The following is a 113506-nucleotide window of genomic DNA, read 5'->3' on the forward strand; positions in this document are numbered from 1 at the left end:
GCCCGCCGCTTCGCGACGCTGGTCGGCGAGCCGCCGATGGCGTACGTGACGCGTTGGCGGATGACGACCGCCGCCCAGCTCCTGCGGGAGTCCGAGGTCCCCCTCACCACGGTCGCCGCCCGCACCGGCTACGGCTCGGAGTACGCCTTCGCCAAGGCCTTCAAGCGCGAGTACGGGCAGGCCCCCGGCGGCTACCGGCGCCGTTCGCGCGCCGCGGCGTGAGCGGCCCTCCGCCTGCGTGAGCGGCGCCCCGGCGCCCGGGTGTCCTTGCGCCACCCGGGCCGGGCGAGGTGGGTCGCCGCCCGCAGCAGCCATTCGACCGGCCCGTACGGATGGCCGCGCAGCCACCAGCGGCAGGCGGCGGCCTGCACGGCGAACAGGGCGAGGGCCACGGCCGTGACGCCCAGCGGGGACACGCGGCCGACGAGGGCGGCGCCGTAGCCGGTGAACAGCAGGGCGCAGACGAGGGATTGCGTGAGGTAGTTCGTCAGGGACATCCGCCCTGCGGGGGCCAGCACGGCGCTCACCGCCCGGCCCCGCGGGGACCGCACCACGCGCAGCACCGTCGCGGCATAGGCGGCCGCCAGGAGCGGGGCAGTGATCACGTCGACGCCCAGGGCGAGCACCTGGTACGCGGTCCCGGGGTGCGCGAGGCTCGCGTGGGCGTACACCACCCCACCGGCCAGGCCGACCGGGAAGCCCACGGCCTGGAGCCGCCGCAGGAGGCGCTGGTGGCGGTCGAGGTCGGCCAGGCCCTGGCGTCGGCCCGCGGCCAGGCCGAGGAGGAAGGCCGCCAGGGCCGCGGGCGCCTGGAAGAAGACGAGCAGGAACACCACGTCGGGCAGCTCGTCCAGGTGCGCGCCGACGACCGAGGCCGGACCGGAGCGCAGCGCCGCCGTGGCCTCGTCGGCGTCGGCGGCGGCCGCCGCCAGGTCGGGGCCCAGATCGGCCGCGTGGGCGACGAGCGCGAGCAGCGCGTACCCCGCCGCCGTGAGCGCGAACAGCGCGACGGCGACGCGCACGGCGGTGCGCGGCCGCACCCGGCGCAGGCACAGCAGGACCAGTCCGAGCACCGCGTACGTGGTGAGGATGTCGCCGGGGAACAGCAGTACCGCGTGCAGGACCCCGAGCACGAACAGGCCGGCCAGGCGCCGCAGGAAGCGCGGGGCGAAGCGGGCCCCGGCGCGCTCCGCCGAGCTGAGCTGCAAGGTGAAGCCGTAGCCGAAGAGGAACGAGAACAGCAGGAAGAACTTGGCCTCGAACAGCACCGCGGTCACGGAGCGGACCGCCGTGTCGAGCGGCGCGCCGAAGGCGGGGTCCTCCACTCCGGAGCCGTGGTGGGCGGAGGCCAGGTAGTGGATGTTGACCAGCAGGATGCCCAGGAGCGCGAAGCCGCGCAGGGCGTCGACGTCGGTGAGGCGCTCCCGAGCGGTGACGGCCGGGCGGCGAACGATCGTCTCGGTCACGCCCCCTCCCCCTTCGGCCGCTTCCGCCCCTGCTGCTCCCCGGATGCCCCGCGTGGATGCGTGCGCATGCCCTACCCCCATTTAACTATCGCTTCGAAAACTCTCGTAGAGAGAATGAACGTAATACAATCGATCGCACAAGGGGGCTCTCCGGGTGCGGGGCCCTTCCCGGCGACAGGGGGCGGTACCGATGAGCGCGACGAACCACGGACCCATCGCGACCACCGGCGGGGAGATCGAGGTGCGGCGCGGCGTCCCCGCAGGCGCGGAGGAGCAGGTCGCCGCGCTCTATTGGGAGGCCTTCGGACGGAAGCTGGGGGCGGGCCTCGGCCCGCCCGAGGCCGGACGGGCCTTCCTCGCCCGCCATCTCCACCGCGACCGGGGCGTCGTGGCGGTGCGCGGGAACCGGGTGGTCGCGGTCGCCGGGTTCCAGCTGGACGGGCGCGCGCTGACCGGCGGGGGCGCGCGCGACGTCCTGTCCGCCTACGGTCCGCTCCGCGGTCTGCCGAGGCTCGCGGTGCTCGCCCTGTTCGAGCGCAGGTCCGCCGCCGGGGAGCTGGTCATGGACGGCATCGCCGTGGCCGCCGACGAGCGCGGTCACGGCATCGGCAGCCTGCTGCTGCGGGAGGTCGCCGCCATAGCGGCCGAGGCGGGCTGCCGCCGCGTCCGCCTGGACGTCATCGACGTCAACCCGCGGGCGCGCGCCCTCTACGAACGGCACGGCTTCACGGCGACCCGGACCCAGCGCACGCCGTATCTGCGCCGTCTGATGGGCTTCGACGCGGTGACCACCATGCACCGCGCGGTCACGACCGCGGATTCGGCAGCAGCCCAGGAGGAACGATGAGCACCACCGCACGCGAGGGCACCGGCGCAGCGCAGGCCGCGGCCGCACCGGCCGGCCGGCCGGAGATCCCGACGCGCCTGCTGGTCCACGCCCTCGTGCGCGAGGACGGCACCGTCGACGCGGGCGAGCTGTACACGGTCGCGAACGTCCTCGGCATGAGCGACCAGCAGGTCCGGCTGTGCGTCAAACGACTCGTCGCCGAGGGCCGGTTCACGCACGAAGGCCGGGGGCGCAAGGCGGTGCTGCGCGCCGTCGCCGACGTCACCGGCTCCCTCGCCCCGGACGCCGCGTTCGTGCGGCACGCGTACCGCCAGGACCGGGGGCTCGCTCCCTGGGACGGCGTCTGGCACCTGTTCGCCTTCGCCGTGCCCGAGTCGAGCCGCGCCGCCCGCGACGCGCTGCGGGACACCCTCCTGCACCTCGGCGCCGCTCCTGTCCAGGGCGGCCTGTACGTGTGCGCCAACGCCGTCGAGGGCTTGGTGGAGGCCCAGGCGCGCCACCTCGGCGTGCTGTCCTCGGTCACCTTCCTCACCAGCACGGATCTCCGCATCGGCGAGCTGGAGGCGCCTCGCGAGCTGGCCGCGGCCCTGTGGCCGCTGCCGGAGATCGCCGACCGCCACGACCGGCTCGCGGCCTACGCGGAGTCCTGCCTCGCGGAGTTGGCCGGCTCGCCGGAGCCGACGAGCGTCGAGCAGCTCATCCTGGCCGTCACCCTCGCCGCCGCGTTCTCCACGGCCATGAAGCCGGACCCGCTGCTTCCCCCCGAGCTGCTGCCCGAGCCCTGGCCGGGCGCCCGGGCCAGGGCCCTCACCGCGCGCTGCTGGGAGCGCCTCCAGCACACGACGCGGTCGGCCGGGGATTCCCAGCGGCCCTCCCCGCGCCTGTTCCGGCTGTACGCGGATGCGTTGGCAAATGTGCAGGGGTCGGACGGCGAAGGCTGACGGCGCTGCTCAGAAGAGGGCGCCGGGCATCGATCACCGTCCCTCTTGCCCGTTGCACATGATGCAACTCATGTTTCGACTATTGCCTGTTCAACGGACCAGGGTCCAAGGTGGCTGCCACATCGCCACTACCGTCACTTCTGACACACGAGGTGCAGCATGGACAGACGCCGGTTCATCGCTACGACACTCGCCGCGGCCGCCGCCGGGGCCGTCACCACCACGTCCGCCGGAGCCGCGCCCCTCCCCAGCAGCGGGAGCGGCGGGCGCCCCCTCTTCCTCGGCACCTACACCTCCGAGCCGGGCGGCGGCTCCGGCATCGGCCTGGCCACGTACGACGACACGACGGGCCGCATCACCGGCGCGGGGACGCTCACCGGGGTCCTGGACCCGTCCTACCTGGTGGCGCACCCCTCGGGGCGGACGCTGTACTGCGTCAACGAGCGGTCGCCGGGCGGCGTGACCGCCGTCGCGCTCTCCCCCGACGGCGCCCACCGGGTGCTCGGCACCCGCGACACCGGGGGCGACGGCCCCTGCCACCTGTCCGTGCACCCGAGCGGCCGCTGGCTGCTCAGCGCCAACTACTCCTCCGGCAGCGTGGCCGTGCACCCCGTCGAGGACTCCGGCGCGCTCGGCGAGCGCACCGGCCTCGTCAAGCACACCGAGCCGCAGCCCGGCCCCGGGCAGCAGGGCCCGCACGCCCACCAGGTCGTGACGTCCCCGGACGGCCGCCACGTCCTGGCCGTCGACCTCGGGACCGACACCGTGTACACGTACCGCCTCGACACGGAAGCGGGCACGCTGCGCCCGGTCACCCGGGTCACGCTGCGGGCGGGCGCGGGACCCCGGCACCTCGCGTTCCACCCCTCGGGGCGCTTCGCGTACGTGGCCAACGAGCTCGACAACACGGTCGTGGTCTGTGCCTACGACCCCACGACCGGGCGCCTGACACCCGGTGAGCCGCAGTCCACGGGCACGCCGTCCGGCCTCACGAACTATCCGGCGCAGCCGCTCGTGACCCGCGACGGCTGCTTCGCGTACGTCGCCAACCGGGGGCACAACTCCCTGGCGCGGTACGCCGTCGAGCAGAGCGGGGCCCGGCTCCGCCTCCTCGGCACGACGCCCGCGGGCGGGGACTTCCCCCGGCACCTCGCCTTCTCCCCCACGCAGCGGCTGCTGTTCGCCAGCAACCAGCGCTCCGGCTCGGTGAGCGTCTTCCGCGTCGACGCGGGCACGGGGGAACTCACCCCGACCGGCGAGCCGTTCGCGGCACCCATGGCGGTGTGCGCGCTGCCCCTGTGAAGGGGCACGTGCCCGCCCCGCGGCCCCGGCATAGGGTGGCCTGATCCGGGCCGTGGCCGCCCGGTGTGACGACCGGCGATACAAGGGGGTTCTCCATGGCGGGGAAGGCAGCAGCCGAGCAGGTGCGCGTCGCGGTGATCGGCACCGGCGGGATCGGCGGGTACTTCGGCGGGCGGCTCGCCGCCGCCGGGCACGACGTGCGCTTCGTGGCGCGGGGCGCCCATCTGGAGGCCCTGAGGCGCGACGGCCTGCGCGTGGACAGCACGGCCGGGGGCTTCGCGGTGGCGCCGGTGCGCGCGACCGACGACACCCGCGACATCGGCGAGGTCGACTACGCCCTGCTGTGCGTCAAGACCTGGCAACTGCCCTCCGCCATCGCCGCGTTGAAGCCGCTCGTCGGCTCCGACACGGCCGTCGTGACGTTCCAGAACGGTGTGGAGGCCCCCGAGCAGGTGGCCGAGGAGGTCGGTCGCGGTGCGGTCCTGCCGGGCACCGCGAAGATCATCGCGCATCTCGACGGGCCGGGGCGCGTGCGCCATGTGGGCGGGCCCGCGGCGCTGGCGTTCGCGGAGTGGGACAACAGCGCGTCCGCGCGTGTGACGCGCCTGGTGTCCGCGCTCACGGGCGCGTCCGTGGCCGCCGCCGCGCCGGACGACATCTGGGCGGAGCTGTGGGCCAAGTTCCTGTTCGTGGTGCCGTTCGGCGGGCTCGGCACGGTGACGGACGCGCCGTTCGGCGTGCTGCGCTCACGGCCCGGGACGCGGCGGCTGCTGGTCGAGGGCATGACCGAGATCCAGCGGTTGGCCGCGGCCCACGGCGTGCCGCTGCCGGAGGACGTCGTGCCGAGGACGCTGGACTTCATCGACCAGCAGCCCGCCGAGGGCACCTCGTCGCTCCAGCGCGACATCCTGTCCGGCCGTCCGTCCGAACTGGACGCCTGGAACGGCTCGGTGGTCCGGCTCGGCGAGCGCACCGGGACGCCCACTCCGGTCAACCGTTATCTGTACGAGGTGGCCGGGGTCCTCGTGGCGCGGGCGGGTTCGACCGGGAAGTGACGCGCGCCGCCCCGTCGCGGCGCACGCTGCCCTCCCGCTCGTCGTACGGGCGGGAGGACAGCCCTTCGTACGGGCGGGCGGACAGCCCTTCGCACGGGTGCGTCTCAGGACGCGGTGAAGCTCACCTCGTCGGCGCTCGGCACGACCTCGACCTCGTCGCCGAGGGCCCACTCGGCGACGCGCGACACCGTCGCCGCCGGCACGGCGTCGCTGATGCCCTCGGCCGCCGGGATGTCGTACGTCCCGTGGGCGTCGTGCGGCATGACCACGCGGAAGTCCAGGTCGAGCGCGGTGCGCGCGGTGGCGCTGACGCACATCTCCGACATGACGCCGCAGATGGCCAGCGAGGTGACGCCTTCCTCGCGCAGCAGTTCCTCCAGTTCGGTCTCCTCGAAGCCGTCGTCGTACTCCTTGCGGATCACGACCTCGCCGCGGTCGGCGTCCACGGGCAGGTGGAGCCGCCAGCCGGGCGTGCCGGGCTCGTCGGTGGCGCCTTCCGGGCCGTCGTTCTGCAACTGGACGACGAGGGCGTCGGCCGCACGGGCCTTGGCGATGAGCTGTTCGGTGCGCTGGAGCACACGCTCGACGTGCGGGATGGCGTCGTCGCCGGAGACGAAGGCGGACTGCATGTCGACGACGATCAGGGCCTGAACCGGTTCCACCGGATCGTTGGGCAAAGACTTACTCTGCGCGCTCATGGTGCCCATCATGCCTGGATCACTCCGGCGAACGGTAACCGACCCCGGCACGGCGCGACCTCATCTCCCCCGCAGCGAACAGCGGTTCGGCCACCGACGGCCCCCAGGGCTCCGACGACGCTCAGGACCCCGGCGGCCCTCCAGGACTCCGGCGCCCCTCAGGACTCCGGCGGCGCCGGGCGCAGCGCGGGGCGGCGCAGCAAGCGCGCCTTCGTGAGCAGGGCGTGCATCCGCTCGGTGACCTGACCCAGGTCCTCGACGGGGGCGTGGAAGGGCAGGCGCACGTCGGCCTGGCTGCTGACGCGTTCGAGGCGCAGGGTGAGGCCGTAGCGGTCGACGGCCACCGGTTTGACGTTCACGACGCCGCTCAGGCTCTCCGCGGCGATGAGCCGGGTGAGCTGCTCGACGGCGTCGGGGTGGGCGTCCGCGAGATGGGTGAGCAGCCGGGACTCGGCGTGGGCGAGCGGGTCGGGGTCGGTGAGCGCGAACTCTTCGAGGTCGATGCCGGTGCGGCCGTGGGTGTCGTGCAGGACGACGGTGGTCGGTTCGAAGAGGAGTTCGTCGTGGGTGGCCGTGAGCGACCCCGAGAGCCACAGCCTGCTGCGCACCCGGTCGCGCACCGGCACCGGCGAGACGTCCGCGAACTCCACGAGGGTGGACGGCGCGCCGCGCGGCGCGCAGATGAGGGCGGCCGCGAGGGCGCTGTCCTCCGGCGGATCGAGGCGTACGGCGCCCCGCTCGGTGACGCTGTGGGCGCCGAGGAGTTCGTCCCTGCCGATCTCCGTGGTCACCGCGCAGGACCAGGCGGTGGCGAGCACGGAGCGGGCGCGCGCCGCTGCCGCGGGCATGGTCGTGCTGATGTGTCGGACACCCATCCTCAACCTCCATTAGGTAAGCCTTGCCTAACTTATCGGAGATCGAGGAGCGCTGCCAGCACGCGTGACCTGCGGCGCGCCGCCCTCACGGGATCGGCACGGTTTCCCCCGACACCAGATCCGGCGCCGCTCCCCGCCGACCCGGCGGCACACCCCGCCGGGCCCGGCAGTACACCCCGTCGGCCCCGGCAGTACACCCCGCCGGGCCCGGCGGTACACCCCCTTCGGATTCGGCCCCGCGTCCCGCCGGATCCAGTGCCACATCCCGTCAGGTCCAGCGGTGCATCCCGATGGAGACGGGCGCCGTGTCGCGGAAGCCGAACTTCTCGTACAGGAAGCGCGCGTCGCCGTCCGCGATGAGGGAGACGTACGCCCCCTCGGGCGCGCGGCGCTCCAGTTCGCCGACGAGCGCGGCCATGATCTGCTTGCCCAGGCCCTGCCCCTGGTGCGCGGGCAGGACGGCCATGTCGACGATCTGGAAGACGCACCCGCCGTCACCGACGACCCGGCCCATGCCGACCGGCTCGTCCCGGGCGTACACGGTGACCGCGTGCCAGGTGTGGGGCAGTCCGGCCACGGCCTGCTCGACCGTGCGGGGGCTGAGTCCGGAGGCGGCGCGCAGATGGAGGTAGGTCTCGACGGAGGGCGTCTCGGCGCGCACGACGTAAGGGTCAGTATCTGTGTTCACCTGCTACAGATTAGCAGCGTGGAAAAGCCACCTGCGGGGATGTCCGCAGGTGGCTTGAGTGAAGGGGTCCGTGCGCTCAGTGGCCGCGCGCGATCCACTCCTCCACGTGGCCGGACTCCGCGCCGATCGTCGTGGTGTCGCCGTGGCCGGTGCGCACCACCGTCTCCGGGGGCAGCGTCAGCAGCCGCTCACGGATCGACTCGACGATCGTCGGGAAGTCGCTGAAGGACCGGCCGGTGGCGCCCGGACCGCCCGCGAACAGCGTGTCCCCGGTGAACACCGTGCCCAGTCCCGGCGCGTAGAGGCTCACAGCGCCCCGGCAGTGGCCGGGGGTGTGCAGGACCGTCAGGGTCGTCCCCGCGACGTCCAGTTCCTGGCGGTCGGCCAGCTCGCCGTCCGGCGCCCGGTCCGGGTGGGTCAGCTTCCACAGCTCCAGGTCGTCCGGGTGCAGCAGGACGGGCGCGCCGGTGCGCTCGGCGAGCGCGGGGGCGGCGTCGACGTGGTCGTCGTGGGCGTGGGTGCACACGATGGCGACGACGCGCCGGTCGCCCACGGCGTCGGCGATGGCGTCGGCGTCGTGCGCGGCGTCGATGACCAGCACCTCGCGGTCGTCACCGACGATCCAGACGTTGTTGTCCACGTCCCACGTGCCGCCGTCGAGGGAGAACGTGCCGGAGGTGACGAGGTGTTCGACGCGGACGGGGCCCGCGGTCGCGGGGGCCATCAGAAGACCACCACCGAGCGCAGCACGTCGCCGTGGTGCATCCGCTCGAAGGCCTTCTCCACCTCGTCCAGCGCGATCGTCTCGGTCACGAACGCGTCGAGGTCGAGCCGCCCCTGCCGGTAGAGGTCGATGAGCATGGGGAAGTCCCGCGAGGGCAGGCAGTCGCCGTACCAGCTCGACTTGAGCGCGCCGCCGCGCCCGAAGACGTCGAGCAGCGGCAGGTCGATGCGCATGTCCGGGGTCGGCACGCCCACCAGGACGACCGTGCCCGCGAGGTCACGGGCGTAGAAGGCCTGCTCGTACGTCTCCGGGCGGCCGACGGCGTCGATGACGACGTCGGCGCCGAAGCCGCCGGTCAGCTCCCGGACCGCTTCGACCGGGTCGGCCGAGCGGGAGTTGACCGTGTCGGTCGCGCCGAGGCCGCGGGCGGTCTCCAGCTTCCTGTCGTCGATGTCGACCGCGATGATCTTCGCGGCTCCGGCGAGCCGGGCCCCGACGACCGCCGCGTTGCCGACGCCGCCACAGCCGATGACGGCCACCGAGTCGCCGCGGGTCACCCCGCCGGTGTTGATGGCCGCGCCGAGCCCGGCCATCACGCCGCAGCCGAGCAGGCCCGCGGCGGCCGGGGACGCGGCCGGGTCGACCTTGGTGCACTGCCCGGCCGCGACGAGGGTCTTCTCCGCGAACGCGCCGATGCCGAGCGCGGGCGAGAGCTCGGTGCCGTCGGCGAGGGTCATCTTCTGCCGCGCGTTGTGCGTGTTGAAGCAGTACTGGGAGCGGCCCCGCTGACAGGCGCGGCACTGGCCGCACACGGCGCGCCAGTTGAGGATCACGAAGTCGCCCGGCGCGACCTCGGTGACGCCCTCGCCCACCGACTCCACGACGCCCGCCGCCTCATGACCGAGCAGGAACGGGAAGTCGTCGTTGATGCCGCCTTCGCGATAGTGCAGGTCGGTGTGGCAGACCCCGCACGCCTGGACCTTCACCACGGCCTCCCCGGGCCCCGGATCCGGCACGGTGATCGTCTCGATCCGTACCGGCTCGCCCTTCGCGCGTGCGATCACGCCCCGCACTTGCTGCGCCATGACTGGTCGCCCTTCTGTCGCTGCGTACGTCCGTCCGGCGCATTCGGCCCACCCTGGGGCGAACGCGTCGGTAGGAAGGAGCCTACGGCCCCCGCGCCTAGGGTGGGTCCGTGCGTGTACTCGCTGCTCAGACGCTGCTGCCCGCCAATGCGACCCTCGGTGTCGTCCTGCTGGTCCTGCTCCTGGCGGCGGCCGCGGTGGCGGCGGTGTTCCGGCTCTCGCCGGACGGGTCGCGCGGCCGGGCCCGGGAGATCGCCGTGGCCGGTGCGCGGGCGACGGCCCAACTGGCCGCGGTCTCTTTGCTCATCGGCTGGGTGGTCCACCACGTGGCGGCCCTGTTCGCGTTCCTGCTGCTCATGCTCGCCGTGGCCACGCGCACGGCGGGGCGCCGCATCACCCCGAACGGCACCTGGTGGCGGGCGGCCGTGCCCCTGGCGACGCCCGTCGTGCCGGTCGTCTGCGTGCTCACGCTGACCGGGCTCGTCCCGGTGCGGGGCATCGCCATGATCCCGGTCACGGGCATCCTCATCGGCGGCGCGCTCACGGCGACGGTGCTCGCCGGGCGCCGCGCCCTGGACGAACTTCACACCCGCTTCGGCGAGTTCGAGGCGGGCCTCGCCCTCGGCCTGCTGCCGCACGACGCCCGCCTGGAGGTCTGCCGCCCGGCGGCGTCCGACGCCCTGCTGCCCGGGCTCGACCAGACCCGCACGGTCGGCCTGGTCACGCTTCCCGGCGCGTTCGTCGGCATGCTGCTCGGCGGCGCCACACCCGTGCAGGCGGGCGCGGTGCAGCTGTTCGTCCTCATCGCCCTCATGGCGGTGCAGGCCATCGCCACGGCCGTCACCGTCGAGCTGGTCGCCCGCGGCAGGCTGCACCGCGACGAGCCGCCGCGGGAGGCCCGGCCGGGCACGGCGCCCGGCACGGCCGGACCTTAGCCCGGGATGGACACCTCGCGGGCCCGGCCCGCGAGGACCTCCGGGCTGCCGGCGCGCTCGCGGCGGTCTTGGAGGTCCCCTCTCGTGGTGCCCCCTCTCGTGATGACCGGTCAGTACCGGGGCGTAGGCTCCGCAGCATGTCTGTCTACGACGCAGTAGAGATCGAGAGCCTCCAGGGCGGCCCCGCGGACCTGACCCAGTACCTGGGCAAGGCCGTCCTCATCGTCAACGTCGCCTCCAAGTGCGGCCTCACCCCGCAGTACACGGGCCTGGAGCGGCTGCACGAGCAGTACGCCGGCCGTGGCTTCACCGTCCTCGGGGTGCCGTGCAACCAGTTCATGGGCCAGGAGCCCGGCACGTCCGAGGAGATCGCCGAGTTCTGCTCGGCGACGTACGGCGTGACCTTCCCCATGACGGAGAAGGTGGACGTCAACGGCGCGGAGCGGCACCCGCTGTACCAGCACCTGGTCACGGCGGCGGACGCCGAGGGCCACACCGGCGACATCCGCTGGAACTTCGAGAAGTTCCTGATCGGCCCCGACGGCACGGTCGTCGCGCGGTTCGCTCCGCAGACCGAGCCCGACGCGGCCGAGGTCGTGGCCGCCGTCGAGGCGGCCCTGCCCGCCTGACGGTCCGCCGTGGGCTCCGGCGAGCGCCCGCCGGAGCCCACGGCCGCACTCCCGCTCCGCAGGTCCCCTCGTCACTGGCCGACCCGTCCGTCCACGCACTCGCGCAGCAGGTCGGCGTGTCCGCAGTGCGTACGAGGCGTCGACCACGGCCTGGTCGGCGACCGCGCCGTCGAAGTCGCCGTCCGGTGTGGCTCCGTCGCGGGGGTCGTCGCCCGGGTCCGTCCACAGGGGACCGCTCCTCTCCCCCTCGGGAGCCGCTCAGATCGGCAGGACGCAGCCCAGGGACGACGTGGCGAAGGGGCGGCCGGAGGGAGTGAGGGCGCCGGAGTCCCGGTTCACGGTGAAGGCCGCGACCGTGTTGCCGTACTGGTTGGCGGTGAAGAGCAGCGCGCCGGACGGCGAGAGGCTGAGGTGCCGGGGCCAGGAACCGCCGCTCGGCACCGTGTCGAGCAGGCGCAGTTCGGCTCCGCCGCCGGTGACGGAGAAGCGGGCGACGCTCTCGTGCCCGCGGTTGGACAGATAGACGAAGCGGCCGTCGGCCGAGACCGTCACTTCGGCCGGGTAGTTGCGGACGGCCCGCCCGAGCCCGGCGGGGACAGTGGGCAGGCTCTGGCCGCGCGTCAGCACGCCGGTCGCCGTGTCGTAGGCGTAGACGCTGATGGTGCTGTTCAGCTCGTTCGCCACATAGGCGTACGGGGCCGTCGGGTGGAAGACCATGTGCCGGGGCCCGGCGCCCGGCACCGAGCGGGCCTCGGACACGGGGCGCAGCGCACCGCTGACGGTGTCGAGCCGGTACGTGTACACCTTGTCGGTGCCCAGGTCGACGGCGAAGACGTGGGCGCCCTTGGGGTCGGTGAGGATCTGGTGCGCGTGCGGGCCCTCCTGCCGTGAGGGGTCGGGCCCGGAGCCGGTGTGCTGGACGAAGCCCGTGCGCGCGCCCACGCCGCCGTCGCCGGTGAGGGTGTGCGCGGCGACGCTGCCGCCCCCGTAGTTGGCGCTGAGCAGATGGCGCCCGTTGGGGTGCACGGACAGGTGCGTGACGTTGGCGCCGCCTGTGGACTGCGCCGGGCCGAGCGGGCTCAGCGTGCCCCCGGTACCGATGGCGAAGGCCCGCACCGCGCCCTGGCGCCCGCCGTTGTCCAGCGCGTACAGCGCCTTGCCGCCGGGGGCCACGGCGAGGAAGGACGGGTCGGTCACCGCCGTGAAGGCGCCCTGCCGGGTCAGTGCGCCGGTTGTGGTGTCGTACGTGCAGGTGATGATGCCGTTGCCGTACGTGCCGAGGAACACCGGCCGCAGGTCGGCTCCGCCACGCCCCGCGCGCACGGGCTCCGGCGAGGCGTGCGCGGCGGACGCGAGGGTGCCGAGGGCGGCGGCGCCGAGGACGCCGACGAACGCGCGGCGCCCGAAGCCTGAGCAAGCGTCAGGGCCGGGGGTGCCGGTGCGCTCGGGGTGTTGCGCGGGGTGGGGGGACATGGTGGCCACCTTTCGACGACACAGCGCTATGGCATGTATTCGTCAAGCGTGGCGACGCGACGCCCTCCAGGTCCAGACCAATTGGCGCCATCGGGCCGCGCGGTACCCCGGCCCGGGTGCACCCCAGAGCCGGCGCGGGCCCCGCTCAGAGCCCGGCGCGGGCCTCGCTGATCGCCTGGTCCAGGATCGTCAGGCCCAGGGACAGCTCGTCCTCGGTGGCGGTCAGCGGCGGCGCCATCCGCAGGACGCCGCCCATGCCCGGCAGCTGGACGATGTTCATGTGCAGGCCCAGTTCGAGGCAGCGCCGGGTGACGCGTGCGCCCAGCTCGCTGGAGCTCCGCCCGCTCTGCGGGTCGACGGCGAACTCGAGCCCGGCCAGCAGACCCCGGCCCCGGATGTCACCGACCGCCTCGTGCCGTTCGGCGATGTCCGTGAGGCCCTGGCGGAGGAAGGCGCCGAGGGTCCGGGCCCGCTCGTCGAGCCGGTCGCGGGCCAGGACGTCCAGGACGGTGTTGCCGACCGCGGCCACCAGCGGGTCGGCCGCGTGCGTGGTGAAGAACAGGTACCCGCGCTCGTACGCTTCCTGCTCGATCTCGGCGCTGGTGACCACGGCCGCGAGGGGAAGCCCGGCGCCGAGCGTCTTGGACAGCGTGAGGATGTCGGGCACAACGCCGTCGCGCTCGAAGGCGTACCAGGTCCCGGTGCGGCACAGACCGGTCTGGGCCTCGTCGAGGATCAGCAGCATGCCGCGTTCCCTGCACTTGTCCCGCAGGGCCGCGAAGTACCCGGGCGGCGGCTCGATGATGCCGCCCGAGCTGAGGATCGGCTCGACGAGGCACGCGGCGAGGCTGCCAGTCGACTGGGCGTCGATCAGCTCGAAGGCGAAGTCCAGCTGGCGGCGCCAGTCGAGGGCGCCCTCGGGCGTGGTGAAGTCGGGCCGGTGGGCGTTCGGCACGGGGATGGCGAAGTTGCCGGGCGCGCCGGGGCCGTAGCCCTTGCGGCCCGCGCTGTACGTGGCGGACGCCGCGGCCTGGGTCATGCCGTGCCAGGACCGCGCGAACGAGACGATCTCGTGCTTGCCGGTGACGAGCTTGGCCATCCGCACGGCCGCCTCGTTCGACTCGGCGCCGGTCGTCAGGAGCAGCGCCTTCTCCAGCGGGGCGGGCAGGGTCCCGGCGAGGCGCCGGGCGAGGTCGACGACGGGGCGGCTGAGCATGCCGCTGAAGAGGTGGTCGAGCGTCGCGATCCCGTGCTGGACGGTCGCGACGATCTCCGGGTGCGAGTGGCCGAGGATCGCGCTCATCTGGCCGGAGGTGAAGTCGAGGATCTTCCGGCCGTCCGCGGTGTACACGAAGCTGCCCTCGGCGCGGTCGATGATCTCGCGCGTGAACGCGCCGCCGTACCGGACGAGATGCCGCTCGGCGTCGGCCCAGAAGGACTCCGTAGACGACGGTGATATCGGGGACGACAGTGATGATGCGGATGAAGTGGACGGCGCGGAGGACGGCCCGGGGGCGGCGGCCGCCGGAGCGCCCGGGGGCGGAGGGGTGGTCGAAGGAGCCATGCCGCCGACGTTAGGCGGCGCCCGAGCGACGCGTCCATCTCACAATTCCGGCTTTCCTGTTCGGCTGAACCGCACAATAATCCTGAGGTGATGAATCCCTGGAGACTGCGCCTGCTCACCCAGCTCGACACCCTCGGCACCGTCCGGGCGGTCGCCCAGGCGGCCAGTCTGAGCCCGTCGAGCGTGTCCCAGCAGCTCGCCGTGCTCGAATCCGAGACCCGCACCCAACTGATCGAAAGGACGGGGCGCCGGGTGCGCCTGACCTCGGCCGGTCTGATCCTGGCGCGGCGGGCCCGGGCGATCCTCGACCACATGGACAGCGTCGAGGCCGAGCTGCGCGGCTTCGGCGAGGAACCGGCCGGGCTGGTGCGCCTCGGCGCGTTCCAGAGCGCGGTCCACACCATGGCCGTACCGGCGGTGACCCGGCTCGCGCGGGAGCATCCGCACCTCGACGTCGAGGTGCTCCAGCTGGAGCCGCACGAGAGCATGCCCGCGCTGCGGGGCGGCGACGCGGACCTCATCATCACGACCACGGACTTCGACGAGCTGCCGCTGGGGCCCGACCTCGACCTCGTACCGCTGGCCACGGACTCGATCCTGCTCGTGGTGCCCTGCGGGCATCCGGCGGCCGGGCGCGGCGCCGTGGACCTCGCGTCCCTCGCGGACGAGCCGTGGGCCTTCGACATGCCGCAGTCGTACATGGCGAACCTCGCGCTGCGCCTGTGCCGGCAGGCGCGGTTCGAGCCGCGGGTGGTGTGCCGGTTCAGCAATTACATGCTGGCCCTCCAGCACGTCGAGGCGGGTCTGTCGATCGCGCTGCTTCCCGGCCTGGCGGTGGACCGCCGCTATCGCGTCGCCACCAGCGAACTGGCGACCCCCGTGACGCGCACCATCACGGCGGCGGTCCGGCGCGGCGCACCGCAGCGCGCCGCGGTGCGCGCCGTGCTGGACGCGCTGCGCGCGCCGGACCCGACCGCACCGGGCACAGAATGTCGGGTCGGGCAGGGTGGCTCCTCCCTAGCGTGAGGGAGCGAAAGGGAAGGAGATCCGGGTGCTGGAGCGGCTCAACGAGGCCATGGAGCACATCGAGGCGCATCTCGGCGAGCCGATCGAGGTGAGTGAGCTCGCGCGCATCGCCATGACGTCGGAGTACCACTTCCGGCGGCTGTTCTCGGCGCTGGCGGGAGTCCCGTTGTCGGAGTACATCCGCCTGCGGCGGCTGTCCACGGCGGGCGCCGAGGTGCTCGCCGGTGAGCGCGGCCTCCTCGACATCGCGGTGCGCTACGGCTACGGCTCGGGCGAGGCCTTCGCGCGCGCCTTCCGCGCCGTCCACGGGGTGGGGCCGAGCGAGGCCCGCCGCACCGGCGCGGCGCTGCGATCCCAGCCCCGGATGTCCTTCCGCCTCATCGTCGAAGGGAGCAGCAGCATGCGATACCGGATCGTGGACAAGGACGAGTTCCGCGTGGTGGGCAAGAAGGCCCGCGTCCCGCTCGTCCACGAAGGCGCCAACCCCGCGATCGCCGAGTTCATCCGCGGCATCGACGCCGAGACCCTGCGGCGCGTCGCCGCGCTGTCGGACCAGGAGCCGACGGGGATCGTCGGGGTCAGCGACCAGCTCGACCCCAGCCGTGCCGAGGGGACCGAACTCGACTACTACCACGGCGTGGTGACGGGCGCCGAGGCACCGAGCGACATGGACGCCCTCACCGTCCCCCCGGGCGCGTGGGCCGTCTTCGAGAACTCCGGCCCGTTCCCGCAGGCGCTCCAGCACCTGTGGCGGGACGTGTTCACGCAGTGGTTCCCGTCCAACCCGTACCGGAGCAGGCCGGGCCCCGAGATCCTCCAGGTGGACGTCTCGGCGGACCAGGCGCGGGCGGACGCGAAGCTGTGGATTCCCGTGGAGCGGGCCGCCGTCTGAGCGGACACTCGTGAGGGCGTTCGCCTGGGCCCGGGCGGGCCCTCACGAGTGATCACATCGGCGTCCGATTCCCGCCGGAGGCGACGGCGTCCGCGCGCCAGGCTGAGCACCATGAACGACACGGACACCATGCTGCTCGGCCGCTTCGACACCGCCGCCGACGGCTTCGGCACCCGGCTCCGAGCGGTGCCGGACACCTCCTGGGAGCACGCCACTCCCTGCACCGAGTGGAACGTACGGCAACTGGTCCACCACATGGTCCGGGGAAGCCGCATCTACACCGCGCTGCTCCGGGGCGGCAGCAGCGCGGAGTTCATGGCGAACCTGGACCGGGGCGACGCGCTCGGCGACGACCCGGTGGCCGTGCACCGCGAGGCGGTGGCCGCGTGCCGGGCCGCGTTCCACCGCCCCGGCGCGCTCGACCGGGTCGTCGACTACCCGTTCGGTCCCGTGACCGGCCGGCAGTTGCTCGGGCTGTACGTGGTGGACGCCGTCACGCACACCTGGGACCTCGCCCGGGCGGTGCGGCTCGACGAACGACTCGACGCCCGCACGGTGCGCTGGATCCTCGACCACGTCACGTGGATCTACCAAGGCGTCAGCGAAAGCCCTCTCGTGGACGGCGACCGCTACTACGGGCGGCCGACGCAGGCGCCGGCGCGGCACACGTCCGAACAGGACCGCCTCCTGCGCCTGATGGGGCGGGCGCCGTAGTCCGCGCACCACCGCACGTCGGATCACGGCCGGTAGATGCACGCCGCCAGCGGAGCGCTGAGCTTCCAGCCCAGCGTCTCGTACAGGGCGCGGCCGTCGTCGGTCGCGCCCAGGACGCCGAGGCCCGCACCGCGTGCGAGCGCCTCGTCGGCGAGGACGCGCATCACGTGACTGCCCAGGCCCCGGCGGCGATGCGCCTCTTCCGTGACGACGCGGTCCACGACGGCGGCCTCGCCGAGGACGGCCATCTGCCCCCGGGCGGCGAGAGCGCCCGCCCGGTCGTGCAGGCGCACGAAGGTGACACCGTCGCGCGATCGCACCGACACGCCGTAGCCGTCCGGTACGGCCGGGGCCGTGGCTCGCAGGCCCACAGACATCAAGAAGCCGGACTCCTCCTTGTCGACCACCCATCCTTCGGGCAGCCAGGGTTCGACGTCTTCCGGTTCCCCGGGCACCTTGAGCCAGGTGTCCGGCACGCTCACGGAGGCAGCCGCCGCGCGCACGACGGACTCGGTGGCGTACGGCAGCACATGGCGCCCCACCTGACCGGCGACGCCCACGTCGAGGTAGAGCCCCCAGGGCCGCTCCACCGGCGGCGGCGTGCTCCGCGACACCGCCCAGCCCAGCGCCCAGGTCCTGACAAGTTCCGGAACCACACTGTCCTCCCGAAGTCGTCGCTCCTCGGCCTCGCAGCCGCGTCGCACGCGAGGCTCGTACGTTAAATCGTACGCGCGGACATAATATCGTTCACTACCGGAGTATTGAAGTCCCTTACGGCATCGGCTGTTTCGGAAGCGGCCGGACCCGCCCGGTCCCCGTGGGCCCACAACCTTCGGCGCCTTCCCCGCACTTGACCGTCCGCGGTCTTGTCCTGGTGGCGGGATCCCTCAAGGATGCACATGACAAAACCGAAGCACCTTCGGTCACACAGCCATCAGAGGGGACCCCCACATGAACAAGCCTCTCGTCGGTGCCGTCTTCACCGCGCTGCTCCTCGGCGCGACGGCACTGCCCGCGGCCGCCGTCAGCAACGAGGCGCCGACGGCCGACAAGCAGGTGGTACGGACGCAGCCCGCCGCGCAGACGAAGGCGAAGGTCAAGGCCGTGACCTTCGCGGGCACCGTGGCGCTCAGCAACTGCTCCGGCTCCGTCGTGCGCGTGCCCAGCTCGCAGCCCACCGACCGCGCGCTGGTGATGTCCAACGGCCACTGTCTGGAGACCGGCTTCCCCGGCCCCGGCCAGGTCATCGTGAACCGCGCGTCCAGCCGCAGCTTCACGCTCCTGAACGCCAGCGGCGGCAACGCGGGCACCGTCCGCGCGAGCAAAATCGCGTACGGCACGATGACGGACACGGACGTCTCGCTGTACGAACTCACCAGCACCTACCGCGACATAGAGAGCCGCTACGGCATCAAGGCCCTCGACATCGATGCCGCGCACCCGCAGGCGGGCCGGGCCATCACGGTCGCGTCCGGCTACTGGAAGCGGATGTACAAGTGCAACGTGGACGGGTTCGCCTACCGCCTCAAGGAGGGGCGCTGGACCTGGAAGGACTCGCTCCGCTACACCCAGCCCTGCCAGGTCATCGGCGGCACCTCCGGCTCGCCGGTGATCGACGACCAGACCGGCAAGGTCGTGGCCGTCAACAACACCATCAATGAGAGCGGCCAGCGCTGCACCGACAACAACCCCTGTGAGGTCGACCAGAACGGCAACGTCACCGTTCGCCCCAACATCGGATACGCCCAGCAGACCTACATCGTCGTCCCCTGCGTCGGCGCCGGGAACAAGATCGACCTGAACCGGCCGGGCTGCACCCTGCCCAAGCCCGCGGCGGCCGCACGCCGCTAGGCCCCAGGCGGGTCCGGACGCACCGCGGCCCGGACCCGCCGCTTCCAGCACGGCCGCGGCGCGGCCCGAGCGTCAGTACGGGCTGGAGATCAATACAGGCTGGAGAACAGCACCACGACCATCTGCGCGGGCTCGTCGCCGTCGTTCCGGAAGGTGTGCGGACGGCCCGCGGCCCACTGGATGCAGTCCCCGGCGCGCAGGACGTGGTCGACGCCGTCGTAGCGGGCCACGAGCGTGCCGCGGGTGACCGTCACCAGGTCGGTGCCCTCGTGCTGGAGGTCCTCGACCAGGCCGCTGTGCGGTGCGAAGTCCCCCGTGACGACCTGGTAGCCGAGCTCGGGGGCGCGCAGCACGCGGTAGGCGACTCCCGGGGCGCGGTTCAGGGTCTCCTGTTCCTCCCTGGGATACACCGAGGGCGTGGCACGGCCCCGGGAGAAGCCGAGGAACGAGCCGACGTCGTGGCCGAAGACCTTGGCCAGGCGCCCGAGCCGCTCCAGGGCGATGTCGGTCTCGCCGCGCTCCAGGGAGGCGAGGAAGGACACCGACAGGCCGCACTTGGCGGCCACCTGACGCAGTGACATGCCCCGCTGGGTGCGCAGCCGGTGCAGCACCGCGCCGGGGGGCGGGAAACCGAGCTCCGGGTCCCTGGAGGACGTGCGGGTCGAAGGGTCCGGATCAGCCATGACGGCATCCTAGAACCGCCGGTCGCGCCCCGGACCTCCGCCCCCGGGGCCCGGGCACCCCCGCTCCGGGCGCCCCCGGGAGGCTAGCCGTCCTCGCCGGGCGGGGTCCCGCAGCTCGGACCGCCCGGGCCGTCGAACTGCACGGAACTGAAGAAGTCGCGGTAGGCGGGGAAGAAGTTGCCCTTGCCGGTGGGCCCCGAGGAAGTCACGGCCGCACAGCCGGAGTAGCGCGCGTCCGACCAGAGGTAGATGGTCGACGGCGTCCGGTTCCAGTCCGACTTGGCGCGGTTGTCCATGCCGAGCGACGCCAGGTCCGGGGTGTTTCCGCTGAGCTTGATCATCTCGCCGGTGCCGTCGAGACCCGAGAACATGCAGTAGAAGCCGGCGGGGCACCGGTCGTACCCGTCGGCCGCGTGGGCCGTGGCGGCCGGGGCCGCCGTGACAGCCGTGGCGGCCACCGCGACGAACAGCGCGGAGAGCCTCTTCCTCATCGTCTTCACCTTGCGCATGCCGATCCTTCGTTCTGAGGCCCGCGAGTCCGCGGGCCGCGGCCAACGGAACGGTGGCACGCGGGCCGTGGTACCCCCAGGTTTGTTGATCCGCTCGGTGTGTCGCGATCCCCCACAAGCGGGGCGCACGGCGCGGCGAGCCGGTGCGCGGTTCAGGCGCGGCGCTGGTGGGCGCCCGGCGTGCAGCCGAACGAGCGCCGGAAGACGTCGATGAACGCGCTCGTCGAGGACCAGCCGCAGCGGTGCGCGACGGCGGTCACGGTCAGGTCGTCGCCGAGCATCCGCAGCGCGTGGTACAGCCGCGACTGGGTGCGCCACTGCGGAAAGGTCATGCCGAGCTCGGCGCGGAAGAGGCGGCTGAGGGTGCGCTCGCCGACCCCGGTCGCGGCTCCGAGCTCGGCGAGGGTGCGGGGATCGGCGGGGTCCGCGTGGACGAGCGCGCAGACCGCCGCGAGGCGCGGGTCGGCGGGCGTGGGCAGCCGCACCGGCTGCTGCGGGGAGGCGCGCAGCTGGTCGCGCAGGACCGCGCGCAGCCGACGGCGCTCCGCGCTGCCGTCCGCGGGCCCGCGGGCGTACGCGATGATCAGCTCCCGCAGCAGCGGGCTGACGGAGAGCACGGTCGGCTCCTCCAGGTGGAGCGGGTTGTCGTCGGCGGGCAGGCCGACGAAGTACATCTCCAGGTGGCCGTAGGCCCGGTGGGAGTGGACGGTGCCCGCGGGCACCCAGATGGCGCGGGTGCCGGGCGCGTACCACGTACCGGCGTCCGTGGTGACGGCGACGACCCCGGAGCCCGCGTAGGCGATCTGGTGGTCGTCGTGCCGGTGCGCGTCGATGCGGTCCCCCGGGGCGAGGACCCTGACGTGGGTCGGGGCCACGGGGGTGTGGCGGACGGGCTCCTGTGCCGACAGGGCTTCACCTTCCGGCATGCGAGGGGCCTCTCCGTACGGCGTCCGCCGCGGTGGCGGATGATCGGTAGACCTTGGCACTTTATCGGAAGCCCGACAGGGCGCGGCGGGGCGACGATCGGACCGTGTCCAAGCCCTCGCCTCGCAACCGGCCCCTGACCCTGATGTCCCTCGGCCACACCTGTGTGGACGTCTACCAGGGAGCCGTGGCCGCCCTGGTCCCCTACTTCGTGTCCGAGCGGGCGTACACCTACGCCGCCGCCTCCGGCATCGTCCTGGCCGCGTCGCTCCTGTCGTCGGTGGTGCAGCCGCTGTTCGGGGCGCTCACCGACCGGTGGGCGCTGCCGTGGCTGCTGCCGGTGAGCACGGTGATCGGCGGTGCCGGTGTCGCGCTCAGCGGCGTCTTCGACTCGTACGCCCTCACGCTGGTGGTGGTCGCCGTGTCCGGCGTCGGCGTCGCCGCCTACCACCCCGAGGCCGCGCGGGTGGCGCGCGTGGCCAGCCGCGGCAGCCACACGGCGATGGGCTGGTTCTCCCTCGGCGGCAACATCGGCTTCGCCACGGCCCCGCTGCTCGTCGCCGCCGTCATCGCCACCGGCGGTCTGCGGGCCTCGCCGCTCCTGGTCGTCCCCGCGCTCGCCGGTGCGGCCCTGTGCGCGGCGGCGCTGCGCGAGGTCAGGGCGCCCCTCGCGGCCACGGCGGCGGCCGCCCGCGCGGCCAAGGGCACCGGCGCCGACGACTGGGCCTCGTTCCTCCGCCTCTCCGGCGCGATCGTGTGCCGCTCGATCGTGTTCGTCGGGCTGAGCGCGTTCATCGCGCTGTACGTGCGCGAGCGCGTCGGCGGCGGTGAAGTCGCCGGTACGGCCGGTCTGTTCGTGCTCTACATCGGCGGGGCCGTCGGCACGGTGATCGGCGGCCGCCTCGCCACCCGCTACAGCCGCGTGACGGTGGTGCGGTGGTCGTACGCGGTGAGCGTGCTCGCCGTCGCCGGTGTCGTCCTGGTCCCCGGGCCACTGCTCTACGGGTGCGTGGCGCTCACGTCCGCGGGCCTGTACGTGCCCTTCTCCCTGCACGTCACCCTCGGCCAGGACTACCTGCCGAGCCGCGTCGGCACCGCGAGCGGGGTCACGCTGGGCCTGACCGTCAGCGTCGGCGGCGTCGCCAGCCCGCTCATCGGCACCCTCGCCGACGCCACGTCCCTGCGCACCGCCCTGGCGCCGCTGATCGTGCTGCCCGCCATCGGCTGGCTGCTCCTGCGCCCCCTGCGCGAACCGGCCCAGCCCCAGCCTCCCGCCCCGAGGACGCCCCGACCCCGGCCCTCGCGCCGCACGGCGTAATTGGCGATATTCCGTCAGATCCGGGCTTTCCCGCGGGTGTCACCATGGCCCCTATGGGAAACCCCGGGGACACGGCAGGGTCGGCGGCGACCGTCACGGTGGGGGTCGAGGAGGAGTACCTGCTGGTCGATCCGGTGACCCGGGAGCTGAGCCCCAGCGCCGACAAGGTCGTGGCCGACGCCGTCGGGGAGCTCAAGGACCGGGTCACCACGGAGATCACGCGCTATCAGGTCGAGGGACGGACCGACCCGCACACCCAGCTGGCCGAGCTGGCCGAGCAGATCCGGTCCACGCGCGGCGGCATCGCCCGGGCCGCGGCCCGGCAGGGGCTGCGGCTCGTCTCCAGCGGCACCCCGGTCCTCGGGCACCCCGTGCCACCGGCGTTCACCAGCACGCCGCGCTATGTGAAGAGCCTCGCGCGCTTCCGTGCCCTCGACTACGAGCAGAGCACCTGCGCCTGCCACATCCACGTCGGCATTCCGGATCTGCCCACCGCGCTGCGCGTGAGCAACCACCTGCGTCCGTGGCTTCCCGTGCTCGTGGCGCTGGCGGCCAACTCCCCTTACTGGTACGGGGAGGACACGGGCTACGCCAGCTGGCGCACCTTGGTCTGGGGGCGCTGGCCGGTGTCGGGGCCACCGCCGTACTTCGAGTCCCAGAGCCACTTCGAGGACCTCGTGGCGGATCTCGTGGCCACCGACACGCTCCTCGACCGGGGCGGCCTGTACTGGGACATCCGGCCCTCGCACCACGTGCCCACGGTGGAGGTCCGGGTCGCGGACGCGGTGTCCACCGTGAGCGACGTGGTCCTGCTGGCCGGTCTCGTCAGGGCGCTGGCCTGCGTCGCGCTGCGGGCCATCGAGACCGGGGTGCCCCCGCTCCGCCCGCCGCCGGAGATGCTGCGGGCCGCCTGCTGGCGGGCCGCGCGCGACGGGCTCGGCGGGGCGGGCATCGACCTGTCCACCCGGCGCCTGGCCCCCGCGGCCACCCAGGCCGTGCGTCTGTTGGGCCAGGTCCGGCCCGCCCTCGAACGCCACGGTGACGTCCCGCTGGTGCACGCCGCCTGGTCCCGGCTCCAGGCCGACGGCAGCGGCGCCGACCGTCAGCGCGCCGCGTACCGACGGCGGGAGAGCCCCCTGGACGTCATCGACCACCTCATCTCCAGCGTCGAATCCTGACTCTCCCCCGCCCCGGAGGCGCCGTCGGTCGCGCCGCCGTCGACTTCCGGCCGCGCCGCCACCGGGCGCGCGGGCCGTGTGCACCGCCCGACTGGCGGAGTGCGGCCGCCCGATGCCCCCGGCCGGGCCAAGCCGATCTGCGCGGTCCGGAGCCCGCTCCTACGGTGGCTGAATGACCATCAGATCTCTGCCGGCCGCCCTGCGCCGCTCGCTCCTTCGCACGTCGGCCCTCACCACCGGGGCGTTGGTCTGCCTCACCGGCACCGCCGCGTGTGCCGAGCCCACGCCGCCCGTGCGGCAACCCGCGTACACCTCCTCGCTCCTGGACCGGCCCGGTACGCAGGTGCGGCCGGGCTCGGCTGCACCGCCGCTGCCCGCCGGGGTCTCGGCGCTGTCCTGGGTGGTGGCCGACGCGCGGACCGGCGAGGTGCTCGCCGCCCGTGACGCGCACCGCCGCCTGCCGCCCGCCTCCACGCTGAAGTCGCTGTTCGCCCTCGCGGCCCTGCCCCGGCTGCACCCGGACACGCGGCACACGGTCACCGAGGCCGAACTCGCCCGCGTCGGCGGCGGCAGCAGCCTGGTGGGCGTCTCGGCGGGCCGCAGCTACCGCGTGGCCGACCTGTGGCGCGGCGTGTTCCTCAGCTCGGGCAACGACGCCGTGCACGTGCTCGCCGCGATGAACGGCGGCATGGACCGCACGATCCGGCAGATGCGCGCCAAGGCCCGGGCGCTCGGCGCCCGCGACACACAGGTGGTCTCGCCGGACGGCTACGACGCCATGGGCCAGGTCTCCTCGGCGTACGACCTGGCGGTGTTCGGCAGGGCGGGCCTCGCGGACCCGCAGTTCGCCCGCTACTGCTCGACGACGGTCGCCTCCTTCCCCGCGGGCGGCTGGTCGTACCCCATCCAGAACACCAACCGGCTGCTCACCGGGGCGGACGGGGTCGCCCGCTACCCCGGCCTGATCGGCGTCAAGAACGGCTACACCAGCCGGGCCGGGAACACCCTCATCGCCGCCGCCCACCGGGGCACGCGCACGCTCGTGGTGACGGTGATGAACCCTCAGGACGGCGGCTACGCCGTGTACGAGGAGGCCAGGCGGCTGCTCGACTGGGGCTTCGCGGCCGCGGGCCGGGTGCGGCCGGTCGGCTCGCTGCTGCCCGCGAAGCCCCGTACGGCGCCGGACCGGGCCCGGCACGCCGCCGCGGCGGCACCCGCGTTCGCGCCGGAGCCGGACGCGGATGCCGACGACGACTCGGCCTGGCCCGCCCTCGTCCTGGTCGGGGCGGGTGCGGCGGTGCTCGTCGCCGGGTGCGTGGTGATCGTGCGGCGGCGTGCGGCTACGGTGGCCCGACGGTCGGGCGCGGGAGGGGAGTTCGTGGAGTGAGCGAGCCGCTGGGGGTGGCCGTCCTGGGCGCGGGCCACATGGGCGCCGACCACGTGCGCCGTCTCGCGCGGACGGCCGGGGCGCGCGTGGTGGCGGTCGCGGACCCGGACACGGAGCGGGCCGGCAGGGCCGCGGCCGGGATCGCGGGCGCGCGCGTGCACGCCGACGCCCTGGACGCCCTCCAGCGGCCCGATGTGCGGGCCGTGGTGGTGGCGTCCCCGGACGCCGCGCACGAGGAGGCGCTGCTCGTCGCCGTCGCGCAAGGTCTGCCGGTGCTGTGCGAGAAGCCCCTCGCACCGGATCCCCGGGCGGCGCTGCGGATCGTCGAGGCGGAGGCACGGGCCGGGCGCGCCCTGATCCAGGTGGGGTTCATGCGCCGCTACGACGCCGCGTACCGGCGGCTCAAGGCGCTGTTGGACGGCGGTGACCTGGGCAGGCCGCTGATGCTGCACTGCCGCCACCGCAACGTGTCCTCTCCCCCGCACTTCACGTCCGCGATGCTCATCGGCAGTTCGGTGTCGCACGAGATCGACGCAGCGCGCTGGCTGCTCGGCCAGGAGATCACGGCGGTGACCGTGGTCCGGCCCCGGCCGTCGTCGGGGGCGCCCGCCGGGCTGCTCGACCCCCAGTTGGTGCTCTTCGAGACGGACGGCGGCGCCCTGGTCGACGTGGAGGTCTTCGTCAACTGCGGCTTCGGCTACGAGGTGACGTGCGAGGCGGTGTGCGAGCACGGCACCGCCCGCGTCGGCGACGAGCCCGCGCTGGTCGTACGGTCCCGGGGCGGCGCGCGCCAGGACATCGCGCAGGACTATCTGGTGCGCTTCGCCGATGCCTACGACCGCGAGGTCAGGGCCTGGGTGCGGGCGGCGGCCGAAGGGCGGCTGACGGGCCCCGGCGCCTGGGACGGGTACGTGGCGGCGGCCGTCGCCGACGCGGGCGTACGGGCGCTGGGCTCCGGGCCGCGGGTCGCCGTGGAGCTGGCCGAGCGCCCCTGAGCGCGGGCGCCGGACCGCCCGGCCGTCAGCCGCGTCCCGGCCGCCAGTAACCGAGCGCGTGGACGCGGTTCTTGGGCAGCGCCAGTTCCTTGCGTACGTATGCGGCGAGCGTGCGGGTGGTCGTCGTGTCGCAGGTGATCCACACATAGGCGTCGGCGGTGCCCTCGACGGCCGCGGCGAGACCCGCCTTGGCCTGCCGCACCAGTTCGGCGCCCGAGGTCCGCCGTTCGATCCAGTGCACGTCGTGGAGTGCCGGGTCGACCCCCAGGGGCAGTTCGCGGTCCGAGGCGTGCTGCGTCTCGAACCAGATCGTCGCGGGGATGCCCGGCATCGCTTCGAGGAGGGAGTTCACCGCGGGCAGCGACGCCGCGTCCCCGACGACGAGCAGCCGCGACGGCTCGGGCTGCGGCAGGTCGAAGCCGGTGCCCTGCACGGTCGCCTCGATGGTGTCGCCGGGCCCGGCCTTGCGCGCCCACTCGCTCGCGCAGCCGTCGTGCAGCGCGAACTCCAGGCTGAACGTGCCCGCCTCCGGATCGGGGTCGACGAGGGTGTAGGCACGCTGATGGGGCTTGCCCGCGTTGTCGAACCACAGCCGCACCCACATCGTCGGGTGCACACCGGTCTGCGCGAGCATGCCGCCGTCGGTGACGTGGAGGCGACGGTAGTGCTCCGTCACGTCCTCGGCACCGGTCACGGTGAACCGGAAGTCCTTGCCTCGGAACAGCTTGAGGACGACACCTTCCCAGCCGTGGCCCACCCCGGTCTCCTCCCCTGAGATCCTGATACGCCCGTTTCACGTGGAACAACGCGCGCACGTGATCGAGTTAGGCAAGCCTAACCTATATCCAAGGGGGAATTCGCCGGCATCCGGGAAGGGGGTCGACTCCAGGAAGGGGTCGGGCGGCTCAGACCCCGCCGAGGAGTTCCGTCAAGCCGCGGTCCAGGTCGAGCCCGGCCCCCTCACCGTCCGCCCCCACCACGGCGTAGGTGCGCATCAGGAAGCGCCGCAGCGCACCCCGGTCGAACTGCACGAGCGCGAGGCCGTGCGGGGCGTGGAACTCCAGGACGGTACGCGCGCGCCCGCAGGGCCAGACGTGCACGTCCCCCGTGCCCGCCGGGGCGCTCAGCCCGTCCTCGAGCAGGCGGCGAGCGAAGACCCAGGTGACCTCGGCGCCGTCCAGGGACACCTCGGACGGGAAGGTCACCTGCACCGCCAGCGGATCGCTCGCCGCATAGCGCAACGTCACGGAGATCGGACGCTCACGGCCCTCGGGGGTGATCAGACGAGCGCGGGCGGACTGTTCGAGCATGACGGCCATGGTCGAGCTCCACTTCTGCCGGTTCCTTACCCCTACGACCCGGTAGCGGGTGCCCTCATTACGGGAGTGCATGAAGAGATCACTGTGACCTGCGTCACCTATCCCTGATATGTCCGATATTTCTCACCTAGTCTTTCGACCTCACCCACCACCCCCGCAGTGGGACAGGAGTGTCCTGTCATGTCCGACGTCCCTGCCGACGTCCCCCCTGAGGTCCCCGCCGACGGTCCGCCCGAGGCCGCCCCCGCCGCCTCCGGGGCGGCGACCGCCGCGTACGCCCGCGTCTACGAAGCCGAGCATCCGCGTCTCGTCGCGTACGCCCGCTCCCTGACCGGCAACGCCTGGGTGGCCGACGACCTGGTCGCCGAGGCGCACTTCCGCGTTTGGCGGCGCCTGGCCGCCGGGCACGAGATCGAGAACGTGGCGGCGTACCTCATGACGACCGTGCGGCACCTCGCGGTGTCGGTGGGGCGGGCCGCCGCGAAGGAGACGCCGCACGACCCGCAGGCCCCGTGGGCGCCCGAGGTCGTCGACGTCACCACCGTCGCCGATGGCGAGGGCGACCCGGCGGCCCGGGTGTCCTCCGTCGACCTGCTGACGCGGGTCCTGGGCCAGCTGCCCGAGCGCTGGGTGAAGGCGCTGTGGCTAGCCGAGGCGGAGGGCCAGCCGCTCGACGCGATCGGCCGGAGCATCGGCGCGGGCCGCGGCGCCACGGCGGTGCTGCTCCACCGGGCCCGCGAGGGCATGCGCCAGGCCTTCCTGCGCGCCCACCCCGGTACGCCCGAGAACCCGGCCTGCGAGACCCACTGGGACCGCATGCCCGCGCACGTGCGCGGCGAGGCCTCGCCCCGGCAGTCCGAGACGCTGGTCGCCCACCTCGACGGCTGCCCCGACTGCCGGGGCCGCCTCGCCCTGCTGACCCGCGCCAACCACCGGCTGCCCGCCCTGGTCGGACCCGCCCTGCTCCTGTTCGTCCTCGGGGGCGCGGGCAAGTTCCTGGTGCCGCTCGCGGCCGGAGCGGGCGCCGGGGCCGGGGCCGCGGCCGCCGCGTCGTCCGGCGGGAGCGGGCCCGGCTCCGGCGGGCTGCTGCACGGCCTGCGCCACGCCCTCACGGCGGGCGGGAAGCTGCCCGCAGCCGTCGTCGGGGCCGTCGGCACGACGGTGGCCGGAGCCGCCGTCGCCGCGGGCCTCGTCCTGAGCGGCCCGGGCCACTCGGCGACGCCCGCCCGCGCCGTCACGGTGGAGAGCGGCGCGGCGTCCCGGCCCGCGGACGCGCCGGGCGGGGAGCCGGAGAAGGCCTCCGACGGGGCGCCGGACGTCACCGTGCCCGAGCCCCGACCCGGTACCGCGGCGAAGCCGAACGCACCCGGGGGCGCGGCACCGGGGCGGCCCGAGGCGCCGGTGCCTCCGCAGGCGCGGCCCGAGCAGCCTGCCGACCGACCTGCCGAGCAGTCCCAGGGCCCGGCCCCGGTTCCGGCCGCGCAGCCGGAGCAGCCGCAGCCTGTGCCGCCTGTGACGCGACCGGAGCCGCCGCGCCCGCCGGAGCCGCCGCTGGCTCCGACGGCAGCGCCGACGCCGACGTCGTCACCAACGCCGCTGCCGACTCCGACTCCGACTCCGACTCCGACTCCGACTCCGACTCCGACTCCGACTCCGACTCCGACTCCGACAGAGCCTCCCTCGCCGTCGCCTACGCCAACCCCGACGCCCACCCCGACGCCGACGGAACCCCCGGAGCCCACCCCCACCCCGACGCCCTCACCCACCCTGCCCCCGGAGCCCACACCGACCCCGACTCCGCCGCCGACGCCGGTCGAGCCCACCCCTCCCCCCGAGCCGACGCCGCCGCCCGCCACCGACCCGGTCTGCGAGCACTGGGCGGGCCCCATCTTCATCTGCCACCGCCCGTAGAAGGCACGTGCGGCCCGGCCGTCGCGCGGACGGGCGGACCCGCACCGGCAAAAGCCGGTCCCGGTCCGCCCGTCCTCAGGTCACGTGCCGAGCGTCAGGCGCCGCGCGTCAGCCGCGCGACGTCCGCCGCACGACGTCACCAGTTGTAGACGATGTCCCCGTTGCTGTTGACCATCTTGAACGTCCCGTCCCCCTGGTCGATCACGCACCCGTAGCCGCCGTCCCCCGTCGCTCCGCAGAAGGTGGAGGCACTGGCCGAGCCCGCCGCGGCGATGCCGCCGCCCACGAGGACCCCCACGGCGGCGACGGCGACGGCGAACCTCCCGGCCCGCCTGCGGCCCGGCTTGGTGGTGGTGTTGTTCTGCTGCATGGACTGACTCCCTCGTCCCGTTGTTCGGATGGACACAGGGGGTTCGTCACGGCCACCCGGCCGGATTGGTGAGGCCGGGATGCCGACGGCGTACAGAACAGCCGGTGCTCGACGGAACGGGACGGAGCAGGGTAGGAGTACGAGGCGTGTCCTCACCTCATACGCACCCCGCTGCTCATACGCACCCCGCCGCCGACCGCGTCTCCGCACGCCAGGCCATCGCCTCCGTCACCGCCGACTTCACCGAACTCCCGCAGCCGCCGAGCACGGCGCGGCCCGACGGACCGCTCTCCTGGCCGGGGTACGACGACGCGCGCGCCACGGCGCGTGAGCGCACCGGCGAGACCGAGTCCGTGGTGTGCGGCACGGCCGTCGTGGAGGGCGTGCGTGCCGTCCTGGTCTCCTTCGAGTTCCGCTATCTGGGCGGTTCGCTCGGCGAGCGGACGGGCGACCGCTTGGAAGCGGCGTACGCGGCGGCCCGTGCCCACCGGCTGCCGCTCGTCTCGCTCGTCGCGACCGGCGGCAGCCGGATGCAGGAAGGCATGCGGGCCCTGTCCCAACTCCAGCGCGTGGCGGCCCAGTCGGCGCTCAACCGCGCGGCCGGGCTGCCGCAGATCGCCGTGGTGCGCGACCCGACGACAGGGGGCGGCTGGGCGACCCTGGGCGCGGGCGCCGACCTCGTGCTCGCGCTGCCGGGCGCGCAGGTGGGCTTCGCGGGCTCCCGGGTCCGGCCGCCGGACGCGGACCCGGCGGCGTACACCGCCGAGGCCCAGCTGGCGGCGGGCGCCGTCGACGCGGTCGTGCCGCAGGAGCAGCTGCGCACGCGCCTGGGGCGCTGGCTGCGGCTGCTCACTTCGCCCGCGCGGGAGCCCGTCGCGCCGCCGCGCGCCCTCGGGCACCCGCAGCCGTCCGGCACGGGCTGGGAGGCCGTGCTCCGGGCCCGCGCTCCGGAGCGGCCGCGCGCCGAGGCCTACCTCGACGCGTACTTCTCCGCACGGGAGGAGATCAGCGGCGACCGGTGCGGCGGCACGGACGCGGGCCTGCGGTGCGGATTCGGGCTGCGGGACGGCCGGGCCGTCGCGTACGTGGCCCAGTGCGGCACCGCGACGCGCCCCGCCGGGTACCGCACCGCGGCCCGGCTCATCCGCCTCGCCGACCGCCTCGGCGTGCCCGTGCTCACCCTGATCGACACGCCCGGGGCCGCGAACGACGCCGAGGCGGAGCGGGCCGGAGCGGGCGCCGCGATCGCGGACGTCTTCGCGGCGGTGGCCGCCGCGCGCACCCCCGTCACCAGCCTGGTCATCGGCGAGGGCGGCTCCGGCGGCGCGCTCGCCCTGGCCGCCCCCGGCCGCACCTGGGCCACCCCGGACAGCTACTTCTCCGTGATCGCGCCCGAGGCGGCGGCCGCCATCCTCAAGCGTCCGCGCACGGACGCGCCCGGCCTCGCGGACGAACTGCGGCTTCGCCCGCAGGACTTGGTCGACCTGGACGTGGTGCGCGGCATCGTCGAGCACTGAGCGGGGCGCCGGGCCGGGCACTCGGCCGGGCACCGGGCGCGTACCGCTACGGACCGCCCGGCCGGGGCGCGATGCCGTGCGGCCCGCCGTGCGGGATCAGGCCCCGCGTTGCAGGATGGCCGCATGCTGTTCGCCAGGGTCGCGGAGGTGTCCAAGGAGGTGGCCGCGACGGCGGCGCGGTCGCGGAAGGTCGTGCTGCTGTCCGACCTGTTCAAGGCCGCCGAGCCCGCCGACGTGCCCCTGGTCATCCCCTATCTGGCGGGACGGCTCCCCCAGGGGCGGATCGGGGTGGGCTGGAACGCGCTGAAGGATCCCGTGGCCCCGGCGGCCGAGCCGACGCTCACGGTGGCGGACGTGGACGCGGCGCTCACCGCGCTGGCCGCCGTCGCGGGCGCCGGAGCGCAGGCGGAACGGCGCCGACTGGTCCAGGAGTTGCTGGGCGCGGCCACGGCGGACGAGCAGAAGCTGCTGTTCGGCCTGCTCACCGGCGAGGTGCGCCAGGGCGCCCTCGACGCGGTCGCCGTGGAGGGGCTCGCGCGGGCCACCGGAGCCGCGGCGGCCGAGGTGCGGCGGGCCGTGATGCTGGCGGGCGACCTCACCCCCGTGGCCCGGGCGGTGCTCGACGGCGGGGTGGACGCCCTCGCGGACTTCCGGCTCACCGTCGGCCGCCCCGTCCAGCCGATGCTCGCGCACAGCGCGCCGTCCGTCGGCGAGGGAATCGACAAGCTCGGGCCGTGCGCGGTCGAGGAGAAGCTGGACGGCATCCGCGTCCAGGTGCACCGCGACGCCGACGTTGTACGCGTCTATACGCGCACCCTGGACGACATCACGGACCGGCTGCCCGAGCTGACGGCCCTCGCGGGCGAGTTGCCGGGTGCGCGGTTCATTCTCGACGGCGAGGTCATCGCGCTCGACGCGGCCGGGCGCCCCCGGTCGTTCCAGGAGATCGCCGGGCGCGTCGGCTCCCGTCTCGACGTGGCCGCCGCGGCGGCGGAACTGCCCCTGTCCCCGGTCTTCTTCGACGCGCTGTCCGTCGACGGCCAGGACCTCCTCGAACTGCCCCTGCGGGAGCGGCACACAGTACTCGCCCGGCTCGTGCCCGCACCGATGCGCGTGCGCCGCCTCACCGTCGAGGACCCGGCGGACGAGGCGGTCCGCCGCGCCGCCGACGAATTCTTCGCCGCCACTCTCGCGCGCGGCCACGAGGGCGTCGTCCTCAAGGGCCTGGACGCCCCCTACAGCGCGGGCCGCCGCGGCGCCTCGTGGCTCAAGGTCAAGCCCGTGCACACCCTCGACCTGGTGGTCCTGGCCGCCGAGTGGGGCCACGGGCGGCGCACCGGCAAGCTCTCCAACCTGCATCTGGGCGCCCGCCGCCCCGACGGCACGTTCGCCATGCTCGGCAAGACCTTCAAAGGCATGACGGACGCGATGCTCGCCTGGCAGACCGAACGTCTGCGGGAACTGGCCGTGAGCGACGACGGTTCCGTCGTGACCGTCCGCCCCGAACTTGTCGTGGAGATCGCCTACGACGGCCTCCAGAAGTCCTCGCGCTATCCGGCCGGCGTCACGCTGCGGTTCGCCCGGGTCGTGCGCTACCGCGAGGACAAGCGCCCGGCGGACGCGGACACCGTGGCCACGGTCCTGGAGCAGCACCCGGTCTGAAGCCGTCTTGGGCCGGGGGCGGCCGCGCCGCGCGTCAGCCCGGGTCGGCGGCCCTGCCGCGCCGGTTCGGACGGCCGTGGTCGAGCCAGGCGCGTTCCCATTGGCGGGTCAGCACCGGATAGACGACGAGGTAGCGGAACGGGAGGATGCAGGCCATGTAGATCCGCCCGAACCGGCCGTTGGGCTTGACCAGGGCCGCCATGCGCAGTTCGTATCCGCCCTCGTCGGTCCGCACCCAGCCCACGTGCATGATGGCGTGGACGGTCTTGTTGCCCAGTTCCCGGGCCACCTCGTTGTCGAGCTGGTACACCTCGGAGAACGGGTCGGTGCAGGGGACGGCGTCGCGCGCGGTCCGGGCCAGGTCGGGCGGGAGGCGGTCGCACAGCGAGGCGACCCGGCCGCCCAGGCCCGCCCGCTCGGAGTCCCAGCCGAGCAGGCCGCCGAGCTTCCAGCGCACCGCGAACAGGAACCGGACCGCTGCGGGCTCCTCCCGGATGTCGTACGCCGTCTTCAGCGCCTTGACCATCACGGGGAAGTCGTCGGGACCGGCGTCGGGCGCGCGGAAGGACCACACGTCCTCGATCCGGAAGTCCTGGGTGAACTCGTGTATCCGCCACGGCTGTGCGAGGTGGGCGGCTTTCGGGATGCGCATCGGTCATTCCTTCCAAGCCGGTGTGCCCTGTGGGTGGCACGGGGACGCGGCGACCGCGCCGCCAGTCATCCCGTACCGGAGAAATGGATCCGCCAGTTCCGGAACCACTGGTATCGTTACTACTGGTTCCGTATGATGCGCTCATGTCCGCTCGAAAGCAAGCCCGCAACCCGGGGGGCCGCCCCCGGGACAGCCGCGTCGACGACGCGATCGCCCCCGCCGTGCTGCAACTCCTGGGCGAGGTGGGGTACATGCGGCTCACGATGGCCGAGGTGGCCGCGCGGGCCGGGGTCGGCAAGGCGGCGATCTACCGCCGCCACGCCACCAAACAAGAAATGATCTTCGACGTGCTGCTGCCGGACCAGTTCCTGGCCGTGGCGCCCGACCGCGGTTCCCTCCGCGCCGACCTGGCCGCCGTGCTCGACGAGGTCGCGGAGGCCATGACCGCTCCGCCGCAGGGGACGGTTCCCGGTCTCCTTGCCGACCTCCACGCCGATCCCGCCCTGCGCGAGCGGTTCGACGAGAAGTATCTGGGAGCCCAGCGCCGGACCCTCACGGAGATCCTGGACCGCGCGGCCGCGCGCGGCGAACTCGCCGCCCGCCCCGACCCGGCCGCCCTCAACGCCCTGCTGGTCGGCCCCGTCTTCGCCTGGCTGTTCCTGCTGTCCGAGTCCCCCGACCGGCTCCCCGCCCTGACCGCCACCCTGCTCGACGCGGTCCTGGCCCTCACCGCGCGGGACCCGCACGCGTGACGCGAAACGGCGCTTCCCGTGCCCCGACGGGGAGTTGAGGGGCGGTCCTGCGGAATTTCACATGCCTGTGACTGCTGTTGCGAGCGCGCTCAGCGCTGTACCGTCTCGGTCGAAGTCCGGTGGCGTGGAAGGGAGCGGCGCATGTCCGGCCCCCCGATCGGATGCACTCCGGACGGCGTCCGTCGCTGACCCACCCCTTGCCATCAACACCGCGTACAGCCTGTCCACACCCCCCACAGTTCCGGCTCCCGAGGGAGCCGGCCTCACGAATGAAGGGACAGCAATGCGGCATTACATACGGCTGGGAATAGCCGGCACCGCGGCGGCGGTCGTCCTCACGGCGTTACCGACGGCCCACGCCCTGGCCACACCGGAGTCCGCCCGCACGAGCAAGGCGTCCGCCGTGGTGACGCTCCGCTACGACGACACCCGGGCGGCCGGCTGGGAGGCCGCGATCACGGCCGGAGTCGCCTCCTGGAACGCGAACGTCGGCAACGTCAAGCTGGTCAAGGCCGCGCCCGGCACCCGTGCCGAGATCCAGCTCGTGGCCACCAGCGGCTGGCCGCAGGCCACCCTCGGTCCGGTCCGCCCCGGCGGCCGTGGTGTCGTCCAACTCGGCCAGGAAGCCGTCACCCAGGGCTACGACAAGACCCGCATCGCCGCCCATGAGATCGGCCACAACCTGGGCCTTCCCGACACCAAGCCCGGCCCGTGCTCGCAGTTGATGTCGGGCTCCACCGGCGGGGTCTCCTGCAAGAACGCGGTTCCCGACGCCGCCGAACGGGCGCGGGTCGAAGCCGCGTACCGCAGCGGCGCGGCGGCACGCACGCCCACCGACGGCCGCGTACTGGTCGACGCGCGGTAGCTCCCGGCACGGTCCCGGCGCGACGATGCCCGACCGTGGTCCGCACGGTCGGGCATCAGCTCGCGCCTCTCGCCGTCCCCCGGGGTCATCGCCCCCGCGGCCCCCGCCTTCGAGGCATGTGTCCGTCCTTCACGCCGCCCCCCGCGTCCGGCGCGCGGCCGGTGCCGTCGCCGTCGTGCCACCAGCTTGGCGAGCCCGTGTGCTGGAGCCATGACGTCCGCGTACGAGCTGTGCCACGGCTCGGCGGACAGGCGCGGGGAACGGCTGAAGGACAGCCGTCACGACAGGCCGACCACCCGCAGGGCCAGGCCGATCGCCGGCTTCGGGCCGAACGACGTGGACTTGCGCGGCAGCAGCACCCCGGCCCGCGCCAACTCCCGCACCTGCTCCTCCCCGAGCGCGGGCAGCAGCACGGCACTGCCCCGGCCCGGCGCGGCCACCGCCGCGACGGCCCTGGCCGCGTCGTGGTGGTGGCGTACCGCGCCGGGCAGCTCCGGCACCGACCAGGCGGCGCCGATGAGCAGATGGTCGCTGACGGCCGAGGGGAGCGCGGCCCACTGCGGCGGCCGCCCGGCGAGGGCGTCGCGCAGGGCGCCGGGTTCCGGATCGCTGACGGTCCAGGCCCTGCCGCCGCCGGTGAGGACCAGCTCGTCGGGCGCGGGCGGGCGCGGCCCCTGCGGCAGCCGCCGGACGCGGGCGACCTCGGCGGCCGCGGACGCCGCCTTCTCCGGGTCGAGTCCGGGCAGCACCCGGTGGATCGCGGCGAGCCGCGGCGGATACGCGACGGTGTCCACGAACAGGGCCAGACTGCTGGCCCAGGGGCTGCTCCGCTCCGTGCCCAGGCGCAGACAGGCGGCGTGGCGGTGGTGGCCGTCGGCGATGAGGGCCTGGTCGGTCTCCACGCCCGCGCTCAGCAGGGCCGTCTCGGCCTCGTCGTGGCACGCCCACACCAGGTGGGTGGTGTCGCCGACGCGGGCCACGGCCGTCGGGGTGCGGCGGGTGATGTGGTGCGTGATCTGCGTGGCCGTCGACCGCGTGCCGCGGTACGTCAGGAGCAGCGGCTCCAGCTGGGCGCGCAGGCCCGCCATGTGCGCGGCCCGCTGGCGTACGACGTGGGCGGACACGTCCTCGTGGGGCAGCAGGTCCCGGGCCGTGCCCCGCGGGTGCGGAAGCGGCAGTTCGCCGATCACTCCGCGCTGCAGGATCCGGGCGCCGCGTTGCTGCTGGTACACGTACAGGGCGGGGTGTTCGTCGCGCCGCAGTACGCCGCGCCGCAGCCAGCGCTGGAGCCAGCCCGCCGCGGCCTGCGGGTCGGACGCGTAGATCAGGCGCGCGATGTGGTGCGGGCGCACGCGCTGGGAGCGCGCGTGCGCCGGTTCGAGGTCGTCGTGGGGCGGGGCCACGAGCGCGGACAGGTCACCGGCGCGGTCCTCGTCGTAGCGCACGGCCCTGAAGGGGCGCAGGCGCGGTGGAGTCGGGCCGGGCACGGTCAGGTCGGAGGTGGACATGGGGCACTCCTGTGGGATGGCGCGGCCTGCCGGGGGCAGGCGTCAGACGACGTCTGCCCCCGTCCGCCACGGGTCAGTGGGTCAGGCCGCCGCGGGCCGCGGCGCGGGCGGCGCCAATCGGCCAGTGCGGTGCAGGCCGTACAGCGCGCTCGCGCAGCCGAGGCCGAGTGCGAGCAGCGCGGCCCAGGGCAGCGCGGGAAGGCCCGCCTCGCGGGCGGCGTCCAGGGCAGCGCCGGTGAGGAGGTTCCCGAGCGTGATGCCGACTCCGCAGACCGTGTTGTAGAGGCCGTAGTGGGTGGCGACGAGGCGATCGCCGCAGAGGCGGACGATGGTGTCCATCTCGAACGGGTAGGCGATCATCGTGCCGAGGGCCAGGAGCAGCGCCGCGAGCGCGGGCGGCACGGCGGCCAGGGCCCACAGCCCGACGCGCGACCCGGGCACGGGCAGCGCGGTGGCGAGGAGCAGCGGCACGAAGGCGACGCCCATCACCGCGAGGCCCCTGACCAGGGCTTCACCGGGTTCGTAGCGGGCCTTGCACCAGGCGGTGACCTTGGTCTGGCCGACGATGGTGCTCAGTCCGCTGACGGCGAAGAGCGCCGCCACCGCCACGGTGCCGAACTGCCCGTCCCCGCCGACCCTGCGCACGTCCAGGGGCAGCGCCAGATAGACCTGGAAGGACAGGACGTACGAGCCGATCATGGCGGTGGAGAACAGCAGGAACGGCCGGTTGGTGAGGATGCCCCGCCACTGGGTGAGCACGCGCTCCCCCGTGCCCTTTGCGCGCTGTCCGCCGCGGGCCGGCAGGGCGCGGATCTGCACCACGGAGAGCAGGGCGAAGATCGCGGCGGCCACCAGGCAGGTGATGCGGAAGTCGACCCCGGTGAGGACCATGCCGACCAGCGGGCCCAGCAGGATCCCGGCCTGGTAGAAGACGTTGAACAGCGCGAACGCCTCGACCCTGCGCTCCCCCGCGTCCACCGCGAGGTAGGCGCGCACCGCCGGGTTGAACAGCGCGCCCGCGAGGCCGGTGGCGGCCGACGCGGCGAGCAGCGCGGGCAGCGAGTCGACCAGGCCGAGCGTCGCGAAGCCCACCGTCCGCAGGACGCAGCCCGCGACGATCAGGGGTTTGTAGCCGAACCGGTCGGCGAGCGTGCCACCGACGAGGAACATGCCCTGCTGGCTGAAGTTGCGTACCCCGAGGACCAGGCCGACGAGCCAGCCCGCCAGGCCGAGCGTGCCGGAGAGGTGGGCGGCCAGATAGGGCATCAGCATGTAGAAGCCGAGGTTGATGGTGAACTGATTCACCATCAACAGCTGGACGCTGCGCTCGTAGGACCACAGCTGGACGAGGGTGGCTTTCACCGGCCCGCCTCCGGCTCCGCGGTCAGGGTCAGCGGGTCGACGACCTCGGCGCACCGGGTCCAGCGGTGCACTTCCTTCTCGTCGGCGCGGCCGATGACCTCCGGTTCGGCGGCCGGCGGGCTGTCGAGAAGGCCGTGCCGCGCGCAGTAGTCGTCGTCGTACACGGTGCTGAGGTAGCGCTGCGGTCCGTCGGGGAAGATCGCGGCGATGCGGGTGTGGGCGGGCAGGGTGCGGGCGAGCCAGCCCGCGACGAGCGCGACGGCGCCGACGCTCCAGCCGCCGGTGGCGTAGTGGGAGGCGGCGAGGCGGCGGCAGGTCCACACGGCCTCGTGCGGGGCGACCCAGTGGACCTCGCGGAAGGTGTCGTAGGCGACGTTGCGGGGGTAGATGCTGGAGCCGAGGCCGCGCATGACGCGGGTCCGGGCGGGCTGGCCGAAGATGGTCGAGCCGATGGTGTCGACGCCGACGATCTCGATGTCCGGGTACAGCTGGCGCAGGACGCGGCCGACGCCCGCGGAGTGGCCGCCGGTGCCGACGCTGCACACGAGGACGTCGATGTGGCCGAGCTGGGCGGCCAGTTCGAGGCCGAGCGGGGTGTACGCGCGGGTGTTGTCGGGGTTGTTGTACTGGTCGGGGCACCACGAGCCGGGGTGGGCGCGCAGCAGTTCGGTGACGCGGTCGCGGCGCGCCTGCTGCCAGCCCCCGGTGGGGTGCGGCTCCGCGACGATGTCGACGCCCGCTCCATAGGCGGTCAGCAGGCGCGTCATGGACGGTTCGAGGCCGGGGTCGGTGACGAGGGTGACGGGGTGGCCGTGGACCATTCCGGCCAGGGCGAGGCCGAGGCCGAGGGTGCCGCTGGTGGACTCGATGATCCGGCCGCCGGGGCGCAGTTCGCCCCGGGCGCGGGCCCGCTCCACCATGTGCAGGCCGGGCCGGTCCTTGATGCCTCCGGGGTTGAAGCCTTCCAGCTTCGCCCAGAAGCCGTGCCCGGCGGGTGCGAGGGGCTCGGACACGCGCAGCAGCGGTGTGTCCCCCACGAGGGCCGACAGGGCGGAACGGTCGGTGGTCCTGGTGATGTTCATCGGTGACTGCATCTCTTTCGCTCTCGCTCGACGAATGCACGGTGCGTGTTCATCTCGCGTCGCGGTCCCGCGGCGGACGGGTGGTCCGTCTCCGCGGGGCTGCGGGCGCGGCAGCCGGGCGTGCGGCTGCGGGCGAGCGGTCTAGATGCGCCACCGGGCCGTGCGGACGAGAGTCGTCCGGCCCGTTCGTGTTCCTCGTCGCCGCTGTGCCGCGCGGGGTCCCGGCGCCGCGAACACCACACAGGCCGCTGCGGCGGTGAGGGCTCCCGCTGTGGCGGGCGGGGGATCCGCCGCCGGGGCGGCGGGGGTGCGCAGGGGGCCGTCCGGGGCGCACTCCTCGGATCCGTGGTGCTGGTGGGGGCTGTGCGGGGAGGCGTCTTCCACGCTGGGAACGGCGGTGGTGGCCGCGACGGGCGGGCGCTGGGGCCCGTGGTTCTCGTCGAGCGGTCCGTGGACGAGGGCGCACAGCACCATGACGGCGAGCAGGGCGCCGCGGACGAGCACGGCGATCCTGCGGCGCCACGGTGTGTGCCGCCTTCGGGGGCAGGCGGGCACGCGGGGGTATACGGACACGGGTCCTCCGGTCGTGCGCCTCCGCGACGGCGGCGGCCGTGCAGGGGGCGACGACGGATGTGAGTGGGGGTGTGGGGAGCGAGCGGCCTCCGGCGACGGCCGCTCCCGCCGTCCACGGACAGACGGACGGACGGGCGGAGGGGGCCGGGGCCGGGCGGGCCGGGGCCGGGCGTCGCGGGTTAAACCTGTTGGACCACGGATGACTTGAGGGCCACGGATGGTGCGAGCGCATCCGCGTACGCGTCGAAGGCGCGGCTCGCGGGCGGGCGCCCGGGAGCGCCCTGCTGCCCGACCGAGGCGGCCAGGCCGGGCGCCGCGAGGGCCGGTCCCTGTGCGGGCTGCACCGAGGCGCACTGCTCGTCCGGGTGCGCGGAGCCGTGTTCCCCGTGGCAGCCGTCGTCCGCGGCCACGGCGGCGGCCTCGGCCGCGGGTGCGGGCGCGTCCACGGCCGTGCCCGTCACGGTCACGGCGCTGGTGGCCAGGTGCGCCCCGGCGTTGTCGGGGCTCGCCCCGTGCGCGAGGGCCACGGCGAACAGCAGCGCGACGAGCGCCAGGCGCCGCAGCAGCGGACCCGTCGCACCACGGGGTTCCGCGCCAGCACGGTCCCGCGCCATGCGCCGGGGTGACCAAGCCGTAACCACGCCGTGATCCTAACCAGCTCTCGACGCCGCTCCGTCAACTCCCCCGAAACAACGCCATCGCGCCAGGCGAATGACCGAATCCCCTCCGTGCCGGCGCCCGGACCGTCAGCGCAGGTCGAGCCGCATGACGACCCGGGGGTGCCCGGCGAGCACCGAGGTGGTGTCGGCGGCGTGGGTGAAACCGGCGCGTTCGAAGTTCTTGCGGATCCCGGCGTAGGCCATCGTGAGGTCGACCCGCGCGTCGCCGTTGTCGAGCGGGTACGCCTCGATCGCCGGTGCGCCCCGGTCGCGGGCGAACGCGACGGCACCGGCGATCAGGGCGTGCGAGATGCCCTGTTTGCGGTGGCCGGGGCGGACGCGCAGGCACCACAGCGACCACACCGGCAGGTCGTCGACGTACGGGATCTTCCGGCTGCGGGCGAACGAGGTGTCGGCGCGCGGCGCCACGGCGGCCCAGCCGACCGGCTCGTCACCGTCGTAGGCGATCACCCCGGGCGGCGGGTCGGCGCGGCACAGCTCGGCGACGTACGCGTCCCGGGCGGGCCCGCGGAGTGCGTTGTTGAGCTTGGACGGGATCCGATGGCTCAGGCACCAGCAGACGTTCGCCCCCGGCGTCTTCGGACCGACCAGCGTGCGGACGTCCTCGTACGCGGCTGCCGGACGCACCTTGATGACCATGGCACCACGATGTCACGGCCCCGGCAGGCGGGCGTGATACGGGCGGACTCGAAGCCCGGAACGGGCACGCACCCGCCACGGCACAGCTCCCGCCCTCCTTCTGAGCACCGGGGATGAGAGCGCTCTCCCAGTCAGAACCGGTCACAGAAAGCCCCTGCGCGGGCACGGTCTTCTCCCCGCCGAGCCGATAGAAAGACATGTGGCTGTCGGTTTCGAGTGGTTGCGGACGGCAGCACAGCCGCGCCGTCCCCGCTCGTCGCCACCGCGCTCGCGCGGCCCGGGTCGCCTACAGGTGCTGGGGCCTGGCCGCGCGAGGAAATGACGTCGGCGGCAGCGGACACGGCGCGCAGGCGGTGACCGGGCGACGCCCGGTCACCGCCGCACACCGGGCTTGCCCGTTCCGGCCCGATCACCGCTGTGGCAGCGCTACGCTCCGGGGCCCTCACACTGCCTCGGGGGGACCCATGCGCCGCTCCACCATCCTCATCCCCACCGGCGTCCTGGCCGTCGCCGGAGTCCTCACGGGGACCGTCCTGTGGCTCACTCCTCCCTCGTACGACCCTTCGTACGACGACCGCGTCCAGGACTGCGCCCACGCTCTCCGCGAGCGGAACGACGCGGGTGACGAGGGGCGCCCGGGGGCCTGCGACGGCGTGAAGCGGCAGGACTACGCCACGCTGGTCGCCGATGTCGGACGCGAACGTTCCTGACCCCGGCGGCGTCATAGCGGCATCCGTCGTCGAAAGGGCCGACATGACCGTCGTGCGTCCCCGTGTTCCCGTCCGCTTCGTGGCCTCCGCCGTGCTGGTCGTGGGGGTGGGGGGCACGACCGCCGCCTGTGGGGACGAACCCGCCGCGCTCGTCGCGAAAGCGGGGCCCGCGGCTGCCGCGCCGACGGGCGGGGGCGGCTGGAAGGAGCCGTCCTCGTACGCGTACACGCTCAGGTCGGGTGCGGGCGAGCGGCCGCTGATCGGGACGTTCCGTGTGACGGTGCGCGGCGGGAAAGTGAGCGAGGCGGTCGGCCTGGACGACAGCGGGCGCCGCGTCGTCAAGGAGCTGCCGGAGCACGTGCCCACCATCGGCCAGCTGTTGGCGGAGGTCGAGCAGGCCAAGCGCGAGAAGGCGCACACGGCCGAGACCGAGTACGCGGCCGACGGGCACCCGGTGCGGATCACCCTGGACCGGGAGAAGGAGGCGATCGACGACGAGGCCCTGTACGTCATCAGCGCCTACGAGCCGCTCAGTGGCGCGACGCAGCCAAATGGGTGACGAACGGTCACCTTTCCGGCCGAGGGACGGTTACGGGTTGCGGCAGGGCGAGATGAGTGTCCGACCTCGACGCTCCGACGGCATCGCCGTCGCGTTCCGCAGGCCGCCACTGCCGGGAAGGAAGAACGATCGTGAAGATCGCCAAGGCCGCCTTCGGTGTCGTCGGCGTCGCGCTGGCCCTCGGGGCCGTCACTCCTGCCGTCGCCGCCGAACCGCTGGGCGGAGGACAGCAGTTGCTGGACACCGCCGTCACCGGGAACAAGACCCCGCTCGACGCCGTCGACGTGAAGAAGGTCGTCGGCACCGTGGACGAGGCCGCGGGGAAGCTGAAGAAGGCCGACGCCACCAGGGCCGCAGGCAAGGTCGGCGAGGTCGCGAAGGGCGCGGGCGCCCTCTAGACCTCCCGCGCGTGACGACGCGGCGTCCCGGGAAACCGGGGCGCCGCGTCGTGCTGTGCCCACCCTCGGACGGCACTGCTGGGTGACCAGCGCCTTGTCACAACTCACCGCTACAGAGCCACTGTTGAGCGTGCGGCGCCGCGCGGTGGCGGTGCGGAGACGAGAAAGGGCACGCGAGTGGATCCTGTGGTGGCCGGGGCAGTGGCGACGGTGCTCGTCAGTGTCGTCAGCGGCGTGGTGAAGATAGTCCGCCAGTGGCTCGGCAGGGAGGTGGAGCTGGCGCGCATCACCCACGAGGCCCTGACCGAGCGGGTGCGCTGCACCGCTCCGTGGGCGTCGCTGCGGGAGTCCCGCGACGGCCATCACGTACAGGTCGTCGCCGCGGCGCGGCAGACGCCCGGGCGCGCGGCGGCCCGCCCCGGCCGCCCCTCGGCCCCGGTGATCGGGGGTGGCCGTCGTGGAGGAAGCCGCGAGCGCTGAGCTGAGTCCGCCACGGCCACTGGAGGCCGACGCGGTCGCGCTGCCCGGCCGGGAGCTGGCCGAGGAGCTGCACGAGACCGAGTACCCGGCCCTGGTGCGGTTCCTGCTGTTCCACGGGGCTTCCTGGAGCGAGGCGCAGGATGCCGCGCAGGACGCGTTCACGCAGATGTGCGCCCCGGGCGTGGCCATCCGCTACCCCAAGGCCTGGCTGCGCACGGTGGCCTGGCGCTCGTGGGTGGCGCAGCAGGTCAGCCTGGAGGACAGCTGCGCGGAGCCGCCGGAGCCGCGCGTGCTCGTGCGGTGGCAGACCCCCGCGCACGCGGCGGAGCTCGGCGAGGAGGCCCGGCACGTCACCGCCCTCCTGCTCGGCCTCCCCGCCAAGCAGCGGGCCGCCATGGCCTGGCACCTCGACGGGTTCACCACGCAGGAGAGCGCTCGCGCGATGGGGACGACCCAGGCCGCCGTCCGGCAGAACCTGGCGCGGGCCAGGGCCGCGCTGCGGGCGGGCCTCGGTCTGGAGGGCGTCGGCGTCTGCGACGTACACGAGAGGCAGCGATGAGCCACGACGGGGGTACGACGAGCCGCGACCGGGAGTCCCCGAAGGGCCCCGGCCACGAGGGCACGCGCGAGGCGGACCGCGTGCTCGACGCCCTGCTGGCCGCCGCGCACCGCCGCGTCGGCATCGCCGTGCACGACCGGATCATGGGGCAGGGCGGCCCGCCCGAGCTCCGCGACCCCGACCTCGCCCTGGACCGGATGCTCGCCACCACGTACCGGCAGACCGAACTCGCCGTCACCACGCGGCTCGACCGGGAGAGCGGGGCCGCCGGGGAGCCGCGGGCGGCACAGGGGCCGGAGGCGCCCGCCGACCACGCGTTGCTGCGGCGGCCCGCGGCGGTGCGTCTGAAGTACCGCCTGGAAGCATTGCGCATCGCCCATTCCTTCGGCCCCGTGGGCCTCCTGGACTCCCTGCGGGCCGCGCTGCGCGAGGCGCGGTGCCTCGCGGAGCTCCTGGAGGCGGACACGGCGCCCGCCGGGGCGCACGAGTGTGTCCGCCGCCTGGACGCGCGCCTCGCCCAGGTGCGGCTGCCGCCCGCGCCCCGGCGCCGCGCCTCGCCCGTGATCGGCCGGAGCTATCTGGCCGCCGTGGAGGACTTCCTCGCGCCGGGAGCGGAACAGCTCGTCCGGGCGGTACGGGACGTGCGGCTGCTGCTCGACGAGGAGCTCGCGCCCTGCCTCATGGACGAGCCGGACGGGCCGGATGAGCGGGACGGGCCGGACGGTCCGGACGAGCACGGCAGGACGGGCGAGCACGCCGCCGTGCCCGGCTATCCCCTCGGCGCCGACGTCGTGGCGCAGGACCTCGTGGACGACCTGGCCGACGCCCATGACCAGGCCGTGGCCCTCTGCCGCGCGATCAGCGACGTGGAACGGGCCAGCACGGACTTCGTCGGGGCCGATCTGCGGGGCGCCAGGCTGGACGGCGTACAGCTGGAGGGCATCAAGTGGGACGCGGCGACCGCGTGGCCCTCGGAGTGGGAGCCGCTGATCCGGCGGGCGTCGCTGCCGGTCGGCGGGGAGCGGGGTGTGCTGGTGGTCGCGGCGGAGCCGTACGACAGCGTGGTGTCCGCCGACGTGTAGCCCCGCCGCCGGGACGCGGGGCCCGGGGCGGCGCGGGCGGCCGCAGCCGCGCCCGCACCGCTGTCCACCGCCTCCCTCCGCGTACCACCAAGTACCGGCCAAGGATCGGCAAAATCCGGACCGATAGGGTGGCATGAACACGAAGTCGCCCACCAGCACCAAGGGAGAGCTGTGTCCGCTTCACGTTTGAGCCGCACCCCGTTGCCCGGCATCGGCACGCGCTACGACCTCGCCACGCGCGAGCAGCGACGGCTGTCCGTCGTGGCGCACCGGGACGGCGGGCGCACGCTCAGCGCCTACCGGTCCGACGACCCGGACGCCTGCGCGCTGTCGCTCCGGCTCACCTCGGGCGAGGCGGCGGCGCTCGGTGACGCGCTGCTGCCCGCGCCGCAGTGCTCCACGGTGCTGCACACCACCGACCTCGGCCTGGTCGCCGAGCGCGTCGAGATCGCCGGCAGCTCGCACTGGAACGGCCGACTGCTCGGCGACACCCGGCTGCGCACCGAGACCGGCACGTCGGTCGTGGCGGTGCTGCGCCGGGCGGAGGCCATTCCGTCGCCCGCGCCGGACTTCCGGCTCGCGGGCGGGGACACGCTCATCGTGATCGGCACCCGCGAAGGCGTGGAGAGCGCCGCGACGATACTCGGCAGGGAGTGAGCGCGTGCATTCTGCTGTCCTGCTGATCGAGTTCGGCGCCATCATCCTCGCGCTCGGCCTGCTCGGGCGGGTCGCCGGGCGGTTCCAGTTCTCCCCCATCCCGCTGTACCTCCTCGCCGGGCTCGCGTTCGGCACCGGCGGCGTGCTGCCGCTCGGCGCCAGCGAGGAGTTCGTCGCCATAGGCGCCGAGATCGGCGTCATCCTGCTGCTCCTCATGCTCGGCCTGGAGTACACGGCCAGTGATCTGGTCAGCAATCTGAAGACGCAGTACCCGGCCGGGATCGTCGACTGCGCGCTCAACGCGGTGCCGGGGGCGGCCGCCGCCCTCCTGATGGGGTGGGGTCCGGTCGCCGCGGTCGTCCTCGCCGGAGTCACCTGGATCTCGTCCTCCGGCGTCATCGCCAAGGTGCTCGGCGACCTGGGGCGGCTCGGCAACCGGGAGACCCCGGTGATCCTGAGCATCCTGGTCCTCGAAGACCTCGCCATGGCCGTCTATCTGCCCATCATCACGGCCCTGCTCGCCGGGGTCGGCTGGGCAGCGGGCAGCCTGACCCTCGCGATCGCCCTCGGTGCGGCGGGCGCCGTGCTCTTCGTCGCGGTGCGCTACGGCCGGCTCATCTCGCGGTTCGTCTCCAGCGACGACCCGGAGAAGCTGCTCCTGGTCGTCCTCGGTCTGACCATCCTCGTCGCGGGCATCGCCCAGCAGTTGCAGGTGTCCGCCGCCGTCGGCGCGTTCCTCGTCGGCATCGCGCTGTCGGGCGAGGCGGCCGAGGGCGCGCACACCCTCCTCGCTCCGCTGCGCGACCTGTTCGCCGCCGTGTTCTTCGTCTTCTTCGGCCTGCACACCGATCCGGCGAGCATCCCTCCGGTGCTCCTTCCCGCGCTGGCGCTCGCCGTCGTCACCGCGTGCACGAAGATCGCCACCGGGTACTGGGCCGCGCGGCGCGCCGGCATCTCCGTCAAGGGGCGCTGGCGGGCGGGCGGCGCGCTCGTGGCGCGCGGCGAGTTCTCCATCGTGATCGCGGGGCTCGCGGTCTCCGCGGGCATCGAGCCGTCGCTCGGCCCGCTGGCCACGGCGTACGTCCTGATCCTGGTGGTGGCAGGGCCGCTCACCGCCCGCTTCGTGGAGCCCATCGCCGCCTTCGCGGGCAGCCTGTCCCGGCGCCGGGACGACCAGGCGCGGGAGGGGGAGTGCGCCCCCGCGGAGCGCTCCCCCGCCGAACGGCCCGACGAGCGCGCCCCGGTCGCCGAGCCGCGCACGTCCGAGGTCATCGACGTGGACTGAGCGCCGCTCGACCGGACGGCCGCCGGGGCCGGGGCGTGATGGTCACGCCCCGGCCCCGGCGGCCGTCCCTGCGCGCCCACGCCCCCGCGCACCGCCTCGGGCGTGCCGCGCCGACGCTCTCGGCCCCCTCCCCGCCCAGGTCGCGGCGCCTGCGCGGGGCGCTTAGCGTGTGACGGGGGTGTCTTTCGAGGCGGGGGGTCTGGAGGCCACCAATGGACCACACGCCCGGCCCCGAGCCCGCGCCGCGGGACACCCCGGACCCGATACCCCACGGGGCGGAGCCGATCGCCCACACGGCGGACCCGACGCCGCAGCCGGCCGTCCCGCCCCCGGCCCACACCGCGCACCACACGGGCGGCAAGCACGAGCACCGGTGGCTGATCCTCGCGGTCATCGCCATCGCGCAGCTCATGGTGGTCCTGGACGCGACGATCGTGAACATCGCGCTGCCGTCCGCCCAGCGCGACCTGGGCTTCACCGACGGCAACCGGCAGTGGATCGTCACCGCCTACGCCCTCGCCTTCGGCAGCCTGCTGCTGCTCGGCGGGCGCATCGCGGACCTGGTGGGCCGCAAGGCCGTGTTCATCGCGGGGCTCGCCGGGTTCGCGCTCGCCTCCGCGCTCGGCGGCGCCGCGACCAGCTTCACCATGCTGGTGCTCGCCCGAGCCCTCCAGGGCGTGTTCGGCGCGCTGCTCGCGCCCGCCGCGCTCTCGCTGCTCACCACCACGTTCACGGACCCGCGCGAGCGCGCCAAGGCCTTCGGCATCTACGGCGCCGTCGCCGGGTCGGGCGCGGCGGTGGGCCTGCTGCTCGGCGGCGTCCTGACGGAGTACCTGGACTGGCGCTGGTGCCTGTACGTGAACCTGGCCTTCGCCGCGGTCGCCATCGTCGGCGGCGCCCGGCTGCTGCACCCGGGGGCGCCGCCGGACCGGCCGAAGCTGGACGTGCCCGGCACGCTGCTGGTCTCCGCGGGCCTGTTCTGCATCGTGTACGGCTTCTCCAACGCCGAGACGCACGCCTGGGGCGACTGGATGACGTGGGGCTTCCTCGCCATCGGCGTCGTACTGGTCGCCGCGTTCGCCTGGTGGCAGACGCGGGCCGCGCATCCCCTGCTGCCGCTGCGGGTGGTGCTCGACCGGGACCGCGGCGCGTCCTTCCTCGCCATGTTCATCTCCGGCGCGGGCATGTTCGGCGTGTTCCTGTTCCTCACGTACTACATGCAGCAGATCCTCGGCTACACCCCGATCAAGACCGGTCTCGCGTTCCTGCCGATGGTCGCGGTGATGGTCGTGGTGTCCGTCCTCACGACCAACGTGTTCGTGCCGCGGTTCGGCGCCAAGCCCATCGTGCCGCTCGGCATGGGCCTTTCGGCGGCGAGCATGGTCTGGCTGACGGCGCTCGACACGACCAGTGGCTACGGAGCGCACGTGCTGCCGCCGCTCCTGGTCATGGGACTCGGCCTCGGCCTCATCTTCGCCCCGGCGATGAGCATGGCCACCTCCGGCGTCGCCGCGCACGACGCGGGCGTGGCCTCCGCGATGGTCAACACCACCCAGCAGGTGGGCGGTTCCATCGGCACCGCGCTGCTCAACACCCTCGCCACCAGCGCCGCGACCAACTATCTGACCGGCAAGAAGCCGACGCCCGCCGTGCAGGCCCAGGCGCAGATGCACAGTTACGAGACCGCGTACTGGTGGTCGGCCCTCTTCTTCGCGATCGGACTGGTCGTTACGTTCGTCCTGTACCGCAGGGGCCGTCCCGCGGGCGGGCACCTGAGCGAGGGCGCGGTCCATATGTGAACGGGCACGGATGAGCCGCGGTCCACATGTGATCGGGCACGGATGAGCAGGCAGAAGGGCGAGCGATGACAGCGCACTCCTCCCCCGAGCCCGCCTCCACCGGCCCCTCTGCCGGACCTCCTTCCCGGGGGCCCTCCGCGGACGACGCCGGTGTGGCCCTGGCCTCGCCGCGCGGCCGCTGGGTCCTCGCGTGCGCGGTGCTGGCCTCCGGGATGGCGATGCTGGACGGCACGGTCGTCAACGTCGCCCTGCCGACCCTCGGCCGCGACCTGGACGCGTCGATCTCCAGCCTCCAGTGGGTGGTCAACGCCTACATGCTCACGCTGTCCGCGCTGCTGCTCCTCGGCGGCGCGCTCGGCGACCGCATCGGGCGCCGGCGCACGCTCGTCATCGGCGTGGTGTGGTTCGCGCTGGCCTCCGCGCTGTGCGGGCTCGCCCAGGACGCGGGCACGCTGATCGCCGCGCGCGCCCTGCAAGGGGTGGGCGGCGCCCTGCTCACCCCCGGCTCCCTGGCCCTGGTGCGGTCCTCGTTCCGGCCCGAGGACCAGGCCAAGGCGGTGGGCGCCTGGTCGGGCCTCGGCGGCGTCGCCGGGGCGGTGGGACCCTTCCTCGGCGGCTGGCTGATCGACGGGCCGGGCTGGCGCTGGATCTTCCTCATCAACATCCCGCTGGCCGCCGTGGTCCTCCTGGCGGCCCGGCACGTGCCGGAGAGCCGCGACGAGCACGCCGCCACCCAGCGGTTCGACGCCCCGGGCGCCGTGCTGGCGGCACTGTTCCTGGCAGGCGTGAGCTTCGCGCTGATCGGCGCCTCCGGTGACGCGTCGGTCGCCGCCGCCGTCCTGCCGGGGATCAGCGGCCTGCTCGCGGGCGCCGCCTTCCTCGCCGTCGAGCACCGGCGCCGCGACCCGATGCTGCCGCTCGGCCTGTTCCGCTCCGGCCTGTTCTCGGCGGCGAACGTCATGACGTTGTGCCTGTACGCCGCCATCGGCGGCATCCTGTTCCTGCTGCCCGTCCAACTGCAGACGACGCTCGGCTACGACGCGTTGCAGGCGGGCACGGCGACGCTGCCCATCACCGTCCTGATGCTGCTCCTCTCGGCGCCGGCGGGCGACCTGGCCCGGCGCGTCGGACCGCGCCTGCCCCTCACCCTGGGCCCGCTCGTCGCGGCCGCCGGGGTCCTGCTGATGCTGCGGATCGGCCCCCACTCCTCGTACGCCACCGACGTGCTGCCCGCGGTCGTCGTCCTCGGCGTGGGCATGAGCGTGTTCGTGGCACCCCTGACGGCGACGGTCCTCGCCTCGGTGGACGCCTCCCGGGCCGGACTCGCCAGCGGCGTCAACAACACGGCCGCACGCATCGCCCAACTCCTCGTGGTCGCGGCCCTGCCGCTCGCCGTCGGCCTGAGCGGCACGGCGTACGCGGATCCCGACGCGCTGGACACGGCCTTCGGCAAGGCGGCGTGGGGCTGCGCGGGCCTGTTCGTCCTCGCGGCGCTCGCGGCGGTGGCCTTCGTCCGGCCGCGCCCCGCGGACTGGCACGCCGAGGCGGGCAACGCACCGCACTGCAAGGCCAATGTCGCGGTGTCGGCGCCGCCGTTGGAGCCGGGCGTGTGCGGCGGCGAGGGCGACGGGCGAGGCCCGCGGCCGACGTGAGGCGGGCGGCGTGGGCGGGCCCGCGCACGGGATGAGGCGGGCCCGCGCACGGGATCCGGCCAGAGAGCGTGCGGGGTCCGGCGCCCGGAGCGGCCGGGCCCGTGTGCCCGGCGCCGCGAGAGCGAACGGCTCGCGTCCGTCAATCGCCAGGTGCCGTAGCCCAGTTAGATGACGCGCCGGTGCCGGGGGCGTGACCGCGAGGGCCTATCGTGTACGTCATGTCCGCTCCCGAGCTGATCCGCATCGTCTCCCGCTCCTCCCCCATGGCCCTGGCCCAGGTCGAGCGCGTACGCACCGAACTCGCCGCCCTGCACCCCGGAGTCCGTACCGAGGTCCTGCCCGTGACGACCTCCGGGGACCGCTGGATGGGCGACCTGGCGCAGCTCGGCGGGAAGGGCGCGTTCACCAAGGAGGTCGACGCGGCACTCCTCGCCGGTGAGGCGGACCTCGCCGTGCACTGTGTGAAGGACGTGCCCGCGGACCGGCCGCTGCCGCAGGGCACGACGTTCGCCGCGTTCCTCAAGCGGGACGACATCCGCGACGCGCTCATCCATCCGGACGGGCTCACGCTCGACCAACTGCCGCAGGGCAGCCGCATCGGCACGTCGTCGGTGCGCCGCGTCGCCCAGCTCGCCGCGTCCCACCCGCATCTGACGTGCGTACCGATGCGCGGCAACGCGGGCCGCCGGCTGCAGAAGCTCGCGGCGGGCGAGGCCGACGCCCTGATGCTCGCCGTGTCCGGCCTGGAGCGGCTCGACTCGATGCACCTGGCGTCCGAGGTGCTGTCCGTGGAGACGATGTGCCCGCCGATCGGCGCCGGGATCCTCGCCCTCCAGTGCCGCGAGGACGACGTCGCGACCATCGACCTGGTGAGCGGGCTCGGAGACCGTGACGCCTGGCGCGAGGCCACGGCCGAGCGGATGTTCCTGCACGTGCTCCAGGGGCACTGCAACTCGCCGATCGCCGGGTACGCCCGCTGCGACGCGGGGGGCGATCTGTCGCTGCGCGCACGGGTCTTCACGCCCGACGGCAAGCGGGTCCTCAACGCCCACGAGTGGGCGGGCCCCCTCGACCCCGCGACGCTCGGCACCTCGGTGGCCGTGACCCTGCTGCGGCAGGGGGCGCGGGAGCTGATCGACTCGATCGAGCACTGAGCCGCCGCCGGGCGCCCGCCTCAGCCCGTCGTCCAGGGCCGGAGCTTCTCGGGGTTCCGCACCGACCAGAAGCGCCTGATCCGGTCGCCCGCGAAGTCGAACGCCACGACCGAGGCGACGGCGCCCTCGTGCTCGATCACCAGTCCGGGCTCGCCGTTGACCGTCCGCTCCAGGATCCTCAGGTCCGGCACCCGGTTGACGATCATGACGAGCTGACGTGCGACGTGCTCGCTCCCCACGGTGAGCGGCACGGCGCTGACCAGGCCTCCGCCGTCGGCGACGCCCACGGCGTCGGGGTCGAGGAGCCCGACGAGGGCGCCGATGTCCTTGGCCTCCCACGCCTCCTTGAAGCTCCTGACCAGGGCGGCGCGTTGTGCGGCCGGGGTCGGCGCGGGCGCGTCCGAGGCGCGTATACGGCGCCGGGCCGACGAGGCCAGCTGGCGGCACGCCGCCGGTGTCCTGCCGACGATCTCGGACACCTCGGCGAAGGAGTAGCGGAAGACGTCGTGCAGGATGAACGCCACCCGCTCGGCCGGAGTCATCGACTCCAGGACCACGAGGAACGCCATGTTCACCGACTCGTCGAGAGTGACCCGGTCGGCCGGATCGGCCGCCCTGCCGCCTGACCGCGCGTCGGCCCACTCCCTGTGGTCCGGCACCGGCTCCGGAAGCCACTGGCCCACATAGCTCTCGCGCCGGGCCCGCGCCGAGCCGAGCAGATCGAGGCAGATGCGGCTCGCGACCCTCGTCAGCCAGCCCCCGGGCGACACGATCTCGTCCCGCTGCTGCCGGGACATCGCGTACCAGCGGGCGTACGTCTCCTGTACGACGTCCTCGGCGTCGGCGAGGGAGCCGAGCAACCGGTACGCGACATTGATCAGCTGACGCCGCTCACTCATGATCGCGCTCAAGCCCGGGTCAAGCCTGTCGTCCTGGGACTCGCGCGGGGGCGTCATGGTGTCGCTGCTCTCGCTGCCCGGGGTGCGCGGGGTGCTCGGGGCTTCGCTGCTCGGGGTGCTCGGGGTGCTCATGGTGTCGCTGCTCCTCTGGCCGTCTCCGCTGTCATCCATACGACGCAGTCATCCATACGACGCGACAGCACGCCGAAATGTGAGATCGGCACGGGGCCTCACATCTCCGGGGGCTGCCTCGTCGGAGGGTTGGAGCGAGCACGGCTCGTACCCGTGGGACGCATGCGGTCCCGTGAGCAGCGGCTCATCGACGCAGCGCGGCCATCCCCTTCGCCGCGCCTACCTAGGAGATCACCATGGAACCCCGTCTCAACTTCCTCACCAACCCGATCTCGGGCAACGCCCTCAAGCACCTCTCCGCGGCGGGCAGGGCGCTCGCGAAGTCCACGCTGCCCGCCACGACCCGGGAGCTGGTGGCGCTGCGCGCCAGCCAGATCAACGGCTGCGGCTTCTGCGCCGACATCCACACCAAGGAAGCCGCACATGCCGGGGAGACCCCCACCCGCCTCAACCTGCTCGCGACCTGGCGGGATGCCTCGGTGTACACCGAAGCCGAGCGGGCCGCCCTGGAACTCGCGGAGCAGGGCACCCGCATCGCCGACGCGGCGGGCGGGGTCACCGACGAGGCCTGGGCCAACGCCGCCAAGCACTACGACGAGGACCAACTGGCCGCGCTGGTGGCGGAGATAGCCGTCATCAACGCCTTCAACCGCCTGAACGTCATCACCGCGAACCCCGGAGGCGACTACCAGGTCGGCCAGTTCGGCTGAGGCAGCCCGGGCGGGCGCGGGGCCGCGGCGTCAGCCGGGCCCCGCGTCCGCCCGGCCCCCGCGTCGTCCCCGGTCAGCGGATCGGCCGGAACGAGTAGTACTGGTGGGACGGGTCGTTCCAGGAGAAGCCCGGGTCGACCAGTGCGGTCGCGCTGCCCGAGCAGTTGCTGGCGGGCCACAGATGGACCCTGCGGTTGGTCTTGTTGGTCCCGCGGACGGCTCCGGCCGAGGACGTGTTGTAGCAGCGGCCGACCTCCGGGTCGAACTCGATGGTGCGCAGGCCGCTGCTGTCGTAGTACTCGAAGTAGCAGCTTCCGCCGCCGGGCGGCGGACAGGCGGGTTCTCGGGCCTCGGCCGCCGCCTTCGACCCGGTCGCGCCGCCCGTCTGCGCGATGCCGGTGAGACCCAGCGCGAGCATGCAGGTCAGGGCGATGCGCAGGGTGGTCTTGGGGTACGTCATGGTTCCGCTCCTCGTGTCGCGAGCACGTTGCCGCGAGCACGCTCAGGTGCTCGCCGTACTCGTCCGGACACCTCCGGATCGTGCGGTCCACGCCGTACGCCCGTCCATCACCCACACGAGCGGGAGCGGCGCGCAGGGGGCTCGTTGGCCGGATCGTGCGGGTGTGACGGCGGGGCCGGAGGGTGCGGTCGTCGTGGTGGTGGCCGTGGCCGCTGCCGATGTGGTCGGCGTCGCTGGCCGCCACCGTGGCCGATGCCGCCGTGGTCAGCGCCGCCGGGACCGGCGACCGCTTAGGCGCCACCGTGGTCAGCGCCGCCGTGGTCGGTGTCTGGGGGAAAACCCCCAGGTCAGTCGGAGGAAATCACCGTTCCTGCGGCGTTGGCGGGCGGCCTAGCGTGAGGTGTGTTGACCACGCCGGGCGCAGGCCGGGCTTGCCGCAGGAGCTGTGATGATCGAGGTCCAAGGACTCACCAAACGGTACGGTCCCACCACCGCCGTGGACGCCTTGAGTTTCGAGGTGCGCCCCGGAGCCGTGACGGGCTTCCTCGGGCCGAACGGCTCGGGCAAGTCGACCACGATGCGCATGGTCATGGGCCTGGACAAACCCGACACGGGGTGGGCCCGGATCGCCGGACGTCCGTACGGCGAGCTGAGCTGGCCCCTGCGCGAAGTAGGGGCGCTCCTCGAAGCGCGCACCTTCCACCCGGGCCGCAGCGCGCGGGCGCATCTGACGGCGCTCGCCGCAGGTGGTGGCATTCCCCGAGCACGGGTGGACGAAGTGCTGGGTGTCGTCGGCCTGAGTGACGTCGCCGGGCGGCGTGCGGGGACGTTCTCGCTGGGCATGGCCCAGCGGCTGGGCATCGCGGCCGCGTTGCTCGGCGATCCCCAGGTGCTCCTCTTCGACGAGCCGGTGAACGGCCTCGATCCGGAAGGTGTGCGCTGGATCCGGGAGTTGATGCGCTCCCTGGCCGCCGAGGGCCGCGCCGTCCTGCTGTCGAGCCACCTCATCAGCGAGATGGCCCTCACCGCCGACCACCTGGTGGTGATCGGGCAGGGGCGGCTCCTCGCCGACACCTCGGTGCGGGAGCTCACCGCGCACGGCCGCTCCCTCGAAGAGGCGTTCTTCGCTCTGACCAGCGGCTCCGCCGAGTACCGCGGTGTCACCAGCCGGCCGTTCCCCAGCACCACCCAGCGGTCCCACGGTGTCACCAAGCCCACCGACACCGAGAGGAGCCCGCGATGACCACCCTCATCACCACCGCCCACGCCTCCCCCAGGTACGGCTTCCGGCAGGCCGCCCGCATGGAGTGGGTCAAGCTCCGGACCCTGCGCTCGACGTTCTACGCGCTGCTGCTCACCGTGATCGGCATGGTCGCGACCGGCGTGGTCACCATGGCCAACACCAAGGCACCGTCGCCGGACAAGGCAGCCGCGTTCGACCCGACGAACAACGTCCTCGCGGGTGTCGCCCTCGGCCAGTTGCTCATCGGCGTCCTCGGCGTCCTCATCGTCACCGGGGAGTACTCCTCCGGGTCCATACGCTCCACGCTCGCCGCCATCCCGGACCGCCGACTTCTGCTGACCGCCAAGGCATCCGTATACGGCGGAACGGTACTCCTGGTGGGTGAGGCCGTCGCCTTCCTGACGTTCTTCGCGGGACGTGCCGCGCTCACCGACGGGGTGCCGAGGCCGGGCCTTGGAGACTCCGGTGTGCTGCGGGCCGTGCTGATGTCCGGCGCCTATCTGGGGATGATCGGCCTGATGGGCGTGGGAATCGGCGCGATCACCCGGCACACCGCGAGCGCCATCGCCTCGCTCGTCGGCGTCACGTTCGTCCTGCCCGCGCTCATCGGCGGCATATCGGGCCCCACCGTCGCCAAGTACTTCCCGACCATGATCGCCGGTAACTCCCTGGCGGTCGCCAAGCCCGTCTCCGACATGCTCGCGCCGTGGACCGGGTTCGCCGTTCTGTGTCTGTACACGGCCGTCGTCCTCGGCGTAGGTGCGCGGCTGCTGGCCCGACGCGACGCCTGACAGGAAAATGATCACTATGCACGACTCCAGCAAGCCCCTTTCCCGCTCACCCTCCCCCGCCGCCCCGGCACGGTCCTTCCTCCTCATGGTGGTGCGGGCGCCACTGACCCGGCGCGCCTGGAGAGAGGTCGCGTACTGCCTGCTCGCCTTTCCGCTGGGTCTGGTGGGCGGTGTGGTCCTGACGGTGCTCCTCGCCCTGGGCGCGGGCCTGACGGTGTCGCTCCTTGGCGCGGTCGTCGGCGTCCTCATCCTCGTCACGGGGGTGCGGCTGGCACGGGCCCTCGGCGGGGTGCACCGGCGCATGGCCTCCGCGTTCCTCGGGGAGCGGCTGCCACCACTGGAGCCGCCGCAAGCGGGCACGGGGCTCTTCGGACGGCTCGACGCGGGGCTGCGGGACGGCGCGGGTTGGCGGACCGTGTCCTACGTCCTGGTGAAACTGCCGGTGAGCGCGCTCGGGATGTACGCGGTGCTGTGGTGGCTGACCGGTCTCGTCAATGTCACGGCCCCGCTGCGGTGGGCGGTCTTCGGACAGCAGCCGGGCCCCGGTGACGACGAAGGCATGCCCGTCCTCACACCCGTTCCGGCGGGTGGACTAGCAGTGGACACCTTCGCCGGGACGTTCGGGGCCCTCGCACTCGGCGTGGTGCTGCTGTTGCTCGCGCCCTGGCCGACACGTCTGGTGGTGGGAGCGGACCGCTGGCTGCTGCACGCCCTGCTGGGCACCAGTCAACTCGCCGACCGGGTGCGTGACCTGGAGGAAACCCGTGCCCTCGCGGTCGACGACTCGGTGGCGCTGCTGCGCCGCGTGGAGCGCGACCTGCACGACGGGGCACAGGTCCGGCTCGTCGCGGTGGCCATGAGCCTCGACATGATCAAGGAGCGGCTCGGCCCACCAGGCACGGAGGATGGAGCCACTCCCTCCGGCGACGGCGCCTCCATCGACCTGGTCCGCGTACGGCAACTCGTGGACGGAGCCCATCGGAACGCCACGGAGGCACTCACCGAACTGCGCGACCTCGCCAGGGGGCTGCATCCGCCTGCGCTCGACGACGGCCTGCCCGACGCGCTCGCCACGCTCGCCGCCCGCAGCAGCATCCCTGTAGAGCTGACCACCGATGTGCCCCGACGTCCCACCCCTGCCATCGAGACCATCGCCTACTTCTGCGCGGCCGAGCTGCTCACCAATGTGATCAAGCACAGCGGCGCCACACAGGCGATCCTGACGGTGGACGAGTGCCACGACGGGATGCTGCGGCTCCAGGTCGTCGACGACGGCCGGGGCGGTGCGACGATCGGCGCGGGCAGCGGGCTCACCGGCCTCGTCCAGCGGGTGCGGCCCGTCGACGGCCGACTGACGGTCCACAGTCCCGAGGGCGGACCGACGACAGCCGTCGTCGAGCTGCCGATGCACGCGTGAGAGCATGCCGCCATGCGTGTAGTGATCGCCGAGGACGCCGCTGTACTGCGGGAATTGCTGGCCCAGATGCTCATGGAGCGGGGCCATGAGGTGTGTGCCACCGTCGGTGACGCGGACGCGCTGCGCGGGGCGGTGGCCGAGCACCGGCCGGACGTCACCGTCGTCGACATCCGCATGCCGCCGTCGCACACCGACGAGGGCCTGCGGGCCGCCATCGACATCCGTCGCACCCACCCGGGCACCGGGGTGCTGCTCTTCTCCCAGTACGTGGAGACGAAGTACGCCACACGGCTGCTCGCGGACGGCTCGGCGGGTGTGGGCTATCTGCTCAAGGACCGGGTAGCCAACGTCGCGGAGTTCACCGACGCCCTGGAGCGCGTGGCGGCCGGCGGCACCGCCCTGGACCCGGAAGTCGTCACCCAGCTCGCCGGGGCGAGCCATCGGGCGGCGGAGCTGGCGTCGTTGACCGAGCGGGAGCGGGAGGTCCTGAAGCTGATGGCGGAGGGCCGCTCGAACGCGGCGATCGCGCAGGCCCTCGTGGTGTCGGCAGGCACGGTGGAGAAACATGTGGCGTCGGTCTTCGACAAGCTGGGGCTGCCCCCGTCGCACGACCACAACCGTCGGGTGCTCGCGGTGATCCGCCACCTGCGGGCATGAGGAGCCATGCCACGGCCCAACGCCACGGTGCTGCGCGGCAGCCTGCCGCCCCACTCCCTGACACCCGGCCCCCGCAGTCCGCAGTCCGCACGACGCTCCGGTCGAGCTAGGTGTATTGGCCCGCAGGGTTGTTGACTCGACTGATGGGCGACTGACCACCGAGCGCAGTGTGCCCGCGATGGTGGTTGTACGTGTGGATGAACTCTGCCAAGGCGTCAAGGAGGTGTTGGCGCGCTGCCAGAAGGCTGCGGCGGTCTCCTTGCGTTCGTCGGTCAAGACCTCGCTGTGGGCGAGCCGGGAGTGGTCGTCGACGGTTGTGTGGACGAAGCTGTAGCCGATCACAGGGCTGCCGCCCCTGCGCGCGTCGGTCGTGGCCTGTCGGTCGGCGGGGTCTTGCTGGCGGGGCATGATCCGATGGCCACCACCGTCGGCGGCCTCGGTCAAGCGGCCTGACCTCGGCTTCGGGCGGGCCGGAATCATGCGGGTGGGGCGCAAACGAGACACGTGAAGCCGGGACGTTCTCGTCGCCGCCGTGGCGGCGGTGGAGTTCATCACCGTTCTGCGGACCCTCGGACGGCTCGGGCGACCCGAGGGCTCTATGGGTTCACTTCATGTGCGTGTCGAACCAGTCGAGCAACTGCTCCGGGTGTTCGGGGAAGTAGGTGTAGCCGTCCCAGCGGCGGGTGCTGCCTTCGATCCAGAACAGCTTCTTGTCGGCGACGGGGATCGCGTCGAAGATCGCCTGTACGTCCTCGGGCCGGGTGAGTACGTCATCGCGGACCTGGGTGATGAAGGTGGGCACCTGGCAGCTCTTCGCGTACTCGATGGGCGACACCTGGTCGATGGTGAAGCTGGTGACCAGCTGGAATGCCCGGTCGAAGTCGTCGATCCGGTCCGCGATGCCCATCGCGCCGAGGGCCTGTCCGGCCATCACCCGCAGGGAGACCGGCTGTGGGTTGACCAGGCAGCGGACGTCCTCGAAGAGTTCGGGGTGGCGGGCCATCGCGACATAGGTGGAGTTGCCGCCCATGCAGCGGCTGAGCAGACCGAGCGTCATTCCGGCGGTGTCGGGCCGGGACTTGACGTACGTGAGCGAACCGGCCACGTCACGGGACTCGAACAGGCCCCAGGTGAAGAGCTCGCCGTTGGCGGCACCGCTGTGGCCGTGGTTGCGGGCGTCGTAGGTCAGGATGTTGTAGCCGGCGTCGTGCAGGGCCTTGTACTCCGGCAGGAAGTTGACCTCGAAGTCGTTGCCGCCGGGGACCATCTGCTTCCACGGCTCCAGGTGCGAAGGGAAGCCGTAGCGGTTCATCGGCAGCGGGTGGTTGGCGACGATCAGCTTGTCCGAGCCGGGGGCGGGGATCCACCACGCCTCCAGTGGGGTACCGTCCAGGGACGGGAAGGTGACGTCCTCGTAGGCCATCCCGTACTCGTCCGGAGTGTGCAGGAGCGGTGTCCGGACCGGGTGGGTGAACATCCCGCCGACCAAGCCATTGATCATTTCCGAGGTGTCGGCCATGACAGTTCCACCTTCACTTTCAGCCTCATGACGAAATCGCCCGTTATACCCCTCTCTGAAGGAACCTAGCTCTCGGACTCAGGGGAAGCCACTGATGAAGGGCGTACTGCCAGTACACCCTTCCGCGCCTCTCCTGCGCCCCCTCCACCAGGCGGATCCGCCTAACCTGGCTCCCGTGGACCACGCAGCCGAGACCCGGGCGTTTCTCACCTCCCGCCGCGCCGGGATCAGCCCGCAGGAGGCGGGACTGCCCGCCCATGGCACTCGCCGGGTGCCGGGGCTACGGCGCGCCGAGGTCGCCCAGCTAGCCGGGATCAGCGTCGACTACTACGCCCGCCTTGAGCGCGGCGACCTGTCCGGGGTGTCGGACCAGGTCCTGGACGCCCTAACCCGTGCACTGCGGCTGAGCGAGCACGACCGCACCCATCTGGAGAGCCTCGCCCGCACTGCCGGCATGGGGCACCGACGTCGGCGCTGTTCGTCTCCCTCTGCCACGGTACGGCCGAATATTCAGCACCTTCTGGACTCCATGACCGGCCCCGCCTTCGTCGTGAACGGCTGCGGTGACGTGCTGGCCGCCAACGCCCTGGGCCGCATCCTCTACGCCCCCATGATCGAGTCCGCCGGGGACACCACGCCCAACCACGCCCGGTTCACCTTCCTCGACCCCGGCTCCCGCCAGTTCTGGGGCGATTGGGAGAGCGCGGCGGACAACCTCGTCGCCCTCCTGCACGCCCAGGCCGGCCGCGATCCGTACGACAAGGGCCTTACCGATCTCGTCGCGGACCTGTCCACCCACAGTCAGGCGTTCCGCACCCGCTGGGCCGACCATGGCATCCTCCAGTTCCACCAGGGCGCCAAGGTCATCCAGCATCCTGATGCCGGCCTTCTCCACCTCTCCTACGAAACGCTCGACCTGCCCGGCGACGGCCTGATCCTCTTCACCTACGGCGCCGAGCCCGGCAGCGGCTCCGAAGACGCCCTACGCATCCTGGCCAGCCGTGCTGGCGAACCCGACCTCGCCCCCGGGCCGGCCGAGCCCTCCCCCGAGTAGGGACGAGTAGCGGTCGGCAGCCAGCCAGGGCATGACATACCGCAATCAGTCAGGGATCGGGCAGAGGCGGATGCCGTGGCGGGACCGGGGTTGACTGAACGATGGAGCTGGTGGCCTGGCCGAAGAGGAGGAACTGGTCGAGCACGTCCTCCAGGGCGTCGACGGCGGCCACCTGGACACGCAGCAGAAAGCAGTCCTCCCCGGTGATGCGGTGGCACTCGACCACTTCCGGTACTTGGGCGGCCAGTTCAGCGATATTGCGGAGCTGTCCGGGCCCGGGCCGGATGCGGACGTAGGCGGCGACGGGGAGACCGAGTGCCGCGGGGTCGAGATCGAGGCGATAGCCGCGGATGGCCCCCGCGCCTTCCAAGCGCTGCACGCGCTCGGTGACGGTGGGGGCGGACACCCCGACCCGGCGGGCCAGCTCGGACATGCTCAGCCGTGGGTCGTCCCTGAGCCGTGCGAGCACCCGAAGCCCGATGTCGTCAAAAAGGTTCTTGTCGTTCTGAAAGACCTTCCCGGTCTTCCCTTTGCGATATGTAGGCATTCCGGCTCTCGCGCTAATAGTTGTCCATGGCTTAAAGCGTCACCGCTTTCAACAATAGAGCTATGGATATTACGGAAAGGCGCTGCCGAATCCCGGGCCCGCCCAGGGAGTGTCGCGCGGTTATCGGCACCCGCATGGCTGGCGGCCAGCACGGTCTTTCACCACTCGTGCTCGCGCTGCTGTCGACAAGGGCACGCCTCACCGGCGTGGTGGTACCACCTCAGGCTTCGGCTCATGGGAGATCGTCGCTGTCGCCACCTTCGTCCCGGGCCGGGCCCTCCGCCAAGACCCGTTCACGTCCCTTTGCGTCCTCGCCCTCTCGAAAGGCCGCATCATGACTGCCTTCTCCGGCGCACAGCAGCTCCCCTGCGCCCGACACCTCTTCGACGTCCCTGACGACGTCGCCTACTTCAACACCGCCAGTCTCGCCCCGACCCTGCGCAGCGGACTGTCCGCGGGCAACGCCTCGCTGCAGGACCGCGCCCGGCCCTGGAAGATCACCAGCGAGGACTGGTTCACCGCCGCCGAACGCCGCCGGGAACTGTTCGCCGACCTCATCGGCGCCCGAGCCGAGGACATCGCCTTGATCTCCGCCACCAGCTACGGCATCGCAACGGCGGCCCAGAACCTGAACGCGGGCCCCGGACAGCACGTCCTGGTCCTGGCCGCCGAGTACCCCTCCGGCATCTACACCTGGTGGCGCTTCACCGAACGCACCGGGGCCAGCATGCTGACCGTGGCACGCCGCCCCGGTCAGACCTGGACCGAGGCCGTCCTGAACGTCCTGGACAAGACCGTTGCCGTGGTCTCCCTGCCCCAGGTCCACTGGACCGACGGTTCCCTGCTGGATCTCGAAGCGATCGCCGACGCCACAAGAGCCGTGGGGGCAGCACTGGTCATCGACGCCAGTCAGTCCGCCGGGGCGATGCCGCTCGACGTGAAGACGCTGCGGCCCGACTTCCTGGTCACCGTCGGATACAAGTGGCTCCTCGGGCCGTTCGGCCTCGGCTACCTCTACGTCGACCCCACCCACCACAACGGCCGTCCCCTGGAGGAGAACTGGATCCTCCGCCAAGGCGCACAGGACTTCGCCCGGCTGGTGGACTACCGTCCGGACTACCAGCCCGGCGCCCGACGCTTCGACATGGGTCAGCGCACGGCCTTCGAACTCACCCCCATGGCCATCGCCGCGCTCGAACGGATCACGGCGTGGACGGTCCCCCGCATCGCCGCCACACTGAGCGCCACCACCGGCCGCATCGCCACCGCCGCACAGGAACGAGGACTGACCGTACCCGCCCCTCGCGGCCCGCACATCGTCGGCATCAACGTCCCCCTCGGCGTCCGCCAGCAACTCCTGGCTGCTCTGACCCACGCCGACGTCCACATCGGAGTACGCGGCGCGGCACTGCGCATCAGCCCTCACCTCCACATCACGGAACAAGACATCAACAGGCTCGTCGCCACACTCGACGCCGCCCTCACCCAGGCCTGAGCCCCAGCACCGGAAGCACCGCTGGGCTACCCGGGGTGGACGGGCCAGTTGCCTCGGAGTGGCCCGGCGGCAGGCTCGGCCGGGCCACCCACCCCGCTGTCAGCGAGTGTCGGTACGTCTTTCGAGGCGGGTGCCGTGGCGAAGGGTGATCGACATGAGGTCACTGGGGGCGTCCAGCTCCAGGCGGTGCCAGCGGCCACGGGGGACGATCACGGCGGTGCCTGGCCGCAACTGCACCATGTCCTCGGTGCCGTCGGGCCTGGTGGGACGGAGGTAGAGGCGTACGCCGCCGGTCAGGCAGCAGACCGCCTCATCGGCCTGTGGGTGCATCTCCCAGTGGTCGGCGTGCACGTCGGCATCGTTCTCTACGTGGAACGTCGCGAGCTGCCAGGCGCCCGGGTCGCTGCTCGCCATCCGCCGCTCGGCAGCTTTGACGTCGCCGTCGGGGTGGAGGTGCAGCGCCGAGGCGAACAGGTCGATGGGTGAGAGGGGTGAGAGGGGTGTCGTCGTCATGACGGCGTTCCTTCCAGTCGGTTCTCTGCTGGGGTGGCGGGTCGCGCCAGTCGGTTCTGTGCGGGGGCGGCGGGTCGTGGCAGTCGGTTCTCGGTGGGGGTGGCCGGGCGTGGCGCCGACGTTTCGGTCCGGTGGCGGGGCAGTACTCCGATCGCCACGGCCGCCGCGATCACGAAGAGGGCGGCGGCGATGCCCAGGCCCAGGGCGTAGCCCTCGTTGAGCGCGGCGGGGTGGGTGGCCGTGCCGGTGCGGTGTGCGGCGATGGTGACGAGCGCGGCCAGGCCGACGCAGCCGCCGAGCTGGCGGGAGCTGTTCATCAGGCCGGAGGCCATGCCGGCCTGGTGGGGGGCGACGCCGGTGGTCGCGGCGGCGACGATCGGGGCGATGACCAGTCCGACGCCGAGGCCGGTGACGAGGCAGGGGCCGAGCACGTCGGTGAGGAAGCTGCCCTCGGGGCTGATGCGGGCGAACCAGGCCAGGCCCGCGGCGGCGAGGAGGGCGCCGGGCACCAGTGCCGCACGGGGGGTGCGTGCCGCGGTGACGCGGGTCGCGATGACGCTGCCCGCGACCAGGCTTGCGGAGAAGGGCAGAAATGCGGCGCCGGTTGCTGCGGCCCCCATGCCCAGAACCTGCTGCATGTACAGGGACACGAAGTAGAACGCCGCGAACTGCCCGGCGGTGGAGAAGAAGACCAGCACGTTGGCGCCGGCGACCCAGCGGCTGCGGAGCAGGCCGAGCGTCAACAGCGGTGCGGCAGACCTGGATTCGGTGACGACGAAGGCGCCGAGGAGCACGGCCGCGGCGACGAGCATCGTCCACGTGGCCGGGGAGTTCCACCCTTGGGCGTCGGTGCGTACGACAGCAGTCACCAGCAGCCCGATTCCACCGGTGGCCAGGACGGCACCGAGCACGTCCAGCCTCTCGCGCCGGGCGGGACGCGCTTCGGCGGGCACGCCTGCGCGGACCAGCACGAGGGCCACCACGACGATGGGCAGATTGATCAGCATCACCCAGCGCCAGCCCGCGTACTGGGTCAGCAGCCCACCCGCCAGCACCCCCAGCGCTCCGCCTGCGGCGTTCACCCCGCTCCACACCCCGAGCGCGCGCACGCGCCGCGGGCCCTCGGGGAAGGTGACGGTGAGCATCGCCAGCGTGGCCGGGGTGGCCGCGGCGGCCCCCAGGCCCTGGCCTGCGCGCGCGGCGATCAGTTGCCAGGGGGCCTGGGCGAGCCCGCCCGCCAGTGAGCACAGCCCGAAGACGGCCAGGCCGAGCACGAACAGCCGTCGTCGGCCGTAGAGATCACATGCGCGGCCTCCCAGCAGCAGAAAGCCGCCGAGCGTGAGCGCGTAGACATGCACGACCCACGAGAGATCGAGCGGTGCGAATCCCAGCGCGGTGCGGATCTCGGGCAGGGCCACGTTGACCACGGACAGGTCCAGGGCGACGACGAACTGGGCGACGGCCACGGCTGCCAGCACCACTCCGGGTCGCCCTCGCAAGTTTTTATACATGTACGAAAACTAGCGTCAGAGGATCGGCGTTGTCGACACCTGGGGGATGATGGGGGCATGCCGCAACCGTCCGCACCGCGCAAAACCCCCGGCCGACCCCCTCGCATCTCCCGCGAGGAGGTCGTCACAACGGCCCGTCGGATCGTGGACGCGGAAGGCGTGGACCGGCTGACCATGCGGCGGCTGGCTACGGAGATCGGCAGTACGCCGATGGCGCTCTACCACCACGTCCGCAACAAGGAAGAACTGCTCGTCCTGTTGCTGGACGACTACGCCACGCGGACGCTGCACCGACCCGAACTGCCCGCTCGGCCCCGCGAGCGGATCATCGTCGCCGCCGCCACGATCCACGAGGCACTCGCCGCCTGCCCGTGGATCGTGGAGGTGCTGACCGCCGACGACCTGATGGCCACATCCGCCCTCTGGTTCGTCGAGCAGATCGTCGACGGCCTCGTCGCATGCGGCCTATCCCCCGAGCGGGCCGTACACGGCTACCGCGCGATCTGGTACTACACCGCCGGAGAGATCGTGGTCCGCGTGACAGCGGCCCGGCGGCGCACCGACGACGACCGGCCCACCTACCGGGAGCAGGTCTTCGCCGATCTCGACCCGAGCGAGCTGCCCCGCTTGGCGCAGGTCGCGGACCAGTGGTCACCACTGACCGCCGAGGACACCTACCTGGAGGGGCTCCGAGCCCTGGTGGACGGCCTCCTGACGCCCCGTTGACCTGCCTGTTCCGTTGCCCTGCTCGTCAGCTCATGGTGTGGTGCGGCGGCACGCCGAGCCGTACAACGCTCTCTTCGAGCGTTCCATGAGGTAGCAGACGACGGGGCGGCCCAGGCTCCAGGACGTGCGGCTGACGGTGCCTGTGGTCCAGCCCAGCTCGTCCGTGCCGAGGTAGGCGGCGGCGAAGGCCGTGAAGCGCTGTGTGCGCTGCTGGCGCGGCGTGGCCATAGCCCGAGGTGCCAGGTGGATGTCCCGCCAAGTACAACTCCGTGCGAATTCAGGGAAATTGGCACATCCTGTTGCCCAGCGGGGGCGTTTCGCGGGACATTGCCCTGAGCGCCGACCGCGGCGGGCTGGTCACGGTCCCCCAGGGGCCTGCGGCACCACGCGCGGGGGCGGCGCAGGGGGGAGGTCCGCTGTCATGGGCGCCAGCACGGACACGTACGCCCAGTGGGCGGTCGGCATGCTCGAGGCCCTGGAGCGCGCTCCGGCGCACGAGAGGGACGACACGGACGAGGGCGCCCTCGCCTCCCGGCGGGCGGAGTTCCGCTCGGCCGTCGCGCATCTGCTGGGCGAGGCGCGCGATCCGCTGTCGATCGGGATCGTCGGCGAGTTCAGCGCGGGCAAGTCGCTGCTGATCGAGGCGCTGCTCGGGATGCCGGGCCTCCTGTCGGTGAGCCACGTGCCGACCACGGGCAACGTGACGGCCATCCGCATCGACCAGTCCGGCGACGACGAGCCGGGGCCGACCCTCCAGGAACGCTCGGTCGTCTACTGCACGGCGCCCGAGACGACCGAGCTGATGGCGCATCTGCACCGCAGGATCGGGGAGTTGGCGGGCCTGGAAGGTCTTGGCGAGCGGGAGCTCGACGCGCTGCGCGCGGCGCGCCCGGGACCCGAGGGGTGGCAGCCGCTGGTCGACTGGTGTCATCGCCACGGCCGTGTCGCGCAGGGCTCCAAGATGACCGCGGTGGCCGCGGAGACCCTGCGCCTGCACGCCGCGTACGAAGAGGGCGCGCCGCTGCTCGGGCGGCGCTACGACCTGTCCGACGCACAGGCCAAGCGGGCCATGTCCCTTCCCGACGCGCCGGCGGACCCGGGCGGCGGCTGGGACCGGCGCGACGCGGTGGCGCCGGGCGGCCGGATCCCGGACGACGTGCTCGCCGCGTGCGTGCCGCTGATCAGGAAGATCGAGCTGCGGGTGCGGGTGCCGCGGGCCGTGTGGGACCTGGCGGACGTGGGCGCCCTCACGCTCCTCGACTTCCCCGGTCTGAACAGCCAGATGTCGGGTGAGCGGGACCGGTTCCTGAGCCGCCGCGAGCTGCGGGACATCCACACCGTGCTCGTCCTGATGAACGCCCAGCGCGGGCCCGTGGGCAGCGAGCAGGACTTCTTCGACATGCTGCGCGAGCCCACGGCGGACGGGCGCGAGCGCAGGTCGGACGAGGAGCTGCGGGAGAGCATCCTGGTCGCGGGCGGGCGCTTCGACCAGCTCCCGGTCGACGACCCGGCCGGGCTGCGGGCCGCGCTCCTGGACTCGCCCGAGCGGCTGACGGAGCGACGGCTGCTCGGCCAGCCGGACACCGCGATGCTCGACACCGTCGTCGAGGCCGCGCAGTCGCTGCTGCCCGCCGGGCAGCACAAGCAGCTCATCCTGGTCTCGCCCATGGTGGGCCTCGCCGCGCTGCGCGCCTCCGGCGCCCTCGGCGGCGAGGGGGCGGGCGGGGCGCGCGCCCGCGTGCGCGAGGCCGACGGCGGCGCCGGGCAGCCGGCGCTGACCGGTCTGTGGGCGCGCGTCGCCGACCGGCTCGAAGCCGATGCCCCGGGCAGCCAGCTGATCCGGGCGTTGCGGGAGTACGCCCGCGACGGCGGGCTGCGGCTGCTCCGCGGTGAACTCACCGGGCACGCCCGGGAGCACGGCGGCACCCTCAAGGCCGGCGCGGTGCGCCGCCGGGCCACAGCGGTGGACCGGGCCCGGCTCGCGCTGATCGCCGCGGAGCGCGCGGCGCACCCGGAGGTGGAGTACCCGCCCGCGTACCAGGAGATCCAGCGGACCCTGCACGCCACGCGGCAGGCGCTGGCCGCGCTGCGCGAGGTGCTGGTCCTGGAGCGGGCCACGGACGGGGCGCGCGGGGATGACGCGCTGCGCCGGTACCTGGTCGACGAGGCCGCCATGGCGGTGGCCGCGTGGCCGCAGTGGAAGGAGCTGTTCGCCGCGGTGGACCGGGAGCGGCACCTGGTCGTGGTGCCGCACGCCACCGAGGGCGACGCGGACTTCGCCCAGCACATCCAGGACGAGCTGGCGCTCCTCGGGCTCTTCCCCCAGGAGCCCGCCGCGGAGAGCGATCCGGCGCCCGGCATTCCGGATGGCCCCGAGGAGTTGCTGGTGGCGTTCCGCGCGTCCCACGAGGCGCTCCTGGCGCTCGTCCACGACCGGATCCGGGCCGCGTACGAGGAGCGGCTCGACGAGCACGCCGGGGTGCTGGAGGACCTGCGCCGCGGCTGGATCGAGATCACCGCCGAGGAGCAGCGGCGCGGGGGGCTGCCGCCGCCGCGCCGGGACCGGCTCGGCGCGCTGATCGCGACGACCAACCCGGAGTGGTACCGCGCCGAGCTGCGGCAGACGGTGCCTCCGCAGCCGGATCCGGCGGACGTCGACGCGGGCTTCCCGCTGCGCCTCGACCGCTGTTTCCCCTGGCATCCGGACCAGCCCGAGGACCGCGATCCGCTGGAGCGCCACGTCGTGCACGTCGTCCGGATGCGGCGCGAGCTGGTGGCCGCGCTCGTGGATCTGGTGCACGGCCATCTGGCCGCGCACCAGGCGGAGTTCGCGCGGCAGGCGGGCAAGGCCCTGGCGCAGGGCGAGCGGTTCGTGAACGCCACGGACACGCCCGAGCTGCTCCTGTCCGGGCTGCGGGCCGAGGGCCCGGCCCAGGGTGCCGCGCCCCTCGACCTGGCCGGGCGCCTGGAAGCGATGCCCCTGCCCCGGCCGTCACCGCACTCCGGGGCGCCCCAGGGCGCGCGAGTGTCCACCGTCAAGAGCCCCGCCACACCGTCCGACGCCACGCGCAAGGCCTGATCCACGGAGACGCCATGGGACTGCACGCCCGTTTCGTAGCCTCGGGGCCGTCCTGTGTGGCGGACGCCCGCGGCGGCGGATTCACCCTGCTCGGCCCGCTGTCGGCCGTCCAGCTGCCCGATGTGGAGCTGCGGCCGACCGGCGGCGGTGTCGTCGTCAGCAAGGCCGAGGTGCTGCACACGGATCCCGGCCTTCCGGCGCTGGACGCCGCCGCGCTCGACGGGGCGTTCCGCTCCGTGGAGGGCCAGGTCGTCCAGGCGCCGACGACCGTACGGGCACGCGGTCCCGTGGCGCTGGCCGGGCCGCCGGGCGTGACCGCGCTGCCGCTGGTCGTCCGCTTCACGCACCACGAGATCAATCCGGTCACCGGACGTCCCGTCGACACCACCCACGCCACCACCGAACTCGCCACCACCCTCCGGCTGGACATGGCCATGTCCCCGCCCGTCCCGTCGGCCCCGCCGGTCTCCCGGGCCGCTCCGGCGCAGGACTCCGGTTCCGGGCAGTGGTACGACGCCACTCTGTGGTCGCGCCCGGCCGGGGGCACCCCCGCGCACGCGGCGCCCGGGCCTGCCCGGAGCACGCCGCCCGCCCCCGCGCCCGGTGCCCGCCGGGTCCCGGACGGCGCCGTGCGGCACTTCGGCTTCGCGGCGGTGGACTTCGGCACCACGAACTCCACGGTCACCGTCCACGACATGCGCCAGCTCGACGTGCGCGCCATGTCGCGGCACCAGGAGGCGCGGCTGCGCGAGGAGTTGCGGAAGCTCCTCACCGATCCGGACGCGTGCGGCGGCGAGCGGGCGCAGTGGCGCGAGCTGCTCACCGACGTCGCCCGGCAGTACCTCACGGACGGCGACGCTCCGCGCCCCGGGGCGGACGGCGGTCAGGCGCTCGCCGACGCCCTGGAGAGCGGCCACGGCGGCGACGGCTGGGTGCACGCGCTGTACACCGCGCTCGAACTGCGGGTCGCGTCCCGGGACGAGCGGCTGCGCCGGGCGGCGACCCCGCTCCTGCACCAGTGCTACCACCGGGCCTTCGACGTGCTGCCGCTCGATGTGCTCAGGCTGTTCCCCGTGGACCTCGACCAGTCGGGCACCACGGAGCTGGCCAGCCGCATCGAGGTCGTCGCCACCGATCCGGAGCTGCGGGTGCGCATGGGTCCGGAGCGGATCCCGGTGGGGGGCCTGCCCACGGGCGGGGCCCAGTCGCACCGGGGCGTCAAGCAATATCTGGGCCGCGACCACGTGATGCCGGGCCTTGAGCCCTTCACGGCCGACGACCTGATCCGCGAGGGCCTGCGCTATCTGCTCGACCAGACCGACGAATACCTCGCCGCCAACCCCAAGGAGTTCCACCAGGGCAGGCTCGATCACGTCGTCATGACGTACCCGACGGTGGCACCGCCAGCGGTGCGCCGCAGGCTGCGGGAGCTGGTCGGGGCGGGGGCGGGCGGCGCGGGCGACGGGCTCGGCGTCACGCTGGTGGACACCCAGTTCGACGAGGCGGTGGCGGCCGCGCTGTTCTTCATCATGCGGGACTTCGGCGGTGACTTCGTAGCCGGTGTCGAGGCGTTCCGGGCGCGCTGCCGTCCGCTGCCCGGCACGGACCGGGCCTGGCAGCAGAACGTCCTCGTCATCGACATCGGCGGGGGCACCACGGACCTCGCCCTGATCAATCTGCGGCTCAAGGACGCGACCCCTGACCCGGTGCCCGGCCAGGATCCCCGGTTCACCGGCCGCCTGTACGTCCTCACGCCCACGCTGCTCGGCTCCACCGGGCACCTCCAGCTGGGCGGCGACCTGATGACGCTGCGCCTCTTCCGCTGGTACAAGGCGGCCTTCGCCGACCATCTGCTCACCAGTCAGCCGGAGCGCTTCGAGCACGTCGTGGGCTCGCTCAAGGGCCCGTACGCCGTGGACGGCCGCTATGTGCCGCGGACCCTGCTCGACCGCGACCCCGAGATGGAGGGCTATCCGGCGGACCTGGTGGACCGCGTGGTGCCGACGCGCTGGAGCGCCGAGACCGTGGTGACGGTCTCCCGGGAGGACGCGGAGCAGACGTTCTGGCTGCTGTGGGAGCTCGCCGAGGACGCCAAGTTCCGGCTCGGCGCGGGCGAGGCCGCGTACCGGCCGCTGCCGGAGACGCTGGAGGTGCTCCTGGGGCGGCTCGGGGCGGCGGGCGCGCACGGGGAGGGGGGCGGCGCGTGGGCGCCGGTGCTCGACGCCGCGACGTTCGCGGGGCTCCTCGCACCGGACCTCGAGGGGATCATGGACCTCGTGGTCGCCCTCACGAAGAACATCGTGACGGGCACCGAGCTCGACCGGATCTTCCTCACCGGCAAGAGCAGCCGGATGCCGCTGGTGCGCCACACCTTGGAGCGGCGGCTGCGGCGGGAGAGGGAGGTCCGCTGGAACCCGGCGGGCATCGCCGTGGAGGAGGAGTACGGCAAGAAGGCGACGTCCATCGGGGCCTGCTGGGGCCACCACGTGCGCCGCTTCGCGCACTCCGTGCGCAACGCCCAGGGCGTCCTCGGCCGCGGCCGCTATGTGCTGCGCATCGAGGTGGACAACCTCAGCTACTACCTGCCGTGCGACTTCGGGCCGACGTACCAGCTGGCGGCCAACGACCCCACGCACGCCCTGCTCCAGGTCGGCGCGCGGCTGAGCCCCATCGGCCCCGGCGGCACCTGGGCCGTGCGCAGCAAGTGGCAGAGCCTGCCCGCGAGCCTGCGCATCCACCGCAACATCGGCACCGGCTGGAAGGAGTGGGGCGCCTTCGACCCGGACGCCTGGGTGCGCCTCGAGGAGCCCGGCTTCCGCCTGAACATGGCGGAGTGGACCCGCGAGGCGACGTTCCAGGTGGAGGTGAACGCCGATCTCGACCTGGCCGTGCATCTCTCGCGCGGCGCGCCGCAGTACGAGGTGGACGGACCGGCCCCGGTCCAGCTCGACCTCGGCGGCGCCGGAGGCGAGTGGGTGCCGGTCGAGATCGTCGCCGACAACCGCGTGGCCGGGGACCGTCCGGACAAGGGCGTGGTCGTGTTCAGCCTGCCGCGGGACCCGCGCCGTCCCGGCTCGGCGGGGGGCGAGGCGCCGCGCTTCGACCAGGTCTTCCGGGTGCCGGGCGCGGGCCCGGGCGCGCGGGCGACACGGGGCATGACGAGCGGCCCGCTCGGCCCGCCCCCGCACGACGGCTGGTCGTTCTACCTGCGCTACCCCGGCGAGCCCGACCGGAAGTGGGACCTGCTCGGCGTCGTGCCGGTGCCCGGGCGGAGCGGCGCCGAGGGGGCGTACGGCACGGAAGGGGCGGAGGCCGAGGAAGGAGTCCCGTACGTGGCGACGCTCGACGAGCAGGGGCGGCTGCGGGTGCACCGGGCGCCGGTGCCGTACTGGAGGGCCGACTCGCTCGCCGGGATGTGGGGCGCGCCGGGTTCGGTGTTCCGGGTGGACATGAGCGACACGAAGGCCTCGTACATCGCCGAGCGCGACCCGTTCAACGGCGGGCACTGACCGCCGTGGACGCGCTGCGCAGGCTCAGCCGACTGCCCGATTCGCATCTGGCGGCGCTGGCGCGGGCCCATCTGGCGGGCCTGCGGGCCGCGTTGGGCGTGGCCTTGGAGGCGCTGCCCGACGACGCGGGCGCGCGGGAGTGCAGGGCCGCACTCGCTGAGGTGGCGGCGGCGCTGGCACCGGAGGGGGCGGTCGGCTCGTCCCCGGGGCGGGCCCCTGCATCCGACGAAGCCGCGTCAGCCACCGAAGCCACGGGGGCCGCCGCCGTAGCCGCGGAGTCCGACGAGAGCACCCCGCCGATGGGCACGCCCGTCCCGGTCACGCGGGAGCCGGTCACCTCGGTGCCCCCGGGGCCGGTGGCGCGGCCCTCCCCGAGCGTCCCGGCCGTCGACCCCGAGCTGGCCGCCCTGGCCGCGGAGTTGACGTGCAGCCAGGAGAGCGCCTCCTTCCTCGGCCCGCTCGCCGTGCCCGGGGACGCCGACACGGCCGCGCTGTGGCGGTGGTTCCAGCTGACGCTGCTGCGCCTGCCGGGGGCGTACGCGACGCGGTGGCGCGCGCGGGCGGACCAGTTGGCGGTGGCGGCGCGGGACGCGACCGAGGAGCGGTGGGACGAGTGGCGGGCGCTCGACGGCGTCGAGGTCCTCCTGCCGCCCCTGCCCCGGGCGGGGGTCACGGGTGTGCGTCTCGGCGCGACGGGGTCCCTGGCGCCCTGGGCGGTGGCCGCCGCGGACGGCGACCACGGCGCGCCCGGGGCCGTCGGTGAGCTGCGGTCGCCACTCGCCGTCGGCGTCGTCCTCGCGGGCTGGGTGACCGAGCTGACCTGCCTGGACGTCCAGTTGCACCACTGTCTGGAGAGCGTGACGCGCCGGGGCGTGGCGCCGCTGTGCGACGCCGAGCACCGCGCGGCCTACCGGCTGGAGCTCGCCCAGCGGCTCGGGCGCCTGGCCCGGCAGCCGCCGGGCTCCCCGGAGGAGCTGCGGGCCGCCCTCGCGGTGGACGAGGCGCTGTGCTCGGTCCTGCACCTGCCGCCCGCCGCGCCGGGCAGCTGGTGGGCGCGGGTCGCCGAGGCGTCCCAGCGGGCCGTGCTCGAACTGCGGCGCCGGGTGCGGGACAGCGGCGCCGACGTCGCCGTGCAGGTGCTCGCCCCGACCTATCGCGAGGCGCGCCGCCGCACCGGGGGCAACGACATCCCCCTGGACGCGGGCGGGCGCAAGGGCCAGGTGCTCGCCGGGCTGCGGCTGTGGGCGCACGTCGACGGCCGCGAGCTGCCGGGCCGGGCGGTGTACCGGGCATGAGGCGACCGCGGCGCGGCGGGCCCGAGGGGGCGCACGGCACGAACGACGGGCCCGCAGGCAGCGCGGCATGAGCTTCACGCCGGGCCGCCCCGCGCGCCGACCGACGAAGACCGCGTCCGCGGATGCGGTGCGGGACCCGGCCACGGCGTTCGCGGAACCGGAGCCGGCCGGGGATGTCCTCGACCTCAACCGGCTCGGCATGCCGCGCACCAGCTCCGGGCGGAGCGCGGGGGTGTTCCGGCTGCTCGGGGCCGCGCGGCGCCCACGCGGCGCGCTGCATGACGCGGCCGCCCGCCGCGGGCGCCCAGCGCTACGACGCGCTGAGCAGCTACCTCCAGGGCCGCGCCTGCCCCGGGCTGACCCCGGCGACGTGGCTGGAGCGGGGCATCCGCATGGACGGCACCTGATGGCCGGTGGTCCTGATGCCCTGGGTGCCCGGGGACACCCTTTCCTGGTGGGCGACGAGCTGCGGCTCCAGCGGGTCGACCTGGACGGGGTGTGGGTGCGGGTCGGGCAGGAGTGGCCGCGCGCCGACGCCGGTCACCCCGGCTACCGCCACCCCAAGGAGGACGGCGGGCTGCGCGGTGTGCGCCCGGACGCCTTCCCCGCCTCCGTCGTCTTCCTGTCGACGCTGGCCGTGGCCACGGACCCGGGCCCGTGGAAGCTGCGCGCCCAGGAGAACCTGATCTTCCGCGCTGCCGACTTCGCCCGCCGCGCGGCACTCCCCTGTGGGACCGCCTCGCCTGCTCCCCCGACCCTCACGTGGCGGCCCTGGCCGCCCGCCTCGCCACCGACTGCGATCGCGCCCCCGGCAGGCGGGCGCTCCGGAGGAACTGGTGTCCGGCCTGCACCCGTGGCGTCCGGGGATGTCCGGATCGATCAGGAATCGAGAAGCGCGCTCACGGAGCCGCGTCTAGCCTGCTCGTCATGGACATCACCATTCACACGGTTGCTCTTCCGCACGACGACCCGGACGCGTCGCTCGCCTTCTACCGCGACGTCCTCGGCTTCGAGGTCCGCAGCGATGTCGGGCAGGGCAGGATGCGCTGGATCACGGTCGGCCCGGCCGGTCAGCCGGGCACGTCGATCCTGCTGGCGCCGCCCGCTGCCGACCCCGGCATCACCGAGGACGAGCGCCGCACGATCACCGAGATGATGGCCAAGGGCACCTACGGCTGGATCCTGCTGGCCACCCCGGACCTCGACGGCACGTTCGAGAAGGTGCAGGCCGGTGACACCGAGGTCGTCCAGGAGCCGACCGAGCAGCCGTACGGCGTCCGCGACTGCGCGTTCCGCGACCCCGCGGGCAATCTGATCCGGATCCAGGAGCTGCGCTGAGCCGTGCGGGTGTCGACGAAGGGGGGATCCCATGTGTAAGCCCGAATGGCGGCGTGCGCGGGTCCAGGCCCAGCGCCTGGCCGAGCTCGCGCGGCTGCGCCGCGTCCGCGACCGGATCGACAGGGAGTACGCGCGCCCGCTGAACGTGGAGGCGCTCGCTCATGCCGTGAACATGCCCGCCGGGCAGCTGAGCCGCCAGTTCCGGGCCGCGTACGGCGAGTCGCCGTACGCGTACCTGATGACGCGTCGCGTCGAGCGGGCGGCGGCGCTGCTGCGGCGGGGCGACCACGGCGTCACCGAGGTCCGCCGCGCGGTCGGCTGCGCGTCCCTCGGCACGTTCACCACCCGCTTCACCGAGCTGGTCGGCGTGCCGCCCGCGGCCTTCCGGTGCCGGGCGGCGGACGCGGCGGCCGACCCTGCCGACGCCGCGGGCACGACCCGCGACGCGGGGGCGGCGATCGACGTGGAGGGGATGCCGGCGTGCGTGGCGAAGCAGGTCGCACGACCGGTCAGGATTCGAGAAGCCCCGGCCCCCGTACAGCCCCTAGCGTGATGGCCATGGCAACCACCACGCCCACCGCAGCCCACACGTCCCTCACGTCCGTCACCCTCGAGGTGGCCGACGTCGAGGCCGCTCACCGCTTCTACGGCGCCTTCGGCGTGGACGCGTACATACGCCTGCGGGCGTCCGCGGCGCACTCCACCGGATTCCGCGGCTTCACCCTGGGGCTCACGGTGTCCGGGCCCGCCACCGTCGACGGCTTCTTCGGCGCCGCCGTGGACGCCGGGGCCACGGTCCTCAAGCCCGCCGCGAAGTCGCTGTGGGGCTACAGCGGCGTCGTCCGGGCCCCGGACGGGACGATCTGGAAGATCGCGACCTCGGCGAAGAAGGACACCGGCCCCGACACCCGCCGGATCGACGAGGTCGTCCTCCTCCTCGGTGTCGAGGCCGTGAAGGCCACCAAGCAGTTCTACGCGGACCGGGGCCTGACCGTGGCCAAGAGCGTCGGCGGCAAGTACGTCGAGTTCGCCCCCGGCAGGTCGGCGCCGTCAAGCTGGCGCTGTACAAGCGCCGTGCCCTGGCCAAGGACCTCGGCGTGCCCGTCGACGGCGCCGGCTCGCACCGCGTCGTCATCGGCGGCACCGCCGGCGCCTTCACCGACCCGGACGGGTTCGCCTGGGAGGCCGCCGCGCCGCACGCCCCCATGCCGTCCTGAACGACAGAACGACAGAAGGAAGACCATGAAGTTTCGGACCCACGTCGAGCCGCCCGAGCCCATGCGGGGCCTGGAAGTGCCGCCCGAGGTGGTGGCAGCGCTCGGCGGAGGCGCCCGGCCACCGGTGACGATCACGGTCAACGGGCACTCCTGGCAGAGCCGGGTCGCCATCCTGCGCGGCCGCCACCTGCTCGGCCTCAGCAACGCCAACCGGCAGGCCGCGGGCGTCGCGATCGGCGAGGAGGTCGAGGTCGACGTCGCGCTCGACACCCGGCCGCGCGTCGTCGTCGAACCCCCGGACTTCGCCCGGGCCCTGGACGACGACCCCGTCGCCCGCGCCGCGTACGACAACCTCACCCACAGCCGCAAGCGCGAACACGTGCGTGCCATCGAGAGCGCGAAGAGGCCCGACACGCGCCAGCGGCGCATCGAGAAGGCCATCGCCACCCTGCGGGGCTGACCACCAGGAAGCGCCTCGCCGCCACAGGGCCCGCACCTTCGCCGTGAGGTCCGCCTCGTCGCACCGGCGCAGGAAGCGCCACACGTGCGGGCCGTGCTCCCGGTGCCGGGCCGCCCAGCGCTTGAGCACCTTGCGCGCGTACTGGAGCGCCGCGCACATCGGTGTCGAGCCGTGCCAGACCGGGTCGAGCCCCACCATGCTCCGGCGGCCGACCGGGCGGTAGCGGCCCTCGCCGTCCGGGAGGAGCTTCTCGCGGGTCTCCACGCGCGCGTGGCGCGGCACATGGGCGCGCGGCACAAGCGGTCGCGGCCGTCGCCCTCGATGCGCTGTTGGTAGGGCACGGTCACCTTCCGGCGTCCGGGTCGTGGGCGGGCCGGCCGGGGCGGCGCCCGTGGTGCAGGAGGAGGTCGCAGCGCGTGACGCGGTAGCGCACCCCGGGCTCCGCGGTCCCGGGCGGCCGGGCGTCGCGGACGCCGGTGAGGAGGTCGTCGACCAGCCGCTGGAGGGCCGAACCGCCGGGCCCGCGCCGGGCGATGCCCCGCTGGGCGAGCCGCGTCAGGTCCTGCGGGCGGTCGGTGACGACGGCGACGAGGGTCTCGGGGCGCGGCGCGCCGCGGGGCAGGCCGTCGGGCCAGTACAGCTCGATGCCCGCGAGGCGGTGGCTGCCGGGGAGCCGGAACAGCTCGTAGTGGTCGCCGGGGTCGAGGCCGACGCCCGCGGGCTCGGTGGTGGTGAGCTGGGTGACGGCCCCGCGCAGGCCGATGTCGAACACGGAGACGTAGCGGCGTTCGACGGCCCGGTTGTGGAGGTGGACGACGATCTCGTCCCCGTGGAAGGCAGGGAAGGCAGGCAAGGCCTGGAAGGCGTCGGCGCCGCCGCGGTCCAGGGGCTGTTGGGTGTCGTCGGCGCACAGCAGCGCGTAGTGGAAGGTGACGTCGTCGGGCAGCGCGGCCGGGCCCGTGCCGGAGGCCAGGGCGCGGACGTGGGCGGCCCGGGCGAGCTGCTGGAGGTCCAGGGTGAGGGAGTCGAGCGCGGTGTCGGTGGTGGGGGTGGCGGCGGAGCGCAGCGGCTCGCCCTCGGCGTCGGCCAGGCACAGCCCGTCGGCGGTGAGCGTGAGGATGGCCAGGGCGGGCTCGTCGCTGCGGGCGGTCCGCACGTGGGCGCAGGCGTTGAGCCGCGCGGCCACACGGGCGTGGTCGGGGTGGTCCGCGGGCGTCAGGAGGACGGGGCGGCGGCCCAAGGAGACGTGCAGCGGGTGTGCCTCGGTGCCCGGTGGGGGGCGGGTCGCGCTGCCCGCTGCCCGGTCGGCCGCGCCTTCGCTCTGGATGCGCAGCCGTGCCGTCCCGGCCTCCACGCGGTCCACCGCGGCGGTGGTGAGGGGCCGTTCCGGGTCGCCGCCCGGGGGCACCAGCGCGTACCGGTCGCCGATGGCGATGCCGAACAGCTCCGCGCCGGTCAGATACGCCCCGACCCGGTCGAAGCCCACCGGGAGCACGCCGGTGGCCCGCTGCTCGGCGGTGTCGAACAGGAGCCGGTCCGCGGGCCCTTCGACCTCCGGCCGCTGGAAGGGGACGACGTCGAGGACGGCGGGCCGCAGCAGGCCCAGCAGGGTGCGCCAGGTCAGCCGGTCGGCGCCGGGGGCGCGCAGCAGCCGGGCGAGGCTCGCGGTGAGCAGGCCGCGCGGGCCCTCGAAGCCGGGCAGCTCGACTTCGTAGGCGCTGGCGTCGGGTTCGCAGGCCACGAGACGTACGACGGACGGGTTCGACTCGGCGGCGGGGCGGCCCGTGCGGGGCGGAGCGGCCCGCACGGCCGTCCGCCAGGCCCCGTACACCGTCGCCCAGTCGCGGCCGTCCGTACGGGCCTTGGGGACCTGTCGGGCGGTGCGGGCCATGCGGGCGGAGTGGCAGCTGTCGATGATGGTCGTGACGTTCGCGGTGCGGGCGCTCAACTCGTCCTGCAGCAGGCTCAGCTCATCGGCGAACAGGCCCCGGAACGGGCCGTGCGGGCCGGGCTCGTCGATGTCGGTGGGGCACAGGTACCGCAGGCGGTCGGGGCGCCCCGGGGCGGCGGGCGCGGAGCGGGGAGCGCGCGCCTGGCCGCCGTGGCCCGAGTAGTAGACGACGACGGCGTCCCCGGCCTCGGTGGCGTCGACGAGCGCGCGGTAGGCCTCGATGAGGCCGCGCCGGGTCGCGCGTCGCCCGGTGGCCCGGGTCACCTCGAAGCCGAGGGGCGTGAGGGTGTCCGCCATCAGCGCGACATCGGCCTCCACGCCGCGGAGCACTCCGGTGCGGCAGCCGATGAGCAGTGCCCGTTGACGCATCGCAGCCCCCCGTGACGCGCGCCGTGGCAGCCAGGATGGCACGGCGGACCACCCCGGTCACCCCCGCGTCCGCGGCACGTGTCAGGCGCCGATGTGGATGAACGGAGCCCAGTGGTAGGGCAGCGGGGACGTGTGCCGGGTGAGGGCCGTGGGCGGGCGGCCGTCGCGTGCGCACGCGGCCGCGGTACCGCCGCCGGTGGTCTCGCGCAGCCGCTCGTACGCCGTGGCGCGCCCGTCGGCGTCGAGGGCGCGAAGGCGGCGCTGCGCCGTGGTGAGCGCGTCGGCCACGGGGGTGCCGGGGCGGGCGAGCAGCGCTTCGTAGAAGTACGTCATGAGGACGGCTCCACAGGCGTCGTCGACGGGCCACAGCGACACCACGGTGTGCCGGGCGCCCGCCGCGACGGCGGCGCGGACCAGGCCGATGACGTCGCCTCCCGCGGTGGCCGTGCCGCGCCCGGTGTGGCAGGCGGAGAGCACGACGAGGTCGGCGGTCAGGTCGAGTCCGGTGACGTCCCCGACGGTCAGCCGGTCGTGCCCGGCGAGCGCGACGTGGCTGCGGTGCGGGCCGCGCTCGTACAGCACGCCGTGGGTGGCCAGGTGCAGGACGGCGCGACCGGGGGCGGACGCGGTGACGGCGGCGGCCGTGGCGGCGTCGCCGAGCAGCGGTTCGGTGCCGAGGAGCCGGGCGATGGCCCGCACTTCGGTCGCCGTTCCGGGCAGTCGGGCGAGCCCGCGTCCTGGTGCGTACGCGGGGTCGCCGACGAGCAGCGCGGGCGCGTCGCGGCGCGGGGGCCGGCCGCCGCCGGGCCGGGTGACGAGCGAGGCCGAGGGCAGCTGGGAGATCACGCACCGCTCCCCCAGCGGCACGTCGCCGAGGGGCAGGACGGCGAACGGCACGAGGGTGAGCGCCCGGTGCGGCACCACGTACAGGCGGCGACGGCCGCGCACGGCGTCCGCGACGGGGTCGAGGAGCAGCCGTGCGAGGGCACCCGCGTCCGCGGTGTCGTGGTGGCCGCTCGCGCACGCGGAGTGGAACCTCCGTACGGCGCAGGCGAGATCGCGGTGGTGCACGGTCCTGCGGATGTGCCGGGCGCCGTGCCGGTCGACCGCCCAGGTCACCAGGTCGTCGTCGAACGTCTCGTACATCAGGAGCAGCGCGTCGTCGGGCAGGGCGGCGCGCACCGCCTCCAGGCGGGTGCCGCGGACGCGCCGTTCGCCGTCGGCGCGCCCGCGCAGCAGGCCCGGCGCGTGCGTGGCCACGTGGGCCTCCGCGGCCTCCAGTTCGTCCTCGGCGGCGAGCACGGTGGCGCGCAGGCGGGCGGAGGACGGGGTGTGCGCGACGTCGCCGGTCACGCTGTCCACGAGCCCCTCGTAGGCGGCCGCCCACGCCGAACCGGCGCGCAGCCAGCGGCGGGCCGCGTCCAGCGGCGGCCCCTGCGGCAGGGCGTCGAGGGCGCGCAGCACGTCGACGGCGATGCCCCGGCAGCGGTCGGACAGTTCGAAGGCGAGGGCGCGTTCGGCGTCCGGGTCGACGGTGTCGGGCGGGCCTTCGGGGTGCTGGTCGGCCGGGGCCCCGGGGGCTGCGTCGGCCCGGCCGAGATGGGCTTCCTCGGCCCGACCGAGATGGGCTTCCTCGGCCCGGCCCAGGTGGGCGCGGGCCGCGATGTGGTACATCGCCGCGACGTTCACGTCGTCGGTCATGGAGGTGCGCAGGACGTCCCGGACGAGCTGGTCCGACCAGCGCTCGAAGCGGGCCACCGCGTCCTCGCCGACCCGGACAGCGGTGCTGTGGTCGCCCAGGGCCTCGGCGAGCTCGGCGCGGCGCGCCAGGTCCTCCCAGGGGCGCTCCGGGTCGCCGCGCCAGGATGTCTCGTCGAGGACGCCCAGGGCGTGGCGGGCGGTGTGCGGGTCGCCCAGGCGCAGGAAGAGGCTGACGGCGAGGTCGGGGTGCAGGCCGCCGCTCCGGAAGAGGCGGGAGGCGAGGGCGTGGGCCTGCTGGCGCCGGCCGAGTTCGTACAACAGGGCCGTCCGCAGCAGCGCGTCGTCCCCCGCCCGGTCGAGCGCGGCGCGGAGCACGGCGTGTGCCTCGTCGCGGAAACCGGCCTCCAGGGCCCGGCGGCCCCGATGGCGCAGCAGTTGGGCGGGGGCGCGCCGCAGGCTCTCGCGCACGATGTCGATGGCCTGCCGGGCGGGCGGCCAGGATCCGGCGAGGCGTTCGGCCGTGGCGGCCACCTCGCCGAGCCGCGCCTGGGCGACGCCCTTCAGGTCGGGGTCGGCGAGCGCCTCCACGGCCCGGTCGAGCGCCAGGGCGAGTTCGGCGGCGCGCAGCCAGCTGCGCTCGTCGGCGCCCCGTTCGCGCAGGGCGGCCGTGGCGTGCGCGGTGTCGGCGGCGAGGAGCACGGTCGACGCCTGGCGGAAGTTGAGCCGGTCGACGAGGTCGACGTACGCGCGGTCGGTGAGGTCCGCCTCCGGCGGGGCGGCGATCCGGGCGGTGACGAAGCGGGCGGCCCGCAGGCAGCGCAGGGCGGCCAGGGTCAGTCCGTCCCGCTGCCAGGCGGCGGCCCGTGCGAGCAGCAGGCGGACCAGGCCCTTGAGGTAGCTGAAGCTGCCGTCGTCGCGGCACCAGCGCGCGAGTTCGTCGAGGTCCCGGCGGTCGGCGTCGTGGCCGTCGGCGAGGCGGTCGAGCAGGCGATGGGTGGTGGCGAGCGCGGTCAGCGCGCCCGCGCCCGACTGCTCGGCCAGGGCGGCGGCCCGCTTGCCCGCCTGTACGCGGGCGGGGCCGTCGCCGCACGTGCGGGGCAGGTGGACCAGGCGCAGGGCTACGCGGGCGCGGCCGCGCGGCGCGGGCAGCCGCGCGTAGAGGGCGTCGGCCGCCTCGTAGTGGGCCCGGGCCATGGCCGGGTCGACGGACGTGTCCTCGGGGACGCCGCCCGGTCGGGCCGCTTGCACCGGGCCGAGCCGCAGGCCCAGGAGGTCGGGGTGGGAGCACGGCGTCAGGGCCGCGTCGCCTTGGAGGAGGTAGACCCGGGCGAGCACCCAGGGGTCGCCGTGTGCGTCGTGCCGGCACCGGTCGAGGGCGGCCAGGACGTCGGCGTCGCGTCCCGCGCGGCGGGCCACGTCGGCGGCGGCGAGGTGGACGTGCGCCCGCACCCAGCGCACCAGCGCGGCATCCGCCTCGGGCACGTCGTTCGCCTGCCGTTCCGTGTCGCGCAGCACGTGGGCGATGGCCCAGTGGTCGCCGCTGGTGCGGGCGGTCTCCACGACGCCCCGGGCCGAGAGCAGCCGGGGCAGGAAGCGGGCGGCGCAGAACTCCACCAGGGCCGCCTCCGGTGCGGGCGTCCGGGGCGCCCCCGCGGCCAGGCGTTCGGCGTCGCCCTCGGCGAGCACGGCGCCCCCGTCGCCCGGGTACCAGTTCAGGTCGAGGGCGTGTGCCGCCACGCGCAGCGCCGCGGCCATGTCGTCGACGCCGCCCGGCTCGCGCACGCCCGCGAGGCGGCGCAGGGCCCGTCGCGGCTCGCCCGCCGCGAGGGCGCGGGCGCTCGCGACGAGCGGGTGCTCGGGCCGTGCCGTGTCCCGGCCGAGCCCCGGTTCACCGGTGAGCAGTATGCGGAGCACGTCGTGGGCCATGTCCATGCGCTTCCCCCCAACACCCCGACCCCGTAGGAGAGTTGGGGCTTCACCCGCGATTTTCGGACACCAGCGTACTGAGCGCGGCGACCGCGGGCTCCGGCCTCCACCGAAAGCCCGCACTATGCGCCGGGTGTGACGAACAAGCCGGAGGACCAGCACCTTCGCGCCATGTTCCGTTCGCCTGGGAGCCGTGCCACCGTCGGGTGCACCATGCCGAAGGGCGTGTGCCGGAGCGCGGCGCGGCGGCCAGGAACCACCAGGCGCACCCCCTGTCCCGCCGGTCCCGGAACGCGGACGGTCGCCTTTTCATCTAAGGACACTGGCATATGACCCCAGCACCACCACATCGGGTGTTGCCAAATCCCTTACGTGCCTGAGTCCGCTGTGCCAGAGTCGTTACCGGTCGAAGAGTTGTTTCTGAAGTCAGCACGGAAGCCGACAGCGCGGCCGGCCAGGTAGCCCGCTGCCCCCACCAGCGCGGCCCCCGCGAGCCGGTCCGGCTGCATCGCATCGCCTACGGAGCCCCCATGCCGTCCCACGTCTTCGCGGACCGAACCGCCCAGCCGCCCGAGCGCGGCCCGGTCGACGCGCTGATCACGCAGACGCGCCGGCTCCGCGGCGAGGTCGACGCCGTGCGCCGCGACGCCACCGCCGACCACAGCGACCCCACGGGCCGCTGGCAGCGCGCCCTGTGCGACCTCGCCGTCCATCAACTCAACGACCTGCACGGCCATTTGGCCCAGCTGCGGGACGGCCCGCCGCGCACGCACCGCCCGCACGGCGGCGCTGCGCGGCCGGAGCCGCCGCCCGGCTCCCTGCTCAGCCGCGTGGGCAGCGCCGAGTGGAACCTCCTCACCGACGAGGCCACCTGGTCCGGCGAGCTGTTCCAGATCCTCGGCCGCGACCCGGCCGCGCCGCCGCTGTCCCTCGACGAGCTGCCCTCGCTCGTGCACCCCGACGACCACGCGCTGCTCACCGCGATGGTCACGGACTGCCTCGTCGACGGCAAGCCGATCGACGGCGAGTTCCGCGTCGTGCGTGCCGACGGCAGCGAGCGCCAGGTGCACATGATGGGCGAGCCCGTGCTCGCCGCCGACGGCTCCACCGCCTCCATGTGGGCGGTCCTGCGGGACGTCAGCGAGCTGCGCCGCAGCCAGCGGGCGGTCAGCGAGAGCAGCGACACGCTCCAGCGCCAGCACCACCTCGCCCAGACCGAGCACCGGCTCGCCGTCGAGCTGCAGGAGGCCGTGCTGCCGCCGTGGCACGGCTCGCTGCGCTTTCCGCAGGGCGGCCCGGCGGGCCTCGACCTCGCCGCCCGCTATCTGCCCTCGTCGTCGAGCGCCCTCATCGGCGGCGACTGGTACGACGCCCTGGAGCTGGCCGACGGCCGGATGCTGCTGAGCGTCGGCGACCTCACCGGCCACGGCGTCACGGTGACCTCGGGCATGGCGATGCTGCTCGGCGCGCTGCGCGGCATGGCCGTCGCGGGCACGCAGCCGGGCCAGCTGATGGCCTGGCTCAACCAACTCCTCGACACCTCGGCGCAGCCCGCCCTCGGCAGCGCCGTCTGCTGTCTGTACGACCCCGAGCGGCACGTCCTCACCTGGTCCCAGGCCGGGCACCCCGCCCCGCTGCTGTTCCGCGACGGGACGGGGCGCCCCCTGACACCTCCGGACGGCGTGCTGCTCGGCGCGACGTCCGGCGCGACGTACGAACAGGCCGACGAGCCACTGCGCCCCGGTGACCTGCTCCTGCTGCACACGGACGGCTTGGTGCCGCGGCGTTCCCGAGATGCCGCGACCAGCCGACTGCTCGCCCTCGCGCCGCGCTTCGCCGAAGCGAGGACGGCTCAGGACTGTGTGCGCCTCACGGTCGAGGAGTTCGGCGTGGCCCCGCGCGAGGACGACGCCTGTCTGCTGGTGGCCAGGGTCGACACCTAGTGTCACGAAGCCCTGGCCCCGGCTTCCCGCCGCCGTGCCCGCCGCCCCTCACGCCCGCGCCCATTTCCCTCCCCCGGGCCTGCCCGCGGCCTTGGGAAGGGCGTGCTTGATCTCCTCGCGCAGGTCCTCGATCTTCGGATAGCCCGCGTACTGGGCGGTCAGCCGGTACATCTCCCGTAGCCGGTCCCACGTGCGGTGCGAGGAGTTCGAACCCATCGACACCAGTGCGAGCCGGGCGTACCGGTCGGCCTGTTCGGGGTCGTCGGCGATGAAGCAGGCCGACGCCAGCGAGATGTAGTCGAAGATCGTGGAGCGGTCGCGGCCCTGGGTGCGCAGGGCGATGGCCTCCTTGGCGTGGCGCTGGGCGACGTGCGCGACGGACGGGTCGTGGTCCGCGAGGGTCCGGTAGGCGAGGGCCTGCATGCCGTGCAGGTCCGCCTCGTCGAACATCTGCATCCAGCTGGGCGGCGGCACGTCCCCCTTGTCGGAGACGAACAGGTCCTCGGCCCGGCCGAGGGTGCGCCGCATCGCCTGGCCCTTGCCCATGGACGCCTGGGCCCAGGCCTCGATGGTGTGCAGCATCGCCTGGGTGCGCGGCAGGGTCTGCTCGCCCGAGCCGGACTTGGCGAGCTTCATCAGGTCCAGGGCGTCGTCCGGCTTGCCCAGGTGCACCATCTGGCGGGCGGCGCGGGACAGGGCCTCACCGGCGCGCGGCCGGTCGCCGCCCTCGCGGGCCGCGTGCGCGGCGATCACGAAGTACTTCTGGGCGGTGGGTTCGAGGCCGACGTCGTGGGACATCCACCCGGCGAGGACGGCGAGGTTGGCGGCGACGCCCCACAGGCGCCGCTGGAGGTGGTCGGGGTGTCGGTAGGCGAGCATGCCGCCCACCTCGTTCAACTGGCCCACCACCGCCTTGCGCTGGAGCCCTCCGCCACGGGACGCGTCCCAGGCACGGAACACCTCGACCGAGCGCTCCAGTTCCTCGATCTCCTGAGAGCCGATGGGAGCGGCCTCATAGCGGTCGAATCCGGCGGGGTCGGCGTACAGGGGATCGTCGAGACGGGGGGCGTCGGCCTTCAGGGTCGGATCGGTGTGCAGCCAGTCGTGCATGGCGCTGCTGAGTGCGGAGCCGGCGGCGAGCGCGGCACCCGCGCCCACCAAGCCGCGTCGGTTGAGCATGAGGTCCATTCCCGTGAATTCGGTGAGGACCGCGGCGGTTCGCTCGGGCGCCCACGGCACGCCGTCCGGGTGCTCCACGCTCCCGTCGGCGCGCTGTTTGCCTACGCGCCCGTGCCGGACCAGACCGAGGTCCTCGATGGTCACGACACGGCCGAGACGCTCGGTGAACAGGACCGCCAGGACCCGCGGCACGGGATCGCGCGGGATCTCTCCCATGTCGATCCAGCGTCGCACCCGTGAGGTGTCGGTGGCCAGCTGCGGATGACCCATCGCGGCCGCCTGCCGGTTCACCAGTCTGGCGAGTTCGCCCTTGGACCAGCCGGCGAGGCCGAAGAGGTCCGACAGGCGGGTGTTGGGTTGTCCGTTCACGTCAAGCCCCCAGGTTCTCGGCTGAGTTGACAGTAACCGTCTGTCAGTTGCTGAGCGACTATTCGCCAGGGTTCGCCAGGGTGCGCCACATGGTGTGCCAGGGGCCTCGAGGTGTCAGGTAGGAGTGCGCCACCCCGACCCGGCCCCCCCACGGGGCATTCCCCAGGGTGCACCCACGGAAGGCCGGGGCGGGAGGGCGCCGCAACTCGCAGGCACACGAAGGGATCTGTATCGCCCATGTACGCAGCATCGTCCTCCGTGTCCGCCCCGCCCCGGCCGCTGCGCCCCCACTCGCCGTCCCGCGGTCCCGCCCGCCCGGCGGAGGCCCCGCTCCAGGGCGGCGGTCCCTATCTGGCCCCGGCGCGCGCCGCGTCGGCGACGCTCGCTCCCGGCCGACCGCGGCGTGCGCCGGCGACCGCGAACGGGCCGCTCAGCGGGAGACTCGACTTGTCCGGCCCCCAAGGCGCGCAGTTGCGCACGGCCATCGCGTCGGTGCACCGCATCTGTCCGGAGTTCCACCCGGTGCAGGTGCTGCGCCGCAGCGGCCGCACCGTCCTGCTCGTCGGCACGACGGGCCGCAGCACGGCCGTCGCCAAGTGCCTCCTCGACCACTCGTCCGGCTGGACCGAGCGCATCAGGCACGAAATAGCTGCATACCGCTCGTTCGTCAGGCATCGTCCGCCCGTGCGCGCGCCGCGGCTCATCGCGGCCGACCCGGACGACTGCACCCTGGTGATCGAGCGGATGCCGGGCCGGGTCGCGGCGCTGCTGCGACACCCCACGGAGGCCCCGCCCCGGGCGGACGTGCGGGCGGCGGTGGGCGCCGTGCACCGCCTGAACCAGTGGCGCCCGCCGAACGACATGTTCGGCAAGCCGCTGGACTACCCCCGGCGGATCGCGCGCTTCCACGAGCTGGGGCTGCTCACGGACCGGGACATGGGCGACCTCCAGAAGCTGCTGCACGGCATAGCGCACGCGTACGGCTCGCAGCCGCAGGCCATGTGGCAGTTCTGCCACGGGGACGCGCTCCTGTCGAACGTGCTGCTGTCCCCGGCCGGTCCCGTGCTCGTCGACTGGGAGCACGCGGGCTGGTACCTGCCCGGCTACGACCTGGCGACGCTGTGGGCGGTCCTCGGGGACGCCCCGGTGGCGCGCCGCGACATCAGTCAGCTCGCCCAGCAGGCGGGCCCGGCGGCACGCGACGCGTTCCTCGTCAACCTGATGCTGGTACTCACGCGCGAGATCAGGATGTGCGAGACGGCGGTGCAGCGCACGCTGCACGACGCCGCCCCGACGGCACCGGTGGGCACGCCCCACCCGGTCGCCGTGCCGTCCGGCGAGGAGCAGCGCCTGCTCCTTCGGCGGCTGCACGACGACTGCCAGATGGCCCGACGGGCCGTAAGGGCGGCGGTCGGCACGCGCTGACGGGGACGTAGGCCCGTGGTACGCCCTGCTCGGGGCGGACCACGGGCTTTCGCGTGCGCTCGGACTGCGTGCGCGCAGGGGCCGCGTGCGCGCAGGGGCCGCGTGCGCACGTCGGCACGTCGGCGTGTCGGCGTGTCGGCGTGTCGGCGTGTCGGCGTGTCGGCGAGGCAACTCCCCCTGCCGCCCCTGAGGTTGCCCCCCGCAGGGATCTACAGGTAGCCCCATGTCGTGGCGCGGCGCGCGCTCCTAGCGTCAAGGGTGACACCGCTTGATCCAAAAGGAGCACCATGCGCGTCGCACCCGCCGCCACCCTCGGCCTCGGCCTCGTCGGCCTGCTGGCCGGCGCCGTCCCCGCGACGGCCTCCCCCGCCCCGCCACCCGTCCGCTCCGCACAGCACCAGGGCCTCGACTGGCGCGCCTGCCCCGCGGAGCAGAAGGAGCTCAACGAGGCGGGCGCGCGGTGCGCCCGCGTGACGGTCCCCCTCGACTACGCCCGACCCGACGGCCGTACGATCCAGCTCTCGATCTCCCGCATCAAGGCCAAGAACCGCAGCGAGCGGCGCGGCATCCTGCTGTCCAACCCCGGCGGCCCGGGCGGTGCCGGGCTCGCCACCACCCTCGCCCTGCGCCCGGCGTTGAAGGACGTGGCGGACCGCTACGACCTGATCGGCTTCGACCCCCGGTTCCTCGGCGACAGCAGCCCGATATCCTGCACCCCGGCCGGACCGCCCGAACCTCCCGCGCCGAAGACGACCGCCCGCAAGGACTTCGAGGCCTCCGTGCGGTCCGCGCGGGACCAGGCGCGGCGCTGCCGCGAGCACGGCGACAACGCCGAGCTCCTCCCGCACGCCTCCACCCGCAACGTGGCCCGGGACATGGACGCCATCCGGGCCGCCCTCGGCGAGCGCCAGCTGTCGTACTACGGCGTCTCCTACGGCGCCGATCTGGGCGCCGTGTACACACAGATGTTCCCGCGTCGCACGGACCGCATGGTCATCGACTCCTCCACGGATCCGGCGGCCACGCAGTACGAACTGTTCCAGCGCTCCGGCGAGCCGCTGGAGAAGTCCCTCGACGAATGGGCCGGGTGGGCCGCCCGGCACCACGGCACCTACCGGCTCGGCCGCACCGCCGCCCAGGTGCGGGCCACCGTGCAGCGGCTGCTCGACCGGGCCGAGCGGCGGCCCGTCGCCCTCGCGGGGCAGCGGCTCAACGCCCCCGTCCTGCGGCTGATCCTGAAGCAGCCCATCCAGCACCAGGAGAACGACCCGGCCCTCGCGGCCATCGTGCGGGACCTCGTCGACGCCGCCGCGGGAAAGCCGGTCGAGCCGGGACCCGAACTCGCCGCCATGCTGGAGCTGCTCTCCTCCCCCGAGCTGGCGGACAGCTTCGTGGGCGGTGCGGTCTTCATGTGCGGCGACGGGGGCTGGCCCGCGGGCGGCTGGCCCGCGGACCCCGAGACGTACTGGCGCAACAGCGTGCGCAGCCGCGCCACCCAGCCGGTCTTCGGCCCGTACGTCAACGGCATGATCGCCCCGTGCGCCTTCTGGGGCGCCGAGCCGCGCGAGCCGGGCACCAGGATCGGCAACAGCGTGCCCGTCCTGATGCTCCAGGCCCGCCGTGACAACAACGTTCCCTACGAGGGCGGTCTCGCCCTGCACCGCAGGCTCACCGGTTCCCGTCTGGTGACGGCGGACATCCGCGCGCACGGCGTGTACGGACGCGGTCTCGACGGATACCGCCCCGTTCCGTGCGCCGAGCGGGCCGTCAACGACTATCTGCGCGGCGGGGACCTGCCCGCCACCGACGTGACCTGCGCCGCCACGGAGGTGACCCGATGACCGAGACGGGTCCGATGACCGGGACGGGCTTTTCGATGAGCCGCCGCACCACCATGGCGGCCGCCGCCGGGGCCCTGCTCGCGGGCGCGGCCCCGCAGGCCGTGGCGGCCCCGCACGGCACGGCGCCCACCGCCCCGGGGCGCGGGCGCCACGCCCTCCAGGCCGATGTGGACGCCGTCCGGGCGACCGGCGCCACCGGAGTCCTCGCCGAGGTGCAGACCCCGCACGGCCGCACCACGGCACGCGCCGGAGTGGCGGACCTGGAGTCCGGTCGGCCGGTGCCCTGGGACGCGTACTACCGCATCGGCAGCGACACCAAGACCTTCACCGCCGTGGTCGCCCTCCAGTTGGTCGGCGAGGGCAGGCTCGCGCTCACCGACACGGTCGAGCGCTGGCTGCCCGGCGCGATCCGGGGCAACGGCAACGACGGCGGCAGGATCACCGTCGCCAATCTCCTGCGCCAGACCAGCGGTCTGAACGACTACGTCGCGGTCGCGGAGGGGGAGTTCACGCCCGAGGCGTACCGCAAGGGACGGTTCCGGACGCACACGCCCCGGGAGCAGCTGGCGGCCGCGCTCGCGAAGCCGCCGCGGTGGCTCCCGCGCCGCGACGCCCCGGCGTCCGAGCGGCGCTGGGGCTATGCCAACACCAACTACGTCGTCGCGGGCCTGGTCATCGAGGCGGTGACGGGCCGTCCGTGGGCGCAGGAGGTCCACGAGCGCATCATCGAACCGCTCGGCCTCCGGCACACGCTGATCCCGGGAACCTCCCCTTACGTCCCGCAGCCGACGGCCACGGCGTACACGCAGTTCCCCGGCAGCAAGCGGCTGACCGACACCACGCTCGCCGCCGTCGGCGGCGCGGACGGCGCCCTCATCAGCACGACCCGCGACCACGCCGTCTTCCTGCGCGCCCTGATGGCCGGACGGCTGCTGCGCCCCGCGCAGCTGGCGGCGATGCGGCGGACCGTCCCGGCCGAGGACTGGATCCGGGCGAAGGGCGTCCGCTACGGCCTCGGCATCGCCTGGCGGCCGGTGGCGGGCGGCGGCTCGGGCCTGTGGTTCCACGGCGGGACCCACCTCGGCGTGGTCTCCGAGTCCGGCGTCACCGAGGACGGCACCCGCGCCGTGACGACCGCGACGTTCACCCTGCGCACCGACGCGACCCGGCAGGAGGCCCAGGACGCCGCCACGCTCCGCCTGGTGGACAACGCGCTGCGGGCCGGGGGCGGCCGCTAGGGCCACGGGCCCGGCGCGGTGCTCATGGACGGCCCGGCGGACACGATCGCCGTCACACCGTCCAGGAGCGGCCCGCCGGCCTCGGGGGCGCGTCGCGCGGCGGGCCGAGCGGGGTGGGGGCGGGCTCGGCGAGCAGCAGGGTGAGGTCGTCCGCGAGCGGGGTGCCGCCGGTGTGGCGGTGCAGCAGGTCGGTCAGGCACCGCAGGGCGTCGTGCGGGTCGGGCGCGGTCAGGGCCGCGTGGCACTGCGGGGAGTCGAGCGGGAAGGGGGCGCTGTCGGCGTCGCGGGCGTCGGTGAGGCCATCGGTGTACAGGAGCAGGCGCTGCCCCGGTGCGAGCTGGACCCGTTGCAGACAGGGGGCGGGGTGCAGGCCAAGCGGGGGTGAGGCCCGCGGCGGGGAGAGCAGGTGGAGGCGGCGGCCGGTGCGCAGGGGCGGCGGGTGACCGCAGTTGACGATGCGGGCTTCGCCGGGGTGGAAGTCGACGAGCAGCAGGGTGACGAAGTCCTCCGGGCCGAGTTCGGGGGCCAGGTGCTCGTCGAGGGTCCGGGCGAGCCGGACCGGGTCGGGTTCGGTGGCGGCGGTGCGCCGGAAGGCGGCCAGGACGGCGGCGGCCACCCGCAGCGCCTGGACGCCGTGCCCCTTGACGTCGGCGAGCAGCACGCGCGGGCCCGCGCTGGTGAGGACGGCGTCGTGGACGTCACCGCCCATGCGGGCGTGCGGGTCGACGGGGCGCGTGTGCACGGCCAGGCCGATGTGGCCGACGCGGGCGGGCAGCGGGCGGGCCAGGGCCTCCTGCACGGTGTCGGCGAGTCGGGTCATCCGGTCGAGCGCGCGCTCGGCGCGCACGCGGGTGTACGCCGTCACCACGGCCCACACCGAGACGGCCGCGATGTTCAGGAGGGAGGCCAGGTCGCGCAGGCAGAGGGGCGGCGAGTCCAGCAGTGTCAGACCGACGGCGATGGCGCCCAAGGCGGCGGTGACGCGCGCCGAGAGCCGCTGGGCCGCAAGGAGCGGCCCGAGCAGGAGCAGTGCGTGCAGGGGCACGTGGGCGAGGCTCGTGACCGTGGCCGCGGCCGCCTGTGCCCCTACCGCCGTGGCGAGCCACATGCGCCGTGTTTCCACTGCGTCCCCCTGGTCGTCTGGTGAAGTTCGGATTTCCGCGCACGACCCCTGCGTGCGGGGTACTGTGCCAGCTTCGATGACGGTACGTGGCCAATTCGCCACAGCCCGCGCACCGCTGCTCCGCCGCGGGTAGCGTCGAGCGCTGCCTGGCCGCGTCCGCATACGGAACTCACGGGGGGCGATGGTGACGACGTCACACGGACCGGCGGTGGAGGACCCGCGGTGCGGGGGCGACACCGCTCTGGTCGGGCGGCACAGCGAGCTGGCGGAGGTCGCGGGACGGCTCGCCCGGCACCGCCTGGTGACGGTGAGCGGGGTGGGCGGGGTCGGCAAGACCCGGCTCGCCCGCGGTGCCGCCGCCGAGCTGCGGCCGCGCTACCCCGACGGCGTCTGGTGGGTCGAGCTGTCCCCGCTGGAGGACGGCGCGATGCTGGCGTACGCGATCGCCGAGGCGCTGCCCCTGTTCGTCCAGAGCACCCGGTCGATGTTCGAGGTGGTCGCCGAGTACCTGGCCGGGCGTGAGCTCCTGCTCGTCCTCGACACCTGTGAACACGTGGTCCACGAGTGCGCCGATGCGGTGGCGTCCCTGCTGACGGTGGCGCCGGGCCTGCGCGTGCTCGCCACCAGCCGCCGCCCGCTCGGCCTGCCCGTCGAGGACGTCGTGGTGCTCGGCCCGCTGCCCGAGGCCGACGCGCTGGCCCTGCTCGCCCGGCGGGCGGGCGATGCGGCGCCGGGCCGCGTCACCGTGGGCGCCGACAGCGACGAGGCAGCGGCCTTGTGCCGGCGCCTCGAAGGGCTGCCCCTCGCGATCGAGCTGGCCGCCGCCCGGTTGCGAGAGATGTCCGCGGCCGAGCTCAACCGGCGCCTGGAGGACCGCTTCGAGGTGCTCGGCGAGTCGCACCAGCCGGTGTACGAGGCGGACCCGCCCTGGCACCAGGCCCTGCGCACCGCCGTCGGCTGGAGTCATCAGCTGTGCACCCCCGCTCAACGCCTCGTCTGGGCGCGCCTGTCCGTGTTCTGCGGGACCTTCGACGAGGAGGCGGCCCGCCGGGTCTGCGCGGACGACCGCCTGGCCGTCGAGGACGTGCCGGGCCTGCTCACGGCGCTCGTGCAGAGCTCGATCGTGGAGTGGGTCCCGGAGGGGGCCGTATCGCGCTACCGGATGCTGGACACCATCCGTGAGTTCGGCGCGCGCTGGCTGCGCGGGCTCGGCGAGGAGCACGCGGTCCGCCGCCGCCACCTCGACCACTGTCTGGACCTCGCCCGCTCGGCCGACGCCGCCTGGTTCGGCCCGGACCAGGTGGACTGGTACCGGCGTACGCACGCCGAGCACGCCAACTTCCGTGCCGCGCTCGACTTCTGTCTCGCCGAGGGCGACGGACACGGGGCCCTGGGGCTGAGCGGGGCCCTGTGGTTCGTCTGGTTCGCCTGCGGCTTCACCACGGAGGGCCGCCACTACCTCGACCGGGCCCTGGCCATGGAGGCGTCCCCCGAGCACGTGCGCGGCAAGGCGCTGTGGGCCCGCTGCCTCGTCGCCATGAGCCAGGGCGACAGGGAGACGGCTCACCGGTGCGCCACGGCCTTCCGGGAGGCCACGGCCGGGCGGGACGACGAGACCGTGCCGCAGGCCGTCTCCTATCTGAGCGGCGTCGCCTTCAGCATGAGCGGTCGGCACGCACAGGCGCTCGAGACGTTCGCCCCGGCACCACGGGCCCGTCCGGCCCCCGGCCACTACGACTCGGCATGGGGTCTCATCCAGTCCGCCCGAGCCTTCTCCCACGTCTTCCTCGGGCAGTTCGACCGGGCCGCGGCCGCCGCCGCTGAACTGTGTGGCGAGAGCGCACGCCACGGCGAGTTCTGGCTGCGCGCCTACGGGGACTACATGCTGGCCCTCGCCGAACTCTTCCGGGGCCGGGCCGACGAGGCCGCGACGCACGCCCGCGCCGCGATGCGGGGCAAGCGCCTCTTCCACGACGGCCTCGGCACCGCCCTCTGCGTGGACCTGCTCGCCTCCGCCGCCGTCGCCTCCGGGGACGCGGGGCGGGCCGCCCGGCTCCTCGGCAGCGCCGACCGGCTCTGGCAGGCCATCGGCAGCGCCCGCGCCGGCGTCGAGGACCTCGCGGCCGCGCGGGCCGCCTGCGAGGCTCAGGCCCGCGGCGTCCTCGGCGACGCCGCCTACGGGGCGGCGTTCCACACGGGGTTCGAGGGTGAGTCGACCCCAGCGACCTGGGGGAACAGGCCGTAGGAACGCCCTGTTGTGCCCTCTTGGCAGTACGTGATCGGCGTGGAGGGGACACACGGAGCAGGTGCGGGGGACCGTGGCCGCGGCATGCGAAGGCGTGCGCGCGGTGGCCTACGCCTGCACGCGCCGCCGGTTCGGCTTCCCGTCCGGCTACGGCGCGGGACCGGACAACCACCGTCCGGCGGAGGCCGTGACACGGGCGGCGAAGGGCCGGTAGCCGCGGCCGCGGCCCGCGCGGCGGCAACCTCGCATTGGTCCATTCCACTGACGCGCAGCAGGCGATCGCGCTACCCGGGGCGAAAACCCGGGGAAACGCCGCTGACATGGGAAATCCCTTCTTCTGGGCCTGATTGACGGATCGTCGGCGAGCGGGTACCACTGACGCACCGCCCGGCCCCGCGTGCCCCGTTCCGCTGCACCGGCCCAGAGGTCTCAGGAGGCTGCCTTGCGAGGATCCGCCCACCGCTTTGAATCCGCCGCGCGCAGACGCACCGTGAGGACGGCGGGCGCCCTGGCGTCGGCCGCCCTGCTGGTGCCGCTCATCGGCGCCGCCCCGGCACCGTCCGCGGCCGCGGACGCCGGACCCGACTCCCTCCAGCGCGCGTTCGCGGCGGCCGCCGCCGAGTACGACGTGCCGCAGAGCGTGCTGCTCGGCGTGTCCTACCTCCAGTCCCGCTGGGACGCGCACGACGGCGCCCCGAGCGTGACCGGCGGCTACGGCCCGATGCACCTCACCGACGCGCGCACCGCACTGGCCTCGGCCCCGCACCACAGCGAGGGCGACGAGGACCCGCGCGGCGACGCGTCCCGCCCGGCGCTGAAGCCGCGCCAGGTGCCCGTCGAAGGCCAACTGCCCGCCCGGCTCAAGACGTTGAAGCGGGCCGCGCGGCTCAGCGGCATTCCCGAGCGCGAGCTGCGCGAGGACACCGCGGCGAACGTCCGCGGCGGTGCCGCCCTGCTCGCCGCCGCGCAGAAGCGGCTCGACAGGCCGTTCAGCGACGACCCGGCCGACTGGTACGGGGCGGTCGCCGCGTTCTCCGGCGCGGACGAGCAGGCGGGCGCCGCCTCGTACGCCAATGAGGTGTTCGCGGTGATCCGCGACGGCGAGCGACGCACGACCGACGCCGGACAGCGGGTGCGGCTCGCCCCGCGGCCCGGCCTGCGGCCCGACGCGGCGCAGGTCGAGCGCATGGGCCTGCGCAAGGCACCGGCGGCGGAGACGGACTGCCCCCGGTCCCTCGCCTGCGAGTGGATCCCGGCCCCGTACGAGGAGTTCGGCGACAACGACTACGGCAACCACGACAAGGCCGAGCGGCCCGGCTCCCAGGGCATCAAGTACATCGTCGTGCACGACACGGAGGGTAGGTGGGAGGGCGTCCTGAAGCTCGTCCAGGACCCGACGTACGTGTCCTGGCACTACACGCTCCGCTCGTCCGACGGCCATGTCGCCCAGCACGTGCGCACCAAGGACGTCGCCTGGCACGCGGGCAACTGGTACGTGAACTCCAAGTCCGTCGGCCTGGAGCACGAGGGCTTCCTCACGGCGCCCGACACCTGGTACACGGAGGCGATGTACCGCTCGTCGGCGCGCCTGGTGAAGTACCTCGCCAAGCGGTACGACATTCCGCTGGACCGGCAGCACATCCTGGGCCACGACACCGTCCCGGGCACCACGGCGGCCACCATCCGGGGCATGCACACCGACCCGGGCCCGTACTGGGACTGGCAGCACTACTTCCAGCTCCTCGGCAAGCCGCTGCACCGCACGGCGGGCCCGAAGGGCGGTCTGGTGACGGTGGCGCCCGAGTTCAGCAAGAACCGGCCGGAGTTCACCGGCTGCGTCAAGCCCGGCGAGAAGTGCGTGCCGCACGGCTCCAGCGCGGTGCGCGTGCACACCGAGCCCCGCGACGACGCGCCGCTCGTCAAGGACATCGGGCTGCGCCCGGGCGGCGAGCCGTCCACGATCGACGTGAACGACATGGGCTCGCGCCTGTCCACCGGCCAGCGGTACGCGGTCGCCGACCGCCAGGGCGACTGGACGGCCGTGTGGTACCTCGGCCAGAAGGCGTGGTTCAAGAACCCGCGGAAGCAGCCGACGGCCGTCGACGCGCGCGGATGGACGGTGACGCCGAAGGACGGCGCGAGCGAGGTCCCGGTGTACGGCCGCGCCTACCCGGAGAAGGAGGCGTATCCGCCGGAGGTCCCGGTGCAGCCGGTCTCCCCGCTGCCGTACAAGCTGCTCGCGGGCCAGAAGTACGCAGTCGGCGACAAGGTGCCCGGTGAGTACTTCTACGCGCCGACGTTCGACCTGAAGCCGCACCGCGTGGTGCGCGGCAAGGACGTCTACTACGAGATCCAGTTCGGCCACCGGGTGGCGTTCGTGCGCGCCGCCGACGTCACGGTGGTGCCGTCCGGCACCTAGCCGCGGCGTCCCCGGGAACCGCCGGGCCCGGGCCTGTCGTGGGGGCAGGTCCGGGCCCGGCGCATGCGCTGCCGAGGACGCGCGGCCGCGCGGGTCAGCCGGCGGTCTCCGTACACCAGATGGGCTGGCCCTGGTAGTAGATGCACACGTTGCCGTCGTCCTGGATGGACAGGATGGCCCCGTGCCGCCCGGAGGTGTTCGACGCCCACACGGGGCGGTCGTCCTGGGCGTAGACGACGAGGTTGCCGTCGCCCTGCATGACGGCGCGGTATCCGTCCGGCCGGGTGTCCGGCGACCAGACGGGCTTCTCGACGCTGTCCCGGTAGACGACGAAGTTGCCGTCCTCCTGGAGCCGGAGCAGCGTGTGGCCGTTCCCGGAGGTCCAGGCCATGTTGCGGTGGATCGTGCTCGACGGTGTGTTCGGATAGATGTCGTTGTTGCTCATGCGCGACTTCCCTCCCGGTCGAGATGGGCGGACACCCCGCTCCCCCACGACGCTAGGCGCGGTGGCGCCCCGCGCCTGAGAACAAAGCACGCCAGCCTGAACACGGGGGTACGAAGGGTAGGAAACCGCCAGTCGACGAAGGCGCTCCACCAGCCCGTTGGGCGGTACGGAGCGTCTGTCACCGGGGGACGGAGCGGCGCGAATCCGGCGCCGCACCCGCGGGCCCGGGGCCTTGTCCAGGGCCGGTACCGGCCAGGCGGGGCGGTGCGGTGCGCCCCGCTCGGACCGAGATGCGTGACGCCGCCGCGCGGGGACCGGGAGGGCGGTGGCTCAGCCCTGCTGGAACAGCTCGGCGGGCAGGGGCTTGAGGAGCGCGTACAGGTCGTCAGTGATCGGGCGGTCCCAGGCCGCGATGGTCACCAGGACGTTGTCGCTGCGGTCGAACTGGACGCAGGAGATGCGGCTTTCGGAGAGCCGCAGACGGCGCACGATCAGGAGGTTGTCCCCCTGCATCACCGGCACGTCCTCGCTGGAGACGACGGTGACCTCCTCGTCGTTCTCCAGCGCGAGCAGGAGCTGGGCCACCTCGAAGGGCACCTCGCTGTTGGCGAGCTCGCGGGCCGGGGAACCCTCCGGCAGATTGCCGATGATCATCGCGGGGCCGCGGCCGCCGAACAGGTCGTAGCGCAGGAAGACGCCCTGGCAGCTGCCGTCGGGGGCGGGCAGCAGGCCGGCACCGAGGTTGCCGGGCCAGTCGCCCGGATCCATGGCGAGGACATCGAAGTCCGGCCCGGCAGGGGTGGCGGAGCTGCGGCGGCGGAGGAAGGACATGCGGCCATGGTACGTGCCCGCGCAGGCGTTTCCGGCGCCGGGGCCGCGAGGGAGAAACCCGTGGTCACGGCGGGCGCCGGGGGTGTGCGAGATCGCCGCGCGCGCCGTCCGGCCGGGGGCGGCGCGGCGGGTCAGGCCGGGCCGCGGCCGCGCTCGTGGTGGCGGGCCACGCGGGCCCGGTTGCCGCAGGACGGCTTGCACCACTCCTGACGCGGGTGCTCCTTGAGGAAGTACCGCACGCAGCGGGGCGCGTGGCAGGCGCGCAGGCGCGGGCGGTCGGGCCCGGCGAGGAAGGCGTGCGCGGCCCGGGCCAGGGCGGCGTCGAGCAGGTCGGCGCGCCGGTCGGGCGAGGCGGGCCCGGCCGCGGGCACGGGCTCGTCCCGCAGCCGGGGGGCGGCACCGTCCGGCCAGGCGAGCACGGGCACGGTGGGCACCTTCGCCGCGGCCTCGTTCAGCCGGGCGACGGCCTCGGCGGGCGGCAGGAGGCGGTGGGCGTCGGCGGGGCTCGGCGCGCCCGGCAGGACCGCCCGGGCGAAGAGCGCGCGGACGGCGGAGCGCACCGCCCGTACGCGGTCGAGCCCGGCGGCGTCCGCGCGGTAGCGGCGCGGCGCCAGGGCTGCGGGCAGCGCGTCGGCGCGGTCGCGCACCCAGGCGGTGAGGCCCTCGGGCGTGTCGAGGTCGTCGGCGACCCCGCCGCGCCCGTCGTGGCGGACGGTGGCGGCGAGGTCGAGCGTCAGCCGGGTGGGGCCGGGCGCCGGTGCGGAGGCCTGGGGCGGAGCGGGCATGGGCTAATGATAGGTTCCGCCGCATCCATTAGGCGGGCTTCCCGCGGAGGCCGCCGGGGGCCGGGGCACAGGTCCGCCGGGCCGCGCAGGGAGCCCTTCGCGGCGGGCGCTGCCCGGTCGGCGTCAGGGCCGCGGGCGCGCCCCGGAAAGAGGTGCCGGTGACCAGCGCGACCGTACTGAACTACTGGAAGGCCGGACTCACCGAGGTACCCGACGAGGTGTGGCGCCACCCGCGTCCGGCCGTGCTCCTGCTGCCCGGCAACCAGCTCACGCGGCTGCCCGCCCGTCTCGGCACGCTGGCCTCGCTGCGCACCCTCGACCTCGGCCACAACCGGCTCGCGTCCGTGCCGCGCGAGCTCGGCGACCTCACCGCGCTGAGCGACTTCCTGTACCTGCACGACAACCGCCTCACCTCCCTGCCCGGCGAGTTGGGCCGGCTGACGCGCCTGTCCTATCTGAACGTCGGCGAGAACCGGCTCACCGAACTGCCGGACTCCGTCGGGGACATGAGGGGGCTGGTCGAGCTGCGCGCCCAGCACAACCGGCTCACCTCGCTGCCCGCCTCTCTCGGCGGCCTGCGCTCCCTGCGGGAACTGTGGCTGCGCGGCAACGCCCTCAGCTCGCTGCCCGCCGCCGTGGGGCGGCTGGACGCGCTGCGCGAACTGGAGCTGCGCGAGAACGCCTTCGCGGCGGTGCCCGACGCGCTGCGCGGACTCCCCCTGCTGCGGCGCCTCGATCTGCGGGCCAATCGACTGCGCGCACTTCCCGGGTGGCTCACCGAGTTGCCCGCACTGGAGAAACTCGATCTCCGCTGGAACGAGGTGCCGGACGACGACCCCACGGTGGCGGCCCTGCGCGCCGGCGGCTGTGTCGTGCTGCGCTGAGCCGTGCGCGCCGCGCCGAACCGCCCGCACCGGGCGGAGAATTCCTTGACTTAAAGCGCGGCCGCGTTAACTGTCCAAAGGTATAGGGAGATTTCCGCAGCGGGCATTCCTTTGCCTCTCGGGCCACCCGCACGCCTGTGACCTGCCCCTACACAGGAACGCCAGAGACGCGCCAAGAGGCTTCGCCCACCGTTGAATTGACCTCGCGGAGGCGATATACGGATGCCTGCATTCCCGGGTTGACATCAAAGGCGGCGCCCCACCAAGCTGGCCGTGGACCAGTGACGAGGGATCCACATATGCCACTCCCATCGATTTCACTGGGGTCCTGGCACATTCCCCGCGGTGGCTTTCCGCGCCCTTTGTCGATTCGGGGGCGTGTCACCCGGGGCTGCCACCCGAAGAAAGGAACAGCCATGGCGCGCGCCGTCCGGATGCGGCCCGGCACCATTCCGTCCGGAGCCGGCCGCGGCACGGCACGTTCCACCGAGTGACCTGGCGACGCCGGATCCGGGCGTCATTCCTCTCCGGGCGGCGGAGTTCGCCTCCGCCGCCGACTCCACGGCTCACCGGATGAGCCAGCGGGCCCCGGCCCGGCCGCCGGCCGCCAGGTCACGTGACCCCACTGGGACAAGCCACCGAGAGGAGGAGACCCATGAAGAGGATGCCGATCCGCAGGGCCGGTCCGATCCGTCTGACGACCGCCTGCTACTACGCCTGCGCCGAGCACTGAGCACCGCGGAGCCGGGCCCCGGTCCGGGCCCGGCTCCGTCCCCGCCCGCTCCCGGCCGGGCCCGCCCGGCCCCCTGGCAGAGAGGCACGCCGGATGAGCGTGACCGTGCCGGGCGGTGCCACCGTCCGCCTGCACCGCCTGACGATGGTCTCCGAGGCCGACGGCGTCATGGTCGGACGCCCCGAGACCGGTTCGTACGCGGTGTTCCCCGAGGAAGGCGCCCAGGTCCTGGGGCTGCTCGACGCCGGGGGGCCGTCGCCGACTGGTACGCACGCGCCTGCGGCGAGACCCTCGACATGGAGGACTTCCTCGCCGCCGTCGACGACCTCGGCTTTCCGCGCTCCGACGGGGACGCCTCGGACGCCGGAGAGCTCGGCCTCGCCCCCGTGCGCTGGCAGGGCCTCGGCCGCTGGACGTTCTCGCGCCCCGCCGGGGCGTGCTACGGCGTGCTCGTCGCGGCGGCGCTCGCCGCCCTGGTGCACGACCCGGAGCTGCGGCCCTCGTACCACCAGCTGATGTTCACGAGCCACATCTCGCTGATCGCCGTCAGCAGGTTCACCGCGGCGATCCCCTGCGTCCTGGCGCACGAGGGCTTCCGCGCGCTCGCGGGCCGCAGGCTGGGGCTGCCCTCGACGCTCGGCACGGACGGCGGCTGTACTACCTCGTCGCCGAGACCCGCATGTACACGCTCCTCAGCGTCGGACGGCCCCGCCGCTACCTGCCGTTCCTCGCGGGCATGCTCGCGGACGTGCTGCTGGTCAGCATGCGCACGCTCGTCTCCGTGGGGCTCCGCCGGACCGATGTGCCCGGCTGGTTCCCCGCGCTGTGCCTCGCGGTCTGCTTCACCTGCGTGCTGCGGCTGGTCTGGCAGTCCTTGTTCCATCTGGAGACGGACCTCTACTACGCCGCCACCACCGCCCTGCGCTGCACCGACCTGCAGAACGCCACCCGCTTCCACCTGCGCGCCCTCGTCCGGCGCAGGCTGCGCCGCCCGCCGCCACGGGCCGACCGGGAGTGGTCCGACCACGAGCGCGCCATGGTGCGCCGCCACGCGCCGGTCCTGGTGTCCGGCTACGCCCGCTCGCTCGCCAGCCTCGCCTGGGCCGCCGTGCCCACCGCGCTGACCCTCTGGTCCACGGCCGTCGACCGGTTCACCCGTACGGGACCGGCGCGCCGAGGCCCGCACCGCCACCGCCCCACGCCGAGGAGCGTCATCCGCATGACCGCCCTGCCGCCCCACCACCGCTGGATCCTCACCACCGAAGACCCGGAGCCGACCGGTGAGCTGCCCGAGCCCCCGCACCCCGACCTGGAGGTCGGCTGCCACCGGCGGCTGCGCGGGCCGTTCACCGGCGGCGGCTCGCTGCTGCGTCACATCGTGCCCGAACTGCTCGCGCGCGACCCCGAGTCGGTGGCCGCGCGCGCCACGGAGATCAACGTGATCGCCCCGGACCTCGCGCCGCTGGTCCCGCGCCCGCCGCGGACGCTCACCGAGCTGGCCGGGGCCAAGGAGCGCACCCGCTTCTACCCCGCGCCGCGCGCCCTGCGCATCGCCCACGGGGTGGCCGAACTCGCCCTGGACTGGGCGCGCCTGCTCCGTCCCGAAGGGGCCGTCATCGCCTTTGACGACGTGGACGAGGCCGACCCCACCGACCGCGAGCTCGTGGCCATCATGCTGCGCCGCTGCGACCCCGCCCGCCTCACCGTGGCCGCGGAGAGCCACGGCGACCACGACGACGCGCTCACCCGCGCGCTCACCACGTACACCGTCCGTGCCGCGCGGCCACCGCGACCGCGGCCGTCCCGGCATGCGGGCGCCGACCCGGCCCAACTGTTCATCGACTCCGACGGCACCAGCCGCGACCCGGCCGCGCGGAACGCCTACTACGCGCTGCCGCCTGCGGAGCGGGCCCGCAGGCACACCGCGCGTGCCGAGGCCCTGAGGGACCTGGACGATCCGACGCTGCGCCTCGGCGCCATCCCGTACCACCTGGAGCACGGCTGCGATCCGGCGGGCGCGGGCGTCGCGGCCTTCGTCGAGGCCGTCAACAGCTGCTTCGCCGCCGGCCTGTACGAGGCCGTCGCCGACCTGGCCGCGCGCGGGCGCCGGCTCGCGGCCGACGGCGGCTGGTCGAAGGCTTACCGCACCTTCACGCACAAGGCCGCCGCGTGCCTGTGCTATCTGGGGCGCGGACAGGAGGCGTTCGCGCATCTGGAGGAGATGCGCCGCGGCACGGCGGACCCGGACGTGCACATGGGCACGGCGTATCTGTCGGCGATGCTCTACACCCGCTTCCTGCCCCGGGAGGACCACGACGAGGACCTGGCGCTCGCCTGGGTGAACACGGCCGTCGCGTTCGCCGACAGCCATCCCGACCCCGAGCGGCGGGTGCTGGCCCGCGCGTTCATGCGCGACGCGAAGGCTCTGGTGCAGCTGCACCGCGGTGACGCCGACGCTTCCCTGGCGCTCGTCGAGGAGGCGATCGCCCTCACCGGCGCCGGCTTCGCCCCGGACGAGCAGCTCCTGCACCGCTCCGTCCTGCTGTACAACCGCGCGCAGGTGCGGGCCGCGCGCGAGGAGCACACGGCCTCGCTGCGCGACTACGACGACGTGATCCGCCGCGACCCGGACTACGGCGACTACTACTTCGAGCGCGCCGCGCAGTACCGGGCCCTCGGCCGCCACGACGAGGCCCTGCGGGACTACGCCACGGCGATCCGGCTGACCCCGCCGTTCTACGAGGCGCACTTCAACCGCGCCGACCTGCTGCTCGAACTCGGCGACAGCGAGGGCGCGTTGCGGGACCTGGACTACGCCCTGGACCTCGAGCCGGGCCACCTGGGCTCCCTCACGCACCGCGCCGAGCTGCTCCTGGAACGCGGGGACACGGCAGGGGCCCGCCGGGACGTGGAGCACGGCCTGGCCATCGAGCCGCGCCACGCCCCGCTGCTCGCCGCGCAGGGCGCGCTCCTGGAGGCGACCGGGGACCCGGAGGCCGCGTACGAGAGCTACTCGGCGGCGCTCGTGACCGAGCCCGCGTTCGTGCCCGCCTGGGCCAACCGCGCCGTGCTCGCCTACGCCGGCGGCCGGCCCGAGCAGGCCGTCGCCGACCTGGACGCGGCGTTGCGCATCGAGGACGACGCCACCTTGCGGACCAACCGGGCCGTGGCGTTGCAGGACCTGGGCGAGCACCGCCGCGCGCTCGCCGACCTCGACGTGGCGGTGTCCGCCCTGGGCGCCGACGACCCGGACGTGTTCTATCTGCGGGGCGTCAGCCGCCACGCCCTGGCCGACATCCGGGGTGCCCTGGCGGACTGGAGCGCCCATCTGAAGGCCTTCGGCCCGGGCGAGACGTCACCGCGCGGCAAGGACATCGAGCTGCGGGCCGGTGACCTGACCCTCGCGGCGATACGGGAGGGAGTCGGGTGACGGACAGTGAGGCCCTGGGGCGAGCGGAGCCCGCCGTGGCCGCTTCGCCCGGCCGCTGCGCGGACCCCGACCTGGTGCGGCGCGCCCTGCGGCATCACGCCAAGGGCATCGCCGTCGTCACGGCGGGCGTCGGGCGCCCTCCCATGGGCTTCTGCGCCACGTCCCTCACGTCGCTGCCGCTCGACCAGCCGCTGATGTCGTTCACGGTGGGCCTGCGCTCCGCGTCCTGGCCCGGCTGGTGCTCGCGCCCGTCGACCGCCTCCTGGTGAGCGACCACGCCCTGGTCATCGGTCGGGTGACCAGGGCGTGGCACGCGGCGGACGGACGCCCGCTGGTGCACCACGACGGCGGTTGCGTACGCCTGTCAGGCGCTCTGGCGCTGACGGCGGGCGAGGAGTGAGTCGCGGATCTCCCCCGCGCGCACGGCCGTGTTGGAGAGCAGCGTCGAGGTCAGGCCGTGGGTGTGCTCGGTGCCGCCCTGGAGGTAGACGGCGGCGCTGACGTTGGCGTTGGTGGCCACGCGGTGGTCGCGGCTGACGACCAGCTCGTCCTCGTCGTCGCGGCGGCACAGCTTGTCGACCTCGCCGAGGCGTTCGCCGAGGCCGCGCGGCCGGTAGCCGGTGGCGTAGACGAGCACGTCGGCGGCCAGCGTCTCGCGTTCCCCGGTGGGCAGGAACTCCACGCCGATGTCCAGGCGGTCCGGGTGCGCGTCGATGTCGCGGATGCGGGTGACGTTCAGCATGCGCAGCCGCTGCCGTCCCTGGACCTTCTCCTGGTACATGGTCTTCGACAGGGACTCGATCAGGTCGATGTCCACGACCGAGTAGTTGGTGGAGCGGTGGTAGTCGAACAGCGACTGCTTCACCTCCCGGGGCGCGTGGTAGAAGAGGTCCACGGCCTCGGGGTCGAAGATGCGGTTGGCGAAGGGGCTGTCGTCGGCGGGCGTGTAGCCGTACTTGGCGAACACCGAGCAGACCTCGGCGTCCGGGAAGTTGCGGTGCAGGTAGTCGACGCACTCGGCGGCGCTCTGCCCGGCGCCGAGCACGACGGCCCGGCGCACCGGGGTCGCGGTCTCCTTGAGCGCGGCCACGCGCGGGATCAGCTGGCTGTTGTGGAAGATCCGCTCAGAGTTCTCCATGCCGGGCGGCAGGTGCGGCTCCAGGCCCGTGGCCACGCAGATGCTGCGCGCACGGCGTACGACGGTCCGCTCCGGGTCCTTCGCGTCACGGCTGACGACCTCGAAGTGCGTGACCTCGCCGTCCTCCGTCACGGGGCGCACGGCGACGACCTCGGCCGAGTAGTCGACGAGGTCGTCGACGCGGGCCGCGGCCCACTCCAGGTAGTCGTGGAACTCGACGCGCAGCGGGAACAGCGTCTTCTGGTTGAGGAAGTCCACCAGCCTGTCGCGCTCCTGCAGGTAGCACAGGAAGCTGAAGGAGCTCTTCGGATCACGCATCGTGACCAGGTCCTTCAGGAAGGACACCTGCATGGTCGCGTCGTCGATCAGCATCCCCCGGTGCCAGCCGAACCGCGGCTGCTTCTCCAGGAATCCGGCGCGTATCCGGTCGCTCTCGCCGAGCCGCGCGTTGTGTTCGTGTACCGCGATCGCGAGCGCCAGGTTCGATGGCCCGAATCCGATCCCCAGGACGTCATACATCACGTCCGTACCCCTGTGCTCATTACGCGTCTCCGGCCCACTGTGCACGGCATTCACCCGCTTCATCGCCTCCTTAAGCAGCCACATGTTAGATAAGGTTAGCCTTACCTTGCAATGTCTGAGGAGGAATCATATGCGGGATGCCGCCTCCGGCCACCGGATCCGGGGGTGCCCGGTGCCGCGGACCTTGCTTGATTCCGAGGCCGCTTCGCCTTGCCCTGGACGGGAAGTGGACCCCATCGCCCCTCACTTCGAGAGCGGCACACCCGCCCGAGGAAGTGACCACGCACACAGGGGACCCAGGGTGACCAGGAGGCCGACTCCGCAACCCGGGCCGATCGCCGCCGACCCGCGGGGCACTTGAACGCCACGGAAGATTTCCGGCCACCGCCGCCACGGCACGTTGAACGTACACGACCCCTCACCCCCCGCAGACGCGGGAGTCGCGCCATCGGGCGTGCGGACATACGGCGCACATTGGTCACTTCGCTCGCATCCACGCACGGTCGGCGACAGGAAGTGAAGAGTTCCTCGATCGGCAAATCCCTCCCCACAAAAGGCCGTTGAGTCCCGTCCCGAACCGCGGGGCAGAACACGGGCCCACCATAGAACTTAGGTTAGGCTAAGCTAAACCCAATCTTGATCGGCCCGCCCGGAGGGGCGGGCCCGCCCATGAAATGGAGTGGCTCCGTGAGCGTGACCGCTGCCCGGGGATGGCCCACCAGCGGGGTGCCCGCCAGGATCAGCGCATCCGGCGACCCCCTTCCCTGGCCGGAGGAGCTCCGGGACAGCGTGGTCGTCGTCAAATTCGGCGGCAACGCCATGGTGGACGCGGAGCTGCAACGCACGTTCGCCCAGGACGTCGTGGAGCTGTGGCAGGCGGGCCTGCGCCCGGTCGTCGTCCACGGCGGCGGACCGCAGATCAGCGCGATGCTCGACCGCCTGGGCCTGAAGACGCGGTTCGAAGCGGGCCTGCGGGTGACGACGCCGGAGACCATGGACGTCGTCCGCATGGTGCTGACCGGCCGCGTCCAGCGGGAGCTGGTCGGCCACATCAACGCCCACGGCCCCCTGGCCGTCGGCATGTCCGGCGAGGACGCCCACACGATGACCGCGGTCCCGCGACCGGCGTGGGTGGACGGCGAGCCGGTGGACATCGGCCTCGTCGGCGAAGTCGTGGACGTGAACCCGGACATGGTCCGCACGCTCCTGGAGCAGGGGCACATCCCGGTGGTGTCCCCCGTGGCGCGCGGCGAGGACGGGCAGGTCTACAACGTCAACGCCGACCTCGCGGCCTCGGCCCTGGCGGTGGCTCTCGACGCCGAGCGCCTGGTGATGCTCACCGACGTCGAGGGCCTGTACGCGAACTGGCCGCACAGCACCGAGGTCGTCGAGCACCTGACGGCCGACGCCCTCAGCGGCCTCCTGCCGGGCCTCGCGAGCGGGATGCTGCCCAAGATGGAGGGCTGCCTGCGCGCCGTCCGCAGCGGCGTCCGCAAGGCGCACGTGATCGACGGCCGGGTGCCGCACGCGGTGCTGCGCAGCATCCTCGCGCCGATGAGCCCCGGCACCACCGTGGTGGCCGACGACGCCCTGGCGCACGAGCGGCGGACCGTCACAAGGACTTCGTGAGGATCCGGGCATTGCGGCGCGGATCCAGGGAAGCCGCCCACGACGGAGGCGCCAGGCGCGCCGTCGTGGGCGCGAACCCGTAGCGCAGGAACAGGCCGCCACCGCCGGTGGTGGCCGTGAACAGGGCACCGAGGCACTGGGCGTGCGCCGTCGCGAGCACGGCCCGCAGCAGGGCGGCTCCCACGCCGCTCCCCTGCCGGTCCCCGGCCACGCAGAAGTTGTACACGACGCCCGCACGGCCGCCGCCCTCCGCGGGGGCCGCCCGGTGCGTGCGCAGGCCCACACAGCCCGCGAGGGTGCCGTCGGCCGCCTCCGCCACCAGGAAGTCGGCCGCGTGCGCGGCGTAGAGCTCCACCGGCCGCTCCCGCAGCGCGCCCGAGCGCACGAAGGGGCGGGACAGCTCGGCGAGCGCGGGCGCGTCCTCCTGACGGGCGGTGCGCACGGCGTGCGGCGGCGCGGGCCGGGCGTGCTCCTGCGGCGCAGGGCGCGGCGTAGCCGTGATCAAGGCTTTCCTTCCTCGGTTCCACGATCGAAGAGCGGCTCGCGGCCGCGTTCCCCTGACGGGGCATCAAAGTAAGGTCGGCCTTACCGTTCACATGCCCGGTCCGCGCCGCACCGGCGGGCGGCCGATCGGCTCGACCTCGTCAGGCGTCCATGGACGCCGCGAGGGAGCGGGGGCGCAGATCGGTCCAGTGCGTCTCGACGTACTCCAGGCACGCGTCGCGGGAGTTCTCCTCGAAGACGACCGTCCAGCCCCCGGGGACCTCGGCGAACGTGGGCCAGAGGGAGTGCTGCCCCTCCTCGTTCACCAGGACCAGGAAGCGGCCTTCGGTATCGTCAAACGGGTTCGTGCTCATGTTCGTTGTCTCCTCTGGGTCGACGGGCCGGCGTCGGCCGCGTCGAGCATGCTCTTCAGCTCGTCGGCACGCGCCGGAAAGGGAGAGGCGCGCCACAATTAGGTTAGGCTCACCTAATTAAGATTAGCCTATTCCTTCCCCATCCCTCTCACAAGGAGCGGTCCTGTCGTGACGGAACCTGCCTCCGGCCTCGCCGCCGGAATCGACGCCCCCTTCGCCGAGTTCGGTCTGCCCGGCGCACCCGGCACCGAAGCGTTCTGGGCGGCAGTCGGAGCTCCCGTGTCGGTCCCCGACGGCGACGGCGGCTGGGTGACCCTCTTCCTGTGGCGCGGCTCCCCCGCGACCCTCGACTTCGAGAGCTGGTCGGCGCCGGTCCCGCTGCTCCGCTGGGACGACACGGACTGCTGGTACGCCAAGGTGAGCGTGCCCGCGCGGCTGCGCGTCACCTATCAGTTCCGCGCGGACGACGCGGCGTACGCCGACCCCTTCAACCCGGCAGGCGCGGGCGGCGACCGCTCCATCGCCGCCACACCGGACGCCCCGGCCCAGCCGCACTGGCCCCTCGTCGCCCCCGACGACGTACTGCCGCTGCCCCGCACCCGGCTGCGCTGGGCCAGCGAACGGCTCGGCGGGCGGCGCACGGTGCGCGTCCACCCGGTGGGCGGCGGCGGGCCCGTGGTGCTGCTGCTCGACGGGGACGACTGGCTGTACTTGCACCCCGCCATGAGCGCGTTCGACGCGGCCGCCGCCGCTGGTGAGATGCCCGCCTGCACCCTCGTCTTCCTGCCCGCCAAGGACAGGGCGGCCGAGTTCGGGTGCCGCGGCGACCTGTGGGAAGCCGTCCGCGACGAACTCCTGCCGCTGGTCGCGGAGTCCGGCGTCCCCGCGGAGCCGGACCGTCTCGTGGTCGCCGGGCAGAGCCTCGGCGGGCTGAGCGCCCTGTACGCGGCCCTGGAGTACCCGGACCTGGTGTCCCGCGTCGCCTGCCAGTCGGGGTCGTTCTGGTGGACGCCCGACGCCCTGGACGCGGCGGACCCGCTGGGCGGTCCGGTCGGCGGCGCCGTCGCCGCGCGGCTGCGGGAGCGCCCCGACCTGTCGGGGCTGCGGGTCGCGTTCGACGTGGGGGAACACGAGGCGCGGATGCTGCCCCACTGCGAGCTGACCGAGACCCTGGCCGAACAGGCCGGTGCGACCGTGCGGGTCTCCCGCTCCGCAGCGGACCACGACCGCGCGGGCTGGCGCCAGGCGCTGCTCCGGGACGTCGCCTGGGCGCTCGCCTGACCGCCCCCGGCTGATCGGCTGACCGGCCGAGCGCCTGGCCGCCGCGACGGCCCCGTACGACAACAGCGGTTCCGGGGAGGTGGAGAACCTCCCCGGAACCGCTGTGTGCGTCAGGGCGTGAGGACGTCAGGACGTCGGTACGTCAACGCCTCAGGCCCTCACCGTGCCACGGCCCGGCAATATCCCTCGTCCGTGGCGAGCAGGTTCCGGTGGGTGTCCTCGGCCGTGATGACACCGTCGTCCAGGACGAGCACGCGGTCGGCGGCGTCCAGGAGGGCCGGGCTGCTGGTGATGACGATGGTGGTGCGGCCCCGGCGCAGCTTCGCCACGTTGCGCGCGATGAGCTGCTCGGTGACCGCGTCGACCGCCGTCGTCGGGTCGTGCAGGACCAGGACCTCGGTGTCGGCGGCCAGGGCCCGCGCCAGGGAGAGGCGCTGGCGCTGCCCGCCGGAGAGGTTGGCGCCGCGGTCGCGGACCGTGTAGTCGAGGCCGTCGCGGTGCAGGGCGACGACATCGGTCAGCATCGACGCCTCCACGGCCTCGTCGACGCTCCGGCTGGTGCCCGACGGGTCGATGTTCGTGCGCAGGGTGCCCGCGAAGATCTCCCCGTCGTAGGGGTTCACCAGGATGTGCTCGCGCACGGCCTCCATCGACAGGTCCGCGACCTCCTGGCCGCTGACCCGCACCACGCCGTCGTACGCGTGCGGCGGGACCTGCACGGCGAGCACCGACGCCAGGTCGGCCGCCGCGCGCGGCTGGTAGGGGGCGATCGCCACGAACTCGCCCGCCGCCACCTGGAACTTCAGCTTGCGCAGCGAGCCGTGGCGGACGCAGTCCACCTCCAGGTCGCCGCCCGGGGCCGGGCGGCCGGGGCCCGGAGTCGTCAGCGGCGGGGCGGAGAGCACCAGGGCCATCCGCGCCGCCGAGGCACGCGCGATCATCACGTACTTGGGCATCTCGGAGAACATCTTGAGCGGCTCGATGATGAACTGCGCGAGGCCCACGGCCATCACGAGCTCCCCGATCGTGATCTGCCCCTCGAACGCCAGCCACCCCGCGGTGATGGAGACGGCGGCGGCGAGGATCGCGTTCAGGGCGAGCGCGGTGCCCGCGTACACGCCGTTCACCCGGGCGACGGTGATCGCCTGGTGCTTCGCCTCCGTACTGACCTTCCGGTAGGACCGGAACGCCGCGTGGTTGCCGCCGAAGCCGTGCAGCGGGCGCAGGCCGGTGATCAGGTCGGCGACCTTCGCGCCCGCCCGTGCCACGCGGGCCTGCTGCTCCTGGGTGCTGGAGCCGATCCGCTTGGACATCACGCTCAGGACCGACAGGATCGCGACCGTGCCCACGACGACCAGGAGGCCGAGCCGGTAGTCCGCGAGGCCGAGGGCGACCGCCGCGACCACCACCGCGACCAGCGAACTGATCAGCAGCGGCACCACTTCGACGATGTCGGCGGTCTGGTCGGCGTCCTCCGTGGCGATGGTGAGGACCTCGCCCGACTTCAGGTCGACGTCCCGGGCCACCGGCTGGAGGCCGCAGGACGCGACCTGCACGCGCCAGCGGTGCGCCTCGGTCGTGTTGGCCTTCTGCAACACGCGCATGCCGAACCGCCACGACAGCGAGACCGTCGTGATGATCACGGCGAGCGCGCCGATCGACAGGCCGAGGGCCCCGAGGCTCCGGTCCCTCATCGTGTGCTCGACGATCAGGCCGAGCGCGATCGGGAAGGCGGTCTCACCCGCCTGGTACAGGCCCATGAGGACCGTACCGGCGGCCATGGCGCCGACGTTGCGGCGCAGTGCGGTGCGCAGGATGTCTGCCCCGGGGCGGGGCCGCTGCGTATCAGGAGTGGTCATCGAGGTGGCGGGCAATCGCTTCGGGGGTCTTGAGGGTGAACAGGTCGCGGATGGTGATCACAGGTCCGTACTCGCGGCGGAGCAGCCCGATGAGCCGCACCGCCAGCATGGAGTGCCCTCCGAGGGACACGAAGTCGCTCACTGCGCTCACCTCGTCATCATCCAGGTCGAGTGCTTCGGCGAAGTACTCACACACCACGGTCTCGGTCTCGGTCGCCGGGCGCCGCTCCGTCGCCGTGGTCAGCGCGCCGAGCGGCTTGGCCTCCGGCAGCGCCTTGGTGTCCGCCTTCCCGTTGACCGTCAGCGGGATGCTGTCGACCTGGGCATAGTGCGTCGGTCGCAGGAAGTCCGGAAGACCCGTGCCCACCTCGGCGGCCACCGCCGCCAGGTCGGCGCCCTCAAGGACGAGGTACGCGGCGAGCCGGTGGGCGCCGTCGACCTGCGGGTCCGGCTGGGCGACCGCGGCGACGAAGCGCACCGCCGGGTGCGCGGCGAACACGGCCTCGACCTCGCCGAGTTCGACGCGGTGGCCCCGGATCTTGACCTGCTGGTCGGTGCGGCCCAGGTACATCAGGTTCCCGTCGGGCCGCCGCACCACCAGGTCACCGGTGCGGTACATGCGCTCGCCGGGCGCGCCGAACGGGCACGCCACGAAGCGGTCCGCGCTCTGGCCGGGCTGCCCGAGGTAGCCGCGGGCGATGCCGATGCCCGCCACGTACAGCTCACCGGGGACGCCGTCCGGCAGCGGCCGCAGCCACGGGTCGAGCACGTGCGCGTCGGTGTTGTCGATGGCCACGCCCACCACCGGGTCCTGGCACTCGAAGGTGCCGACGCCGAGGGTGTTGATGGTGTACTCCGTGGGCCCGTAGAGGTTGTAGCCGACCGTGCCCTCGGTCTCGGCGAGCCGCTGCCACAGCGTCGGGGTGACGGCCTCGCCGCCGAGGAGCACCAGGGCCGGGCGCCGCTCCGGGTGGTCGAGCAGGCCCTCGGCCACCAGCTGCTGCGCGTAGGTCGGCGTCACGTTGATGACGTCGATGCCGTGCTCGAGGCAGTACGCGACCAGGCGCGGAGCGTCGCGGCGCAGCTCCTCGTCGCAGATGTGCACCTCGTGGCCGTCGGCGAGCCACAGCAGCTCCTCCCACGACATGTCGAAGGCGAACGACACGGTGTGGGCGATCCGGAAGACCCGGTGGCCGTGGTCGGCGAGGACCGGCTCGAAGATCCGCCGCTGATGGTTGATCAGCATGTTGGTGAGCCCGGCGTACTCGGTGACCACGCCCTTGGGCTTCCCGGTCGAACCGGAGGTGTAGATCGTGTACGCGGGGTGCCGCAGCCGGTCCGGGTCGTCCGGCGCGAAGGTCACGCACGGCTCGGCGGCGGGCAGCGGGCGGTCCAGCTCGATCAGATCGCCGGTGAGCCGGTGCGCCACGGCGCCGACGGTGAGGATCACCGCGGGCCGCGCGTCGGCGACGATCGCGGCGATCCGCTCGTCCGGGTGGTCCAGTTCCAGCGGTACGTACGCGGCGCCGGTGCGCAGCACGGCGAACAGCGCCACGATCGAGTCGAGGGAGCGCGGGATCGCCAGACCCACGGTCGTCTCGGGGCCGATGCCCCGCGCGGCGAGCACGCCCGCCACCGCGCGGCTGCGGTCGCGCAGCTCGGCGAACGTCAGGGTCGCGCCGTGGGCGACGAGCGCCACCCGCTGCGGGGCGCGGTCGGCGGCCCGGTCGAAGCGGTCGACGACCGTGTCCGTGCCGATGTCCGTGCGCTCGGCGGGCCGGGGCTCCTCGCCCAGGCCGGGCAGGGCGCCGACCGCACCGGTCGAGCGGGCCAGGTCCGCAAGGACGCGGACGTAGTCGGCGAGGAGGCGGCGGGCGTTGTCCGTGTCGCCGTCGCGGTGCTCCAGCTTGACCGTGAGCCTCTCGCCCGGCGTCACGACCCAGGTGAACGGGTAGTGCGTGGAGTCGTCGGCCTGCACGGAGGTGATGCCGTGCCGGGAGTTCATCGCGGCGAACGCGTCCATGTCCAGGAAGTTCTGGAGCACGAACAGGTTGTCGAAGAGGGTGTCGTGGCCGCTGGCGCGCTGGATCTCGCCGAGGCCGACGTGCTCGTGCTCCATCGCCTCGACCCGGGCCGTCTGCACGGCCTCCAGGTAGTCCCGGACGGTGTCGTCGGGGCGGGCCCGCGTCCACTGGGGCACGGTGTTGAGTAGGACGCCGACGATGTCGGACAGGCCCTCGCCGTCACGGCCGGAGACGGTCACGCCGAACACGGCGTCACTGCGGCCCGTGTGGGCGCCGAGCAGCAGGCCGAACGCGCCGGTGAGGACCGAGTTCAAGGTCACGCCGTGCGTCTTGGCCGCGTCCCGCAGCAGGTCCGACTGCTCGGCGGACAGGGTGTGCACGAGGGCGCGCGGCAGCTCGTCCGACAGCGCCGGGGCGGGCCCGGCGAGCAGCGTCGGGCCGGTCAGGCCCGCCAGGTGCTCCGCCCAGAACCGCTCGGAGGCGGCCGCGTCCTTGGCGTCGAGCGCGCGGGCGTAGTCCTCGAAGCCCGGCGCGGCCGGGGTCGCGTCGAGGGTCCTGCCCGCGCCGATGGCCTCGTAGGCGTCGAACAGGTCGCGCAGCACGATCTCGCGGGACCAGCCGTCCCACAGCAGCAGGTGGTAGCTCAGGAGCAGCCCGTCGCGCCCGTCGGGCCTGCGGACCACGGTGAGGCGGATCAGCGGCGGCTCGGCCGGGTCGAAGCCGGTGTCGCGGTCCCGGGCGCGCAGGTCCTCGACCTCCGCGTCGGTGGCCAGGTCGACCGTGCGCACGGCGACGCGTCGGCCCGCCTTGAGGACCTGGACGGGGTTGCCGTCGTCGTCGGTGGCGAAGCCCGCGCCGACGACCGGGTGCCGCGCGATCACGTGCGCCATGGCGTCGGCCAGGACGTCGGTGTCCAGGCGCCGGTCGAAGGTGAAGTAGCTCTGCGCGACGTAGTGTCCGGCGGCGCCCGCCAGCTGGGCCTGGAAGAACAGGCCGCGCTGGAGCGGGGTGACCGGCGCGGTGCGCTCGGCCGTCGTGGCGGCCTCCGCGACCCGGGCGAGGGCGCTCAGCCAGTGCTCGGTGATCGCGTCGGGGATGCCGTCGGCGAGGGTGAAGGCCGCGTGCAGGCTGCCGGTGGCCGCGTCGGTCCAGGCGTTGACCTCGACCGCGTAGGGGCTGCCCTGGTCACCGCCGGTGATGTGCAGGGCCTGGGACTCGCTGCCCCGGCCGAGGTAGTTGAAGAGGACCTGCGGGCGGGCGGTGAGCAGCGGGGCCGTCTGCGGGTTGAGGTACCTGAGCCGGCCGTAGGCGACGTGTCCGTCCTCGTCGGGCTGGCGCTCGGCGACCTCGCGGGCGGCCGCGACGGGGTCGGTGTGCGCGCTCAGCCGCACGGGCGCGATGGCGGTGAACCAGCCGACGGTGCGGGTGTAGTCGTGGTGCTCCTCGACCGGTACCCGGCCGTGCCGCTCCAGCTCGACCGTGAGGTCGGTGGGCTCGGCCTGGATCGCCGTCAGCGCGGTGCGCAGCGTGCCGCACAGCAGCTCGGTGAGGTCGACGCCGAGCGCGGCGGGCGCGGTGCGCGTCACGCGGTCGCTCAGCTCGGGCGCGAGCACGACGGTCCGCTCGCGCACCTCCCCCACCGCCGGGACGAGGGCGGGCGCCCGGAGCGTGTCGATCCAGTGCCCGAGGCCGTCGACCGCCTGCGTGGACCGGAGCGCCAGGGCTTCGGCGTACTCGGCGTAGGAGGTGGTCGGCGGTGCCAGGTCCGCCCCGTTCATGGCGGTGGTCAGGTCGTCCAGGA

At 73.8% G+C, this 113506-nt stretch carries 99 protein-coding genes and 3 pseudogenes (2 of these 102 running past the window's edge); 59 read left to right on the top strand and 43 right to left on the bottom strand.

Features of this window, described 5'->3' with window-relative positions:
* On the top strand, positions 1-222 hold the end of the coding sequence (locus AC5WAM_RS02310; protein WP_366794567.1) for an AraC family transcriptional regulator. Its footprint begins 714 nt before the window's first position; 222 of the gene's 936 nt are visible here — the last part of the coding sequence; its start codon lies beyond the left edge, outside the window; its stop codon occupies positions 220-222.
* Here AC5WAM_RS02310 and AC5WAM_RS02315 read toward each other — a convergent pair.
* Entirely contained in the window at positions 192-1466 is a 1275-nt protein-coding gene (locus AC5WAM_RS02315; RefSeq protein ID WP_495521344.1) for a DUF418 domain-containing protein, read from the bottom strand. The genes AC5WAM_RS02310 and AC5WAM_RS02315 overlap by 31 nt on opposite strands.
* Before the next feature lie 190 nt (positions 1467-1656).
* On the opposite strand from AC5WAM_RS02315, the gene AC5WAM_RS02320 reads away from it, so the two are divergent.
* The 4 genes from AC5WAM_RS02320 (at position 1657) to AC5WAM_RS02335 (ending at position 5611) form a co-directional block, all read left to right on the top strand.
* Complete coding sequence (locus AC5WAM_RS02320) at positions 1657-2313, top strand: GNAT family N-acetyltransferase (protein WP_495521345.1); 657 nt, start codon at positions 1657-1659, stop codon at positions 2311-2313.
* The gene (locus AC5WAM_RS02325) at positions 2310-3254 is read left to right on the top strand and encodes a PaaX family transcriptional regulator C-terminal domain-containing protein (protein WP_495521346.1); all 945 of its coding nucleotides are present in this window, start codon (positions 2310-2312) and stop codon (positions 3252-3254) included. The genes AC5WAM_RS02320 and AC5WAM_RS02325 overlap by 4 nt, the downstream gene beginning before the upstream one ends.
* A gap of 159 nt (positions 3255-3413) precedes the next feature.
* Positions 3414-4556: a lactonase family protein gene (locus tag AC5WAM_RS02330; protein WP_366794563.1), complete on the top strand. Its 1143-nt coding sequence runs from the start codon at positions 3414-3416 to the stop codon at positions 4554-4556.
* 95 nt (positions 4557-4651) lie between these two features.
* Entirely contained in the window at positions 4652-5611 is a 960-nt protein-coding gene (locus AC5WAM_RS02335; RefSeq protein WP_495521347.1) for a 2-dehydropantoate 2-reductase, read from the top strand.
* 104 nt (positions 5612-5715) lie between these two features.
* Here the strand turns inward: AC5WAM_RS02335 and AC5WAM_RS02340 are convergent, their stop codons facing one another.
* The 5 genes from AC5WAM_RS02340 to AC5WAM_RS02360 form a co-directional block, all read right to left on the bottom strand.
* Positions 5716-6309: an isochorismatase family protein gene (locus AC5WAM_RS02340; RefSeq protein ID WP_249402087.1), complete on the bottom strand. Its 594-nt coding sequence runs from the start codon at positions 6307-6309 to the stop codon at positions 5716-5718.
* A 158-nt stretch (positions 6310-6467) separates the two neighbouring features.
* Positions 6468-7184 carry a DUF2470 domain-containing protein gene (locus AC5WAM_RS02345; RefSeq protein ID WP_366794561.1) on the bottom strand — a complete coding sequence of 239 codons (717 nt, stop codon included), beginning with the start codon at positions 7182-7184 and terminating at the stop codon, positions 6468-6470.
* 268 nt (positions 7185-7452) lie between these two features.
* Complete coding sequence (locus AC5WAM_RS02350; protein WP_495521348.1) at positions 7453-7872, bottom strand: GNAT family N-acetyltransferase; 420 nt, start codon at positions 7870-7872, stop codon at positions 7453-7455.
* 76 nt (positions 7873-7948) lie between these two features.
* A complete protein-coding gene (locus AC5WAM_RS02355; protein WP_495521349.1) occupies positions 7949-8596 on the bottom strand; it encodes an MBL fold metallo-hydrolase in 648 nt (215 codons plus the stop codon).
* On the bottom strand, positions 8596-9681 hold the full coding sequence (locus AC5WAM_RS02360) for an S-(hydroxymethyl)mycothiol dehydrogenase (protein WP_366794558.1): 1086 nt from the start codon (positions 9679-9681) through the stop codon (positions 8596-8598). The genes AC5WAM_RS02355 and AC5WAM_RS02360 overlap by 1 nt, the downstream gene beginning before the upstream one ends.
* Positions 9682-9791: 110 nt before the next feature.
* Between AC5WAM_RS02360 and AC5WAM_RS02365 the strand changes: the two genes are divergently transcribed.
* Positions 9792-10616: an ABC transporter permease gene (locus AC5WAM_RS02365; RefSeq protein ID WP_495521350.1), complete on the top strand. Its 825-nt coding sequence runs from the start codon at positions 9792-9794 to the stop codon at positions 10614-10616.
* 137 nt (positions 10617-10753) lie between these two features.
* Positions 10754-11245 (top strand): glutathione peroxidase, encoded by a 492-nt coding sequence (locus tag AC5WAM_RS02370; protein WP_495521351.1) that lies wholly within the window; start codon positions 10754-10756, stop codon positions 11243-11245.
* Positions 11246-11503: 258 nt separating this feature from the next.
* Here the strand turns inward: AC5WAM_RS02370 and AC5WAM_RS02375 are convergent, their stop codons facing one another.
* Both AC5WAM_RS02375 and AC5WAM_RS02380 read right to left on the bottom strand, forming a co-directional pair.
* On the bottom strand, positions 11504-12718 hold the full coding sequence (locus tag AC5WAM_RS02375) for a lactonase family protein (RefSeq protein WP_495521352.1): 1215 nt from the start codon (positions 12716-12718) through the stop codon (positions 11504-11506).
* A gap of 145 nt (positions 12719-12863) precedes the next feature.
* Complete coding sequence (locus AC5WAM_RS02380) at positions 12864-14282, bottom strand: aspartate aminotransferase family protein (RefSeq protein WP_495521353.1); 1419 nt, start codon at positions 14280-14282, stop codon at positions 12864-12866.
* A 90-nt stretch (positions 14283-14372) separates the two neighbouring features.
* On the opposite strand from AC5WAM_RS02380, the gene AC5WAM_RS02385 reads away from it, so the two are divergent.
* The 3 genes from AC5WAM_RS02385 to AC5WAM_RS02395 all read left to right on the top strand — a co-directional run bounded on the left by AC5WAM_RS02385 (position 14373) and on the right by AC5WAM_RS02395 (position 16914).
* Positions 14373-15308, top strand: coding sequence for a LysR family transcriptional regulator (locus AC5WAM_RS02385; protein WP_366795717.1), 936 nt, complete (start codon positions 14373-14375; stop codon positions 15306-15308).
* Positions 15309-15333: 25 nt separating this feature from the next.
* Complete coding sequence (locus AC5WAM_RS02390; protein ID WP_495521354.1) at positions 15334-16200, top strand: GyrI-like domain-containing protein; 867 nt, start codon at positions 15334-15336, stop codon at positions 16198-16200.
* A 111-nt stretch (positions 16201-16311) separates the two neighbouring features.
* A complete protein-coding gene (locus tag AC5WAM_RS02395) occupies positions 16312-16914 on the top strand; it encodes a TIGR03086 family metal-binding protein (RefSeq protein WP_495521355.1) in 603 nt (200 codons plus the stop codon).
* Between the two features lie 23 nt (positions 16915-16937).
* Here the strand turns inward: AC5WAM_RS02395 and AC5WAM_RS02400 are convergent, their stop codons facing one another.
* On the bottom strand, positions 16938-17570 hold the full coding sequence (locus AC5WAM_RS02400) for a GNAT family N-acetyltransferase (protein WP_495521356.1): 633 nt from the start codon (positions 17568-17570) through the stop codon (positions 16938-16940).
* A gap of 295 nt (positions 17571-17865) precedes the next feature.
* Between AC5WAM_RS02400 and AC5WAM_RS02405 the strand changes: the two genes are divergently transcribed.
* Complete coding sequence (locus AC5WAM_RS02405; protein WP_495521357.1) at positions 17866-18765, top strand: S1 family peptidase; 900 nt, start codon at positions 17866-17868, stop codon at positions 18763-18765.
* Between the two features lie 89 nt (positions 18766-18854).
* Here AC5WAM_RS02405 and AC5WAM_RS02410 read toward each other — a convergent pair whose 3' ends face one another.
* The 3 genes from AC5WAM_RS02410 to AC5WAM_RS02420 all read right to left on the bottom strand — a co-directional run bounded on the left by AC5WAM_RS02410 (position 18855) and on the right by AC5WAM_RS02420 (position 20883).
* Complete coding sequence (locus AC5WAM_RS02410) at positions 18855-19448, bottom strand: helix-turn-helix domain-containing protein (RefSeq protein ID WP_495521358.1); 594 nt, start codon at positions 19446-19448, stop codon at positions 18855-18857.
* An 83-nt stretch (positions 19449-19531) separates the two neighbouring features.
* Positions 19532-19939 (bottom strand): peptidase inhibitor family I36 protein, encoded by a 408-nt coding sequence (locus tag AC5WAM_RS02415; RefSeq protein ID WP_495521359.1) that lies wholly within the window; start codon positions 19937-19939, stop codon positions 19532-19534.
* Between the two features lie 170 nt (positions 19940-20109).
* A complete protein-coding gene (locus AC5WAM_RS02420; protein WP_495521360.1) occupies positions 20110-20883 on the bottom strand; it encodes an AraC family transcriptional regulator in 774 nt (257 codons plus the stop codon).
* Positions 20884-21026: 143 nt separating this feature from the next.
* On the opposite strand from AC5WAM_RS02420, the gene AC5WAM_RS02425 reads away from it, so the two are divergent.
* The 4 genes from AC5WAM_RS02425 (at position 21027) to AC5WAM_RS02440 (ending at position 25759) form a co-directional block, all read left to right on the top strand.
* A complete protein-coding gene (locus AC5WAM_RS02425; protein WP_495523488.1) occupies positions 21027-22199 on the top strand; it encodes an MFS transporter in 1173 nt (390 codons plus the stop codon).
* A 53-nt stretch (positions 22200-22252) separates the two neighbouring features.
* Entirely contained in the window at positions 22253-23377 is a 1125-nt protein-coding gene (locus AC5WAM_RS02430; protein ID WP_495521361.1) for a carboxylate-amine ligase, read from the top strand.
* A gap of 172 nt (positions 23378-23549) precedes the next feature.
* A complete protein-coding gene (locus AC5WAM_RS02435; RefSeq protein ID WP_366795708.1) occupies positions 23550-24764 on the top strand; it encodes a D-alanyl-D-alanine carboxypeptidase family protein in 1215 nt (404 codons plus the stop codon).
* Positions 24761-25759 (top strand): Gfo/Idh/MocA family protein, encoded by a 999-nt coding sequence (locus AC5WAM_RS02440; protein WP_495521362.1) that lies wholly within the window; start codon positions 24761-24763, stop codon positions 25757-25759. The genes AC5WAM_RS02435 and AC5WAM_RS02440 overlap by 4 nt, the downstream gene beginning before the upstream one ends.
* Positions 25760-25784: 25 nt before the next feature.
* Here the strand turns inward: AC5WAM_RS02440 and AC5WAM_RS02445 are convergent, their stop codons facing one another.
* Both AC5WAM_RS02445 and AC5WAM_RS02450 read right to left on the bottom strand, forming a co-directional pair.
* On the bottom strand, positions 25785-26516 hold the full coding sequence (locus tag AC5WAM_RS02445) for a siderophore-interacting protein (protein WP_495521363.1): 732 nt from the start codon (positions 26514-26516) through the stop codon (positions 25785-25787).
* A 148-nt stretch (positions 26517-26664) separates the two neighbouring features.
* Positions 26665-27078, bottom strand: a complete 414-nt coding sequence (locus AC5WAM_RS02450) for an SsgA family sporulation/cell division regulator (RefSeq protein WP_495521364.1) — start codon at positions 27076-27078, stop codon at positions 26665-26667.
* 180 nt (positions 27079-27258) lie between these two features.
* Between AC5WAM_RS02450 and AC5WAM_RS02455 the strand changes: the two genes are divergently transcribed.
* Positions 27259-28989, top strand: a complete 1731-nt coding sequence (locus AC5WAM_RS02455; RefSeq protein WP_495521365.1) for a sigma factor — start codon at positions 27259-27261, stop codon at positions 28987-28989.
* A gap of 136 nt (positions 28990-29125) precedes the next feature.
* Here AC5WAM_RS02455 and AC5WAM_RS02460 read toward each other — a convergent pair whose 3' ends face one another.
* Positions 29126-29359, bottom strand: a complete 234-nt coding sequence (locus AC5WAM_RS02460; protein ID WP_366795703.1) for a hypothetical protein — start codon at positions 29357-29359, stop codon at positions 29126-29128.
* Between the two features lie 146 nt (positions 29360-29505).
* Between AC5WAM_RS02460 and AC5WAM_RS02465 the strand changes: the two genes are divergently transcribed.
* Complete coding sequence (locus tag AC5WAM_RS02465) at positions 29506-30876, top strand: carboxyl transferase domain-containing protein (protein ID WP_495521366.1); 1371 nt, start codon at positions 29506-29508, stop codon at positions 30874-30876.
* Between the two features lie 123 nt (positions 30877-30999).
* A complete protein-coding gene (locus AC5WAM_RS02470; RefSeq protein WP_495521367.1) occupies positions 31000-32538 on the top strand; it encodes an ATP-dependent DNA ligase in 1539 nt (512 codons plus the stop codon).
* Positions 32539-32572: 34 nt separating this feature from the next.
* On the opposite strand, the gene AC5WAM_RS02475 is transcribed toward AC5WAM_RS02470, so the two are convergent.
* Positions 32573-33190, bottom strand: a complete 618-nt coding sequence (locus AC5WAM_RS02475; RefSeq protein ID WP_495521368.1) for a DUF2867 domain-containing protein — start codon at positions 33188-33190, stop codon at positions 32573-32575.
* A 143-nt stretch (positions 33191-33333) separates the two neighbouring features.
* Between AC5WAM_RS02475 and AC5WAM_RS02480 the strand changes: the two genes are divergently transcribed.
* Together AC5WAM_RS02480 and AC5WAM_RS02485 are read left to right on the top strand one after the other, a co-directional pair.
* The gene (locus tag AC5WAM_RS02480) at positions 33334-33942 is read left to right on the top strand and encodes a TetR/AcrR family transcriptional regulator (RefSeq protein WP_495521369.1); all 609 of its coding nucleotides are present in this window, start codon (positions 33334-33336) and stop codon (positions 33940-33942) included.
* Between the two features lie 283 nt (positions 33943-34225).
* Positions 34226-34807: a snapalysin family zinc-dependent metalloprotease gene (locus tag AC5WAM_RS02485; protein WP_366795698.1), complete on the top strand. Its 582-nt coding sequence runs from the start codon at positions 34226-34228 to the stop codon at positions 34805-34807.
* A 278-nt stretch (positions 34808-35085) separates the two neighbouring features.
* On the opposite strand, the gene AC5WAM_RS02490 is transcribed toward AC5WAM_RS02485, so the two are convergent.
* The 6 genes from AC5WAM_RS02490 to AC5WAM_RS02515 all read right to left on the bottom strand — a co-directional run bounded on the left by AC5WAM_RS02490 (position 35086) and on the right by AC5WAM_RS02515 (position 40651).
* A complete protein-coding gene (locus AC5WAM_RS02490) occupies positions 35086-36315 on the bottom strand; it encodes a DUF1015 family protein (protein WP_495521370.1) in 1230 nt (409 codons plus the stop codon).
* An 81-nt stretch (positions 36316-36396) separates the two neighbouring features.
* Positions 36397-37623 (bottom strand): MFS transporter, encoded by a 1227-nt coding sequence (locus tag AC5WAM_RS02495; protein WP_495523489.1) that lies wholly within the window; start codon positions 37621-37623, stop codon positions 36397-36399.
* Positions 37624-37673: 50 nt separating this feature from the next.
* Positions 37674-38759, bottom strand: a complete 1086-nt coding sequence (locus AC5WAM_RS02500; RefSeq protein WP_495521371.1) for a PLP-dependent cysteine synthase family protein — start codon at positions 38757-38759, stop codon at positions 37674-37676.
* 141 nt (positions 38760-38900) lie between these two features.
* The gene (locus tag AC5WAM_RS02505; RefSeq protein WP_495521372.1) at positions 38901-39332 is read right to left on the bottom strand and encodes a hypothetical protein; all 432 of its coding nucleotides are present in this window, start codon (positions 39330-39332) and stop codon (positions 38901-38903) included.
* 179 nt (positions 39333-39511) lie between these two features.
* Positions 39512-39973 (bottom strand): hypothetical protein, encoded by a 462-nt coding sequence (locus tag AC5WAM_RS02510; RefSeq protein ID WP_495521373.1) that lies wholly within the window; start codon positions 39971-39973, stop codon positions 39512-39514.
* 105 nt (positions 39974-40078) lie between these two features.
* Positions 40079-40651 (bottom strand): GNAT family N-acetyltransferase, encoded by a 573-nt coding sequence (locus AC5WAM_RS02515; protein ID WP_495521374.1) that lies wholly within the window; start codon positions 40649-40651, stop codon positions 40079-40081.
* Between the two features lie 464 nt (positions 40652-41115).
* On the opposite strand from AC5WAM_RS02515, the gene AC5WAM_RS02520 reads away from it, so the two are divergent.
* The 11 genes from AC5WAM_RS02520 to hemC all read left to right on the top strand — a co-directional run bounded on the left by AC5WAM_RS02520 (position 41116) and on the right by hemC (position 50986).
* The gene (locus AC5WAM_RS02520) at positions 41116-41361 is read left to right on the top strand and encodes a hypothetical protein (protein ID WP_495521375.1); all 246 of its coding nucleotides are present in this window, start codon (positions 41116-41118) and stop codon (positions 41359-41361) included.
* A gap of 43 nt (positions 41362-41404) precedes the next feature.
* Positions 41405-41920 carry a DUF6174 domain-containing protein gene (locus AC5WAM_RS02525; protein WP_495521376.1) on the top strand — a complete coding sequence of 172 codons (516 nt, stop codon included), beginning with the start codon at positions 41405-41407 and terminating at the stop codon, positions 41918-41920.
* Positions 41921-42051: 131 nt separating this feature from the next.
* Positions 42052-42318 (top strand): hypothetical protein, encoded by a 267-nt coding sequence (locus tag AC5WAM_RS02530; RefSeq protein ID WP_366795688.1) that lies wholly within the window; start codon positions 42052-42054, stop codon positions 42316-42318.
* Between the two features lie 189 nt (positions 42319-42507).
* Positions 42508-42798, top strand: coding sequence for a hypothetical protein (locus AC5WAM_RS02535; protein WP_495521377.1), 291 nt, complete (start codon positions 42508-42510; stop codon positions 42796-42798).
* Entirely contained in the window at positions 42776-43357 is a 582-nt protein-coding gene (locus tag AC5WAM_RS02540; RefSeq protein ID WP_495521378.1) for an RNA polymerase sigma factor, read from the top strand. The genes AC5WAM_RS02535 and AC5WAM_RS02540 overlap by 23 nt, the downstream gene beginning before the upstream one ends.
* Positions 43354-44439 carry a hypothetical protein gene (locus AC5WAM_RS02545; RefSeq protein WP_495521379.1) on the top strand — a complete coding sequence of 362 codons (1086 nt, stop codon included), beginning with the start codon at positions 43354-43356 and terminating at the stop codon, positions 44437-44439. The genes AC5WAM_RS02540 and AC5WAM_RS02545 overlap by 4 nt, the downstream gene beginning before the upstream one ends.
* Before the next feature lie 171 nt (positions 44440-44610).
* Positions 44611-45096 carry a cation:proton antiporter regulatory subunit gene (locus tag AC5WAM_RS02550; protein ID WP_138965175.1) on the top strand — a complete coding sequence of 162 codons (486 nt, stop codon included), beginning with the start codon at positions 44611-44613 and terminating at the stop codon, positions 45094-45096.
* A 4-nt stretch (positions 45097-45100) separates the two neighbouring features.
* On the top strand, positions 45101-46381 hold the full coding sequence (locus AC5WAM_RS02555; RefSeq protein ID WP_495521380.1) for a cation:proton antiporter: 1281 nt from the start codon (positions 45101-45103) through the stop codon (positions 46379-46381).
* 212 nt (positions 46382-46593) lie between these two features.
* Complete coding sequence (locus tag AC5WAM_RS02560; protein ID WP_366796298.1) at positions 46594-48180, top strand: MFS transporter; 1587 nt, start codon at positions 46594-46596, stop codon at positions 48178-48180.
* A 65-nt stretch (positions 48181-48245) separates the two neighbouring features.
* Positions 48246-49832, top strand: coding sequence for an MFS transporter (locus AC5WAM_RS02565; RefSeq protein WP_495521381.1), 1587 nt, complete (start codon positions 48246-48248; stop codon positions 49830-49832).
* A 218-nt stretch (positions 49833-50050) separates the two neighbouring features.
* Positions 50051-50986 (top strand): hydroxymethylbilane synthase, encoded by a 936-nt coding sequence (gene hemC / locus AC5WAM_RS02570; RefSeq protein WP_138965169.1) that lies wholly within the window; start codon positions 50051-50053, stop codon positions 50984-50986.
* 20 nt (positions 50987-51006) lie between these two features.
* On the opposite strand, the gene sigJ is transcribed toward hemC, so the two are convergent.
* The gene (gene sigJ / locus AC5WAM_RS02575) at positions 51007-51942 is read right to left on the bottom strand and encodes an RNA polymerase sigma factor SigJ (RefSeq protein WP_495523490.1); all 936 of its coding nucleotides are present in this window, start codon (positions 51940-51942) and stop codon (positions 51007-51009) included.
* 311 nt (positions 51943-52253) lie between these two features.
* On the opposite strand from sigJ, the gene AC5WAM_RS02580 reads away from it, so the two are divergent.
* On the top strand, positions 52254-52727 hold the full coding sequence (locus AC5WAM_RS02580; protein WP_366796295.1) for a carboxymuconolactone decarboxylase family protein: 474 nt from the start codon (positions 52254-52256) through the stop codon (positions 52725-52727).
* A gap of 73 nt (positions 52728-52800) precedes the next feature.
* On the opposite strand, the gene AC5WAM_RS02585 is transcribed toward AC5WAM_RS02580, so the two are convergent.
* Positions 52801-53187 (bottom strand): hypothetical protein, encoded by a 387-nt coding sequence (locus AC5WAM_RS02585; RefSeq protein ID WP_495521382.1) that lies wholly within the window; start codon positions 53185-53187, stop codon positions 52801-52803.
* A 448-nt stretch (positions 53188-53635) separates the two neighbouring features.
* Between AC5WAM_RS02585 and AC5WAM_RS02590 the strand changes: the two are divergent.
* From AC5WAM_RS02590 to AC5WAM_RS02605, 4 genes and pseudogenes are all read left to right on the top strand, one after another.
* Positions 53636-54274: pseudogene (locus AC5WAM_RS02590) on the top strand (ABC transporter ATP-binding protein); the annotation flags it as partial.
* A gap of 152 nt (positions 54275-54426) precedes the next feature.
* A complete protein-coding gene (locus tag AC5WAM_RS02595; protein ID WP_495521383.1) occupies positions 54427-55221 on the top strand; it encodes an ABC transporter permease in 795 nt (264 codons plus the stop codon).
* Positions 55222-55237: 16 nt separating this feature from the next.
* Positions 55238-56638, top strand: a complete 1401-nt coding sequence (locus tag AC5WAM_RS02600; protein ID WP_495521384.1) for a sensor histidine kinase — start codon at positions 55238-55240, stop codon at positions 56636-56638.
* Positions 56639-56650: 12 nt separating this feature from the next.
* Positions 56651-57295, top strand: a complete 645-nt coding sequence (locus tag AC5WAM_RS02605) for a LuxR C-terminal-related transcriptional regulator (RefSeq protein WP_366790024.1) — start codon at positions 56651-56653, stop codon at positions 57293-57295.
* Between the two features lie 106 nt (positions 57296-57401).
* On the opposite strand, the pseudogene AC5WAM_RS02610 reads toward AC5WAM_RS02605, so the two are convergent.
* Positions 57402-57631: pseudogene (locus AC5WAM_RS02610) on the bottom strand (IS481 family transposase); the annotation flags it as partial.
* A 268-nt stretch (positions 57632-57899) separates the two neighbouring features.
* Positions 57900-58814 carry an alpha/beta hydrolase family protein gene (locus tag AC5WAM_RS02615; protein ID WP_495521385.1) on the bottom strand — a complete coding sequence of 305 codons (915 nt, stop codon included), beginning with the start codon at positions 58812-58814 and terminating at the stop codon, positions 57900-57902.
* Between the two features lie 175 nt (positions 58815-58989).
* Between AC5WAM_RS02615 and AC5WAM_RS02620 the strand changes: the two genes are divergently transcribed.
* On the top strand, positions 58990-59868 hold the full coding sequence (locus AC5WAM_RS02620; RefSeq protein ID WP_495521386.1) for a helix-turn-helix transcriptional regulator: 879 nt from the start codon (positions 58990-58992) through the stop codon (positions 59866-59868).
* 49 nt (positions 59869-59917) lie between these two features.
* Here AC5WAM_RS02620 and AC5WAM_RS02625 read toward each other — a convergent pair whose 3' ends face one another.
* Complete coding sequence (locus AC5WAM_RS02625; RefSeq protein ID WP_495521387.1) at positions 59918-60415, bottom strand: Lrp/AsnC family transcriptional regulator; 498 nt, start codon at positions 60413-60415, stop codon at positions 59918-59920.
* 334 nt (positions 60416-60749) lie between these two features.
* Here AC5WAM_RS02625 and AC5WAM_RS02630 point away from each other — a divergent pair, with 334 nt between their 5' ends.
* A complete protein-coding gene (locus tag AC5WAM_RS02630) occupies positions 60750-61910 on the top strand; it encodes an aminotransferase class V-fold PLP-dependent enzyme (protein WP_495521388.1) in 1161 nt (386 codons plus the stop codon).
* 99 nt (positions 61911-62009) lie between these two features.
* Here AC5WAM_RS02630 and AC5WAM_RS02635 read toward each other — a convergent pair whose 3' ends face one another.
* The gene (locus AC5WAM_RS02635; RefSeq protein WP_495521389.1) at positions 62010-62423 is read right to left on the bottom strand and encodes a cupin; all 414 of its coding nucleotides are present in this window, start codon (positions 62421-62423) and stop codon (positions 62010-62012) included.
* Positions 62420-63934 (bottom strand): MFS transporter, encoded by a 1515-nt coding sequence (locus tag AC5WAM_RS02640; RefSeq protein ID WP_495521390.1) that lies wholly within the window; start codon positions 63932-63934, stop codon positions 62420-62422. The genes AC5WAM_RS02635 and AC5WAM_RS02640 overlap by 4 nt, the downstream gene beginning before the upstream one ends.
* Positions 63935-63991: 57 nt before the next feature.
* On the opposite strand from AC5WAM_RS02640, the gene AC5WAM_RS02645 reads away from it, so the two are divergent.
* The gene (locus AC5WAM_RS02645; RefSeq protein WP_495521391.1) at positions 63992-64660 is read left to right on the top strand and encodes a TetR/AcrR family transcriptional regulator; all 669 of its coding nucleotides are present in this window, start codon (positions 63992-63994) and stop codon (positions 64658-64660) included.
* A gap of 30 nt (positions 64661-64690) precedes the next feature.
* On the opposite strand, the gene AC5WAM_RS02650 is transcribed toward AC5WAM_RS02645, so the two are convergent.
* A complete protein-coding gene (locus AC5WAM_RS02650; protein WP_495521392.1) occupies positions 64691-64888 on the bottom strand; it encodes a hypothetical protein in 198 nt (65 codons plus the stop codon).
* Between the two features lie 193 nt (positions 64889-65081).
* Here AC5WAM_RS02650 and AC5WAM_RS02655 point away from each other — a divergent pair, with 193 nt between their 5' ends.
* The 8 genes and pseudogenes from AC5WAM_RS02655 to AC5WAM_RS02690 all read left to right on the top strand — a co-directional run bounded on the left by AC5WAM_RS02655 (position 65082) and on the right by AC5WAM_RS02690 (position 75558).
* Complete coding sequence (locus AC5WAM_RS02655; RefSeq protein WP_495521393.1) at positions 65082-67739, top strand: hypothetical protein; 2658 nt, start codon at positions 65082-65084, stop codon at positions 67737-67739.
* A 14-nt stretch (positions 67740-67753) separates the two neighbouring features.
* Complete coding sequence (locus AC5WAM_RS02660; RefSeq protein ID WP_495521394.1) at positions 67754-71248, top strand: hypothetical protein; 3495 nt, start codon at positions 67754-67756, stop codon at positions 71246-71248.
* Positions 71249-71253: 5 nt separating this feature from the next.
* The gene (locus AC5WAM_RS02665) at positions 71254-72543 is read left to right on the top strand and encodes a hypothetical protein (protein ID WP_495521395.1); all 1290 of its coding nucleotides are present in this window, start codon (positions 71254-71256) and stop codon (positions 72541-72543) included.
* A gap of 278 nt (positions 72544-72821) precedes the next feature.
* Positions 72822-72950, top strand: coding sequence for a hypothetical protein (locus AC5WAM_RS02670; RefSeq protein ID WP_495521396.1), 129 nt, complete (start codon positions 72822-72824; stop codon positions 72948-72950).
* A gap of 520 nt (positions 72951-73470) precedes the next feature.
* Complete coding sequence (locus AC5WAM_RS02675) at positions 73471-73881, top strand: VOC family protein (RefSeq protein WP_366790010.1); 411 nt, start codon at positions 73471-73473, stop codon at positions 73879-73881.
* A gap of 31 nt (positions 73882-73912) precedes the next feature.
* Complete coding sequence (locus AC5WAM_RS02680) at positions 73913-74434, top strand: helix-turn-helix transcriptional regulator (RefSeq protein WP_495521397.1); 522 nt, start codon at positions 73913-73915, stop codon at positions 74432-74434.
* Positions 74434-75098: pseudogene (locus AC5WAM_RS02685) on the top strand (glyoxalase). The gene AC5WAM_RS02680 and the pseudogene AC5WAM_RS02685 overlap by 1 nt, the downstream one beginning before the upstream one ends.
* Positions 75099-75159: 61 nt before the next feature.
* Positions 75160-75558: a YdeI/OmpD-associated family protein gene (locus tag AC5WAM_RS02690; RefSeq protein ID WP_495523491.1), complete on the top strand. Its 399-nt coding sequence runs from the start codon at positions 75160-75162 to the stop codon at positions 75556-75558.
* Positions 75559-75901: 343 nt separating this feature from the next.
* Here AC5WAM_RS02690 and AC5WAM_RS02695 read toward each other — a convergent pair whose 3' ends face one another.
* Together AC5WAM_RS02695 and AC5WAM_RS02700 are read right to left on the bottom strand one after the other, a co-directional pair.
* Entirely contained in the window at positions 75902-77878 is a 1977-nt protein-coding gene (locus AC5WAM_RS02695) for a caspase family protein (RefSeq protein WP_495521398.1), read from the bottom strand.
* Between the two features lie 81 nt (positions 77879-77959).
* Complete coding sequence (locus AC5WAM_RS02700) at positions 77960-81511, bottom strand: CHAT domain-containing protein (RefSeq protein WP_495521399.1); 3552 nt, start codon at positions 81509-81511, stop codon at positions 77960-77962.
* A 524-nt stretch (positions 81512-82035) separates the two neighbouring features.
* Here AC5WAM_RS02700 and AC5WAM_RS02705 point away from each other — a divergent pair.
* Positions 82036-83448: a PP2C family protein-serine/threonine phosphatase gene (locus AC5WAM_RS02705; protein ID WP_495521400.1), complete on the top strand. Its 1413-nt coding sequence runs from the start codon at positions 82036-82038 to the stop codon at positions 83446-83448.
* A 48-nt stretch (positions 83449-83496) separates the two neighbouring features.
* Here the strand turns inward: AC5WAM_RS02705 and AC5WAM_RS02710 are convergent, their stop codons facing one another.
* Entirely contained in the window at positions 83497-84996 is a 1500-nt protein-coding gene (locus AC5WAM_RS02710; RefSeq protein WP_495521401.1) for a DNA-binding protein NsdB, read from the bottom strand.
* 237 nt (positions 84997-85233) lie between these two features.
* On the opposite strand from AC5WAM_RS02710, the gene AC5WAM_RS02715 reads away from it, so the two are divergent.
* The 3 genes from AC5WAM_RS02715 (at position 85234) to AC5WAM_RS02725 (ending at position 89500) form a co-directional block, all read left to right on the top strand.
* Positions 85234-86421, top strand: a complete 1188-nt coding sequence (locus tag AC5WAM_RS02715) for an aminoglycoside phosphotransferase family protein (protein WP_366790003.1) — start codon at positions 85234-85236, stop codon at positions 86419-86421.
* 287 nt (positions 86422-86708) lie between these two features.
* Positions 86709-88262, top strand: a complete 1554-nt coding sequence (locus tag AC5WAM_RS02720; protein ID WP_495521402.1) for an alpha/beta hydrolase — start codon at positions 86709-86711, stop codon at positions 88260-88262.
* Entirely contained in the window at positions 88259-89500 is a 1242-nt protein-coding gene (locus tag AC5WAM_RS02725) for a serine hydrolase domain-containing protein (protein WP_495521403.1), read from the top strand. The genes AC5WAM_RS02720 and AC5WAM_RS02725 overlap by 4 nt, the downstream gene beginning before the upstream one ends.
* 52 nt (positions 89501-89552) lie before the next feature.
* Here AC5WAM_RS02725 and AC5WAM_RS02730 read toward each other — a convergent pair whose 3' ends face one another.
* Positions 89553-90608, bottom strand: coding sequence for a PP2C family protein-serine/threonine phosphatase (locus AC5WAM_RS02730; protein WP_495521404.1), 1056 nt, complete (start codon positions 90606-90608; stop codon positions 89553-89555).
* 196 nt (positions 90609-90804) lie between these two features.
* Here AC5WAM_RS02730 and AC5WAM_RS02735 point away from each other — a divergent pair, with 196 nt between their 5' ends.
* The 3 genes from AC5WAM_RS02735 to AC5WAM_RS02745 all read left to right on the top strand — a co-directional run bounded on the left by AC5WAM_RS02735 (position 90805) and on the right by AC5WAM_RS02745 (position 95287).
* A complete protein-coding gene (locus tag AC5WAM_RS02735; protein WP_495521405.1) occupies positions 90805-92868 on the top strand; it encodes an ATP-binding protein in 2064 nt (687 codons plus the stop codon).
* Between the two features lie 73 nt (positions 92869-92941).
* The gene (locus AC5WAM_RS02740; protein ID WP_495521406.1) at positions 92942-93082 is read left to right on the top strand and encodes a hypothetical protein; all 141 of its coding nucleotides are present in this window, start codon (positions 92942-92944) and stop codon (positions 93080-93082) included.
* A 228-nt stretch (positions 93083-93310) separates the two neighbouring features.
* The gene (locus AC5WAM_RS02745; protein ID WP_495521407.1) at positions 93311-95287 is read left to right on the top strand and encodes an N-acetylmuramoyl-L-alanine amidase; all 1977 of its coding nucleotides are present in this window, start codon (positions 93311-93313) and stop codon (positions 95285-95287) included.
* A gap of 94 nt (positions 95288-95381) precedes the next feature.
* On the opposite strand, the gene AC5WAM_RS02750 is transcribed toward AC5WAM_RS02745, so the two are convergent.
* The 3 genes from AC5WAM_RS02750 to AC5WAM_RS02760 form a co-directional block, all read right to left on the bottom strand.
* The gene (locus AC5WAM_RS02750; protein ID WP_495521408.1) at positions 95382-95732 is read right to left on the bottom strand and encodes a hypothetical protein; all 351 of its coding nucleotides are present in this window, start codon (positions 95730-95732) and stop codon (positions 95382-95384) included.
* A gap of 330 nt (positions 95733-96062) precedes the next feature.
* On the bottom strand, positions 96063-96563 hold the full coding sequence (locus AC5WAM_RS02755; protein WP_495521409.1) for a hypothetical protein: 501 nt from the start codon (positions 96561-96563) through the stop codon (positions 96063-96065).
* Between the two features lie 131 nt (positions 96564-96694).
* Entirely contained in the window at positions 96695-97348 is a 654-nt protein-coding gene (locus tag AC5WAM_RS02760; protein ID WP_495521410.1) for a CGNR zinc finger domain-containing protein, read from the bottom strand.
* Between the two features lie 158 nt (positions 97349-97506).
* Here AC5WAM_RS02760 and AC5WAM_RS02765 point away from each other — a divergent pair, with 158 nt between their 5' ends.
* Entirely contained in the window at positions 97507-98232 is a 726-nt protein-coding gene (locus tag AC5WAM_RS02765; RefSeq protein ID WP_495521411.1) for a leucine-rich repeat domain-containing protein, read from the top strand.
* A 1172-nt stretch (positions 98233-99404) separates the two neighbouring features.
* Here AC5WAM_RS02765 and AC5WAM_RS02770 read toward each other — a convergent pair.
* Entirely contained in the window at positions 99405-99608 is a 204-nt protein-coding gene (locus AC5WAM_RS02770) for a hypothetical protein (RefSeq protein WP_495521412.1), read from the bottom strand.
* A 36-nt stretch (positions 99609-99644) separates the two neighbouring features.
* Between AC5WAM_RS02770 and AC5WAM_RS02775 the strand changes: the two genes are divergently transcribed.
* Positions 99645-102395 carry a tetratricopeptide repeat protein gene (locus AC5WAM_RS02775; RefSeq protein ID WP_495521413.1) on the top strand — a complete coding sequence of 917 codons (2751 nt, stop codon included), beginning with the start codon at positions 99645-99647 and terminating at the stop codon, positions 102393-102395.
* Entirely contained in the window at positions 102392-102664 is a 273-nt protein-coding gene (locus tag AC5WAM_RS02780; RefSeq protein WP_495521414.1) for a hypothetical protein, read from the top strand. Before AC5WAM_RS02775 ends, AC5WAM_RS02780 begins: the two co-directional genes overlap by 4 nt.
* A gap of 95 nt (positions 102665-102759) precedes the next feature.
* Here AC5WAM_RS02780 and AC5WAM_RS02785 read toward each other — a convergent pair whose 3' ends face one another.
* Positions 102760-104118: a lysine N(6)-hydroxylase/L-ornithine N(5)-oxygenase family protein gene (locus tag AC5WAM_RS02785; protein ID WP_495521415.1), complete on the bottom strand. Its 1359-nt coding sequence runs from the start codon at positions 104116-104118 to the stop codon at positions 102760-102762.
* Between the two features lie 624 nt (positions 104119-104742).
* On the opposite strand from AC5WAM_RS02785, the gene argB reads away from it, so the two are divergent.
* Positions 104743-105684: an acetylglutamate kinase gene (gene argB / locus AC5WAM_RS02790; RefSeq protein WP_495521416.1), complete on the top strand. Its 942-nt coding sequence runs from the start codon at positions 104743-104745 to the stop codon at positions 105682-105684.
* Here the strand turns inward: argB and AC5WAM_RS02795 are convergent.
* Complete coding sequence (locus tag AC5WAM_RS02795) at positions 105668-106189, bottom strand: GNAT family N-acetyltransferase (RefSeq protein ID WP_495521417.1); 522 nt, start codon at positions 106187-106189, stop codon at positions 105668-105670. The genes argB and AC5WAM_RS02795 overlap by 17 nt on opposite strands.
* Positions 106190-106328: 139 nt before the next feature.
* Positions 106329-106541: an MbtH family protein gene (locus tag AC5WAM_RS02800; protein WP_495521418.1), complete on the bottom strand. Its 213-nt coding sequence runs from the start codon at positions 106539-106541 to the stop codon at positions 106329-106331.
* A 168-nt stretch (positions 106542-106709) separates the two neighbouring features.
* On the opposite strand from AC5WAM_RS02800, the gene AC5WAM_RS02805 reads away from it, so the two are divergent.
* On the top strand, positions 106710-107822 hold the full coding sequence (locus AC5WAM_RS02805) for an alpha/beta hydrolase-fold protein (protein ID WP_495521419.1): 1113 nt from the start codon (positions 106710-106712) through the stop codon (positions 107820-107822).
* A 158-nt stretch (positions 107823-107980) separates the two neighbouring features.
* On the opposite strand, the gene AC5WAM_RS02810 is transcribed toward AC5WAM_RS02805, so the two are convergent.
* A complete protein-coding gene (locus AC5WAM_RS02810; protein WP_172382623.1) occupies positions 107981-109681 on the bottom strand; it encodes an ABC transporter ATP-binding protein in 1701 nt (566 codons plus the stop codon).
* On the bottom strand, positions 109668-113506 hold the 3' portion of the coding sequence (locus tag AC5WAM_RS02815; protein ID WP_495521420.1) for an amino acid adenylation domain-containing protein. 7126 nt of this gene lie beyond the right edge of the window; 3839 of the gene's 10965 nt are visible here — the last part of the coding sequence; its start codon lies beyond the right edge, outside the window; its stop codon occupies positions 109668-109670. The genes AC5WAM_RS02810 and AC5WAM_RS02815 overlap by 14 nt, the downstream gene beginning before the upstream one ends.

This window comes from Streptomyces sp. JLYT201, from assembly GCF_059448825.1.

Bases quoted from the DNA above. Each gene is read 5' to 3' on its own strand.
- AC5WAM_RS02320 (WP_495521345.1), top strand. From the start codon at position 1,657: ATGAGCGCGACGAACCACGGACCCATCGCGACCACCGGCGGGGAGATC.
- AC5WAM_RS02325 (WP_495521346.1), top strand. From the start codon at position 2,310: ATGAGCACCACCGCACGCGAGGGCACCGGCGCAGCGCAGGCCGCGGCC.
- AC5WAM_RS02330 (WP_366794563.1), top strand. From the start codon at position 3,414: ATGGACAGACGCCGGTTCATCGCTACGACACTCGCCGCGGCCGCCGCC.
- AC5WAM_RS02335 (WP_495521347.1), top strand. From the start codon at position 4,652: ATGGCGGGGAAGGCAGCAGCCGAGCAGGTGCGCGTCGCGGTGATCGGC.
- AC5WAM_RS02340 (WP_249402087.1), bottom strand. From the start codon at position 6,309: ATGAGCGCGCAGAGTAAGTCTTTGCCCAACGATCCGGTGGAACCGGTT.
- AC5WAM_RS02345 (WP_366794561.1), bottom strand. From the start codon at position 7,184: ATGGGTGTCCGACACATCAGCACGACCATGCCCGCGGCAGCGGCGCGC.
- AC5WAM_RS02355 (WP_495521349.1), bottom strand. From the start codon at position 8,596: ATGGCCCCCGCGACCGCGGGCCCCGTCCGCGTCGAACACCTCGTCACC.
- AC5WAM_RS02360 (WP_366794558.1), bottom strand. From the start codon at position 9,681: ATGGCGCAGCAAGTGCGGGGCGTGATCGCACGCGCGAAGGGCGAGCCG.
- AC5WAM_RS02370 (WP_495521351.1), top strand. From the start codon at position 10,754: ATGTCTGTCTACGACGCAGTAGAGATCGAGAGCCTCCAGGGCGGCCCC.
- AC5WAM_RS02375 (WP_495521352.1), bottom strand. From the start codon at position 12,718: ATGTCCCCCCACCCCGCGCAACACCCCGAGCGCACCGGCACCCCCGGC.
- AC5WAM_RS02380 (WP_495521353.1), bottom strand. From the start codon at position 14,282: ATGGCTCCTTCGACCACCCCTCCGCCCCCGGGCGCTCCGGCGGCCGCC.
- AC5WAM_RS02385 (WP_366795717.1), top strand. From the start codon at position 14,373: ATGAATCCCTGGAGACTGCGCCTGCTCACCCAGCTCGACACCCTCGGC.
- AC5WAM_RS02395 (WP_495521355.1), top strand. From the start codon at position 16,312: ATGAACGACACGGACACCATGCTGCTCGGCCGCTTCGACACCGCCGCC.
- AC5WAM_RS02405 (WP_495521357.1), top strand. From the start codon at position 17,866: ATGAACAAGCCTCTCGTCGGTGCCGTCTTCACCGCGCTGCTCCTCGGC.
- AC5WAM_RS02410 (WP_495521358.1), bottom strand. From the start codon at position 19,448: ATGGCTGATCCGGACCCTTCGACCCGCACGTCCTCCAGGGACCCGGAG.
- AC5WAM_RS02415 (WP_495521359.1), bottom strand. From the start codon at position 19,939: ATGAGGAAGAGGCTCTCCGCGCTGTTCGTCGCGGTGGCCGCCACGGCT.
- AC5WAM_RS02420 (WP_495521360.1), bottom strand. From the start codon at position 20,883: ATGCCGGAAGGTGAAGCCCTGTCGGCACAGGAGCCCGTCCGCCACACC.
- AC5WAM_RS02425 (WP_495523488.1), top strand. From the start codon at position 21,027: ATGTCCCTCGGCCACACCTGTGTGGACGTCTACCAGGGAGCCGTGGCC.
- AC5WAM_RS02430 (WP_495521361.1), top strand. From the start codon at position 22,253: ATGGGAAACCCCGGGGACACGGCAGGGTCGGCGGCGACCGTCACGGTG.
- AC5WAM_RS02435 (WP_366795708.1), top strand. From the start codon at position 23,550: ATGACCATCAGATCTCTGCCGGCCGCCCTGCGCCGCTCGCTCCTTCGC.
- AC5WAM_RS02450 (WP_495521364.1), bottom strand. From the start codon at position 27,078: ATGGCCGTCATGCTCGAACAGTCCGCCCGCGCTCGTCTGATCACCCCC.
- AC5WAM_RS02455 (WP_495521365.1), top strand. From the start codon at position 27,259: ATGTCCGACGTCCCTGCCGACGTCCCCCCTGAGGTCCCCGCCGACGGT.
- AC5WAM_RS02460 (WP_366795703.1), bottom strand. From the start codon at position 29,359: ATGCAGCAGAACAACACCACCACCAAGCCGGGCCGCAGGCGGGCCGGG.
- AC5WAM_RS02470 (WP_495521367.1), top strand. From the start codon at position 31,000: ATGCTGTTCGCCAGGGTCGCGGAGGTGTCCAAGGAGGTGGCCGCGACG.
- AC5WAM_RS02475 (WP_495521368.1), bottom strand. From the start codon at position 33,190: ATGCGCATCCCGAAAGCCGCCCACCTCGCACAGCCGTGGCGGATACAC.
- AC5WAM_RS02480 (WP_495521369.1), top strand. From the start codon at position 33,334: ATGTCCGCTCGAAAGCAAGCCCGCAACCCGGGGGGCCGCCCCCGGGAC.
- AC5WAM_RS02485 (WP_366795698.1), top strand. From the start codon at position 34,226: ATGCGGCATTACATACGGCTGGGAATAGCCGGCACCGCGGCGGCGGTC.
- AC5WAM_RS02490 (WP_495521370.1), bottom strand. From the start codon at position 36,315: ATGTCCACCTCCGACCTGACCGTGCCCGGCCCGACTCCACCGCGCCTG.
- AC5WAM_RS02495 (WP_495523489.1), bottom strand. From the start codon at position 37,623: ATGGTGAATCAGTTCACCATCAACCTCGGCTTCTACATGCTGATGCCC.
- AC5WAM_RS02500 (WP_495521371.1), bottom strand. From the start codon at position 38,759: ATGAACATCACCAGGACCACCGACCGTTCCGCCCTGTCGGCCCTCGTG.
- AC5WAM_RS02515 (WP_495521374.1), bottom strand. From the start codon at position 40,651: ATGGTCATCAAGGTGCGTCCGGCAGCCGCGTACGAGGACGTCCGCACG.
- AC5WAM_RS02520 (WP_495521375.1), top strand. From the start codon at position 41,116: ATGCGCCGCTCCACCATCCTCATCCCCACCGGCGTCCTGGCCGTCGCC.
- AC5WAM_RS02525 (WP_495521376.1), top strand. From the start codon at position 41,405: ATGACCGTCGTGCGTCCCCGTGTTCCCGTCCGCTTCGTGGCCTCCGCC.
- AC5WAM_RS02545 (WP_495521379.1), top strand. From the start codon at position 43,354: ATGAGCCACGACGGGGGTACGACGAGCCGCGACCGGGAGTCCCCGAAG.
- AC5WAM_RS02560 (WP_366796298.1), top strand. From the start codon at position 46,594: ATGGACCACACGCCCGGCCCCGAGCCCGCGCCGCGGGACACCCCGGAC.
- AC5WAM_RS02565 (WP_495521381.1), top strand. From the start codon at position 48,246: ATGACAGCGCACTCCTCCCCCGAGCCCGCCTCCACCGGCCCCTCTGCC.
- hemC (WP_138965169.1), top strand. From the start codon at position 50,051: ATGTCCGCTCCCGAGCTGATCCGCATCGTCTCCCGCTCCTCCCCCATG.
- sigJ (WP_495523490.1), bottom strand. From the start codon at position 51,942: ATGACGCCCCCGCGCGAGTCCCAGGACGACAGGCTTGACCCGGGCTTG.
- AC5WAM_RS02580 (WP_366796295.1), top strand. From the start codon at position 52,254: ATGGAACCCCGTCTCAACTTCCTCACCAACCCGATCTCGGGCAACGCC.
- AC5WAM_RS02585 (WP_495521382.1), bottom strand. From the start codon at position 53,187: ATGACGTACCCCAAGACCACCCTGCGCATCGCCCTGACCTGCATGCTC.
- AC5WAM_RS02595 (WP_495521383.1), top strand. From the start codon at position 54,427: ATGACCACCCTCATCACCACCGCCCACGCCTCCCCCAGGTACGGCTTC.
- AC5WAM_RS02600 (WP_495521384.1), top strand. From the start codon at position 55,238: ATGCACGACTCCAGCAAGCCCCTTTCCCGCTCACCCTCCCCCGCCGCC.
- AC5WAM_RS02605 (WP_366790024.1), top strand. From the start codon at position 56,651: ATGCGTGTAGTGATCGCCGAGGACGCCGCTGTACTGCGGGAATTGCTG.
- AC5WAM_RS02615 (WP_495521385.1), bottom strand. From the start codon at position 58,814: ATGGCCGACACCTCGGAAATGATCAATGGCTTGGTCGGCGGGATGTTC.
- AC5WAM_RS02625 (WP_495521387.1), bottom strand. From the start codon at position 60,415: ATGCCTACATATCGCAAAGGGAAGACCGGGAAGGTCTTTCAGAACGAC.
- AC5WAM_RS02630 (WP_495521388.1), top strand. From the start codon at position 60,750: ATGACTGCCTTCTCCGGCGCACAGCAGCTCCCCTGCGCCCGACACCTC.
- AC5WAM_RS02635 (WP_495521389.1), bottom strand. From the start codon at position 62,423: ATGACGACGACACCCCTCTCACCCCTCTCACCCATCGACCTGTTCGCC.
- AC5WAM_RS02640 (WP_495521390.1), bottom strand. From the start codon at position 63,934: ATGTATAAAAACTTGCGAGGGCGACCCGGAGTGGTGCTGGCAGCCGTG.
- AC5WAM_RS02645 (WP_495521391.1), top strand. From the start codon at position 63,992: ATGCCGCAACCGTCCGCACCGCGCAAAACCCCCGGCCGACCCCCTCGC.
- AC5WAM_RS02650 (WP_495521392.1), bottom strand. From the start codon at position 64,888: ATGGCCACGCCGCGCCAGCAGCGCACACAGCGCTTCACGGCCTTCGCC.
- AC5WAM_RS02655 (WP_495521393.1), top strand. From the start codon at position 65,082: ATGGGCGCCAGCACGGACACGTACGCCCAGTGGGCGGTCGGCATGCTC.
- AC5WAM_RS02660 (WP_495521394.1), top strand. From the start codon at position 67,754: ATGGGACTGCACGCCCGTTTCGTAGCCTCGGGGCCGTCCTGTGTGGCG.
- AC5WAM_RS02670 (WP_495521396.1), top strand. From the start codon at position 72,822: ATGACGCGGCCGCCCGCCGCGGGCGCCCAGCGCTACGACGCGCTGAGC.
- AC5WAM_RS02675 (WP_366790010.1), top strand. From the start codon at position 73,471: ATGGACATCACCATTCACACGGTTGCTCTTCCGCACGACGACCCGGAC.
- AC5WAM_RS02680 (WP_495521397.1), top strand. From the start codon at position 73,913: ATGTGTAAGCCCGAATGGCGGCGTGCGCGGGTCCAGGCCCAGCGCCTG.
- AC5WAM_RS02690 (WP_495523491.1), top strand. From the start codon at position 75,160: ATGCGGGGCCTGGAAGTGCCGCCCGAGGTGGTGGCAGCGCTCGGCGGA.
- AC5WAM_RS02695 (WP_495521398.1), bottom strand. From the start codon at position 77,878: ATGCGTCAACGGGCACTGCTCATCGGCTGCCGCACCGGAGTGCTCCGC.
- AC5WAM_RS02700 (WP_495521399.1), bottom strand. From the start codon at position 81,511: ATGGACATGGCCCACGACGTGCTCCGCATACTGCTCACCGGTGAACCG.
- AC5WAM_RS02705 (WP_495521400.1), top strand. From the start codon at position 82,036: ATGCCGTCCCACGTCTTCGCGGACCGAACCGCCCAGCCGCCCGAGCGC.
- AC5WAM_RS02715 (WP_366790003.1), top strand. From the start codon at position 85,234: ATGTACGCAGCATCGTCCTCCGTGTCCGCCCCGCCCCGGCCGCTGCGC.
- AC5WAM_RS02720 (WP_495521402.1), top strand. From the start codon at position 86,709: ATGCGCGTCGCACCCGCCGCCACCCTCGGCCTCGGCCTCGTCGGCCTG.
- AC5WAM_RS02725 (WP_495521403.1), top strand. From the start codon at position 88,259: ATGACCGAGACGGGTCCGATGACCGGGACGGGCTTTTCGATGAGCCGC.
- AC5WAM_RS02730 (WP_495521404.1), bottom strand. From the start codon at position 90,608: ATGTGGCTCGCCACGGCGGTAGGGGCACAGGCGGCCGCGGCCACGGTC.
- AC5WAM_RS02735 (WP_495521405.1), top strand. From the start codon at position 90,805: ATGGTGACGACGTCACACGGACCGGCGGTGGAGGACCCGCGGTGCGGG.
- AC5WAM_RS02750 (WP_495521408.1), bottom strand. From the start codon at position 95,732: ATGAGCAACAACGACATCTATCCGAACACACCGTCGAGCACGATCCAC.
- AC5WAM_RS02755 (WP_495521409.1), bottom strand. From the start codon at position 96,563: ATGTCCTTCCTCCGCCGCCGCAGCTCCGCCACCCCTGCCGGGCCGGAC.
- AC5WAM_RS02760 (WP_495521410.1), bottom strand. From the start codon at position 97,348: ATGCCCGCTCCGCCCCAGGCCTCCGCACCGGCGCCCGGCCCCACCCGG.
- AC5WAM_RS02775 (WP_495521413.1), top strand. From the start codon at position 99,645: ATGTACACGCTCCTCAGCGTCGGACGGCCCCGCCGCTACCTGCCGTTC.
- AC5WAM_RS02785 (WP_495521415.1), bottom strand. From the start codon at position 104,118: ATGAAGCGGGTGAATGCCGTGCACAGTGGGCCGGAGACGCGTAATGAG.
- AC5WAM_RS02800 (WP_495521418.1), bottom strand. From the start codon at position 106,541: ATGAGCACGAACCCGTTTGACGATACCGAAGGCCGCTTCCTGGTCCTG.
- AC5WAM_RS02810 (WP_172382623.1), bottom strand. From the start codon at position 109,681: ATGACCACTCCTGATACGCAGCGGCCCCGCCCCGGGGCAGACATCCTG.